91 protein-coding genes, 2 pseudogenes and 1 riboswitch (1 of these 94 only partly in view) are annotated in these 115,343 nt (G+C 70.8%); of the genes and pseudogenes, 57 read left to right on the top strand and 36 right to left on the bottom strand.

What is annotated here, in order from left to right; translation table 11 throughout:
• Positions 1-39 precede the first annotated feature (39 nt).
• Both REH65_RS04545 and REH65_RS04540 read left to right on the top strand, forming a co-directional pair.
• Positions 40-843, top strand: coding sequence for a PAS domain-containing protein (locus tag REH65_RS04545; protein WP_406691411.1), 804 nt, complete (start codon positions 40-42; stop codon positions 841-843).
• On the top strand, positions 777-1,268 hold the full coding sequence (locus REH65_RS04540) for a GGDEF domain-containing protein (protein WP_406693083.1): 492 nt from the start codon (positions 777-779) through the stop codon (positions 1,266-1,268). The genes REH65_RS04545 and REH65_RS04540 overlap by 67 nt, the downstream gene beginning before the upstream one ends.
• A 14-nt stretch (positions 1,269-1,282) precedes the next feature.
• On the opposite strand, the gene REH65_RS04535 is transcribed toward REH65_RS04540, so the two are convergent.
• On the bottom strand, positions 1,283-2,647 hold the full coding sequence (locus tag REH65_RS04535) for a dihydrolipoyl dehydrogenase family protein (RefSeq protein WP_406691410.1): 1,365 nt from the start codon (positions 2,645-2,647) through the stop codon (positions 1,283-1,285).
• Between the two features lie 65 nt (positions 2,648-2,712).
• Complete coding sequence (locus tag REH65_RS04530; RefSeq protein ID WP_406691409.1) at positions 2,713-3,645, bottom strand: alpha/beta hydrolase; 933 nt, start codon at positions 3,643-3,645, stop codon at positions 2,713-2,715.
• Between the two features lie 357 nt (positions 3,646-4,002).
• Between REH65_RS04530 and REH65_RS04525 the strand changes: the two genes are divergently transcribed.
• Positions 4,003-5,883: a 2-oxoacid:acceptor oxidoreductase subunit alpha gene (locus tag REH65_RS04525; protein WP_406691408.1), complete on the top strand. Its 1,881-nt coding sequence runs from the start codon at positions 4,003-4,005 to the stop codon at positions 5,881-5,883.
• On the top strand, positions 5,880-6,941 hold the full coding sequence (locus tag REH65_RS04520; RefSeq protein ID WP_406691407.1) for a 2-oxoacid:ferredoxin oxidoreductase subunit beta: 1,062 nt from the start codon (positions 5,880-5,882) through the stop codon (positions 6,939-6,941). The genes REH65_RS04525 and REH65_RS04520 overlap by 4 nt, the downstream gene beginning before the upstream one ends.
• Before the next feature lie 54 nt (positions 6,942-6,995).
• On the opposite strand, the gene REH65_RS04515 is transcribed toward REH65_RS04520, so the two are convergent.
• The 6 genes from REH65_RS04515 to REH65_RS04490 all read right to left on the bottom strand — a co-directional run bounded on the left by REH65_RS04515 (position 6,996) and on the right by REH65_RS04490 (position 14,466).
• The gene (locus REH65_RS04515) at positions 6,996-8,492 is read right to left on the bottom strand and encodes an MFS transporter (protein ID WP_406691406.1); all 1,497 of its coding nucleotides are present in this window, start codon (positions 8,490-8,492) and stop codon (positions 6,996-6,998) included.
• Positions 8,489-9,037, bottom strand: a complete 549-nt coding sequence (locus tag REH65_RS04510; protein WP_281458498.1) for a TetR/AcrR family transcriptional regulator — start codon at positions 9,035-9,037, stop codon at positions 8,489-8,491. The genes REH65_RS04515 and REH65_RS04510 overlap by 4 nt, the downstream gene beginning before the upstream one ends.
• A 99-nt stretch (positions 9,038-9,136) precedes the next feature.
• On the bottom strand, positions 9,137-10,681 hold the full coding sequence (locus REH65_RS04505; RefSeq protein ID WP_406691405.1) for an acetolactate synthase large subunit: 1,545 nt from the start codon (positions 10,679-10,681) through the stop codon (positions 9,137-9,139).
• Between the two features lie 72 nt (positions 10,682-10,753).
• A complete protein-coding gene (locus REH65_RS04500; RefSeq protein ID WP_406691404.1) occupies positions 10,754-11,590 on the bottom strand; it encodes an alpha/beta fold hydrolase in 837 nt (278 codons plus the stop codon).
• 117 nt (positions 11,591-11,707) lie between these two features.
• Positions 11,708-12,715: an aldose 1-epimerase family protein gene (locus REH65_RS04495; RefSeq protein ID WP_406691403.1), complete on the bottom strand. Its 1,008-nt coding sequence runs from the start codon at positions 12,713-12,715 to the stop codon at positions 11,708-11,710.
• A gap of 8 nt (positions 12,716-12,723) precedes the next feature.
• Complete coding sequence (locus REH65_RS04490; RefSeq protein ID WP_406693082.1) at positions 12,724-14,466, bottom strand: glycoside hydrolase family 2 protein; 1,743 nt, start codon at positions 14,464-14,466, stop codon at positions 12,724-12,726.
• A gap of 1,008 nt (positions 14,467-15,474) precedes the next feature.
• On the opposite strand from REH65_RS04490, the gene REH65_RS04485 reads away from it, so the two are divergent.
• The 10 genes and pseudogenes from REH65_RS04485 (at position 15,475) to REH65_RS04440 (ending at position 30,664) form a co-directional block, all read left to right on the top strand.
• Positions 15,475-17,175, top strand: a complete 1,701-nt coding sequence (locus REH65_RS04485) for a methyltransferase domain-containing protein (RefSeq protein WP_406691402.1) — start codon at positions 15,475-15,477, stop codon at positions 17,173-17,175.
• Positions 17,176-17,255: 80 nt separating this feature from the next.
• Complete coding sequence (metK, locus tag REH65_RS04480) at positions 17,256-18,449, top strand: methionine adenosyltransferase (protein ID WP_406693081.1); 1,194 nt, start codon at positions 17,256-17,258, stop codon at positions 18,447-18,449.
• Positions 18,450-18,542: 93 nt separating this feature from the next.
• Positions 18,543-19,517 (top strand): carbohydrate kinase family protein, encoded by a 975-nt coding sequence (locus REH65_RS04475; RefSeq protein WP_406691401.1) that lies wholly within the window; start codon positions 18,543-18,545, stop codon positions 19,515-19,517.
• Positions 19,518-19,535: 18 nt separating this feature from the next.
• On the top strand, positions 19,536-23,102 hold the full coding sequence (gene metH, locus REH65_RS04470; RefSeq protein ID WP_406691400.1) for a methionine synthase: 3,567 nt from the start codon (positions 19,536-19,538) through the stop codon (positions 23,100-23,102).
• A 48-nt stretch (positions 23,103-23,150) separates the two neighbouring features.
• Entirely contained in the window at positions 23,151-24,611 is a 1,461-nt protein-coding gene (ahcY, locus tag REH65_RS04465) for an adenosylhomocysteinase (protein WP_406691399.1), read from the top strand.
• 222 nt (positions 24,612-24,833) lie between these two features.
• Positions 24,834-25,721: a mycobacterial-type methylenetetrahydrofolate reductase gene (locus REH65_RS04460; RefSeq protein WP_406691398.1), complete on the top strand. Its 888-nt coding sequence runs from the start codon at positions 24,834-24,836 to the stop codon at positions 25,719-25,721.
• Positions 25,722-26,329: 608 nt separating this feature from the next.
• Positions 26,330-26,686 (top strand): annotated as a pseudogene (locus REH65_RS04455) (wax ester/triacylglycerol synthase domain-containing protein); the annotation flags it as partial.
• 103 nt (positions 26,687-26,789) lie between these two features.
• Positions 26,790-27,680, top strand: coding sequence for a WS/DGAT domain-containing protein (locus tag REH65_RS04450; protein ID WP_406691397.1), 891 nt, complete (start codon positions 26,790-26,792; stop codon positions 27,678-27,680).
• A 3-nt stretch (positions 27,681-27,683) separates the two neighbouring features.
• Positions 27,684-29,195, top strand: a complete 1,512-nt coding sequence (locus tag REH65_RS04445; RefSeq protein WP_406691396.1) for a carboxylesterase/lipase family protein — start codon at positions 27,684-27,686, stop codon at positions 29,193-29,195.
• A gap of 68 nt (positions 29,196-29,263) precedes the next feature.
• Positions 29,264-30,664 (top strand): FAD-binding oxidoreductase, encoded by a 1,401-nt coding sequence (locus REH65_RS04440; RefSeq protein WP_406691395.1) that lies wholly within the window; start codon positions 29,264-29,266, stop codon positions 30,662-30,664.
• Positions 30,665-30,810: 146 nt separating this feature from the next.
• On the opposite strand, the gene REH65_RS04435 is transcribed toward REH65_RS04440, so the two are convergent.
• Positions 30,811-31,659 (bottom strand): DMT family transporter, encoded by an 849-nt coding sequence (locus tag REH65_RS04435; RefSeq protein ID WP_406691394.1) that lies wholly within the window; start codon positions 31,657-31,659, stop codon positions 30,811-30,813.
• A gap of 61 nt (positions 31,660-31,720) precedes the next feature.
• On the opposite strand from REH65_RS04435, the gene REH65_RS04430 reads away from it, so the two are divergent.
• Both REH65_RS04430 and REH65_RS04425 read left to right on the top strand, forming a co-directional pair.
• The gene (locus tag REH65_RS04430; protein ID WP_406691393.1) at positions 31,721-33,097 is read left to right on the top strand and encodes a PLP-dependent aminotransferase family protein; all 1,377 of its coding nucleotides are present in this window, start codon (positions 31,721-31,723) and stop codon (positions 33,095-33,097) included.
• Between the two features lie 25 nt (positions 33,098-33,122).
• On the top strand, positions 33,123-34,577 hold the full coding sequence (locus REH65_RS04425; RefSeq protein ID WP_406691392.1) for a carboxylesterase/lipase family protein: 1,455 nt from the start codon (positions 33,123-33,125) through the stop codon (positions 34,575-34,577).
• Here REH65_RS04425 and REH65_RS04420 read toward each other — a convergent pair.
• Genes REH65_RS04420 through REH65_RS04400 form a run of 5 tightly spaced genes read right to left on the bottom strand, consistent with a single transcriptional unit; the run spans position 34,567 to position 41,575 of the window.
• Positions 34,567-36,774 carry a thiamine pyrophosphate-dependent enzyme gene (locus REH65_RS04420; protein WP_406691391.1) on the bottom strand — a complete coding sequence of 736 codons (2,208 nt, stop codon included), beginning with the start codon at positions 36,772-36,774 and terminating at the stop codon, positions 34,567-34,569. The two genes, REH65_RS04425 and REH65_RS04420, sit on opposite strands and share 11 nt — an antisense overlap.
• Positions 36,771-37,685: a LysR substrate-binding domain-containing protein gene (locus REH65_RS04415; RefSeq protein WP_406691390.1), complete on the bottom strand. Its 915-nt coding sequence runs from the start codon at positions 37,683-37,685 to the stop codon at positions 36,771-36,773. Before REH65_RS04415 ends, REH65_RS04420 begins: the two co-directional genes overlap by 4 nt.
• A gap of 9 nt (positions 37,686-37,694) precedes the next feature.
• The gene (locus REH65_RS04410) at positions 37,695-38,846 is read right to left on the bottom strand and encodes a Glu/Leu/Phe/Val family dehydrogenase (RefSeq protein WP_406691389.1); all 1,152 of its coding nucleotides are present in this window, start codon (positions 38,844-38,846) and stop codon (positions 37,695-37,697) included.
• 12 nt (positions 38,847-38,858) lie between these two features.
• The gene (locus REH65_RS04405) at positions 38,859-39,995 is read right to left on the bottom strand and encodes an NAD(P)/FAD-dependent oxidoreductase (protein WP_406691388.1); all 1,137 of its coding nucleotides are present in this window, start codon (positions 39,993-39,995) and stop codon (positions 38,859-38,861) included.
• A complete protein-coding gene (locus REH65_RS04400; RefSeq protein ID WP_406691387.1) occupies positions 39,995-41,575 on the bottom strand; it encodes an aldehyde dehydrogenase family protein in 1,581 nt (526 codons plus the stop codon). The genes REH65_RS04405 and REH65_RS04400 overlap by 1 nt, the downstream gene beginning before the upstream one ends.
• A 186-nt stretch (positions 41,576-41,761) precedes the next feature.
• On the opposite strand from REH65_RS04400, the gene REH65_RS04395 reads away from it, so the two are divergent.
• From REH65_RS04395 to REH65_RS04375, 5 genes are all read left to right on the top strand, one after another.
• Entirely contained in the window at positions 41,762-42,700 is a 939-nt protein-coding gene (locus tag REH65_RS04395; RefSeq protein ID WP_406691386.1) for an ornithine cyclodeaminase family protein, read from the top strand.
• An 80-nt stretch (positions 42,701-42,780) separates the two neighbouring features.
• Entirely contained in the window at positions 42,781-43,023 is a 243-nt protein-coding gene (locus REH65_RS04390) for a hypothetical protein (RefSeq protein WP_406691385.1), read from the top strand.
• On the top strand, positions 43,020-43,535 hold the full coding sequence (locus REH65_RS04385; protein ID WP_406691384.1) for a DUF6879 family protein: 516 nt from the start codon (positions 43,020-43,022) through the stop codon (positions 43,533-43,535). The genes REH65_RS04390 and REH65_RS04385 overlap by 4 nt, the downstream gene beginning before the upstream one ends.
• Complete coding sequence (locus REH65_RS04380) at positions 43,522-44,373, top strand: helix-turn-helix domain-containing protein (protein ID WP_406691383.1); 852 nt, start codon at positions 43,522-43,524, stop codon at positions 44,371-44,373. The genes REH65_RS04385 and REH65_RS04380 overlap by 14 nt, the downstream gene beginning before the upstream one ends.
• A gap of 307 nt (positions 44,374-44,680) precedes the next feature.
• Complete coding sequence (locus REH65_RS04375) at positions 44,681-45,529, top strand: serine hydrolase (RefSeq protein WP_406691382.1); 849 nt, start codon at positions 44,681-44,683, stop codon at positions 45,527-45,529.
• Here the strand turns inward: REH65_RS04375 and REH65_RS04370 are convergent.
• The 3 genes from REH65_RS04370 to REH65_RS04360 form a co-directional block, all read right to left on the bottom strand.
• A complete protein-coding gene (locus REH65_RS04370; protein ID WP_406691381.1) occupies positions 45,490-47,670 on the bottom strand; it encodes a terpene synthase family protein in 2,181 nt (726 codons plus the stop codon). The genes REH65_RS04375 and REH65_RS04370 overlap by 40 nt on opposite strands.
• 131 nt (positions 47,671-47,801) lie before the next feature.
• Positions 47,802-49,400: an amidohydrolase gene (locus REH65_RS04365; RefSeq protein WP_406691380.1), complete on the bottom strand. Its 1,599-nt coding sequence runs from the start codon at positions 49,398-49,400 to the stop codon at positions 47,802-47,804.
• A gap of 57 nt (positions 49,401-49,457) precedes the next feature.
• On the bottom strand, positions 49,458-50,306 hold the full coding sequence (locus REH65_RS04360; RefSeq protein ID WP_406691379.1) for a hypothetical protein: 849 nt from the start codon (positions 50,304-50,306) through the stop codon (positions 49,458-49,460).
• Between the two features lie 512 nt (positions 50,307-50,818).
• On the opposite strand from REH65_RS04360, the gene REH65_RS04355 reads away from it, so the two are divergent.
• The 3 genes from REH65_RS04355 (at position 50,819) to REH65_RS04345 (ending at position 53,631) form a co-directional block, all read left to right on the top strand.
• Positions 50,819-52,012 carry a Glu/Leu/Phe/Val dehydrogenase gene (locus tag REH65_RS04355; RefSeq protein WP_281455780.1) on the top strand — a complete coding sequence of 398 codons (1,194 nt, stop codon included), beginning with the start codon at positions 50,819-50,821 and terminating at the stop codon, positions 52,010-52,012.
• A 311-nt stretch (positions 52,013-52,323) separates the two neighbouring features.
• On the top strand, positions 52,324-52,527 hold the full coding sequence (locus REH65_RS04350; protein WP_145739725.1) for a cold-shock protein: 204 nt from the start codon (positions 52,324-52,326) through the stop codon (positions 52,525-52,527).
• Between the two features lie 165 nt (positions 52,528-52,692).
• Positions 52,693-53,631 carry an NAD-dependent epimerase/dehydratase family protein gene (locus tag REH65_RS04345; RefSeq protein ID WP_406691378.1) on the top strand — a complete coding sequence of 313 codons (939 nt, stop codon included), beginning with the start codon at positions 52,693-52,695 and terminating at the stop codon, positions 53,629-53,631.
• 161 nt (positions 53,632-53,792) lie between these two features.
• On the opposite strand, the gene REH65_RS04340 is transcribed toward REH65_RS04345, so the two are convergent.
• On the bottom strand, positions 53,793-56,690 hold the full coding sequence (locus REH65_RS04340) for an FAD-binding and (Fe-S)-binding domain-containing protein (protein ID WP_406691377.1): 2,898 nt from the start codon (positions 56,688-56,690) through the stop codon (positions 53,793-53,795).
• A gap of 169 nt (positions 56,691-56,859) precedes the next feature.
• Between REH65_RS04340 and REH65_RS04335 the strand changes: the two genes are divergently transcribed.
• The 3 genes from REH65_RS04335 (at position 56,860) to REH65_RS04325 (ending at position 60,857) form a co-directional block, all read left to right on the top strand.
• Entirely contained in the window at positions 56,860-58,050 is a 1,191-nt protein-coding gene (locus REH65_RS04335) for a pyridoxal-phosphate-dependent aminotransferase family protein (protein WP_406691375.1), read from the top strand.
• 2 nt (positions 58,051-58,052) lie between these two features.
• Positions 58,053-59,318, top strand: coding sequence for an SLC13 family permease (locus REH65_RS04330; protein ID WP_406691374.1), 1,266 nt, complete (start codon positions 58,053-58,055; stop codon positions 59,316-59,318).
• 168 nt (positions 59,319-59,486) lie between these two features.
• Entirely contained in the window at positions 59,487-60,857 is a 1,371-nt protein-coding gene (locus REH65_RS04325; protein WP_406691373.1) for an FAD-binding oxidoreductase, read from the top strand.
• A 48-nt stretch (positions 60,858-60,905) separates the two neighbouring features.
• On the opposite strand, the gene REH65_RS04320 is transcribed toward REH65_RS04325, so the two are convergent.
• From REH65_RS04320 to REH65_RS04305, 4 genes are all read right to left on the bottom strand, one after another.
• Positions 60,906-61,073, bottom strand: a complete 168-nt coding sequence (locus REH65_RS04320) for a hypothetical protein (RefSeq protein WP_281455786.1) — start codon at positions 61,071-61,073, stop codon at positions 60,906-60,908.
• Between the two features lie 65 nt (positions 61,074-61,138).
• Positions 61,139-62,575, bottom strand: a complete 1,437-nt coding sequence (locus REH65_RS04315; RefSeq protein WP_406693080.1) for an amino acid permease — start codon at positions 62,573-62,575, stop codon at positions 61,139-61,141.
• Between the two features lie 165 nt (positions 62,576-62,740).
• Entirely contained in the window at positions 62,741-63,223 is a 483-nt protein-coding gene (locus tag REH65_RS04310) for a VTT domain-containing protein (RefSeq protein ID WP_406691372.1), read from the bottom strand.
• Between the two features lie 107 nt (positions 63,224-63,330).
• Positions 63,331-64,032: a FadR/GntR family transcriptional regulator gene (locus REH65_RS04305; RefSeq protein ID WP_281455789.1), complete on the bottom strand. Its 702-nt coding sequence runs from the start codon at positions 64,030-64,032 to the stop codon at positions 63,331-63,333.
• Positions 64,033-64,203: 171 nt separating this feature from the next.
• Between REH65_RS04305 and REH65_RS04300 the strand changes: the two genes are divergently transcribed.
• From REH65_RS04300 to REH65_RS04270, 7 genes are all read left to right on the top strand, one after another.
• Entirely contained in the window at positions 64,204-65,646 is a 1,443-nt protein-coding gene (locus tag REH65_RS04300; protein WP_406691371.1) for an acyl-CoA synthetase, read from the top strand.
• Positions 65,639-66,988 (top strand): carboxyl transferase domain-containing protein, encoded by a 1,350-nt coding sequence (locus REH65_RS04295; RefSeq protein WP_406691370.1) that lies wholly within the window; start codon positions 65,639-65,641, stop codon positions 66,986-66,988. Before REH65_RS04300 ends, REH65_RS04295 begins: the two co-directional genes overlap by 8 nt.
• 177 nt (positions 66,989-67,165) lie before the next feature.
• Entirely contained in the window at positions 67,166-67,951 is a 786-nt protein-coding gene (locus tag REH65_RS04290; protein WP_406693079.1) for a 2,3-dihydro-2,3-dihydroxybenzoate dehydrogenase, read from the top strand.
• Positions 67,952-67,978: 27 nt separating this feature from the next.
• On the top strand, positions 67,979-69,235 hold the full coding sequence (gene dhbC / locus REH65_RS04285; RefSeq protein ID WP_406691369.1) for an isochorismate synthase DhbC: 1,257 nt from the start codon (positions 67,979-67,981) through the stop codon (positions 69,233-69,235).
• 12 nt (positions 69,236-69,247) lie between these two features.
• Entirely contained in the window at positions 69,248-70,873 is a 1,626-nt protein-coding gene (locus REH65_RS04280) for a (2,3-dihydroxybenzoyl)adenylate synthase (protein ID WP_406691368.1), read from the top strand.
• Positions 70,874-70,912: 39 nt separating this feature from the next.
• Positions 70,913-71,566, top strand: coding sequence for an isochorismatase family protein (locus REH65_RS04275; protein WP_406691367.1), 654 nt, complete (start codon positions 70,913-70,915; stop codon positions 71,564-71,566).
• A 32-nt stretch (positions 71,567-71,598) separates the two neighbouring features.
• On the top strand, positions 71,599-71,835 hold the full coding sequence (locus tag REH65_RS04270; RefSeq protein WP_406691366.1) for a phosphopantetheine-binding protein: 237 nt from the start codon (positions 71,599-71,601) through the stop codon (positions 71,833-71,835).
• Between the two features lie 56 nt (positions 71,836-71,891).
• Here REH65_RS04270 and REH65_RS04265 read toward each other — a convergent pair whose 3' ends face one another.
• On the bottom strand, positions 71,892-73,484 hold the full coding sequence (locus REH65_RS04265; RefSeq protein ID WP_406691365.1) for a beta-N-acetylhexosaminidase: 1,593 nt from the start codon (positions 73,482-73,484) through the stop codon (positions 71,892-71,894).
• Positions 73,485-73,626: 142 nt separating this feature from the next.
• Positions 73,627-75,507 carry a propionyl-CoA synthetase gene (locus REH65_RS04260; RefSeq protein ID WP_406691364.1) on the bottom strand — a complete coding sequence of 627 codons (1,881 nt, stop codon included), beginning with the start codon at positions 75,505-75,507 and terminating at the stop codon, positions 73,627-73,629.
• A gap of 334 nt (positions 75,508-75,841) precedes the next feature.
• Here REH65_RS04260 and REH65_RS04255 point away from each other — a divergent pair, with 334 nt between their 5' ends.
• From REH65_RS04255 to REH65_RS04190, 14 genes are all read left to right on the top strand, one after another.
• The gene (locus tag REH65_RS04255; RefSeq protein WP_281455800.1) at positions 75,842-76,087 is read left to right on the top strand and encodes a hypothetical protein; all 246 of its coding nucleotides are present in this window, start codon (positions 75,842-75,844) and stop codon (positions 76,085-76,087) included.
• 150 nt (positions 76,088-76,237) lie between these two features.
• The gene (locus REH65_RS04250; protein ID WP_281455801.1) at positions 76,238-76,921 is read left to right on the top strand and encodes a CDP-alcohol phosphatidyltransferase family protein; all 684 of its coding nucleotides are present in this window, start codon (positions 76,238-76,240) and stop codon (positions 76,919-76,921) included.
• A gap of 100 nt (positions 76,922-77,021) precedes the next feature.
• The gene (gene gcvH, locus REH65_RS04245) at positions 77,022-77,405 is read left to right on the top strand and encodes a glycine cleavage system protein GcvH (protein ID WP_406691363.1); all 384 of its coding nucleotides are present in this window, start codon (positions 77,022-77,024) and stop codon (positions 77,403-77,405) included.
• 118 nt (positions 77,406-77,523) lie between these two features.
• Entirely contained in the window at positions 77,524-77,991 is a 468-nt protein-coding gene (gene garA, locus REH65_RS04240) for a glycogen accumulation regulator GarA (protein WP_281455803.1), read from the top strand.
• A gap of 398 nt (positions 77,992-78,389) precedes the next feature.
• The gene (locus REH65_RS04235; protein WP_093422794.1) at positions 78,390-78,866 is read left to right on the top strand and encodes a bifunctional nuclease family protein; all 477 of its coding nucleotides are present in this window, start codon (positions 78,390-78,392) and stop codon (positions 78,864-78,866) included.
• A gap of 281 nt (positions 78,867-79,147) precedes the next feature.
• Complete coding sequence (locus tag REH65_RS04230; protein ID WP_281455804.1) at positions 79,148-79,723, top strand: MerR family transcriptional regulator; 576 nt, start codon at positions 79,148-79,150, stop codon at positions 79,721-79,723.
• A 96-nt stretch (positions 79,724-79,819) separates the two neighbouring features.
• Positions 79,820-79,922, top strand: a riboswitch (glycine riboswitch).
• Between the two features lie 164 nt (positions 79,923-80,086).
• Positions 80,087-82,972 carry an aminomethyl-transferring glycine dehydrogenase gene (gcvP, locus tag REH65_RS04225; protein ID WP_406691362.1) on the top strand — a complete coding sequence of 962 codons (2,886 nt, stop codon included), beginning with the start codon at positions 80,087-80,089 and terminating at the stop codon, positions 82,970-82,972.
• An 84-nt stretch (positions 82,973-83,056) separates the two neighbouring features.
• A complete protein-coding gene (locus REH65_RS04220) occupies positions 83,057-83,326 on the top strand; it encodes a HesB/YadR/YfhF-family protein (RefSeq protein WP_281455806.1) in 270 nt (89 codons plus the stop codon).
• 227 nt (positions 83,327-83,553) lie between these two features.
• The gene (locus REH65_RS04215; protein WP_281455952.1) at positions 83,554-84,222 is read left to right on the top strand and encodes an energy-coupling factor ABC transporter permease; all 669 of its coding nucleotides are present in this window, start codon (positions 83,554-83,556) and stop codon (positions 84,220-84,222) included.
• Positions 84,219-84,554: a PDGLE domain-containing protein gene (locus REH65_RS04210; RefSeq protein WP_281455807.1), complete on the top strand. Its 336-nt coding sequence runs from the start codon at positions 84,219-84,221 to the stop codon at positions 84,552-84,554. The genes REH65_RS04215 and REH65_RS04210 overlap by 4 nt, the downstream gene beginning before the upstream one ends.
• Position 84,555: 1 nt before the next feature.
• Positions 84,556-85,323 (top strand): cobalt ECF transporter T component CbiQ, encoded by a 768-nt coding sequence (cbiQ, locus tag REH65_RS04205; RefSeq protein ID WP_406691361.1) that lies wholly within the window; start codon positions 84,556-84,558, stop codon positions 85,321-85,323.
• Positions 85,320-86,105 (top strand): energy-coupling factor ABC transporter ATP-binding protein, encoded by a 786-nt coding sequence (locus tag REH65_RS04200; RefSeq protein ID WP_406691360.1) that lies wholly within the window; start codon positions 85,320-85,322, stop codon positions 86,103-86,105. Before cbiQ ends, REH65_RS04200 begins: the two co-directional genes overlap by 4 nt.
• Before the next feature lie 66 nt (positions 86,106-86,171).
• Positions 86,172-87,671 carry a class I adenylate-forming enzyme family protein gene (locus tag REH65_RS04195; RefSeq protein WP_406691359.1) on the top strand — a complete coding sequence of 500 codons (1,500 nt, stop codon included), beginning with the start codon at positions 86,172-86,174 and terminating at the stop codon, positions 87,669-87,671.
• A 90-nt stretch (positions 87,672-87,761) separates the two neighbouring features.
• Positions 87,762-88,973, top strand: a complete 1,212-nt coding sequence (locus tag REH65_RS04190; RefSeq protein WP_406691358.1) for a Bcr/CflA family multidrug efflux MFS transporter — start codon at positions 87,762-87,764, stop codon at positions 88,971-88,973.
• Between the two features lie 19 nt (positions 88,974-88,992).
• On the opposite strand, the gene REH65_RS04185 is transcribed toward REH65_RS04190, so the two are convergent.
• The 4 genes from REH65_RS04185 to REH65_RS04170 all read right to left on the bottom strand — a co-directional run bounded on the left by REH65_RS04185 (position 88,993) and on the right by REH65_RS04170 (position 94,191).
• The gene (locus REH65_RS04185; RefSeq protein WP_406691357.1) at positions 88,993-89,871 is read right to left on the bottom strand and encodes a 3-methyladenine DNA glycosylase; all 879 of its coding nucleotides are present in this window, start codon (positions 89,869-89,871) and stop codon (positions 88,993-88,995) included.
• Positions 89,872-89,896: 25 nt separating this feature from the next.
• Complete coding sequence (locus REH65_RS04180) at positions 89,897-91,582, bottom strand: protein kinase domain-containing protein (RefSeq protein ID WP_406691356.1); 1,686 nt, start codon at positions 91,580-91,582, stop codon at positions 89,897-89,899.
• Between the two features lie 231 nt (positions 91,583-91,813).
• Positions 91,814-92,854, bottom strand: a complete 1,041-nt coding sequence (locus tag REH65_RS04175; RefSeq protein ID WP_406691355.1) for a hemolysin family protein — start codon at positions 92,852-92,854, stop codon at positions 91,814-91,816.
• Entirely contained in the window at positions 92,851-94,191 is a 1,341-nt protein-coding gene (locus REH65_RS04170) for a hemolysin family protein (protein ID WP_406691354.1), read from the bottom strand. The genes REH65_RS04175 and REH65_RS04170 overlap by 4 nt, the downstream gene beginning before the upstream one ends.
• Positions 94,192-94,610: 419 nt before the next feature.
• Between REH65_RS04170 and REH65_RS04165 the strand changes: the two genes are divergently transcribed.
• Positions 94,611-96,089: a peptide MFS transporter gene (locus REH65_RS04165; protein ID WP_343231374.1), complete on the top strand. Its 1,479-nt coding sequence runs from the start codon at positions 94,611-94,613 to the stop codon at positions 96,087-96,089.
• A gap of 80 nt (positions 96,090-96,169) precedes the next feature.
• On the opposite strand, the gene REH65_RS04160 is transcribed toward REH65_RS04165, so the two are convergent.
• The 3 genes from REH65_RS04160 to REH65_RS04150 form a co-directional block, all read right to left on the bottom strand.
• Complete coding sequence (locus REH65_RS04160; protein WP_406691353.1) at positions 96,170-97,687, bottom strand: alpha/beta hydrolase; 1,518 nt, start codon at positions 97,685-97,687, stop codon at positions 96,170-96,172.
• Positions 97,688-97,785: 98 nt separating this feature from the next.
• Positions 97,786-99,882, bottom strand: a complete 2,097-nt coding sequence (locus tag REH65_RS04155; RefSeq protein ID WP_406691352.1) for an FUSC family protein — start codon at positions 99,880-99,882, stop codon at positions 97,786-97,788.
• Between the two features lie 66 nt (positions 99,883-99,948).
• Complete coding sequence (locus REH65_RS04150) at positions 99,949-100,542, bottom strand: TetR/AcrR family transcriptional regulator (protein WP_281455818.1); 594 nt, start codon at positions 100,540-100,542, stop codon at positions 99,949-99,951.
• A gap of 231 nt (positions 100,543-100,773) precedes the next feature.
• On the opposite strand from REH65_RS04150, the gene egtA reads away from it, so the two are divergent.
• Genes egtA through egtD form a run of 4 tightly spaced genes read left to right on the top strand, consistent with a single transcriptional unit; the run spans position 100,774 to position 105,078 of the window.
• On the top strand, positions 100,774-102,006 hold the full coding sequence (gene egtA / locus REH65_RS04145) for an ergothioneine biosynthesis glutamate--cysteine ligase EgtA (protein WP_406693078.1): 1,233 nt from the start codon (positions 100,774-100,776) through the stop codon (positions 102,004-102,006).
• 32 nt (positions 102,007-102,038) lie between these two features.
• Positions 102,039-103,367, top strand: coding sequence for an ergothioneine biosynthesis protein EgtB (gene egtB / locus REH65_RS04140; protein ID WP_406691351.1), 1,329 nt, complete (start codon positions 102,039-102,041; stop codon positions 103,365-103,367).
• Positions 103,368-103,369: 2 nt separating this feature from the next.
• Positions 103,370-104,131: an ergothioneine biosynthesis protein EgtC gene (egtC, locus tag REH65_RS04135; RefSeq protein ID WP_406691350.1), complete on the top strand. Its 762-nt coding sequence runs from the start codon at positions 103,370-103,372 to the stop codon at positions 104,129-104,131.
• Positions 104,113-105,078 (top strand): L-histidine N(alpha)-methyltransferase, encoded by a 966-nt coding sequence (gene egtD, locus REH65_RS04130; RefSeq protein WP_406691349.1) that lies wholly within the window; start codon positions 104,113-104,115, stop codon positions 105,076-105,078. The genes egtC and egtD overlap by 19 nt, the downstream gene beginning before the upstream one ends.
• Before the next feature lie 31 nt (positions 105,079-105,109).
• Here egtD and REH65_RS04125 read toward each other — a convergent pair whose 3' ends face one another.
• Positions 105,110-105,340: a hypothetical protein gene (locus REH65_RS04125; RefSeq protein WP_281455821.1), complete on the bottom strand. Its 231-nt coding sequence runs from the start codon at positions 105,338-105,340 to the stop codon at positions 105,110-105,112.
• A 529-nt stretch (positions 105,341-105,869) separates the two neighbouring features.
• On the opposite strand from REH65_RS04125, the gene REH65_RS04120 reads away from it, so the two are divergent.
• From REH65_RS04120 to REH65_RS04110, 3 genes are all read left to right on the top strand, one after another.
• Positions 105,870-107,168, top strand: coding sequence for an aspartate aminotransferase family protein (locus tag REH65_RS04120; RefSeq protein WP_406691348.1), 1,299 nt, complete (start codon positions 105,870-105,872; stop codon positions 107,166-107,168).
• Positions 107,165-108,658, top strand: coding sequence for a CoA-acylating methylmalonate-semialdehyde dehydrogenase (locus REH65_RS04115; RefSeq protein ID WP_406691347.1), 1,494 nt, complete (start codon positions 107,165-107,167; stop codon positions 108,656-108,658). Before REH65_RS04120 ends, REH65_RS04115 begins: the two co-directional genes overlap by 4 nt.
• A 95-nt stretch (positions 108,659-108,753) precedes the next feature.
• On the top strand, positions 108,754-110,052 hold the full coding sequence (locus tag REH65_RS04110; protein ID WP_406691346.1) for a PrsW family intramembrane metalloprotease: 1,299 nt from the start codon (positions 108,754-108,756) through the stop codon (positions 110,050-110,052).
• Positions 110,053-110,064: 12 nt separating this feature from the next.
• Here REH65_RS04110 and REH65_RS04105 read toward each other — a convergent pair.
• The 3 genes and pseudogenes from REH65_RS04105 to REH65_RS04095 all read right to left on the bottom strand — a co-directional run bounded on the left by REH65_RS04105 (position 110,065) and on the right by REH65_RS04095 (position 113,101).
• A pseudogene (locus REH65_RS04105) lies at positions 110,065-111,494 on the bottom strand (tripartite tricarboxylate transporter permease).
• Positions 111,495-111,617: 123 nt separating this feature from the next.
• On the bottom strand, positions 111,618-112,142 hold the full coding sequence (locus tag REH65_RS04100) for a tripartite tricarboxylate transporter TctB family protein (RefSeq protein WP_406691345.1): 525 nt from the start codon (positions 112,140-112,142) through the stop codon (positions 111,618-111,620).
• Positions 112,139-113,101, bottom strand: a complete 963-nt coding sequence (locus tag REH65_RS04095; RefSeq protein ID WP_406691344.1) for a tripartite tricarboxylate transporter substrate binding protein — start codon at positions 113,099-113,101, stop codon at positions 112,139-112,141. Before REH65_RS04095 ends, REH65_RS04100 begins: the two co-directional genes overlap by 4 nt.
• 371 nt (positions 113,102-113,472) lie before the next feature.
• Here REH65_RS04095 and REH65_RS04090 point away from each other — a divergent pair, with 371 nt between their 5' ends.
• Entirely contained in the window at positions 113,473-114,615 is a 1,143-nt protein-coding gene (locus tag REH65_RS04090; RefSeq protein WP_406691343.1) for an L-talarate/galactarate dehydratase, read from the top strand.
• A gap of 105 nt (positions 114,616-114,720) precedes the next feature.
• On the opposite strand, the gene REH65_RS04085 is transcribed toward REH65_RS04090, so the two are convergent.
• Positions 114,721-115,343, bottom strand: the 3' portion of a protein-coding gene (locus REH65_RS04085) for a DUF222 domain-containing protein (protein WP_406691342.1). 478 nt of this gene lie beyond the right edge of the window; only the last 623 of its 1,101 coding nucleotides appear in the window; its start codon lies off the right edge, out of view; the stop codon is at positions 114,721-114,723.

Below are 115,343 nucleotides of genomic sequence, written 5' to 3'. Positions count from 1 at the left end.
ATGCGTGGGCGATGCGCGGCGGCTATCGTGCGTCTCGTTATGTCCACCCCCTCGGAGCCGGGCGGCGAGGCCGCCGCGCCCTGGCAGCCGCTGTTCGAACAGGCGGCCGCAGCCATGGCGATCCTCGACTTGCAGGGCAAGTACCTGCACGTCAACGCCGCCTTCTGCCGAATGCTGGGGTATCGGAGCGATGAGCTGATCGGGCACGACTACCGCAGCGTCACGCACCCGGACGACATCGACCCCGACGGGCCGCAGGAGGCGGACGAGCCGCTGGAGAAGCGCTACATCCGCTCGGACGGCACCGTGATCTGGGCGCTGGTGTCGCGAACCTTCATCCGCGACGAGCACGGCGAGCCCGTCAGCTTCCTGTCCCAGAGCCAGGACATCACCCGTCGCCGCGAGGCCGAACTGCTGTGGCAGCGCAGCTTCGCCAACGCTCCGATCGGCATGGCGCTGCTGAGCCTCAAGGGGCGCTGGACCGAGGTCAACGACACGCTCTGCGAGATGCTCGGCTACTCCCGCGAAGAGCTGATCGGCATGCACTTCAGCGACATCACCTTCGAGGAGGAGGACGACCGGGGACCGGCGCTGCTGGATGACCTGGTCCACGGTGTCGTGGAGAGCGTCAGCATCGAGAAGCGGTACCGGCACAAGCACGGCCACCCGATCTGGATGCTGATCCGCGCCACCGCGGTGCCCGACGCCAGCGGTGAGCCGGCGTTCGTGGTCAGCCAGTACGACGACGTGGTGAACGCCGCGTCGCCGACGCCCACCTGGCGCAGCTGGCGCTGCACGATCCGCTCACCGGACTGGCCAACCGCACGCTGCTGGCCGACCTGATGGACCTGGGCCTCAAGCGGCTCGCCCGAGGCGACGAGATGATGGTGGTCGTGGTCGCCGACCTCGACGAGCTCAAGCCGTTCAACGACCGCTACGGCCACCTGGTCGGCGACAAGATCATCGTCGCGGCCGCCGAAGCGCTGCAGAACGCCGTGCGGAGCGGCGACGCGGTGGCTCGCGTCGGTGGCGACGAGTTCGTGGTGATGACGATCGTCGAGGACGCGGCCGAGGCCGCCTCGTTGCGGGACCGCATCGAGCAGCGCCTCAACACCTGGGTGACCATCGGCGACCGGACCCTGCCGCTGCGCACCAGCGTCGGCCACGCCATCACCACCGACCCGCGGGTCGGCCGCGAACAACTCCTGCACGCCGCCGACCAGGACATGTACGAGCGCAAGCGCAACAGGGGCGCGGCCCGCGACTAGGAAGTCGAGTGCCCTCAGGGCTGCAGCAGCTCGTCGAGGGCGGGTTCGATGGCCCGGTGGAAGGTCGGGTACGCGAAGATCATCTCGGCGAGGAGCGCGATCGGGACCTCGGCGTGCACCGCGACGGCCAGCGCGCCGAGGATCTCGCCGCCGGACGGTCCCGCGACCGTCGCGCCCACCAGCACTCCGCGATCGCCGTCGGCGACGAGCTTGATCAGGCCCTCGTTGCCCACCTTGTGGATGAAACCCCTGGTGGAGACCGGGAGCTGGGACACCGCCGTGCGGACCCGGTCGTGCTCGGCCAGCGCTTGGGTCTCGGTGAGGCCGACCGTCGCGACCTCCGGGTCGGTGAAGGTCACCGACGGCATCGCCCGGTAGTCGGCCGGGGCGCCCGGCAACCCGAGGATGTCGGCCGCGGCGATCCGCGACTGGTAGACCGAGGTGTGGGTGAAGGCGCCGTGGCCGGTCACGTCGCCGATCGCCCAGACGCCCTCGGCCGCCCGCATCCGCGAGTCGACCTCGATGGTGCGCGCCGCGTCGTCGAGCCCGACCGCCGCCACGCCCAGCGCGCGCAGGTCGGTGCGCCTGCCGGTGGCGACCAGCAGGCGCTCGGCCTCGAACTCCTCGCCGTCGGTGGTCACACCGAATCCCGAGGTCCCGTCGTGGCGGACCTTCCGCACGGTGCTGCCGACCCGCACGTGCACGCCCTCGGCCAGCAGCCGGTCGGTGACGACCTCGGCGGCCTCGGGCTCGGCGAGCGGCAGCAGCTGCGGTCGTGCCTCCAGCACCGTCACCTCGCAGCCGAAGCGGGCGAAGACCTGCGCGAACTCCAGGCCCACGGGTCCGCCGCCCAGCACGATCAGCGAGTCCGGGAGCTGCTCGATCGACACGACCTCGCGGTTGGTCCAGTACGGCGTGCCCGCCAGGCCCTCGATCGGCGGGATCGCCGGTTCGGTGCCCGGGTTGAGCACGATGCCGCGCCGGGCGCGCAGCACCTGATCGCCGACGGTGACCTCCCCGGGGGCGGTGATGCGGCCGACGCCGCGCACCAGCCTGCCGCCGGTGGCTTCGAACCGGCGGACCGCGATCTCGTCGTTCCACCCGGTCGTGGCCTCGTCGCGGATCCGGGTGGCCACCGGGGACCAGTCGGGCCGGACCGTCGCCGAGCCCGCCAGCTCGGGTACCCGGCGCGCTTCGCCGAGGGCGTCGGCGGCCCGGACCATGATCTTGGTCGGGATGCACGCGTAGTACGGGCACTCGCCGCCGACCAGCCGCGATTCGACTCCGACCACCGACAACCCGGCCCGGCCGAGCCGGGCGGCCACGTCCTCGCCGCCCGGACCCATCCCGACCACCACGACATCGACCTCATCGGCCACCTGGCCCACCCCCGTCTGCGGTGTCCCGTTCTCGTTCCCACCGCACCACCCGAGGCGCTGGTGCGCTAGCCGAGCGCGGCGCGCAGCACCGCGAAGAGCTCTCGCATCGCCTCCGCCGCCACCGGGATCTGCTCGGAGTCCGGGGCGAAGCCGTGGAACAGGCCGGGGCAGTGCTGGGTGGAGGTCGGCACGCCGGCCTCCTTGAGCCGCTCGGCGTAGCGGCGGCCCTCGGTGCGCAGCGGATCCATGCCGACGGTGAGCACGTGCGCGGGCGGCAGGCCGGTGAGGTCGTCGGCGCGCAGCGGGGAGGCGTGCGGGTGGTCGCGGACTTCCAGGTCCGGGGCGTACTCGTCCCAGAACCACGTCATGTGCTGCTTGGTGAGCATGCAGTCCAGGCTGCTGTCCACGTAGGACTCGGTGGTGAAGTCGTGGTCGGTGATCGGGTAGATCAGCAGCTGGAAGGCCAGGTCCGGGGTTCCGCGCTCCTGGCACTGCAGAGCGGTGACCGCGGCGAGATTGCCGCCGGCGCTGTCACCGGCCACGACGAGCCTGGTGGCGTCGCCGCCCAGCTCGGCCGCGTGCTCGGCCGCCCACACCGTGGCGGAGTAGGCGTCCTCGACGGCGGCGGGGTAGCGGTGCTCGGGGGCGAGCCGGTAGTCGACCGAGATCACGATCGCCTCCGCGGCGTTGGCCATCGTGCGCGCCAGGCCGTCGTGGGAGTCCAGGTCGCCGAGCACCCAGCCGCCGCCGTGGAAGTAGACGATCACCGGCAGCGCGGTCGCGGTGCTCGGCCAGTGGATCCGCACCGGCACCTCCACGCCGTAGGAACCCGGGATCAGCCGGTCCTCGGTGCGCTCGACCTCCGGGCGCGGCCGTCGCGAGCTGCGCGCGGCGGAGAGCCTGCGGGCGGTCGCGGCATCGGTGACCTCACCGCCGAGATCGGGAAACTGCTCCCGGGCTCGTGCGACGAACGGTTCGGCTTCCGGGTGCAGCGGCATGGTGTGTTCCTCCACGGGCGGGCTCGACCGGACGGGTGGTCCGGCCTGAGATGTAATCCGACCCGGACCCCGCTGGGCATCGGCCAGTTGAGCGATCGTTTTCCCGCATCATGAGAGCGGGTGATGGTGTGGCAGATCACAGTTTTCCCGGTCAACTGTCCGTAGCGTCCGTTCATCCGCCGGTTGCACCATCGATACAGGTGCTCCTGCCTGCGCGGGAATCCGGAACTGGATCGTTCCGTGCGGGGGCTCGCGCACGGTGACCGACAAGATCGACTCCGTGATCGCGACCACTCCACTACCTGTATCGTTCGCCACAGGACGAACGTTGCCTGCAATTGAAGGGGAACGGATCAATTGGGCGCGACGAACGGACACCGGACGAACGGGACCCGCAAGCTCAACCGGGTCGTGATTCGCTTCGCCGGTGACTCCGGTGACGGAATGCAGCTGACCGGCGATCGGTTCACCTCGGAGGCCGCGGCCTTCGGGAACGACCTGGCCACGCTGCCGAACTTCCCGGCCGAGATCCGGGCCCCCGCCGGCACGTTGCCGGGGGTGTCGAGCTTCCAGCTGCACTTCGCCGACTACGACATCCTCACGCCCGGTGATCGGCCGGACGTGCTGGTGGCGATGAACCCGGCGGCGTTGAAGGCCAACCTCGGGGACCTCCCGCATGGTGGGATCCTGATCGTCAACACCGACGAGTTCACCAAGCGCAACCTGACCAAGGTCGGCTACGACGCGGACCCCCTGGAGGGCGAGGTCCTCGACGACCTCTACGCCGTGCACCGGGTGCAGATGGGCACCCTGACCCAGGGCGCGCTGGCCGAGACCGGGCTGGGCAAGAAGGACGCCGAGCGCTGCAAGAACATGTTCGCGCTCGGGTTGCTCTCGTGGATGTACCACCGGCCGACCGAGGGCACCGAGAGCTTCCTGCGGGAGAAGTTCGCGAAGAAGCCCGAGATCGCCGAGGCCAACGTGCTCGCCTTCCGGGCGGGCTGGAACTACGGCGAGACGACCGAGTCGTTCGCCGTCACCTACGAGGTCGCCCCGGCCAAGCTGCCTGAGGGCACCTACCGGCAGATTACCGGCAACACCGCACTCGCGTACGGGATCGTCGCGGCGGGTCAGCGCAGCAAGCTGCCGGTGTTCCTGGGCACCTACCCGATCACCCCGGCCTCGGACGTGCTCCACGAGCTGGCCAAGCACAAGAACTTCGGCGTGACCACGTTCCAGGCCGAGGACGAGATCGCCGGTGTCGGTGCGGCGCTGGGCGCCTCCTTCGGCGGCTCGCTGGGCGTGACGACCACGTCCGGTCCCGGTCTGGCGCTGAAGTCGGAGACCATCGGCCTGGGAGTGGCGCTGGAGCTGCCGCTGCTGGTGTGCGACATCCAGCGGGGCGGCCCGTCGACTGGCCTGCCGACCAAGACCGAGCAGGCCGACCTGCTGCAGGCGCTCTACGGCCGCAACGGCGAGTCGCCGGTGCCGGTGCTGGCGCCCTGCTCTCCCGCGGACTGCTTCGAGATCGCGCTGGACGCGGCCCGGATCGCGCTGCAGTACCGGACCCCGGTGCTGCTGCTGTCGGACGGGGCGATCGCCAACGGCTCCGAGCCGTGGCTGATCCCGGACGTGGCGAACCTGCCGGACCTGAGCGTGGAGTTCGCGACCGAACCCAACGCCACCGACGGCTCCGGCGAGTTCTGGCCCTACGTGCGCGACGAGGAGACCCTCGCCCGCGAGTGGGCCGTGCCGGGAACGCCCGGGCTGGAGCACCGGGTCGGCGGTCTGGAGAAGGCCGACGGCAAGGGCAACATCTCCTACGACCCGGACAACCACGACCACATGACCCGGTTGCGGCAGCGCAAGATCGACGGCATCAGCGTCCCGGACATCACCGTCGACGACCCCTCGGGCGAGGCGAAGGTGCTGGTGCTGGGCTGGGGCTCGTCGTTCGGCCCGATCGGAGCGGCCTGCCGCCGGGTGCGCGCGCAGGGGCTCCAGGTCGCCAGCGCCCACCTGCGCCACCTCAACCCGATGCCCGCCAACCTCGGTGAGGTCCTGCGCGGCTACGACAAGGTCATCGTGCCCGAGATGAACCTCGGCCAGCTGGCGATGCTGCTGCGCGCCCGCTACCTCGTCGACGTGCAGTCCTACACCAAGGTCGCCGGCCTGCCCTTCCAGGCCGAAGAACTCCAGAACGTGCTCAACGACGTCGTGCAGGGGGTGTCCGCGTGACCGCCACCGAGCTGGGAATGCCGTCTCTCGGCGGGCTGGCCGGGGTGCCGGCCGCTGATGCGCCGCAGAAGGCCAAGGACTTCAAGTCCGATCAGGAGGTGCGCTGGTGCCCGGGGTGCGGCGACTACGTCGTGCTCAACGCGGTCCAGAGCTTCCTGCCCTCGTTGGGGCTCAAGCGGGAGAACATCGTGTTCGTCTCGGGCATCGGGTGTTCCTCCCGGTTCCCGTACTACATGAACACCTACGGGATGCACTCCATCCACGGACGCGCCCCGGCCATCGCGACCGGTCTGGCGACCTCGCGGCCGGACCTGTCGGTGTGGGTGGTCACCGGTGACGGCGACGCGCTGTCGATCGGCGGCAACCACCTCATCCACGCGCTGCGCCGCAACGTGAACCTGAAGATCCTGCTGTTCAACAACCGGATCTACGGGCTGACCAAGGGTCAGTACTCGCCGACGAGCGAGGTCGGCAAGGTCACCAAGTCCACCCCGGCCGGTTCGCTGGACCACCCGTTCAACCCGGTCTCGCTGGCGTTGGGCGCCGAGGCGTCGTTCGTGGCGCGGGTGATCGACTCCGATCGCGCCAACGTCACCGCCACGCTCAAGGCCGCCGCCGAGCACCGGGGCAGCGCGCTGGTCGAGATCTACCAGAACTGCCCGATCTTCAACGACGGCGCCTTCGACGTCCTCAAGGACAACGACGAGAAGGAACGCCGCATCGTCACCCTGCAGCACGGCGAGCCGATCACCTTCGGACCCGAGGACGAGCAGTACGGCGTGGTGCAGGGGCCCGAGGGGCTGCGCGTGGCCAAGCTGTCCGAAGTGGACTCGCGGCAGGTCGTGGTGCACGACGCCGAGCGGGAGGACCCGTCGCTGGCCTTCGCGCTCTCGCGCCTGGGCGGTCAGGACCTCAACCCGGCCATCACCGGCATCTTCCGCAACACGACCCGGCCGACCTACGACGACCTCGCCCGCGAGCAGGTCACCCAGGCCGAGCAGGCCAAGCCCGCCGACCTGCAGAAGCTGCTCACCGGAAACGACACCTGGACGATCTGATCGCCGTCCGGAGCCCCACCGCCGGGTGCGGTGGGGCTCTCGTCGTTCCCGCGATCAGCGCTCGTCGAGGAAGAACCAGGACGCGACGGCGGCCGCGAGCAGGATGACGGCCCCGGCTCCCGCTGCGAGGGAGAGTCCGTCGACGAACGCGGCGCGGGCGGCGTCGAGGAGCGCTCCGGCGGACTCCGGCGTCAGCCGCTGCGCGGCGTCCACCGCGCCGCCGAGGGATTCGCGGGCGGAACCGGGAGTGCCGGGCGATGCCGGGAAGGCCCGGTAGACACCGGTGACGATCGAGCCCAGCACTGCGATGCCGAGCGCGGCTCCGAGCTCGTGGGCCATCTCCGACACCGCCGAGGCCGCGCCCGCCTGATCCGGGTGCACGGTGGAGAGGATGACATCGGCGGTCACGGTGAAGGCCATGCCCGCGCCGAAGCCGACGATCAGCAGCAGCGAGCCCAGGAACGGGTACCCGGTGTCGCGGCTCACCGCGGTCAGCACGGCCAGCGACAGCCCTACCGCCGCGAGTCCACCGGCGACCACCACCCGCACCGACATCGCCCGGGCGGCGCGGCCCGCGACCAGTCCGCCCACCACGGCGCCGAGGACGGCGGGGAGCTCGGCCAGCCCGGCCTCCAGCGGTCCGCGCCCCTGCACCAGCTGGAAGAACTGGGACAGGAAGTAGGTCAGACCGGCGAGGCCGAGGATGGCCATGAGGTCCGCGAGCACCGCACCGCTGAACGCGCGATCGGCGAACAGCCGCATGTTCAGCAGCGGCCGCTCCAGCACGAGCTGCCGGTGGACGAACCCGGCCAGTCCCGCGGCACCGATCACCGCCGCGGCGAGCGCGCCCCAGGAGGGCCCGTGCGCGGTGATCTCCTTGATCGCGTAGACGACTCCGAGCATCCCGGACATGGACAGGCCGACGCTGACCAGGTCCCACGGGCCCGGGTTCGGGTCGCGGGATTCGGGCAGCGTGACGATGCCGACCAGGACGAGGACCGCCATCACCGGCACGTTGATCAGGAACACGGAACCCCACCAGAAGTGCTCCAGGAGGACTCCGCCGAGCACCGGGCCGACGGCCATGCCCCCTGAGCCCGCCGCGCCCCAGATGCCGATCGCGAGGCTGCGTTCGCGCGGATCCTCGAAGAGGTTGCGGATCAGCGCGAGGGTCGCCGGCATGAGGGTCGCCCCGGCGATGCCGAGCAGAGCCCGGGCCACGATCATCAGCTCGGCGGTCGGTGCGAATGCGTTGAGCACCGAGACCAGGCCGAAAGCGGTCGCGCCCACCAGCAGCAGGCGCTTGCGGCCGATGCGGTCGCCGAGGCCGCCCATCGACACCAGCAGGCCTGCCAGCACGAACGAGTAGACGTCGCCGATCCAGAGCAGCTGCGTGCCCGAGGGGCGCAGCTCCGCGCTGATGTAGGGCGTGGCCAGGCCGAGGACCGTCGCGTCGACGGTCACCAGCAGCACGGCCAGCGCCAGCGCGCTCAGCGCGATCCAGCGGCCTGGTCGCGCCACCGGGTGCGGGGGATGGAGCGTCGGGGTCATGATCCCTGCTTCCGGGCTCCGCCGAGCAGCAGCTCGGAGACCATGAAGGTGAAGTCCTTGCGCGCAAGGCGACCGTCGGTGATCGCCCAAGCCGCCGACCCGAGCAGGCCGTAGAGGGCTTCGGTGAGCCACGCGGGGCTCAGGTCGATCCGGAGATCGCCGCGCTGCTGGCCGAGCCGGAAGAACTCGGTCAGCCGGGCGTCGATGCGATCCCATCCCTCGTGGTGGTGCTCGGGTTCGAAGAGCTGGCTCTCGCAGTACAGGAAGTTGATCAGATCCGCCGAAGGCGCGAGCTCCTGGATGCCTCGCCGCAGCGCCTCCTCGGTCGAGCCGTCCTCCAGCCGAGCGGCGTCCAGCGCCTCCTCGCAGCGGGCGATCCCGAGCTCCTGGAGCGCGAGCACGAGCGCATCACGTCCCGCGAAGTGCCGGTTCAGCGTCGCCCGACTGATCCCGGCGGCACGCGCCACCTCGTCCATCGGTGCGGTGCTCCTGCGTGCCAGCAACGACGCCGCAGCGTTCAAGATCTGGTTCCGGTCGACAGCCATGAGTCAACGTTACCTCATATGAGACAGAACTGTCTCATATGAGGCGCGTTGGGTCTGGTCTGCGGTCTCTTCGGCCGGGGGAGCGTGGGCAGCCGTTCCTCAGAGCACCGCTTCGATCAGGTGAGGGCCGGGTTCGGCGTGGGCATGACGCAGGGCGGCGAGGAGTTCCTCGCCGGTCGTGGCCCGCTGGGCGGGCACGCCGAAACCGCGGGCCACCGCCTGCCAGTCGAGGGCGGGGTCGCCCAGGCTCGTCATCGACGCCGCCGCGGCGCCCGGATCGTCGATGCCGGCGCGCTGGAGCTCCTGGTCGAGGATGCGGTAGCGGGAGTTCGAGCAGATCACCGTGATGACGTTCAGCGACTCGCGGGCCTGGGTCCACAGCGCCTGGGCGGTGTAGGCGGCGCTGCCGTCGGCCTGCAGGTTGATCACCGCGCGGTCCGGGCAGGCGATCGCCGCACCCGTGGCCACCGGCATGCCCATGCCGATCGCCCCGCCGGTCTGCGACAGCTCGCAGTGCGCGGGCGCGGCGTCGGCGATCGCCGGGTAGGCCGCCGAGGACGACACGCCCTCGTTGACGATGATCGCGTGCTCCGGCTGGGTGAGCACGATCGCCGCCGCGATCGCGTTCGCGTCCAGCGGCCCGGACGGGGTCGCGACCTCCGGGCGCTTCGCGTGCGGCGGTTCCTCGGCCGCGCTGCCGGTGGCCTCGGCCAGCGCCGCCAGGGCGTGCAGCGCGTCGGCGTCGGTGTCGGCCAGCTCGTGCACCTTGATCCCGTCGGGCAGTGGGTGGCTGGGCTGACCGCGGTACCCGAAGAACGAGACCGGGGTGCGGGCGCCGACGAGGATCAGGTCCGAGAAGCCCTCGAACGCCTCGGTGACCGCCTCCGGGAAGTACGGCAGCGTCCGCACCGGAGGGATGCCCGGACCGCGCTCCAGCCGCGCGCTGCCGCGCTCGGCGAGGACCTCGGCGCCCACCGTCGCCGCGATCCGGGCCGCCGTGCGGATGCCCTCGGCGCTCTCCACCGCCTGACCGCCCAGCAGCAGCACCGGACGTCGCCCGGCCGAGAGGACCTTCGCGATCTCGGCGATCCGCTGCTCGTCGACCTGCGGGCGCTCCGGCGCGGCGGGCACCGCGACCGGCATGGCGCCCTGGCTCCACATGTGGTCGGCGGCGGCGATCAGCGTCGCGGGCAGCCGCGTCCGCAGCGCCGCGAGGTAGGCCTCGGCGAACTCGCTCGCGGCGGCCGCCGTCGACGACGTCCGGCCCACCCAGCCCGACACCGGCTTGGCCAGCGACTCGATGTCGCTGTGCAGCGGTGCGTCAGCGGCCTGGTGCCAGGAGGCGTGCTCACCGATCAGGTTGATGATCGGGGTGCGGGCGCGGCGGGCGTTGTGCAGGTTCGCGATCCCGTTGGCGAACCCGGGCCCCAGGTGCAGCAGGGTGAGCGCGGGCGTCCCGGTCATCCGGCCGTAGCCGTCGGCCGCGCCGGTCACCACGCCCTCGGACAGGCCCAGCACCGCCCGCATCCCGGGAACCTGGTCGAAGGCCTCGACCAGCGGGATCTCGGTGGTTCCGGGGTTGGCGAAGCAGATGTCGACACCGGCGGCAGCGGCGGTGGCCAGCAGTCCTTCGGAACCCTTCACGAGCACTCCTGTCGGCACGGCGGAAGTCCGGACGGAATCATGCTCACCGCCCGGACCCCGACCGGCAAGAGATCACTCGGGGTGCGCGAGAAGGTGCTGCAGCAGCAGGCGGGTCAGCGAGTCCGGCGCCTCCTCGGGGATCCAGTGCGAGACCTCCTGCAGCATCTCGAACCGGTAGGGCCCGGTGACGTGCTGTTCGGTGGCCAGCGCGGCGGTGGATCCGACCGCGACGTCCTCGGTGCTCCACACGTACAGCGTGGGCACGGTGATCGGGCCGATCTCGCCGTTGAACCGCGACGCCCGGTACCAGTTGAGCGCCCCGGTCAGCGCGCCCGGTTCGGTGAGCCGCTGGACGTAGTCGTCGACGTGGTGCTCCGGGACGCCCGGGTAGTAGATCCGCCGCAGCTTGGCGGCGTTGTCGGCCAGCAGCGTCTTCTCAGCGGTGGAGGAGCGCAGCGCCTGCATGTAGGCCGAGCGCTGCTGCTGGTCCTCGTCCTCGCGCACCGCCCGGGTGAAGGCGTCCAGGTGCGGGATCGACACCGCCGTGAGGGTGCGAACGCGGTCGGGGTGCTCGGCGGCCACCGACCACGCCACCGCCGCGCCCCAGTCGTGGCCGACCAGGTCGAAGCGCTGCCACCCGAAGTGGTCGGCGATGGCCAGCACGTCGCCGACGAGCTCGTCCATCCGGTAGTCGGCGACCTGCTGCGGCCGGACGCCGGGGGAGTAGCCCCGCTGGTCCGGGGCCACGGCGAAGCACTCGGCGCCGCCGAGCACGCCCAGTTGCTCGCTCCACTCGACCGCCGCTTCCGGGAATCCGTGCAGCAGCAGCACCGGGCGCCCGTCCTCGGGACCCGCGGTCAACGCGTCGAACTCGCCCGCAGGCGTGGGGATCTGGATGTAGTCGGCCACGTGCCACACCCTAACGCTCGTGGGGGTGGGAGGTTTCAACTGAAACTTCCCACCCCCACGAGGGTGTCGTTCTGGGTGGGGTGCGAAGTTTTCATGAAAACTTCGCACCCCTCGGGATCAGCCGGGGAGGCGGTAGCCCCAGGTTCCGGTGTGGGTCCGTCCCGGTTGGAGGACGATCAGGCCGTCGCCGGTGACGAAGGCGTTGGGCGCCAACGTCATCGGTTCCACGGTGAGACCCTGCCGTCCCGGGCGATCGGTGCTCGGATCGTCGTCGGTGTAGACCTGCAGGTAGTGGTGGGACTCGTCGACCCACAGCTCCACGTCGACGTCCGGGCGCCGGAACCGGACCACCGCTTCGCCGCCTTCGTGGTGCAGTCCGGTGAAGGCGGTGTCCATCGTGGTCCGCCCGATCGGCCTGGCCGAGCGGAAGTCGTATTCGGTGCCCTCCACCGGTGCCGTGCCGGTCGGGATGAGGCGGTCGTTGACGACGTAGTAGGTGTCGGCCGGGATCTCCAGCTCGATGTCGTCGATCCGGGTTCCCGGAGCCGCCGCCAGGTAGGTGTGGTTGGCGGTGCCGAACGGGGCCGGGCCGCGCCCGATGTTGGTGGCCGACAGGGTGCTGGAGAAACCGCGATCGTCCACTCGGAACGCGATGCGGAACGCCAGCCGGAACGGGTAGCCGTAGTCCGGTGGCAGCACGTGCTCCAGCACCACCGAGTCCGCGCGGTGCGACACCGGGGACCACTCCACGAAGCTCATCAGCCCGTGCAGCGCGGCGTCGCGCTCCGGCTCGTTGATCGCGACCTGCAGCTCCTCGCCCTCGAAGGTGTAGGCGCCGTGGTCGATCCGGTTGGCCCACGGCAGGATCGTCTTGCCCTGGTAGCCCTCGCCGACGTCCTCGGGATCGTGGGTCAGCAGCATCTCCCGGCCGTCGACCGTCCACGACAGAACCGTGGCCGCCACTCCGCCGACCAGGACGCGATGCCGTCCCGCGCCGATCTCGTAGAGGCGGCCGTTCGCCGTCGGGGGAGCGGCGGGCGCGGCCTGGGCGGCCCCGGGCAGGACCGCCGCCGCACCGGCCGCACCGGCGGCCCCCAGCAACGCACCCCGTCTGTTGATCTTCATCGGTCTCCTCATCTGCTCCCCGCCTCGATCGCGGCGATGTTGTGCTCGCGCACGGCGGCCACGTCCGGCTTCATGACCTGGCGGTCGTAGGTGAGGAAGCCGTTGACCTCGTTCTCCACGTCGGTGGTCTGGGTGTAGATCGCCGCCGACAGGCCGTTGGCCCCGATGACGCGCGCCAGCTCGTCGCTGACCTCGCCGTAGCGCAAGGTCAGCTGCTCCCTGCTGTCGGTCATCTCGTAGGCGCTGGGCTCTCCGGGCCACAGGTGCCCTTCCTCGGCCAGCCCCAGCCCGCCGTACTCGCCGTCGACGACGGCTCGGCCGTACTCGACGGTCGGCGCGCCCGGCCCCACGTAGGTGTGGTCGTCGTAGATGTCCCCCGCGCCGCTGTCGGGCAGCGAGTAGCAGCAGTTCACGCCGCTGGAGGGGTTGATCAGCCGGGTCGGGTCGGTGCGCCGGGTCAGGTCGGTGATCTCGGCGGTGTCGAACTCGCCCCAGCCCTCGTTGAACGGCACCCACGCCACGATGGAGGGCGAGCTGCGCAGCTGGTCGATGATGTCGACCCACTCGGCGCGGTAGTTCGCCTTCATCTCCTCCGACGGCGGCGGGCTGTCCTCCGGCGGGATGTCCAGGTCGATCGGCAGCGACGGCATGTCCTGCCAGACCATCAGCCCGAGCCGGTCCGCCCAGTAGTACCAGCGCGCCGGCTCGACCTTGACGTGCTTGCGGACCGTGTTGAAGCCCAGTTCCTTGGTCTTGTCCAGGTCGAAGCGCAGCGCCTCGTCGGTCGGCGCGGTGTAGATGCCGTCCGGCCAGTAGCCCTGGTCCAGCGGACCGTGCTGGAAGACGATCTTCCCGTTGAGGGCCAGCCGCGGCCGCCCCTGCTCGTCGTTGACCAGACCGGTGGTCCGCAGACCCGTGTAGCTGCCGACCTCGTCGAGGACCGCGCCGTCGGTGCCGAGCAGCCGCACGGTCAGGTCGTAGAGGTGGGGGTCGTCCGGGGTCCACAGGTGCGGCTGCGGGACGTCCACGCGCACCGGCTGATCGGCCGGACCGGTGGTGCGGGTGACCTCCGTGCCCTCGGCGTCGCGCACCGCGACCTCGACCTGAGCCCCGTCAGCGGCGGAGGTCTCGGCGGCGAGGTCGAAGCCGGTCAGGTCCGGGGTGATGTCCAGACCGGTGACGTGCTCCGGGGCGACGGGTTCGAGCCACACCGTCTGCCAGATGCCCGAGGCGCCGGTGTAGAGGATCCCGCCGGGGTCGTTGCGCTGCTTGCCCAGCGGGTAGGGGGCGGTCTCGTTGCCGTCCGAGACGGCGACGGTGAGCCGCTGCGGCTCACCGGGCCGCACGGCGTCGGTGATGTCGGCCTCGAAGGCGGTGTAGCCGCCCTCGTGCACGGCCACCTGCTTGCCGTTGACCGAGACCTCGGCGCGCTGGTCGACGGCTCCGAAGTGCAGGATCAGCCGCTGCCCGGACCAGTCGGCGGGCACCTCGAAGGAGCGCTCGTAGACCATCCGGTCGTCGTGGCGCTGCACGCCCGACAGGGCCGACTCGGGCGGGTAGGGGACGAGGATCTGCTCGGGGCCGTGGTCGCCGCCGGTGTAGTCCCACAGGCCGTTGAGGTTGAGCCAGCGCTCGCGGGTCAGCTGCGGGCGGGGGTACTCGGGCAGGGCGTTGTCCGGGCCGACCTGGTCGGTCCAGGGCGTGGTCAGCGGTGGGTCCTGGGGTTGCCAGGCCGGTGCGGCGTTGGCCATCGATGCGGGTGCTCCGGAGAGGGTCAGCAGGAGTGCGGTGGCAATCGTCGTGACAGGTCGGAACACGGAGTCCTCCTTGACGCCGGAAATTCCGAAAGAAAATCACCAGTAATCAACAATAATGACCACAACCGAACGAGCCGTCAACGAGGGCGAGCCGAAACCCGCACATCGGAGCAACCGGTCCACCCGTTGGGCTGGTGGCCGGAACGGTTCGACGGAGCACCGCGCGCAAGATCACCAACGCCTCGGGGGCGCGCAGGGCGGCTCGGGATGACGATTTCCCGGCCTGGAGAACCCGCGTCGGCGAGCCGGAGGTTCCGGTATCGTGGCTGGTGGGAGCCGGTGCGCGAGTGCTGGATCGGTTCTGCGCCGCCGAGGTGGATGCACCGATTGACTGACACTGGGGAAAAAGTTATGGCGCTCGGGCGGTGAACGCCGTAACATCCGTGCTCCGCATCTTCGATGCAAGTAGCGCGAGGAGCAAAAAGTCAACCGCCGCATCGGCTATTCAACAGATTCGTCGAATCTTTGTCGATCGGAACTCTTGAAATAGCGCGAACATTGTGCTATATCGGGCGCGCGTCAGTGTACATCTTCCAGGAATTTGTTGCACTCACGTGATCGTTATCGGGCCCAAAATCATCTTGAATCTGCGCTGGTGATCGCGCATTTTTTCACCCAGGGTGACAATGGGAATCACGCAATCATCGCATTGCGGTGATTACCGTCACACGTTTGTACGCTTGCTTCGTGATCTCCTTCGCCTAGGTTGGTTAAGCGGCGCACGGAAATGCGTTGCGCCGGTGGGCAAGGGTGCCGACCGAGTGTGATCGGCGTTGGTGTTGCGGCCTTGAGCGTTTTCTCGGCTGCCCGCGCCGGTCGGAGGTGTTGCCTTTTTTCGCAGTGGCGACCCGCACGGCCGCGAGACACATGCTCGGGGCACGGATTTGCGCATGCCTGAAGTTCGTGGGTGGCGCATGACCAACGTGAGTGGTGGGAGTGAAAATGGCCAAGAGCGTGGACGACTTGACTTCTAACGAGGCGGGAGCGCCTGACACGGCCGAGCTGGTGGCGCGTGAGGAGCAGGTGTTCGGCGAAAACCCGTTGGAGGTTCGCGAGTCCGACCACTACACCCACGAGTACGTCGGTGGATTCGTGGAGAAGTGGGACGATCTGATCGACTGGAAGAAGCGCTACGAGAGCGAGGGCAGCTTCTTCATCGACCAGCTCAAGGCTCGCGGCGTCAAGTCCGTCCTGGACGCGGCCACGGGAACCGGGTTCCACTCGGTGCGGCTGCTGGAGGAGGGCTTCGAGACGGTCTCGGCCGACGGCAGCCCGCAGATGCTGGCCAAGGCGTTCCAGAACGGGCTCGAGTACGGCGGGCACATTCTGCGCGTGGTCAACGCCGACTGGCGCTGGCTGAATCGTGACGTCCACGGCGAATACGACGCGATCATTTGTCTCGGGAACTCGTTCACGCACCTGTTCTCCGAGCGCGACCGCCGCAAGACGCTCGCCGAGTTCTACGCGATGCTGAAGCACGACGGCGTTCTGATTATCGACCAGCGGAATTACGACTCCATTCTGGACGACGGATTCAGCTCGAAGCACACGTACTATTACGCGGGTGAGGACGTTTCCGCTGAGCCGGATTACGTCGATGAAGGTCTGGCGCGGTTCAAGTACACCTTCCCGGACAAATCTGAATTCTTCCTGAACATGTACCCGCTGCGGAAGAACTACACGCGGCGGCTGCTGCGCGAGGTCGGATTCCAGCGGATCGACACCTACGGCGACTTCCAGGAGACCTACCAGGAGGGCGAGCCGGACTTCTACATCCACGTCGCGGAGAAGAAGTACCGCCCCGACGAGGAGCTCTCCGACGTCTACTCGACCGCGGTGCACACCGCCCGCGACTACTACAACTCCGAGGACGCCGACAACTTCTACTACCACGTGTGGGGCGGCAACGACATCCACGTCGGCCTCTACAGCTCCGACACCGAGGACATCGACACCGCCTCGCGGCGCACCGTCGAGCGGATGTGCTCCAAGGTGGAGATCACCCCGGAGACCCGCATCCTCGACATCGGTGCCGGCTACGGCGGCGCGGCCCGCCACCTGGCGCGCACCTACGGGTGCAAGGTGTCCTGCCTGAACCTCTCCGAGGTCGAGAACGCCCGGAACGTGGAGTTCAACCGCGCCGAGGGCCTCGACGAGCTCATCGAGGTCAAGGACGGCTCCTTCGAGGACATCCCGTTCCAGGACAACGCCTTCGACATCGTGTGGTCGCAGGACGCGATCCTGCACAGCGGTGACCGGCCGCGCGTGCTGGAGGAGGTCACCCGCGTCCTCAAGCCGACCGGGTCGTTCCTGTTCACCGACCCGATGGCGGCCGACACGGCCAAGCGCTCCGAGCTCGGCCCGATCCTCGATCGGCTGAGCCTGGACACGATGGGTTCGCCCGGCTTCTACCGCCGCGAGCTGGCCCGTCTGGGTCTGCAGAACTTCGAGTTCGACGACCTGACCGAGTACCTGGCGATCCACTACGGCCGGGTGCTGCAGGAACTGGAAGCCCGAGAGGGTGATCTTGCCGACAAGATCAGTGACGCCTACCGCACCAAGATGAAGACCGGCCTGAAGAACTGGGTGTCCGGGGGCAAGGCGGGGAACCTCGCGTGGGGCATCATTCACGCCCGAGTCTAGGTCCCCCCGGTAACCAACCTGACTACCGTACGCAAGGATCAAAGCTGCAAAGCTTGTGAGGTGAGGAGCAGTCGAGTGAGATCAACCGCCGGTTGTTCACCAGTGAGTCGGTGACCGAGGGCCACCCCGACAAGATGTGCGACGCGATCAGCGACTCGATCCTGGACGCCTACCTGGCCCAGGACCCGAAGTCCCGCGTCGCGGTGGAAACCATGGTCACCACCGGCCAGGTGCACGTCGCCGGTGAGGTCACCACGAAGGCCAACATCGACGTCCCGAGCCTGGTTCGGGAGAAGATCCTGGAGATCGGCTACGACTCCTCGATCAAGGGATTCGACGGCGAGACCTGCGGTGTCAACGTCGCGATCGGCAAGCAGTCCCCGGACATCGCGCAGGGCGTCGACGAGGCGCACGAGAAGCGCGTCGAGGGCAGCGAGGACGAGATCGCCAAGCAGGGCGCCGGCGACCAGGGCCTCATGTTCGGCTACGCCTGCAACGACACCGACGAGCTGGCGCCGCTGCCGATCACCCTGGCGCACCGCATGTCGCGTCGGCTGACCAACGTGCGCAAGGACGGCACGCTGCCGTACCTGCGCGCCGACGGCAAGACCCAGGTCACCGTCGAGTACGCGGGCGACCAGGCCGTGCGCCTGGACACCGTGGTGCTGTCGACCCAGCACGCCGAGGAGATCGACCTCGACGGCCAGCTGGTCGGCGACATCCAGAAGCACGTCATCGCTCCGGAGCTGGAGCGCGCCGGTCTGGACGCGAGCGACGCCCGCGTCCTGATCAACCCGACCGGCCGCTTCGTCCTCGGTGGCCCGATGGGCGACGCCGGTCTGACCGGCCGGAAGATCATCGTCGACACCTACGGCGGCATGGCCCGCCACGGTGGTGGCGCCTTCTCGGGCAAGGACCCGTCGAAGGTGGACCGCTCCGCGGCCTACGCCATGCGCTGGGTGGCCAAGAACGCGGTCGCCGCCGGTCTGGCCGGCCGCATCGAGGTCCAGGTCGCCTACGCGATCGGCAAGGCCGCCCCGGTCGGCCTGTTCGTCGAGACCTTCGGCACCGAGAACGTCGACCCGGTCAAGATCCAGGCCGCCATCAACGAGGTCTTCGACCTGCGCCCCGGCGCGATCGTGCGTGACCTCGACCTCCTTCGGCCCATCTACGCCCCGACCGCGGCTTACGGTCACTTCGGGCGCAGCGACGTCGACCTGCCGTGGGAGAACACCGACCGCGCCGCGGCCCTCAAGGCCGCTGCCGGTCTGTAAGCCACCAAAACCGACGAAGCTGTCGCAGGCTGCGGGGCGCCGCCCAGAAATGGCCGTGTCCCGCAGCCTGCCCTGGTGAAGGAGTTATTCAAAGTGCGGATTGCGGTGACCGGTTCGATCGCCACCGACCACCTGATGTCCTACCCCGGTAGGATCACCGAGCAGCTCGTGGCCGACCGGCTGGAGCAGGTCTCGCTGTCGTTCCTGGTCGACGAGCTGGAGGTGCGCCGCGGCGGGATCGCCGGCAACATCACCTTCGGCCTCGGCAAGCTGGGCGTGACCTCGACGCTGGTGGGCGCGGTCGGCCAGGACTTCAACGACTATCGCTCGTGGCTGGAGCGGCACGGCGTGGACACCGAGTCCGTGCACGTCTCCGAGACCAAGCACACCGCTCGGTTCCTGTGCACCACCGACGCCGACCACAACCAGATCGCGTCGTTCTACCCCGGTGCGATGAGCGAGGCTCGCGAGATCGAGCTCAAGCCCGTCGCCGAGCGCCTCGGCGGTCTCGACATCGTCGTCATCTCGGCGAACGACCCCGAAGCGATGGTGCGGCACACCCAGGAGTGCCGGGACCGCGGCTACAACTTCCTCGCCGACCCGGGCCAGCAGCTGGCCCGCATGGAAGGCGACGACATCCGTAAACTCGTGGACGGCGCGCAGTACCTGTTCACCAACGAGTACGAGCACGGCCTGCTGCTGCAGAGCACCGGCTGGACCGAGGACGAGGTCCTCGGCCGCGTCGGCAAGTGGGTCACCTCGCTCGGCCCGAAGGGCGTCCAGGTCAAGGCCAAGGGCGAGGAGACGCTGCTGGTCGAGCCCCCGAAGGAGAAGCAGAAGGGCGACCCGACCGGCGTCGGCGACGCGCTTCGCGCCGGCTTCCTCGCCGGGCTCAAGGGCGGTCTGAGCCTGGAGCGGTCGCTGCAGCTGGGCTGCACCCTGGCGACCGTCTCGCTGGAGACCGACGGCCCGCAGGAGTACGACGTGGAAAAGGACTCGTTCCTGGCCCGCATCGCCGAGGCCTACGGCGACGACGCCGCCGCCGAGGTCGGGCCGAAGCTGCGCTGACGAACGGGGAGTAGCGGCATGTCAGACCGGCACAACGATCCCAGCGGTTTCCTGACCGCCATCGACGAGCGCGTTCTCGTCGCCGATGGCGGCATGGGCACCGCGTTGCAGGCCTACGACCTCAGCTTGGACGACTTCTCCAACCTGGAGGGCTGCAACGAGATCCTCAACGTGACCCGGCCCGACGTGGTGTCCTCGATCTACCGGGGCTACCTGGACGCGGGCTCGGACGCGATCGAGACCAACACCTTCGGCGCCAACTGGGCCAACCTGGCCGAGTACGACATCCCGGAGCGCATCCGGGAGCTGGCCGAGGTCGGTTCGCGGCTGGCCCGCGAGGCCGCCGACGAGTACTCCACGCCGGACCGCAAGCGGTTCGTGCTGGGCTCGATGGGACCGGGCACCAAGCTGCCCACCCTGGGCCACGCGCCCTACGCGAAGCTGCGCGACGCCTACTACGAGCAGGCCCTGGGCATGCTCGACGGGGGCATCGACGTCTTCCTGGTCGAGACCTCGCAGGACCTGCTGCAGACCAAGGCGTCGATCGTGGCGGCCAAGCGCGCCATGGCGCAGACCGGCCAGCAGCTGCCGATCATCGCCCAGGTCACGGTGGAGACCACCGGCACGATGCTGGTCGGTTCCGAGATCGGCGCGGCGCTGACCGCGCTGGAGCCCCTCGGCATCGACCTGATCGGGATGAACTGCGCGACGGGTCCCGCGGAGATGAGCGAGCACCTGCGGGTGCTGGCGCAGAACTCGCGGATCCCGCTGTCGGTGATGCCCAACGCCGGTCTGCCGGAGCTGGGTCCCAACGGCGCGGTGTACCCGCTGCAGCCCGACGAGCTCGCCGAGGCGCTGGCCGGCTTCGTGCGCGACTACGGCGCCCGGCTGGTCGGCGGCTGCTGCGGCACGACCACCGAGCACGTCCGCGCGGTGGCCGAGGCCGTGGGCGGCACCCCGCCCACCCCGCGCACGCCGGAGATCATCCCGTCGGTGTCCTCGGTGTACCAGAGCGTCCCGTTCGAGCAGGACGCCTCGATCCTCAACGTCGGTGAGCGCACCAACGCCAACGGGTCGAAGGCGTTCCGCGAGGCGATGCTCGAGGAGCGCTACGAGGACTGCGTCGAGATCGCCAAGGCCCAGACCCGCGAGGGCGCGCACATGCTGGACCTGTGCGTGGACTACGTGGGCCGCGACGGCACGCACGACATGCGGGAGCTGGCCTCGCGGCTGGCGACCGCCTCGACGCTGCCGATCATGGTCGACTCCACCGAGCCCGACGTGATCGAGGCCGGTCTGGAGCACCTGGGCGGCCGCTGCGCGGTCAACTCGGTCAACTACGAGGACGGCACCGAGCCGGGCGGCCGGTTCCAGCGGGTCATGGAGATGGTCCGCGAGCACGGTGCGACCGTCGTCGTGACCTGCATCGACGAGGAAGGCCAGGCGCGCACCAAGGACTGGAAGCTGCGCGTCGCCGAGCGGATGATCGAGGACCTGACCACCAACTGGGGTCTGGAGAAGTCCGCGATCATCATCGACTGCCTGGTCTTCCCGATCACCACCGGTCAGGAGGAGGTCCGCAAGGACGCCATCGAGACGATCGAGGCCATCAAGGAGCTCAAGCGCCGGCACCCCGAGGTGCAGACGACGCTGGGTCTGTCCAACGTGTCCTTCGGTCTGAACCCGGCCGCGCGCCAGGTGCTCAACTCGGTGTTCCTCAACGAGTGCCGCGAGGCCGGGCTGGACTCGGCGATCGTGAACTCCTCGAAGATCCTGCCGATGAACAAGATCGACGAGGAGCCGCGCAAGGTCGCCCTGGACCTGGTCTACGACCGGCGCGACGGCGAGTACGACCCGCTGCAGAAGCTCATGGAGCTCTTCGAGGGCCAGACCGCGAAGTCCTCCAGCGCTTCGCGCGCCGAGGAGCTGGCCAAGCTCCCGCTGTTCGAGCGCCTGCAGAAGCGGATCATCGACGGTGAGCGCAACGGCCTCGAGGACGACCTCGAAGCCGGCATGCAGGAGAAGGCCCCGCTGGAGATCATCAACGAGGACCTGCTCGGCGGCATGAAGGTCGTCGGCGACCTCTTCGGCTCCGGTCAGATGCAGCTGCCGTTCGTGCTGCAGTCGGCCGAGGTCATGAAGGCGGCGGTGGCCTACCTCGAACCGCACATGGAGAAGGACGACTCCGGCGGCAAGGGCAAGCTGCTGCTGGCCACGGTCAAGGGCGACGTCCACGACATCGGCAAGAACCTCGTCGACATCATCGTCTCCAACAACGGCTACGACGTGGTCAACATCGGCATCAAGCAGCCGATCAACGCCATCATCGAGGCCGCCGAGGAGCACAAGGTCGACGTGATCGGCATGTCCGGCCTGCTGGTGAAGTCCACCGTGATCATGAAGGACAACCTGCAGGAGATGAACTCCCGCAGCATCTCCGAGAAGTACCCGGTGATGCTCGGTGGCGCGGCGCTGACCCGCTCCTTCGTGGAGCAGGACCTCGACGAGGTCTACGAGGGCGACGTCCGCTACGCCAAGGACGCCTTCGAGGGCCTGCACCTGATGGACCGCCTGATGGCCATCAAGCGCGGCGACTCCCCGGAGGAGGACGCCGCCGAGGAGGCCAAGAAGGCCGAGCGCAAGGAGCGCCGCGCGCGTTCCCAGCGCATCGCCGAGAAGCGCAAGGCCGAGGCCGGTGACGAGCCGGGCTACGACGACACCACGCGGTCCGACGTGGCCGCCGACGTCGAGGTCCCGACCCCGCCGTTCTGGGGCTCGAAGGTGGTCAAGGGAGTCGCGGTCAACGACTACCTGCAGCTGCTCGACGAGCGGGCCACGTTCTTCGGCCAGTGGGGCCTGCGCGGCGCCAAGAAGGGCGAGGGAGCGACCTACGAGGAGCTCGTGGAGTCCGAGGGCCGGCCGCGGCTGCGCCACTGGATCGACGAGCTGTCCACGCAGGGAATCCTGCAGCACGCGGCGGTGGTCTACGGCTACTTCCCGTGCGTCACCGAGGGCAACCACCTCGTCGTGCTGGACAAGGAGGAGCCCGACGCCCAGGAGCGGCACCGGTTCTTCTTCCCCCGGCAGAAGCGCGACCGTCGGCTGTGCCTGGCCGACTTCTTCCGCACGCGGGAGCAGGCCGAGCAGACCGGTCAGGTCGACGTGCTGCCGATCCAGCTGGTGACGATGGGCCAGCCCATCGCCGACTTCGCCAACGAGCTGTTCGCCAAGAACGCCTACCGGGACTACCTGGAGGTGCACGGCATGGGCGTGCAGCTCACCGAGGCGCTGGCCGAGTACTGGCACCGCCGCGTGCGGCGCGAGCTGGCCTGGGCCAACGGCGGCAACGTGGCGCAGGAGGACCCCTCCGACGTGCGCGAGTTCTTCAAGCTCGGCTACCGGGGCGCCCGGTACTCGTTCGGGTACGGCGCGTGCCCGGACATCGAGGACCGCGCCAAGCTGGTCGACCTGCTGGAGGCGGAACGCATCGGCGTCGTGCTCTCCGAGGAGTTCCAGCTCCACCCGGAGCAGTCGACGGACGCGATCATCGCCCACCACCCGGAAGCCAAGTACTTCAACACCTGATTCCGCTGTTCCATCAGCTGCCGATCAGAAAGAAACAGAAGGGAAGTCATGAGCGTCAAGCTGCAGAAGGTCAACGGCCTCGAGTTCGCCGTGAAGGACCTGGCGCTGGCCGAAGCCGGTCGTCACCAGATCCGCCTGGCCGAGCACGAGATGCCGGGTCTGATGGCCACGCGGAAGGAATACGCCGACTCCCAGCCGCTCAAGGGCGCCCGGATCGCGGGTTCGTTGCACATGACGGTGCAGACGGCTGTGTTGATCGAGACCCTGGTCGCTCTGGGTGCGGATGTGCGTTGGGTGTCGTGCAACATCTTCTCCACTCAGGACGAGGCTGCGGCTGCGGTCGTGGTGGGTCCGAACGGGACTGCGGAGAAGCCTGCTGGTGTTCCGGTGTTCGCGTGGAAGGGCGAGACGCTGGAGGACTACTGGTGGTGCACCGATCAGCTGTGGGACTTCGGTGACGGCAAGGTCGCCAACATGATCCTCGACGATGGTGGTGACGCGACGCTGCTGGTGCACAAGGGTGTCGAGTTCGAGGCTGCGGGTGCGGTGCCGCAGCCGAGTGCGGATGACCCGGAGGAGTTCAAGGTCGTTCTGGAGACTCTGCGCAAGTCGGTCGCCAACGACAAGCAGCGGTTCACCAAGCTGGCGGCTGAGATCAAGGGTGTCACCGAGGAAACCACGACCGGTGTGCACAAGCTCTACGAGCTGGTGAAGTCCGAGGAGCTGTTGTTCCCGGCGATCAACGTCAACGACTCGGTGACGAAGTCGAAGTTCGACAACAAGTACGGGTGCCGTCACTCGCTGGTGGATGGCATCAACCGGGCCACCGATGTGCTCATCGGCGGTAAGGTCGCGGTGATCTGCGGTTTCGGTGATGTCGGTAAGGGTTCGGCGGAGTCGTTGCGGGGTCAGGGTGCTCGGGTGATCGTGACCGAGATCGACCCGATCTGCGCGCTGCAGGCGGCGATGGAGGGCTACGAGGTCAAGACGCTTGAGGATGTCGTGGAGTACGCCGACATCTTCATCACGACGACGGGTAATTACGACATCATCAAGGCCGAGCACATGGCCAAGATGAAGCACCAGGCGATCGTGGGCAACATCGGTCATTTCGACAACGAGATCGACATGGCGGGTCTGGAGAAGACCCCGGGTGTGACCAAGCAGGAGATCAAGCCGCAGGTGCACGAGTACACCTTCGATGATGGGCACAGCATCATCGTGCTGTCGGAGGGTCGTCTGCTGAACCTGGGCAACGCCACGGGTCACCCGTCGTTTGTGATGTCGAACAGCTTCACCAACCAGACGATCGCGCAGATCGAGCTGTTCACCAAGCCGGGCGAGTACGGCAAGGACGTCTACGTGCTGCCCAAGCACCTGGACGAGAAGGTCGCTCGTCTGCACCTGGACGCGCTGGGTGTGAAGCTGACCAAGCTCACCAAGGAGCAGGCCGCCTACATCGGCGTCGACGTCGAGGGCCCCTACAAGCCCGAGCACTACCGCTACTGATCCGGTCCGGTGGTCACCGCCCTCGTGCGGTGACCACCCCCGGTTCCCGCGAAAGTCGGTGAGCCCGGGGACGTTCCACATCGGACGTTCCCGGGAACGCCGGCCTCGTCGGAAAAACCTTCCTGAAATGAAAACGGTCCCTGCCGCAAGGTGCAGGTTCGCAGGCGTGTCTAGCGAGCGCTGCGGTGACCGAAGTCGACAGAAGGAATACCTGAGGCCGACATGACCACCATCGCACTCGAACTGGTTCCGCCCGACCTCGACGGCGGTGTGCAGAGGGCCGTTGAAGAAGGACAGAAGATCGCCGAGCTCAGCCGCCAATTCGGGCTGACCGGCCGCATCCGGCACGTGATGATCCCCGGGATCATCCAGGAGGACAGCGACCGCCCGGTCGACTTCCGCCCCAAGATGGACACCATCGACTTCTGGCGCACCATCCGCCCGGAACTCGGCGGCGACGTCCGCGGCCTGTGCACGCAGGTCACCGCCTTCCACGACGAGCCCGCCCTGACCGAGCGCCTGCAGGCCCTGCGCGACGCCGACATGGACGGCATCGCCTTCGTCGGCGTCCCGCGCACCATGGCCGATGGCGAGGGCCCCGGCGTGGCGCCCGTCGACGCGCTCACCAAGTTCCAGGACGTCGTCCCGCACCGCGGCTCGATCCTCATCCCCACTCGCGAGGGCGAGCAGGGCCGCTTCGGGTTCAAGTGCGAGCGCGGCGCCACCTACGGCATGACGCAGCTGCTCTACTCCGATGCGATCGTGGACTTCCTCAAGGAGTTCGCGCGCACCACGCCGCACCGCCCCGAGATCCTGCTGTCGTTCGGGTTCATCCCCGGCGTGGAGAGCAAGAAGAAGCTCATCCAGTGGCTGATCCAGGACCCGGGCAACGAGGCCGTGGCCGCCGAGCAGGAGTTCGTCGCCCGCACCGCCGAGCTCGGCTTCGAGCAGCGCAAGCAGGCGGTCGTCGACCTCTACAAGCGGGTCATCGACGGCGTGCACGACCTCGGATTCCCGATCAGCGTCCACCTCGAAGCGCCCTACGGCTACAACGCCCCGGCGTTCGAGACCTTCGCCGCCCTGCTCGACCACTGGGAGCCCGGCGAGTAACGACCACCCGGCTGGGAATCGCGGAGCCCCGCCACCGCAGCGCGACACGCCTGCGGCGGCGGGGCTTCGTGCTGCCCGGACCAGCGTTCGAGTGAGAATCCGAAGACGTCGTCGCCACCGGGCCGGTGCGGGGCGTCATCGCCGTCCGCGACGCGAGTCCACCGGAGAGACGTCAGCATCCGTTCGGGTGATCGCGAATGCCGGAACCGGTACCGAACGAAGCGATCAAAACCCTTCCGAGTTTCGGCGTGGCCGATCGCGGTCGTTCTCAACCGATCATTTCTTCGCTAAGGTCGATGCGCTGGTCAGCGGTTACCCTGACCCATTGTGCAACGGTGCACCGGTTTGCGAATAAGCCACACGTGCGCCGACCCGAAAACACTCACTGCTGCGGTGATCGGTGCGCGCACGCCGACTGCCGGCAGCACCGGAAGGAACCCGTCGATGTCCTTGTCACCTGCAGGTTCGGGCCCGCTCGCGGGGTCGCCGATTCACCGGAACGTCCGATTGCGAACCGGGTTCGGATTGGATTCCAGGGCGCTGCGAGAGCAAATCGGAAACTGATGCGTAACGCGAACGACCAATTCGTCGTTGACGGGAAATAGGCGATGACCGGAACTGAAACGTCCACCCGGAGTGAACTCACACCGCTCGACTGGGCATTTCTGTGCATGGAGCAGGAGGACACGCCCATGCACGTCGGCGCGGTCGCGGTGTTCCGCGCCGACGGCCCGGTCGACCGCGACCGGCTGCGGCGGCTGCTCGCCGAACGCGCCCAGCGCATCGGCCGGCTGCGGATGCGGCTGGAACGCTCGTGGCTGCAACCCCACTGGCGCGAAGCCCGCGACTTCGACGCCGCCGAGCACGTCCACGACCACGAGGTGCCCAGCCCCGGAGGCCGCGAGGAGCTCGCGGTCCTGACCTCCGAGCTGATCGCCGACCCCCTCGACCAGCGGCGCCCGCTGTGGGAGCTGCACCTGATCACCGGCCTGGCCGACAACCGGTTCGCGGTGCTGATGAAGTTCCCGCCACTCGCTGGTCGACGGGCACGACGCCGTCGAGGTCGGGGTGCGGCTGCTCGACGAGTTCACCGACCTCACCGACACGCCCGCAACACCCCCGGGCAACCCGATCGAGGAGGCGCTCGGGCTCCTCGGCAAACCGGACAAGCTGGTCGGGGCGCTGCGCGGCACGCTGGCGAAGTCCGGTGAGTCGCTGGGCATCGCCGCCTCGGTGGTGCGCAACATGAGGATCCCGGCGCAGTCCTCCCCGATGCACGCCCCGACCTCACCGGCCCGCAGGCTCGCGCTGGTGCCCGTCGACCTGGCCGACATCCGCCGCATCCGCTCCCGGCACGGCGGCGGCACCACCAACGACGTCGTGCTCGCGGTGATCACCGGGGCCCTGCGCCGGTGGATGGCCGACCGCGGCACCGACGTCGCCGAGGTGCCGGTGCGCGCGCTGATCCCGGTGTGCCGACGGCGCCGCAACCAGCCGCGCACCGGCAACAACCAGCTCTCCGGCTACCTGTGCGGGCTGCCGATCGACGAGCCCGACCCGGGCGCGCGCCTGAAGTCCCTCCGCGACGAGATGAGCGCCAACAAGAGCGGCGGTCCGCTGCGCGGCCCGGGAGCGTTCCCGGTGCTGGCGGGGAGGCTGCCGCAGCTGCTGCACCACGTCGCCACGCCGCTGGTCTCCCAGGGCGCGCCGCTGCTGTTCGACACGATGGTCACCAACGTGCCGCTGCCGAGGTTCCACGCCGCCCTCGACGGCGCCGAGGTCACCGAGCTGTTCCCGCTCGCGCCGCTGGCCGCCGGCCACTCGCTGTCGATCGCGGTCTCGCAGTTCCGCGACACCGTGCACATCGGGGTCCAGGCGAACCGGGCCGCGCTGCCCGACATGGAGAAGCTCGCCGAGGCGCTGCCGGAGGCGGTCGCCGAACTCTGCGACGGGACGTGAGAGATGGTCGAGGAGAACTCGTCCGCGTTATCCGGTTTCCAGTGGCTCTACGGTGGCGTGGACCTCATCGTCCGCACCGAGCACGGCGCCGTCCGCGGCGTCGCCGACGGCGACGTCATGGCGTTCAAGGGCATCCCGTACGCGGCGCCGCTGGACGGCCCGCGCCGGTTCCAGGCGCCGGTGGCGCCGCCGAGGTGGGACGGGTTGCGCGACGCCTCCCGGCACAGCGCGTCGGTGCCGCAGGCGCCGATCCCGCCGCTGCCCGCGATCTGGCGTCCCGGCGACGCGACAGACTGCCTGACGGTCAACGTCTGGACGCCGGATCGCGGCGGGCACCTGCCGGTGATGGTGTGGTTCCACGGCGGCGCGTTCCTCGGCGGAACGGCCTCCACCGACGGTTTCGACGGCGCGGTGCTGGCGCGCGACGGCGTGGTCGTGGTGACCGTCAACTACCGCGTCGGCTACGAGGGGTTCGGCTGGGTCGAGGACGCGCCGTCCAACCGCGGCATCCTCGACCAGCTCGCGGCGCTGCGCTGGGTCCGCGACAACATCATCTCCTTCGGCGGGAACCCGGACAACGTCACGATCTTCGGCGAATCGGCCGGGGGAGTGTCGGTGGCGACGCTGGTCGCCGGTTCCGGGCGGCGCGGGTTGTTCCGCCGCGCCATCGCGCAGAGCCCGGCGGCGATGTACGTCGACGAGGACGAGGCCCGCAAGCTCGGGGAGCTCATCACCGGCCCGCTCGGCGTCCCGCCGACCGCGGCCGGGCTCGCCGGGATCCCGCCCGAGGCCCTGCACGCCGCGCAAGCCCCGGCGATGGCCGAGATCAGCGCGAACCGCGAGGTGTGGACCAACAACCTGCCCTACAACGTCGTCCTCGACGGCGAGGTGCTCGCCGAACTGCCGTGGGTGGCGATGCGCGGCAGCGCGGCCCACGGCATCGACGTGATCGCCGGGTTCAACCGCGACGAGGCGACGAGCTTCACCGCCGACCTGCCCGCCGAGGCCCGCGACGTCGAGAGCTTGGCGCGCGCCCTGCACCTGCCGGGTTCGACGGCCGCCGAGTACCGCTCGGCCTACCCGGGCGCGTCCGACTCCGATCTGCACACGATCCTGCTCAGCGACCAGCTGTTCCGGATGCCCGCAGTCTGGATGGCCGAAGCCGTGGCGACCGCCGGTGGGCGCGGGTTCCTCTACGAGTTCACCTGGGAGACCCCGCAGCGCGACGGGGTGCTCGGCGCGACGCACGGGCTGGACGTGCCGTTCACCTTCGGCCGGTGCGACGACCCGCTGGCGGTGCAGATGCTCGGCGAGGAGCCCGCCGGGTTCGACGCGCTGTCGGCGGAGATCCGCCGGTCCTGGACGGCCTTCGCCGCGACCGGCGACCCCGGGTGGCCGCTGTACCGCCTGGCGGAGCGGCAGACGCGGATCTTCGACGACCCGGTCTCGGTGGCCGCCGACCCGATCCGCGGGTCCCGGCAGATCTGGGCGCACCGGTTCCCCGAACTTGGTTGAGGCCTCAAGCTGTTCGGCTCGTCCGCCGGGTTAGTGTGTGGGCGGTTCGTGCAGCGGGAGGTAGAGCGATGGTGGACAACTCGGACAACGCGGCGCTGCGGGCCCTGCGGGCCGCTCTGCCGGACGAGGTGCTGCTCACCGATCCGGACTCCACCGGGCGCTTCTCGCACGACGAGGCCGAGTGGGCGCCCTACGGCAAGCCGCTCGCCGTCGTGCGCGCCCGCGGCACCGACGACGTCGTAGCCGCGGTCCAGGTCTGCGCCGAGCACCGGGTTCCCGTCGTGCCGCGCGGCGCCGGGACCGGCCTGTCGGGTGGCGCGAACGCCGTGGACGGCTGCGTGCTGATCTCGCTGGAGGGCATGAACGAGATCCTGGAGATCAACCCGCGCGAGCAGCTGGCCGTGGTGCAGCCCGGCGTCGTCAACGACGACCTGCGCGCCGCCTGCCGCGAGCACGGCGCGTGGTACCCGCCGGACCCGGCGAGCTCGCCCTGGTCGACCATCGGCGGCAACGTCTCCACCAACGCCGGTGGAGTGTGCTGCGTGAAGTACGGCGTGACCAGGGACTACGTGCTCGGTCTCGAAGCCGTCGTGGGCTCGGGCGAGGTCGTGCGGCTCGGGAGGCGCACCGCCAAGGGCGTCGCCGGGTACGACCTGTGCGGGCTGTTCGTCGGATCCGAGGGCACGCTCGGCATCGTCACCGAGGTGACGGTGAAGCTGCTGCCGGGCCTGCGCGCGCCCGAGCGCACCGTGGTGGGCTACTTCGACTCGCTGGTCGCCGCCGGGGAGGCGGTGGCCGCCGTCGCGGCCTCCGGCGTGGTGCCCTCGGCGCTGGAACTGCTCGACCAGCACTGCCTGCGCGCGGTCGACGACTGGAAGAACATGGGCCTGTCCGCCGAGGCCAACGTGCTGCTGCTGGGCCGCTCCGACACACCGGGGCAGGTGGGCGAGCAGGAGGTCGACACCCTGGTGCGCTGCTTCGACGAGGCCGGCGCGACCTGGAGCGCCCGCTCCACCGACGAGCAGGAGGCCGACGCGCTGTTCTCGGCCCGCCGCCTCGCCTACCCGGCGCTGGAGCGCCTCGGCCCGCTGCTCACCGAGGACGTCTGCGTCCCGCGCGCCCTGGTTCCCGACATGCTCGCGCGCATCGAAGCCGCGGCGCAGCGGCACGACACCCAGATCGCCAACATCGCCCACGCCGGCGACGGCAACCTGCACCCGCTGATCATCACCCCGCCCGGGGACGACGACGCCCGCCTGCGCGCCCAGCGCGCCTTCGACGACATCGTCACCGACGCCATCGAGCTCGGCGGCACGGTCACCGGCGAGCACGGCGTCGGCCTGCTCAAGCGCAAGGGCCTGCACGCCGAGCTCTCGCCCAAGGTCATCGACATGCACCACGACATCAAGAACGCCCTCGACCCCACCGGAATCTTCAACCCCGGCAAGGTCTTCGGCGACCCCTCCTGATCCGAGCCGCCTCACTCGAGGTGGGGCTCCTGGAACGGGACAGTTTTAGCCATAATTGACCGGACAAAAGGGACGCCAACCCCGGGTGATTCTGGCTAAAACTGTCCCCCTCCAGGAACTTCTCGCCCCAGGAGCGCGCCTCGGGGCTAGTGGGGGAGGCGGGTGCGGACCGAGAGGGCGGCGAAGGCCACGACCGCCAGGCCGCCGAGCACCGTCGACCAGGTCAGCGGTTCGGCCAGCAGCAGCGCCGCCCAGAGGATGGTCATCACGGGTTGGGTGAGCTGGATCTGGCTGACCTGGGTCATCGGCCCGATCGCCAGCCCCCGGTACCAGGCCAGGAACCCGGTGTACTGGCTGACCACCGCCAGGTAGCCGAAGGACGCCCACTGGATCGGCGTCGCTGCGGGCGGCTGCTCGGCCAGCGCGGCGGCGGTGAGCGCGATCATCACCGGAGCGGCCACCACCAGGGACCACGAGATGGTCTGCCACGCGCCGAGTTCCCGCGCCAGCAGGCCGCCTTCGGCGTAGCCGATCGCCGCCGACACCACCGCTCCGAACAGCAGCAGGTCCGCGAGGTGCAGCCCGCCCAGGCCCTGCAGCGCGGCGAAGGACACCGCGGCGACCGCTCCCAGCGCGGCCAGGACCCAGAAGGCCTTCGGCGGGCGTTCGTGCCCGCGCAGCACCGCCATCACGGCGGTGGCGGCGGGAAGCACGCCGATCACGACGGCGCCGTGGGTGGCCGGCGTGGTGGTCAGGGCGTACGAGGTGAGGAACGGGAACCCGACGACCACCCCGCCCGAAACCACCGCGACTCGTGCCCACTGGGTCCCTCGCGGCAGCCGCTGCCGCAGGACCAGCAGCGCTGCGGCGGCGAGGATCCCGGCGACGGTGCCGCGACCGGCGGCGATGAGCAGCGGCGAGAGCCCGCCGACGGCGATGCGCGTGAACGGGACGGTGAACGAGAACGCCAGGACGCCGAGGAACCCCCAGCCCAACCCCGCCCGAGACGGTGATAGCGCCGGTGGTACGACTGCGATAGCGCTACTATTGCTTCTCATGGTCGACGATAGCAGTGGCCGGATAGTGGCGGAACTCCGCGCGTGGATGGCGACCGCGAAACCCGGGGCGAAGCTGCCCTCCACCCGTGAGCTGGCCGCGCGGCACGGGGCGGGTCCGGTGACGGTCCAGAAGGCGCTGCGCACCCTGAGCTCTCAGGGTTTGGTCGAAAGCAGGCCGGGCGTGGGCACTTTCGTGCGCTCGACGAGAACGGCCCGACCGAACGACTACGGCTGGCAGACCGCCGCGCTGGGGTCGCCGCGGAACACGCGGCCCACGTTGCCCGCCGCGATGCGTCCCGCGCCCAACGACGTCATCGCGCTGCACTCCGGGTACCCGTGCCGCGAACTGCTACCCGAGCGGCTGGTCCGCTCCGCGTTCACCCGCGCCGCGCGCAGCGACGCGGTCGTCGACCGCCCCCCGTCAGCGGGCGTTCCGGAGCTGCAGGCCTGGTTCGCCGCCGAGCTCGGCACGGCCGTTCCCGGTGACGTGGTCGTCTTCCCCGGCAGCCAGAGCGGTTTGAGCGCGCTCTTCCGGGCGCTCGTCGGAGCCGGTCGGCCGCTGCTGGTGGAATCGCCCACCTACTGGGGTGCGATCGTCGCCGCCGCCCAGGTGGGGGTGCGGACGGTCCCTGTGCCGACCGGTCCGGACGGGCCGGACCCGGAGCAGCTGGCGCGGGCGTTCGAGGCCACCGGTGCGCGCGCGTTCTACGCCCAGCCGAACTACGCCAATCCCACGGGAGTGCAGTGGTCCTCGCGGCTGGCCGAGGAGGTGCTCGACATCGCGCGCCGGCACGGCGCGTTCCTGATCGAGGACGACTGGGCCCACGACCTGGGCATCACCATCGATCCGACCCCGGTCGCCGCGCGCGACGAGGACGGGCACGTCGTCCACCTGCGATCGCTGACCAAGACCGTGTCGCCATCGGTGCGCGTGGCCGGGGTCATCGCGCGCGGCCCGGCGCGCGAGCGGATCCTCGCCGACACGCAATCGGAGGCGGTCTACGTCAGCGGCATGCTGCAGGCCGTGGCGCTCGACGTGGTGACCCAGCCCGCCTGGCGCACCTACCTGCGCGATCTCCGCGAGCAGCTCGCGGCCCGGCGCGACCTGCTCGCCGAAGCCGTCCGCGAGCACGTGCCCGGGGCGCACCTGGAGGTCCCGGCGGGCGGGCTCAACCTGTGGGTGCGCCTGCCCGACAGCACCGATCTGCCCCGGCTCGTGCGCGACTGCGAGGACCGCGGGGTCGTGGTCGCCCCGGGTGACGAGTGGTTCCCCGCCGAGCCGACCGGGCGCTTCCTGCGCTTGAACTACGCGGGGCCGAACCCCGGGGCCTACCCCGAAGCGGCGCGGATCATCGGTGCGGCGGTGGTCGGATGACCCCGTCTGATGGTTGTATGGATACATGCAATTCGTGGTGCGGACCGAGAGCGGGGCGGTGCAGGGCTCCGCTGCGGGTGATGTGCAGGTGTTCAAGGGGATCCCGTTCGCGGCCCCGCTGGACGGGCCTCGGCGGTTCCAGGCGCCTGCCGAGCCGGAGCGCTGGGACGGGGTGCGCGACGCCACGCGCTTCAGCCCGGCGGTCCCGCAACCGCCGATGGCCGACGGGCTGCCGTCGTCGTGGAAGCCGGGTGACGGCACCGACAGCCTCGCGCTCAACGTCTGGACACCCGACCCGTCCGCGAACCTGCCCGTCATGGTGTGGTTCCACGGCGGCGCCTACCTGGCGGGCAGCCCGTCGGAGGGCAGCTACGACGGGGCGCGGCTGGCGAGCTCCGGCGTGGTCGTGGTGACCGCCGGGTACCGGGTCGGCTACGAGGGGTTCGGCTGGGTCGACGACGCGCCCGCCAACCGCGGCATCCTCGACCACCTCGCCGCGCTGCGCTGGGTGCGGGAGAACATCGCCGCCTTCGGCGGGAATCCCGACAACGTCACCATCTTCGGCGAGTCCGCCGGTGGTACCTCCATCGCCACCCTGGTCGCCGGTTCCGCGCGCACCGGGCTGTTCCACCGCGCGATCGCGCAGAGCCCGGCGGCCATGTACCGGGGTGAGGACGAAGCGCGCAAGGCCGACGAGCTGATCACCGGTCCCGTCGGGGTGCGCCCGACCGTCGCCGAGCTCGCGGAGGTCCCGGCCGAGCGGCTGCACGCCGCGCAGCGCGACGCCGCGGCCGAGATGACCCGCAACCGGGCGGCCTGGTCCGACACCACGCCCTACGGCGTGGTCCTCGACGGCGAGACGCTCGGCGAACTCCCGTGGGTCGCGCTGCGCGGCGGCGCGGCCAGGGGAGTGGACCTCATCGCGGGCTTCACCGCGGAGGAGGCCACGCTGTTCACGGCGATGATGCGCCGCGAGCGCCTCGACCCCGACCGGCTGGCCGCCGAGCTGCACCTGCGCGACGGCGTGATGGACCAGTACCGCGCCGCGCACCCCGATCTCGACGACGCCGGGCTCTACAACACGCTGCTCAGCGACAAGCTGTTCCGGGTGCCCGCGCAGTGGATGGCCGAGGCGCACGCGGCGGCGGGGGAGCGCAGCTACCTCTACGAGCTCACCCTCCAGGCCCCCAACGGGCTGGGCGCCTGCCACGCGCTGGACATCCCGTTCACCTTCGGCAACACCGACGGCCCGCTGCTGGAGCTGCTGCTCGGCGGCGTGCCGGACGGGTTCGAGGAGCTCTCCGGCGAGTTCCGCCGCTCCTGGACGTCATTCGCCGCCACCGGCGACCCCGGCTGGGACCGCTACCATCCCACCGACCGCCGCACCCGCGTCCTGGACCTCCCCAGCTCCACGGTCTCCGACCCGATCGCCGCATCCCGGGAGATCTGGGCGCACCGCTTCCCGGAACTCACCGCGTGAGCTTGAGCGCGGCGGCTTCGACCGCGTCCTCGTCGAGCAGCACGTGGTAGGCCGCCGCGCCGAGCGGGATGAAGCTGTCCTCGCTGGTCACCCGGCTGATCGGACCCGTGAACCCGGCGTCGACCAGTGAGGTGATCACGGGCTCGGACACGCCTCCGCTGCGCCGGGTCTCGTCGACGACGAGCACCCGGCCGGTGGCCTCGGCCGCGGCCAGCAGGTCCTCGGCGGGCAGCGGTGCGAGCCAGCGCAGGTCGAGGACGCGAGCGGCCACGCCGTGCCGCCGGAGGCGTTCGGCGACGCGCAGGCTCATCGGAACGCCGTTGCCGAAGCTCACCAGCGTCAGGTCGGTGCCGTCGCCGTAGGTCCGGGCGCGGCCGATCGGGACGTGGTGCTCGCCCGGCACCGGGTAGTCGGCCAGCCAGCCGTCGTCGCCGGGTTCGTGCAGGTCGCGGGTGTGGTAGAGGGCGATGGGTTCGAGGAACGCGCACACCCGTCCGTCGACGCGGGCCGCCGCGACGCAGGTGCGCAGCATCGCCGCCGCGTCGTCGGGCCGCGACGGGGAGGCCAGGACCACGCCGGGCAGGTCGCGCAGGGCGGCGACGCTGTCGTCGTTGTGGAAGTGCCCGCCGAACCCCTTCTGGTAGCCGTAACCGGCGATGCGCACGACCATCGGGTTGGTGTAGCGGCCGTCGGAGAAGAAGCTGAGCGTGCTCGCCTCGCCGCGCAGCTGGTCGGCGGCGTTGTGCAGGTAGGCGAGGTACTGGATCTCCGGGATGGGCAGCAGGCCGGCCAGACCGGCGCCGAGCGCGGTGCCGAGGATGCTCTGCTCGTCGAGCAGCGTGTCGAAAACCCTGCTGCCGCCGTACTTCTTGCGCAACCCCCGGGTCACGCCGTACACGCCGCCCTTGCGGGCGACGTCCTCGCCGAAGACGACGACGCGGTTGTCGCGGCCTAGCTCGTCGGCCAGCGAGCGGTTGATCGACTGCGCCAGCGTCAGCGGACCGCCGGAATCCGCGCGGCTCGCCGGGTTGTCGGCCGCGGCGGCGGCGATGGCGTCGGGGGAGTGGCGGTGCAGGGACGCCATGACCTCGCCCGCGCTGCCCAGCTTGCGGCGGCCCAGCGCCTCCTCGGCGAGCGCGTCGACCTCGGCCCGCTTGGCCTCGTAGCGGTCCAGGACCTCCTCGGCGGTGAGGATTCCCCGGGAGATCAGCGCTCTCGCGGTTCCGAGCAGCGGGTCGCGGTCCTGGTCGCCGGTGATCTCGGTGCGCGACCGGTACGCCGACTCGACGTCGGACCCGGCGTGACCCATCAGCCGCACCGTGCGCAGGTGCAGGAACGCGGGAGCCCGGTGTTCCCGGACCCAGTCCGCCGCCTCTCGCGAAACGCGCAGGCACTCAACGGGGTCGGGCCCGTCGGCGGTGAAGTAGCGGAGTCCCGGGCGGTTCCCGTAGGCGGTGGCGATCCAGCCGGACGGGGTGCGCACGCTGATGCCGATCCCGTTGTCCTCGCAGACCAGCAGCAGCGGCATCGGCAGGTCCTGGAAGGCGCAGTGCAGCGCCGAGTTGATCGCGCCGGTGGCCGTCGAGTGGTTCGCCGAGGCGTCACCGAAGCTGCACACCACCACCGAATCCGCCGGCCACTCGGCCTCGACGCCGAGCCGCGCGCCCCGCTCCAGGGCGAACGCCAACCCGACCGAGCGCGGCAGGTGCGAGGCGATCGTCGAGGTCTGCGGGATCACCGCCAGGTCGCCGTGCCCGAAGACCTTGTGCCGACCGGCCGAGATCGGCTCGTCGGCCGAGGCCACGATCCCCAGCAGCACGTCCAGCAGCGGCGTGCTCCCGGCGACCTGCCGCGCCCGCTCCAGGTAGAACGCCCCGGACCGGTAGTGCAGCAGCGCAGGATCGCTCGCCCGCAGCGCCGCCGCCACGGCCGCGTTCGACTCGTGCCCCGACGACCCGATGCTGTAGAAGCCGGCACCCCGCTTCCCCAGCTCACGCGCCTTGAGGTCGAGATGCCGACTCCCGATCTGCGAGTCGAACAACCCCACCAGATCCGCGGCCGGGACCGGGCCTGACCCGATGTCAACGGAGCTCGGAGATCCGACTTCCATTGAGATCGGGTGCCTGGTTTCCATTGAAATCGCGGTACCGAGGTCGGGGATGGTGCGGAGGAAGTGCTCGTCGACGGGTTCGGTCATGACTGCTCCCACTCGGACGCGGCCGCTGTGCAGGACGAGGCCAGGAATTCCAGGGCGATCGGTAGCAGCGGGTTGGTGTTCTGCTTGCGGTAGAGGACCTTGACCCGGCGTCGCGGCTGGAAGCCGGAGATGCGGACGATGCCGGGCTGGTCCCGGGGGATGGCCAGGGCGGGCAGGACGGCGACGCCGAGCTCCCGGGAGACCAGGTCGCGGATCACGGAGTAGTCGTTGCTGCGGAAGGTGATGCGCGGGACGAACCCGGCCGCGGCGGCGAGCCGGATCAGCGACCGCGCGCCCGCGGTGTCCTCGCGGGTGCAGATCCAGTTGTCCTCGGCCAGGTCCGCCAGCTCCACGCGGTGGCGCCCGGCGAGGCGGTGCGAGGCGGGCAGGACCACGTGCAGCGGTTCGGCGAGCAGCTCCTCGGCGCACAGGTCGAGGGGCCACTGGCGCGGGTCCAGGTCGTACTCGAAGACCAGCGCCGCGTCGAGGACCCCGTCGAGGACGCCGTCGACGACCTCGTCGGGTTCGCCCTCGTCGAGTTGCACCTCGGCGTGCGGGCGCTGCGAGATCACCGCCGCCAGCACGTCCGGCAGCACCCGGGAGTTGGCGGTGGCGAACGAGGCCAGCCGCAGGCTGCCCTCGTCGCCGACGACCATCGCCCGCACCTCGCGCTCCAGCGAGTCCAGGGCGCCGAGCGCGTCGCGGCTGCGCTCGGCCAGCCGCAGCGCGAGCGCGGTGCTGCGGGCCGACCGGGCCGAGCGCTCGAACAGCGGTGCGCCGATCGCCCGCTCCAGCAGCACCATCTGCTGCGACACCGCCGAGGCCGTGTAGCCCAGCGCGCGCCCGGCTTCGGCGAACGAGCCGGTGCGCACGCACTCCTGCAGCGTGCGCAGGTGAATCGGGTTGAGCACGCCGCCTCCTCAGGCGGGGACGGGCAGCCGGCCGCGCAGCCGCATCGCCTCGCGGACCCGCTGCTCGGCCATCGCCAGCGCCGCCGCGTGCGGCAGCACGCCCTCGCGCGCGGCGGTGTCGAGCACCAGCAAAGTGTTGCGCCGGGTGCGGGCCGCGACCTCGTCGAGGATGCGGGTCGGTTCGGGCCGGAACGCGGAGCGCCGGGCGTCCATCGCGAACCCGGCGGCGATCGCCCCACCGGCGTTGGCGATGAAGTCCGGCACGATCTCCACGCCCCGCGCGCCCAGCGCCTCCCGGGCGCGCGGCGTGGTCGGCAGGTTGGCGCCCTCCACGATCAGCCCGGCCCTGATCCGCTCGGCCACCGTCGGGTCGATGACGTCCTGCCGGGCCGCCGGGATCAGCACATCGCAGTCCACGGTGAGCTCCTCGCCCTGGGCGATCCGCTGCGCGGGTGCGGCTTTGGCGACGCAGGCGTCGCCGAACTCCGCCCGCGCGGCCAGCCACTCGGGCACGTCGAGCCCGTTCGCGTCGTGCACGGAACCGTCCACGGTGGACAGCGCGACGAGCTGGGCGCCGAACTCGTGCAGCCGCGCGGCGGTGGCCGCGCCGACCGCGCCGAAGCCCTGCACCGCGATCCGCGCCCCGGCGACCTGTTTCCCGGCGCGCTCCAGCGCGGCCAGCGCCGCTTCGGCGACGCCGTGCCCGGTCACCCCGAGCTGGTCGTAGGGCACCCCGCCGAGGGCTTCCGGGACGCCGACGGCCGCGCCGCGATCGGCGAGCTCGTCCTGGATGATCGCCGCGTCGTGCTCGGTCATCCCCATGTCCAGCCCGGCGACGTAGCTGGCCGGGATCTGGTCGGCCAGCCGCCGCGCGAACGCGCGCACCACGGCTTCCTTGTCGGGCGAGTCCGGGTCGGCGACGATCCCGGCCTTCGCACCGCCGTGGAAGAGGTCGACCGCCGCCCACTTCCAGGTCATCACGCGCGCCAGCCGCGCGACCTCGCCGACGGTCACCGTCGGCGCCATGCGGGTGCCGCCCTTGCCGGTGCCGCGCGCGGTGTTGTCGATGACCAGCACGCCCCGCATCCCGGTGCGCGCGTCGGAGACGCAGACGACCTTCTCCGGGCCCCACTCGTCGATCTCCTGCAACAGGTCGACCACGGTTGTCCCTTCCTACACGCAGTTGTGCTCGGGCCGGACCTCGGCGCCGTCGAAGCGGCGCACGTCGAGACCGGAGACGTCGATCGGTGGTGTGCGGCCCAGCACCAGGTCGCGCATCACCTCGCCGACCGCCGGGCTCTGCAGGAAGCCGTGCCCGGAGAAGCCGGTGGCGTAGAAGAACCGGCCGGAGTTGCCGACCAGCGCGTTGTGGTCCGGGGTGATCTCGTAGAGCCCGGCCCAGCCGTGCGCCACGCCCGCCTCGGCGACCCGCGGAGCCCGCCGAGCGACGGCTTCGCTGAGCCGCCCCAACCAGCGGTCGTCGGTGCCGAGCCGGAACCCGAACTCCTCGTCCGGATCCGACATGCCCACCAGCAGGCCGGGCCCTTCCTCGTGGAAGTAGAAGCTGGTGGCGAAGTCGATGGTGAACGGCAGCTTCGGCGGCAGGTCCGGCATCGGCTCGGTGACCAGGATCTGCCTGCGCAGCGGACGCACCGGCAGCCGCACCCCGGCGAGCTCGCCGACCTCCGCCGACCAGGCCCCGGCCGCGCACACCACCGTCGAGGTGCGCACCTCGCCCTGATCGGTGAGCACACCGCTGATCTCGCCGCCGCGCGTCTCGATGCCGGTCACCGAAACCCCGCGCCGCAGCACCGCCCCGTGCTCGCGGGCCGCCCTGGCGTAGCCCTGCACCACGCCCTCGGGCGTGCAGTGCCCGTCGGTGGGGGAGAAGGCCGCGGCCAGCAGGCCCTCCGGCGACACCAGCGGCGACAGCTCGCACGCCTCGGCGACGGTCAGCATCCGGCTCGGCACGCCCAGCGAGTTCTGCAGCGCCACGCTGCCCTCGAACGCGGCGACGTCGGCCGGATCCGACAGCAGGAACAGGTACCCCTGCTGCTTGAGATCGATGTCGCCGCCGGGCCGCCGCGCGAAGTCCTCGAAGGCCCGCAGGCTGCGCTGCCCGAGCTCGATGTTGACCGGATCGGAGAACTGCGCCCGGACACCGCCGGCCGCCTTGCTGGTGCTGCCCGAACCGAGTTCGTCGCGCTCCAGCAACAGCACGTCCGCGCCGGCTTCGGCGAGGTGGAAGGCGGTGCTCACGCCCACCGCCCCGCCGCCGACGACCACGACTTCCGCAGCGGCCGGGAGCATTAGTTCCCGCCGAGTTCCGGGGGCAGCCGGTAGTCGAGCTCGGGCTCGACGGTGTCGACGTCCATCTGGGCCTTTTGCAGCTTGCCGGAGAAGTCCCAGTTCAACGACTGCCAGCGGGTGAACTGGTCGAGCACCCAGATGCCCGACTGGCGACTTCCGTTGCCGGACTTGCCGTTCCCGCCGAACGGCAGGTGCGCCTCGGCGCCGGAGGTCGAGTTGTTCACGCTGAGCATGCCCGCCCCGATGCCCTGCCGGAACCGGAACGCCTTGGCCGGGTCGGTGGTGTAGATCGCCGCCGACAGCCCGTAGCCGGGCGCGTTGCCGAGCTCGATGGCCTCGTCGAGCGTGTCGTAGGCGGTGATGCCGACGATCGGGCCGAAGGTCTCGTTGCGGAAGATGTGGTCGTCGGTGCGCATCCCGTCCACCAGCACCGGGTGGTAGTACAGCCCGGCGGCCGGGTCGCCGCGGAAACCGCTGCGCGGCTTGTCGTTCCCGATCCGGCCGACGGCGTCCGAGCCCAGCGTGGTGTGGTGCGGCTGCAGGGTGTCCAAGATGGACTCGAAGTTGTCGGCGAACTTCTGGTCCAGCATCGGCCCGTAGAGCACGTCGCCGCCGGGCTCGCCGACGGTGGCCGCGCGCAGCGCCTCGTCCAGGCGCCGGGTGAACTCGTCCTTGACGTCGCGGTGCACGATCAGGTTGCCCAGCGAGGTGCAGCGCTGACCGGCCGTGCCCCAGCCGGAGAACAGCGCGCCCTCCACGGCCAGGTCCAGGTCGGCGTCCTCGGTGACGATCATCGGGTTCTTCCCGCCCAGCTCCAGGCACGGGTTCTGCAGGTGGCGGCCGCACAGCTCGCCGACCCGGGTGCCGACGGCGCTGGAGCCGGTGAAGCCGACCTTGTTGACCGTGCCCGCTTCGAGCGAGGCCTCCAGGCCCTTGAAGGTCGCCTCGCCGTCGGTGTAGACGAGGTTGAGGACGCCCTTGGGGACCCCGGCCTTCCACGCGAGCTCGGCGACCGCGCGGGCCGCACCGGCCGCGTACTCGGCGGGCTTCCACACGACCGCGTTGCCGCACAGCAGCGCCGGCACCAGGTACCAGGACGGGACCGCCACCGGGAAGTTGCCCGCGGTGATCACCACGGCCACGCCGACCGGCACGCGGAAGGTGAACAGCTGCTTGTCGGGCATCTCCGACGGCACGGTCTGCCCGTAGAGCCTGCGGCCCTCGCCGAGGAAGAAGTCGCAGGTGTCGACGATCTCCTGGACCTCGCCGAGCGCTTCGGCGTAGGGCTTGCCGATCTCGCGGGTCACCAGCTTCGCGAGGGACTCCTTGTTCGCCTCGACCAGGCGGCCGAGCCCGGCGATGACGCGACCGCGGACCGGCGCGGGCACCTGGGACCACTCCTTCTGCGCCCGCTGGGCCTGCTCGGTGGCGGCCACCAGCGTGTCGGGGGTGCCCAGGGCGACCTTGGCGACGACGTCGTCGAGGTTCGCGGGGTTCTTCGAGAGGTACTCGCCTCCGCCGTCGACCACCTCCGGGGCGTCCGGGCCGATCACGGAGCTCAACGTCGCCTGCACCGCCATGCACCTCTTCCAGGTCGGGATCACCCTGCTCGGGATAACGCTGAGATCACCGTAGAACGACGGAGCGTGTTCTGTTGAGGATCAGAAGAGTGATTTCTCGTCGGTCTGAGCACCAGTGATGCTGGGGCTGCTGATGAGGCGGGTGGGGCTTCCGGCAGGGCGGCCGGTGTGCCAGCGTCGGTGCGCATGGAGCTGCTCACCGACGCGGACGTGGCCGCCGTCCTCGACTACGACACCGCGATCGCCTCGCAACGGCTTGCCTTCGAATCCCTGGGCCGAGGGGAGGCCCAGCAGGCCGCGAAGACGGCGATCCGCACAGGTCAGGACACCGCCCTGTCGTACCTGTGCCGGCTCTCGCCCCGGCACGGCCCGGTCGCCAAGCTGGTCTCGGTCAACCCCGGCAACGCCGAGCGCGGACTGGCTTCGATCAACGCCACGGTCCTGGTGCTCGACGCGGAGACCGGGGCGTTGGCCGCGACGATGTCGGGCACCGCGCTCACCGAGATCCGCACCGCCGCGGGCAGCGCCGTCGCGATCGACGCCCTCGCCCGGGCTGAGGCGGACGTGCTGGCGGTGATCGGCTCCGGCGTCCAGGCCCGCGCCCACGTCCGCGCGATCTCCCGGGTCCGCCCGCTGGCCGAGGTCCGCATCCACAGCCGCGACGCGACCCGCCGCGAGACCACGGCCGCCGAGCTGGCTGCCGAACTCGACCTCGACGTTCGCCCGGCCGCCACGCCCGCCGAGGCGGTCCGCGACGCGGCGGTGGTCGTCGCCTGCACCCTCAGCCCGGACCCCGTCGTCCCCACCGAAGATCTGGCCCCGGGCGCCACGGTGGTGAGCGTCGGCAGCTTCGAACCGCACCGCCGCGAAGTCGACGCCGACCTCCTGCGCACCGCCACCACCATCGTCGTCGACGACGTCGACACGGCCATCCACCACGCAGGCCCGATCATGACGGCCCTCGATTCCGGCCACATCACCCACGACGCGCTGATCCCACTCGGCGCCATCCTCACCGGGCAACACCCGGCCCGAAAATCCGCCCACGACCGCATCTTCTACAACAGCGTCGGCATAGCAGCCCAAGACGCAGCAGCAGCCCACGCAGTGCTGGGAAAGCTGTAGTGCCACCCGACCGGCTTAAAGATCATGCGAGCACGTGAATAAGCCTTGTCCGCCCCGATCACCTACCCAAAGCTGACCGCATGAAACTACGCAAGGTGTCCGGGTGCGAGGAGAAGACCTGTCCGGGCGTGTACCTGTCCGACCGGGGAACAGCGGTGGTTCAAGGCATGCACTTGCCTGCGGCCGAGGGACTAGAGTTCAGCGACGGCGAGACCGCAGTCGAGTTGCCAACACGGATAATTCTGGGGGCTGTCTCCTCCCTGGTGGAGTGCCCCGGCATCAGCAAGGATGAGCTGCGGCGTCTGAGGGAGGCCTTGAAGTGATCGTGAGTGGGGAAGAACTGGGTAGGCTTTTCGACGAGTGTCAGCGGTCCGCCTGGAGGTTCGAGTGCCAGCAGACTTACACGATCCCGCGAGAGCAGGACGGAATCCGTCGCTGGCGTGCGGGTGAGCCGCAGCCCGAGGATCACAACGTCCGCTGGCACGGCACGGTCGGGGAGATCGTGGACTCCGGTCGCAGCATCGGCCGTGCTCGCGTGGTTCGTCGCCCGTTGAGCGAATACCTGCGCTACCAGCTGGATTGGGGCATCCCGGGCAACATCGAGGCGGGCGAGGACATTCGGATCCTCGACGTGACCGAGCTGGACCTCGACCTGCCTGATCAGGACTTCTGGATCTTCGACGACTCGATCGTCGTCCATCTCAACTTCGAGTCGGACGGTACGCTCATCAACCTTGAGCGGATCGAGGACCCGGACCTGACGCAGTACCTGGAATTGCAAGAGCGGGCGTTGGCTCACGCCGTCCCGCTCAGTGAGTGGAATGCTCGGACCTGACAACGATCAGCACCGCAAGAACCTTGCTGACACGCTGAAGCAGCTGCGCAAAGCGGCCGGGCTCTCGGGGGAGAGGCTGGCCGCTCGCGCTGCCATGTCACAACCGAAGATCAGCCGCATCGAATCCGGCAAGACCGTGCCCACCGTTTCCGACGTGGAACGGATCGTTCAGGCACTGGACGTTCCTGCGGAGGCACGGGCGGAACTTCTCGCGCTGACCCGTTCGGCGAACGTTGAATACACGTCCCTCCGTTCCTCCGCGCGCATGGGAATCTGGCGGGGTCAGGCCGAGATCAAATCCTTGGCCGAGTCTTCCTCCGTCGTGCGGCAGTTCCTTCCCGCGATTCCGTCCGGCCTAATCCAGACTCGCGACTACGCGCGGGCCGTCCTCACTCCAGGAGTGGAAGGGCGGCCCGCGCGGGACGTCGAACGAGCTGTGGAAGCGCGCATGGACAGCCAAACCGCGCTGAACGATGAGTCCCGCAAGTTCCTCTTCCTCCTGACTGAGCAGGCGGTCCGGCTCAAGCGCGCGGAGGCCGACGTCATGGTTGGACAGCTCCGTCATCTGGTTCAGGTGGCGGAGCTGCCGAACGTGGAGTTGGCGATCTTGCCCAGTGCGGCGCTGGTGAGCGCTTCTCCGCTCAACGTGTTCGTGGTGTACGACGACCGCCTGGTGATGACCGAGATCTTCGCCGGCGAGATCGCGTTGCGCGATTATCGGGACATTTCCTACCACTTGAACCTGTTCGAGCATTTTTTGGAACGGTCTGTATCTGGAAATGAAGCGCATAGCCTCCTGAATTCCGTGGCTGATGAGTTTATGCGAAGGCCTGACTAGAAGTGGATTCCTGGATTCCGGGGCTTCTACCTTCGAATCATGGTGAAAGTGCCACTGGATTCGTTGGCGATGTGTCGGGCGCGGGAGTGCGATGCGGTTCTGATCGACGGGCGGGACTGGCTCGTGTGTCCGGTCGGTGGTCCGGGGTGCTTTCGGGTTGTGGCTGCGCTGGACCAGATCGCGTGGGACGCGCTCGAGGTGCACGTGGAGAACCACTTCTCCGCGGGTGCGTGTCCGTGTTGTGGGCGTTGAGGTTGGGGGTGGTGTGCTTCCCTTGGTGAGGGCTGTGTTTTCGAGGAGGTCATGAGTGGGGTTTGCGGAGCGGTTCGAGGCCGAGTTGGCGGGGGTGGAGCTTCCCGGGCGGGTGGGGATCGCCTGTTGGGATCTGCGGGAGGACGTGCCCGTGCTGCGGGGGGCCGAGGTCGAAGTGCACTCGGCGAGCACCATCAAGGTGCTGGTGATGATCGCGGCGTTGCGGGCCGTCGCCGACGGGCGGCTCGACCTGGATCGGCTCGTGGATTTGCCGCGCGAGCGGACCCGGGGGACCGGGGTGCTGTTCGAGATGCCCAGCGTCGCTTCGGTGTCCTTGCGGGACCTGATCGCGCTCATGATCGTCGTCAGCGACAACGGGGCCACCAACGCCGTCATCGACGAGGTCGGATTCCCCGCGATCGCCGAATGCATCGCGGATCTGGGCTGCACGGGAACGCGCGTCGAACGGCACATCATGGACACCGAGGCACCCGGCGTCCTGCGGACCACCGCGCTCGACCAGGCGCGCGTCATGGCCGCCCTCGCCCTGGGCGCAGCGCTGCCCCCGACCGAGACCGAGCACGCGCTGGGCGTGCTCGCGCGCCAGCAGGTCGTGGACCGAATCCCGTTGCGGCTGCCCGAGAACGCGCGCTGCTGGAACAAGACCGGCGAGATCAAGGGGCTGCGCCACGACGTCGCGCTGCTCAGCACCGACGACACCCCGCAGGTCGTGCTCGCCGTGCTCATCGACCAGCTCACCGACCCGGTGTCCACGAAGGGCTACCGAGGCGGCGACGGCGTCGAAGCCGCCGCCGCCATCGGAGAAGCCGCCTGGCGGACCCTCGCCCAGCCCGGCGAGAGGATTCAGCCCAGCACGGGATCCCACGGCGTCGAAGGCGCGTAGAGCGACCGGATCCCGCTCAGCGGGGCGTTGTGCCGCAACTCCTCGTCGCGGTAGCGGGCCACCTGCTCGTGCCAGTTGAGGATGCCGGCCAGCCAGTCCTGGAGCTCCTCGGCGTGCTCGTTCAACGCCTTCTGCGCCTCCGGCGAGACCTGGCGCTCCTCGTACAGGGCGGGCAGTTCCACGTCGATGACGTGCCGGAACTGCTCCATCCTGGCGTTGAACAGCTCGTGCACGATCTCGAACGCGCGGTCCTGGTCGCAGTCCAGGAAGTTCTGGACCACCAGGACCGCGTTGTGCACCTCGCCCTCGAACTCGACCTCCTTGCGGTAGGAGAACACGTCGTTGAGCAGCGTCGCGCAGTCGATCGCCGAGTTCTCCAGGTTCTGCACCGCGCGGGTCTCGTACAGCTCCGGCGGCACGACGTCGCCGTGCGAGAAGCGGGCCAGGCTGATCGTCATGTCCGAACCGAACGTCGCCCGCCGCATCTCCACGTAGTCCACCGGATCCGGGATGTGGTTGAGCGCCTGGTTGTCCAGCTCCCACACCCAGCTGTCGATCATCACCTCGACCGCGTCCCGCAACGACGCCCGCTCCCGGGCGTTCATCGGTGCCGTCGTGCGCCGCCACAGGTCCGCCAGACCGCGCTCCATCATGTTCACCGGCACGATCCCGGGCTCGCCCGAGTCGGTCATGATCTGCTTCAACCGCTGGTTCTGCGCCTTCGCGCCGGTGATGTCGCGGGCGTGGCCGTACCGCTGCGGGTAGAGGTCGTCGCCGTAGGTGCCCCACACCAGCCAGTGCGAGGCCAGGTCCAGCTCCTCCAGGCTCGCGTCCGGGTCGAGCCCGGCGGCGCACAGCGGCAGGTCGTTGAACCGCACCGCCGCCTCGTCCCACACCGGCTGGACCTCGGTGAACATCCCCATCTCGCGCGACCAGTCCACCGCGTGCTCGCGGGCGACGTCCAGGTGCGAGCACAACCGCAGCTCGAACGGAACCTCCAGCTGCGGCCGCCGCACCGGGCCAACCGGCTGGTACGGGACGTGGTTGAAGCTCCGAAAGCGTTGCGGCGTGGTCGATGCCAGCGACTTGGCGATGTAGGCCCCCGCCGTGCCCAAGCCCGTCGGCCCGCCCAGCACCGCCGTCGACCCGCCGCCCTCGGGGTAGCGGCCGGAGGCCATGTGCCACTCGTGCCCGCCGGACTGCCAGTCCTGCAAGCCCTTGGCGTAGCCCAGCACCGCGAACCGCCCGGCCGGATCCACCCCGTGCTCCTCGAGCAGTCTCGGGATCTCGGTGACCGCGGTGTGCTCGAACTGGTGCATCCGGGAGGTCAGCAGGTCGTTGACGGTCTCGGCGGCCTCCTGCGTGTCGATGCCCAGGAACCGCTCGAAGACCAGCACGCCGTTGCTCAGCTCGCCCTCGTCGGTGACCTCGCGCTCGTAGGAGAACAGGTCGTTGCGCAGGTGCACCGCGTCGGAGAACGTGTCCCGCAGGACCTTCAGCGGCCGGGTCCCGGCGAGTTCCGCCGGGACCTCCATCCCCACCGCGTGCTCGACCAGGTTCGCCGACCACGGGGCGCCGCCGACCTTGCGGCGCATCTCGATGTACTCGATGGGGTTGGACAGCCGGCCCTCGCTGATGTTGTGCAGCTCCCACAGCGACTCGTCCAGCAGCGCCTTGGTGCTCTCGGCGAACCGGCGGCGCCAGTCGACGCTCATCGACGGCACCGTGCGCCGCCACAGATCCGCCAGACCCGCCTCCACCGGGTTCGTCGGCTCCTCGGTGATCTCCCCCTCCACCGGCATGAACGCGCGCAACCGGTCGAGGTGCTCGCGGGCCGCGGTGAGGTCCGGATCGCGCTTGTAGAGCTCGACGAAGTGGTCGTCGAAGTAGAACACCCACACGTACCAGTCGGTGACCAGGTCCAGCTCGTCACCGTCGCAATCGGGGTGGGTGTAGGCGCACAGCAGCGCGTAGTCGTCGCGATCCAGGTCGGCCTCGGTCCAGATCTCCTTGCCCTGCTGCGGGACGTCGATCATCTCCATGCGCCGGGCCCACTGCTTGGTGTGCTCGCGCGCGCGTTGCAGGTTCGGGTTCAGGCGGGCCGGGTAGGACAGGTAGAACTCGGGCAGTCGGAACGACATGGGTCAGCGGCCTCCCAAGGGATGTGCACCGTCGCCGCAGACGCAACCAGTCCCGTCCAGCGCGGCCAATGCCTGGCCGCGGTTGGCACACGATCGGGATGTGACATCGCCCGCCCGGCCCAGTCCCAAGATCACCGATGGTGCACGATCACACCGTCCACCATCGTCAGATCCACCCCGCAGGACGCGATCTCCGCCGCAGGCAGCGCGAACGGATCGGCGTCGAGCAGCACCAGGTCGGCCGCCTTGCCGACCTCGATCGTGCCGGTGCTGCCCTCGACGTGGTTCACCCACGCCCCGCCCGCCGTGCAGGCCGCCAGCGCGTCGACGAGCTGCAGCGATTCGCCCGGGCCGAGGGCATCGTCCGAGCCGGGCTCGCAGCGGTTGACCGCCACGTGGACGCCCAGCATCGGGTCGGCCTCCGACACCGGCCAGTCGCTGCCCACCGCCAGCACCGCGCCCGCCGCGCGCAGCGAGCGGAACGGGTACTGCCACGAGGTGCGGGTGTGGCCGAGCCGGGGCGCGGTCAGCTCGGTCATCGCCGCGTCCTGGACCGCCCAGCGCGGCTGGATCGTCGCGGCCACCCCGAGTTCCCGGAAGCGGGGGAGATCGCCCGGATGGACCACCTGGACGTGGGCGATCTGGTGACGCAGCGCGGGATCGCTCCCGCGGACCGCGTCCAGCGCGTCGCGCACCGCCCGATCGCCGACCGCGTGGAAGTGCAGCTGGAAGCCCTCGGCGGTCAGCGCGGGCACCGCCTCCGCCAGCTCCTCCGGGGACACGAACGACAGGCCCCGACCGTCCCGCCCCAGGTAGGGCAGGCGCAGCGCGGCCGTGGCGTTCTCGCACACCCCGTCCTGCATGATCTTGACCGTCTCGGCCCGGAACCGCTCGCCCCGCGCCCGCTTGCGGCGCTCCACCAGATCCGGCACCTGTTCCGGTCCGCGATCGCGGTCCCACCACAGCGCGCCGCGCACCTTGCCGGTCAGCATGCCCCGCTCGTCCGCGGTGACGTACGTGCTCAGCAGGTCGTCGTAGCCCAGGTAGCGGCCGATGATCGCGTCGTGCCACGACGTCACGCCGCGCGCGTGCAGGTGCCGCTGCCCCTCGGCCAGGGCGTCGAGGTGCTCCTGGGCACCGGTGACCGGCAGCACGTGCTCCATCAGGCGGGTCGCGCCCTCGTGCAGGGTGCCGTCGGGACGCCCGGCCGGGTCGCGCTCGATGCGCCCGTCCGGCGGATCCGGGGTGTCCCGGCCGATGCCGGCCAGCCGCAGCGCCACCGAGTTCACCCACGCACCGTGGTGATCGCGGTTGACCAGGTACGCGGGCCGGTCCCCGGTCACCGAGTCCAGCGCCCGCCGGGTCGGCGTCCCGCCCGGGAACTGCGCCACGTCCCAGCCGCCGCCGAGCAGCCACGGCGAGTCCGGGCGGGCGGCGAGGTGCTCGGCGACCAGCCGCAGGCAATCGGCCGCCGACTCGGCCCCCGAGAGGTCGCAGCGCCCGTGCAGCAGGCCGCCGAAGACCGGGTGCACGTGCGCGTCGTGGAACCCCGGCAGCAGCAACCGGCCGCGCAGCGAGATCACGTCGGTGCGCGGGCCGATCCGCTCGCGCACCGCGTCCGCACCGACGGCCGCGATCCGGCCGTCGCGCACCAGCACCGCATCGGTGAACGACCGCGCGGCGTCCATCGTGGCCACCGGGCCACCCAAGAACGCCACCTCACCGACCATGAGCTGATTGTCGCAGCAGGTCGGTGCGGTGGCGCCGGTCAGTTCCGGACAGGCGGCCTAGACGCGCTCGCCGGTGATGGCGGCGACGGCGCGTTCGCGCTGCGGTTCGGTGACCTCCGGGAGCTGGAAGCCCCGGGCGCGGATGTGGTTGAGCAGGTCGGGCTCCGGCGCCACGCCGTGTTGACGCAGGTAGTAGGCCACCGCGCCCGGCCAGATCCAGGTCCCGTCGGTGTGGAAGGTCATCGGCACCGCGCCGGTGCGCTGCCGGTCCAGCCGGTCGTCGTCGTAGCTGCGCGCGGCCAGCACGACCGGGGCAGTCTCCAGGTACTCCGCCACTCGATCGGCCTCCGCGCGACCGATCTCGGCACGCTCGGTGATCGGGTTGCCGCGGTCGTCGAAGACCTCCGCGGTGCGCAGCGGCGGGCCACCGGCCTGCGGGGGCCCGGGTTGCGGCGATCCGACCTGCGGGGCGGCCTCGCCGGCGAGCCAATGCGGGGTGGCGGCCGCCGGGCGCGGGTGCAGCCGCAGCTCCTCCGCGCGGGCGGAGGGCGGGGGAGGGGTCTGCCATTCGGGTTCGCGGTCGCCGTTGAAGTCGACCGCGTAGCTGCCGGGCCGCTGCAGCCGGTAGACCGCGCTGACCCAGGTGCCCCGATCGGGCTGGTACATGCCGCGCCGCAGCCGCTCGAACAGCGGACCCGCCTCCGGGGGCGCGGCGAGCGGGATCGCGCTGCCGTTGGGCGCGATCAACCGGCACACCGTCTCGACGTGGCCGCCGAGGGAGCGGTACTCCGTCGTGGACTCGTGCCAGCCGGGTGGAAGCGCGCGCACGATCACCCGGCCGATCTCCTGGATCAACTGCTGCTGCGTGGCTTCATCCAGCGATCCCGGCGGCTCAGGTTGGCTCATGACTCCCATCCTTCCAGTCGTGCAGCGAGGCGGTGCACGCCGTTCCCCGAGTCCGGATTCGACCCTTCCGCTCCGGGATGTCGGATTCGCGAAATCGGGGCGAAGGCATCACGAGCGCCTTCGGGTGGAAGCTTAGGACCAACGCGCCGCCGGCGGGGGCCGGTTGAGTTGATCTCGTTACGCAGCAACCGGATACGCCCGTTTTACCGGCCGTCATGCACCCGTTCCGACGTCGTAACGGTTGTCCGAACCGACGATTGTTGACAATCTCTCACCCCCGGCCTTAGCTTCGAGCCATTGGGCGGACGCGGGAGGTGGACTCATGCGAACCGAGTTGAAGAGCTTTCCGCGTCCGACCCGGTCTGCGGACCTTCTCCTCACGATCAGACTCCTCGAATTAGCACGTAGCTGATCGGCTTCGACGAACCACACAGGGCGGATATCCGCCCTATCTCGTCGTTGCCCGATCGCGTTACCCCGTCTCGTATGCGCTCTGAAAGGAGGTATCGCCCATGGGACTCGTCGGCGGCGAACCGCTCATGAAGGTGACCTGGACGGATCCGGTGACAGGCAGCAACGGCTTCCTCGTCGTGCACAGCCTGGTGTCGGGTCTCGCCACCGGCGGGACCAGGATGCGTGCCGGTTGCACGATGGAAGAGGTCGAGCACCTGGCGCGCGGCATGGCCCGCAAGACCGCTGTCTTCGAGTTGCCCGTGGGTGGGGCGAAGGGCGGCATCGACTGCGACCCGAAGGACCCGCAGGCCAAGGGAGTGCTCCGGCGCTACCTCCAGGCGATGCGCCCGTGGCTGGACGCGCACTGGGTGACCGCCGAGGACCTCGGCGTGCCGCAGCACCTGATCGACGACGCGTTCGAGGAGCTGGGGATGCACCAGTCCTACCACGCGGCCATCCGCCGGTCCCCGGACGTGGAGCGCACGCTGCGCCGGGTGCGGGCCGGGCTCAACGCGCCGGTGCCGGGCGGGCTGCTGCTCGGTGACGTCGTCGGCGGTTACGGCGTCGCCCAGTGCTGCCTGGGCGTGGTGCACGCCCGCGACTGGGCTGCGGAGGAGACCACCGTGGCCGTGCAGGGCGTGGGCACGATGGGCGGCGGCGCCGCCTTCTACCTGCACGAGGCGGGGCTGAAGGTGGTGGCGATGGCCGACGCGGCCGGAACCCTCTACCACCCGGACGGGCTGGACGTGCCGACGCTGCTGGAGGCCCGCGACCGGTTCGGCGAGATCGACCGCGACCAGGTCCCCGCCGGTGTGGAGCTGCTGCCGCGCGACGCGGTGCTCTCCCAGGAGGTCGACGTCCTGATCCCGGCGGCGGTGTCCTTCGCGATCGGCACCGACCGGGTGCCGGACGTGGCGGCGCGGGTGATCGTCGAGGCGGCCAACAACCCGGTCACGCCCGAGGCGGAGGAACTGCTGGCCACCCGCGGGATTCCGGTCATCCCGGACTTCGTGGCCAACGCCGGTGCCGCGGCGTGGGCGTGGTGGCTGCTGCTCGGGCGGGTCGACGCCGATCCCGTGCTGTCCTTCCAGGTGCTGCGCGAGGAGATGCTGGCCAAGATCCCGCTGCTGCTGGCGGCCTGGGACACCGAGGGGCACACGCCGCGCGACGCGGCGCTGATGCTGGCCGAGCAGCGCACCGAGCAGAACCGGGTCGCCGAGGAGAGCGGGGAGGCCCTGCTGAGCATTCCGTGACGACCAGCGGTGCGGTCCCCGGGTTCACGCGACCCGGGGACCGCGTCGTTCGAACTCGAAAAGTCTTGTGGCGGACCGGGTACGGTCTCATGCTGACCGCCTGCGATCAACGTGTGACAACCTGCTACCACGGTGCTAGCGTGACTCGTGGTTGCGGTTTTGGTCCTTGCAGTACTGGAAGAGTGCCTGCCAGAACGCAGGCGCTTTTTTTGTGCCGCGGTGCCTGGCTCCGCGCGCTGCCGGTGATCAGCTCTGCCAACCAGGGGTCTGCGCGGTGTTGACCCCGGCCAGCAGAAACGGGAGAACAAGGAATGGCTAGCGGTACGGTCAAGTGGTTCAACGCTGAGAAGGGCTACGGGTTCATCACCCCCGACGGCGGTGGCTCTGACGTCTTCGCCCACTACTCCGCCATCGACGCCACCGGTTTCCGCACGCTGGAGGAGAACCAGCGCGTGGAGTTCGAGATCGCGCAGGGCCCCAAGGGTCCTCAGGCGGCGGGCATCCGCACCGTCTGACTCGCTGCAGTCCTCGACGAGCGGCGGGCCGTGACCGCCGGTCCGCCGCTCACCGCAGATGATCTTCCTCTCGCCGATCACCGGCGAGTTTCACCCGATGGGGCAGGGTGTCGCGGGGTAGCCTCGGGGCTCGCTGACGTTTGACCAGATGCGAGGTTCCGGGGAATGCCCCTGCGTGTGGTTGTCGCCGGTGCGTCCGGTGTGGTCGGAAGAGCTCTGCTGCCGCAGCTGCGGGAGCGCGGTCACCACGTGACGGCGCTGTCGCGCAGAGCCGACCGGCTGAACGAGCTGTCCGCCGACGAGGTCGTGGCCGTCGACCTGCTCGAACCCGATGCGCTGCGGATCCAGCTGCGCCGGTGCGCTCCCGACGTGGTGATCGACCAGACCTCGGCGTTCGGCGCCGCCGATCCGCAGGAGGCGTTGCGGCGCACCGCGAAACTCCGCGAGCGCGGCTGCAAGAACCTCCTCGACGCCGCCGTGGCGGCCGGGGCCCGCCGGTTCATCGCCCAGGGCATGACCGCGGCCTACCGCGCGCACGGGCACGACGTGCTCGACGAGGAATCCCCGCTGTGGATCGACGCCCCCGGAGCCTGGGGCGAGCTGGTGCGGGCGCTGGCCTCGATGGAGGAGGAGCTGTTCACCCGCTCCGGCATCGAGGGCATCTCGCTGCGCTACGGCGCCCTGTACGGCCCGGACACCCAGTACGCGCCCGGTGGTGACGTGCACGCGCGGGTGGTCGGCAGCGAGCTGCCGCTGGTCGGCGACGGGGTCGGGCTCACCTCCTTCACCCACGTGGAGGACGCCGCGGGGGTGATCCTGGAACTGCTCGAAGGCGGCGATCCGGGCGCCTACAACGTCGTCGACAACGAGCCGGCCGAGTCCTGCGAATGGCTGCCGGCCTACGCCCGCATGGCCGGAGCCCCGGCCCCGGTCGCGCTGACCCTGGAGCAGGCCCAGTCCCAGCTGGACTGGCTGACCGTCCACCAGCTCACCGAGCAGCGCGGCGCGACGAACTTCCGCCTCCGCGAAACCCTGGGCTGGAAGCCCACCTGGCCCAGCTGGCGCGAAGGCTTCGCCGCCCTCTTCGGCCTCTGGCCCTCCTGACCCACAACACCACCGCGACGCCGCCGCTGCTCCGACGCCGCCCTGCGGGAGCTCTCGGTTGGGGTGGTGCTCGACAGAGGGCAGTTTTTCCTCGAATCACCTGAGATCAATGTCCGTTTTGTCCGGACAGTTCGAGGAAAAACCGCCCCCTGCCGGGGGGCTCACCCGAAGACGGCGTCGTGGAGGAGTTCCACCGGGTGCCGTGCCTGGCGCCCGGTGCCGTGGGCGACCTGCTGGCGGCAGGAGACGCCGGTGGCCGCCACGGTCGCCTCGGGAGCGTCCTCGATGGCCGGGAACAGGCGTTGGCCGCCGATGGTCATCGACATCTCGTAGTGCTCGGTCTCGAAGCCGAACGAACCCGCCATCCCGCAGCACCCGGCGTCGAGCACCTCGACCTCCGACAGCGACCGGAGAACCCGGGCCGACGACGCCGTGCCCAGCACCGCCTTCTGGTGGCAGTGCCCGTGGAACAGGACCTTCTCCGGTCCGCGCCGGGGCGTGAGCGTGCCGTCGTCGAGGGCTTCGGCCAGCAGGTCCTCGACGAGGCCCGCGCTGCCCGCCACCCGGGAATCGCCCAGCAGCTTCGGGTGCTCGTCGCGCAGCGTCGACACGCACGAGGGCTCGCAGCCCACGATCCGCACACCCCGCTCGGCCTCCGGCACGAGCGTCGACACCAGCTTCCCGGCGACCTCCTCCGCCCGGGGGAGAAGGCCTTTCGAGATCTGCGGCCGCGCGCAGCACACCCCCGACTCGACCCGGACCCGCCACCCGGCGTGCTCCAGCAGCCGGATCGCCGCCCGCCCGATGTCCGGCTCGGTGTGGCTGGTGAACGAGTCGGCCAGGAACACCACCTCGCCCCGCTCACCCGGGGTGACACCCGCAGCGGTGGGCGTGGCCGGCCGGGAGCGGTTCCAGCGCAGCAGGTCGTTCCGGCGGAAGGAGGGGAGCGGACGGCGGCCGTCGATACCGACGACCTTCTGCATCAGCGCCCGCACCGGCCCGGGCCGGGCGAGCAGGTTGGTCAGCGGTGCGGCCATCGCGCCCAGCCGGTAGAGCTGCCGGGTGGCGCCGAAGACCCGGCTCCGCAGGTCGGTGCCGTGCTGGGCGTGGTGATGGGCCAGCGCCTCGCTCTTGAGCGTCGCCATGTCCACCGACATCGGGCATTCGTGCTGGCAGGCCTTGCACTCCAGGCACAGGTCGAGCACCTCCTTGAGCCGCTCGTCGCCCAGCGCCGCGCGCGGATCGGGTTCCGACAGCGCCAGCACCAGCGCGTTGGCGCGGCCCCGGGTGGAGTGCTCCTCGTCGCGGGTGGCCATGAACGAGGGGCACATCGCTCCGCCCGAGGTCTCGGGCTTGCGGCAGGCGCCGATGCGCTGGCAGCGCTCGGCCTCGCCGCGCATCCCGCCGTAGCGGGTGAAGTCGAAGTGGGTGTCCAGCGACGCGGCCACCGGGATCGTGGGCTCGCGCAGGTTGTCGGTCATCGGCGGCGCGTCGACGATCTTGCCCGGGTTCATGATGCCCTCGGGGTCGAACAACGCCTTGACCTCCCGCATCGCCTCGTAGACGGTGTCGCCGAAGATCTTGCGGTTGAACTCGCTGCGGGCGTAGCCGTCGCCGTGCTCGCTGGAGTTGACCCCGCCGTAGGACAGCGCCAGGTCGCAGACCTCCTCGGCGACCGCGCGCATGGTGGCGACCTGGTCGGGGCGGGTGAGGTCCATGAACGGCCGCACGTGCAGGCACCCGGCGGAGGCGTGGCCGTAGAACCCGGCGCGCAGCCCGTGGTCGTCGAGGATCTGGGCGAACTTGGCGGTGTACTCGGCGAGGTGCTCCGGCGGCACGGCGGTGTCCTCGACGAAGGCCACCGAGCGCTCGGTGGAGCGACCCGCGGCCATCAGCAGGCCGAGGCCGGACTTGCGCAGCGCGCGCAGCGGGGCCAGTTCGGCGTCGGTGGCGGCCAGTCGGGTGGCGTAGCCGTGGCCCTCGGTGCGCCAGGTGGCCACGAGCTCCTCGGCTCCCGCGCGGGCCTCCTCGATCGTGTCGCCGTAGAACTCGGCGAACATCAGCGCCCGCGGATCGCCGTCCAGCGCGTCGAAGAGGTGCGCGTGCTGCGGTGATCTCCGGGCCAGGTCGAGGATGAAGTTGTCCACCATCTCGATCCCGGCGGCGCCGGTGCGCATCGCCGCGTCGGTCCCGGCGATGCAGGCGGCGGTGGAGTCGAAGTGCCCGACGACCATCACGGTCGCCTTCGGTTTCGGGATGAGCCGCACCAGCGCCTCGGTAACGGTGACCAGTGTGCCCTCGGCGCCCACGACGAACTTCGCCAGGTCGAACGGCCCCTCGGCCAACCGGTCGAGCCGGTAGCCGCCGGCGCGGCGCCAGAACTGCTGGGACTGCTCGGCCAGACCTGGGCGGGCGGAGTCGACGATCTCCGGGAGCCGCCGGTGGATCCGGCCCTCCAGGGTGTCCGAAGTGGACCTGGTCAGTCGGTCGGATTCCGAGATCTCGCCCAGCCGCACCGGGTTTCCGTCGGAGAGCACGACTTCCAGACCTTCGACGTGGTCGATGGTCATGCCGTAGCGGGCCGAGCGCGAACCGCAGGAGTTGTTGCCGATCATGCCGCCGAGCGTGGCTCGGTTGCTGGTCGAGGTGTCCGGCGCGAAGAACAGGCCGTGCGCGCCGGCCGCGAGGTTAAGCTCGTCCTGCACCAGCCCGGGTTGCACCCGCGCCACCCGGCGATCCGGGTCCAGCTCCAGGATTCGGTTCATGTGGCGGGAGAAGTCGAGCACCACGGCCTCGCCGACGGTCTGCCCGCAGTGGCTCGTCCCGGCACCGCGCGGGAGCACGGCGACCCCGGCCTGCGCGCACAGCCGCACGGTGGTCGCGACGTCCTCGGCGTGGCGGGGGAACACGACGCCGAGCGGCCGGACCCGGTACATGCTGGCGTCGGTGGAGTAGAGGTGGCGGGAGTAGTCGTCGAACCGGACGTTTCCGTCCAGGTTCCGGGCCAGTTCGGTGGCCAGCTCGGAAGCGGCTGCCCGGGTGGTGGCTTCGTTGCGCACTGCGTGTCCTTCCCGCGTTTTCCTGCCGATTTCGCGGCGGTGGCCGGCTGGAACAGGTGTCAAGGCGGAAGTGAGCCACTTGACATGATCGGCTCGCTGTCTACAGAATTCAACCCACTGGAACGCGGTTTTCACATGCCGGAAGATCGTCCTCACCGTGGAGGATCGAATGTCCGTTGCCAGCAGTCGCCACTTCCTGCAGATCCCGGGACCGAGCAACGTTCCCGACCGGGTGCTGCACGCGATCGCCAACCCCACCATCGACCACCGGGGGCCGGATTTCGCCGACCTCGCCCTGGAGGTCTTCGACAAGCTCCGCGCCGTGGCGCGCACTTCCGCCGACGTCGTGCTCTACCCCTCCTCGGGCACCGGGGCGTGGGAGGCCGCCCTGGTCAACACGCTCTCGCCCGGCGACGAGGTGCTGATGTACGAGACCGGGCACTTCGCCGATCAGTGGTCCGAGCTGGCGAGCTCGCTGGGCCTGCGCCCCGAGACGATCCCGGGCGACTGGCGCAGCGGCGTCGACCCGGGCGCCGTCGAGGAACGGCTGCGGGCCGACGCCGAGCACCGGATCAAGGCCGTGGCCGTGGTGCACAACGAGACCTCCACCGGCGTGGTCAGCGACATCGCCGCGGTGCGCGCCGCCCTCGACGCCGCCGACCACCCGGCGCTGCTGCTGGTCGACACGATCTCCTCGCTGGGCTCGGTCGACTACCGGCACGACGAGTGGGGCGTGGACGTCACGATCGGCTGCTCCCAGAAGGGCCTGATGCTGCCGCCCGGCATCGGCCTCAACGTGATCAGCGCCAAGGCGCTGCTGGCCTCGCAGTCGGCGACGCTGACCAAGTCCTACTGGGACTGGCAACCGCTGCTGGCCGCGGGAAAGCAGGGCTACTTCCGCTACACCCCGCCGACCAACATGCTCTTCGGGATGCGCGAAGCCCTGTCGATGCTGCTCGACGAAGGGCTCGACGAGGTCTACGCGCGCCACGACCGGCACGCCGCCGCCACCCGCGCCGCCGTGCGCGCCTGGGGGCTCGAAATCCTGTGCCGCGACCCGGGAACCGCGCCCGGCACCGACTACAGCAGCGTGCTGACCGCGGTGCTGATGCCCGGCGAGCACGACGCAGACCACCTGCGGAAGGTCATCCTGGAGCGCTTCGACACCTCGCTCGGCGCCGGACTGTCCAAAGTGGCCAAGAAGGTGTTCCGCATCGGGCACCTCGGCGCGTTCAACGACGCCACGCTGCTGGGCACCCTCGGCGTCGTCGAAGCCGGGCTGGGGCTGGCCGGGGTGCCGCACCGGCCGGGCGGGGTCACCGCCGCGATCGCCGAGCTGACCGGCAGATCGGGGGCGTGACCATGTCCGCCGAACTGATCTCGATCCTGGCGCTGGTGGCCATCTTCGTCGTCACCGGCGTGTTCTCGGTCAACATGGGGGCGCTGGCCTTCGCCGCCGCGTTCCTCGTCGGCACCCTCGCCGGCGGCATGACCTCCGACGACATCCTCGGCGGATTCCCAGGCGACATCTTCATGGTGCTGGTCGGCGTCACCTACCTGTTCGCCATCGCCCGCGCCAACGGCACGATCGACTGGCTGGTCTACCGGTCGGTGCAGCTCGTGGGCGGCAGGCTCGCGCTCGTGCCGTGGGTGATGCTGGCGGTCTCGGCGCTGCTGACCGCCATCGGGGCGGTGCCGCCCGCGGCGGTCGCGATCATCGCGCCGGTCGCGATGGGACTGGCCGCCAAGCACGGCATCAGCCCGCTGCTGATGTCGGTGATGGTCGTGCACGGCACGATGGTCGGCGGGTTCTCGCCGATCTCGGTGTTCGGCGTGATCGTCAACGGCGTGGTCGACCAGAGCAGGCTCGACGGCAGCCCGCTGTTCCTGTTCTTCGCGAGCTTCGCGCTCAACCTCGTCTTCGCCGCCGTCGCGTTCGCGCTGCTGAGCAGGCGCAGGAGCGTCGAGACACCGGTTCCCGCCGATGCTCCCGGGGCCGCTCGCGACGACGCGCTGCTGGAGCGGGTGGAGCTCAGCCGCGACAAGGTGCTGACCCTCGTCGGCATCCTGACGATGGTCGTGCTGACGCTGTTCCTGGAGCTCGACATCGGTCTGGTGGCCATCACCGTGGCCGTGGTGCTCGGCGTCATCTCCCCGCAGGCGCACCGCGACGCGGTCAAGAACGTCACCTGGCCGACCGTGCTGCTCATCTGCGGCGTGCTCACCTACGTCGGCGTCCTGCAGGAGCTGGGCACCGTCGACTACGTCAGCCACGCGGTCAGCAGCATCGGCGTCCCGCTGCTGTCGGCGTTCCTGCTGTGCCTGATCGGCGCGGTGGTCTCGGCGTTCGCGTCCTCCACCGGGCTGCTCGGCGCGCTCATCCCGCTGGCGGTCCCGCTCATGGCGAGCGGTCAGGTCGGTGTCGCGGGCATGGTCGCCGCCCTGGCGATCGCCTCCACGGTCGTAGACATCAGCCCGTTCTCCACCAGCGGCGCCATCATGCTCGCGAACTCCCGCGAGTCGGAACGGGACTCCGTCTTCAAGGGCCTGGCCCTCTACGGGGGCGCCATGGTCGTCATCGCCCCGGTCGTCGTCTGGCTCACCATGATCGCCCCGGGCATCACCTGACCCGGGTGCGGACGATTTCCATGGAAGTCGGGGACCGGGTTTCCCTCGAAATCCGGTCCCCCGGGGCGGGAGGAGCGGAGAAGGTCACTCCGGGGTGGGATGCGGGCGTTCGGCGGTTTAGGTTTGCCGTGGTAAGAGCCCTGTTCGAAGCCTGGGAGAGACGAGGCGATGATCCCCACCGACGCACTGCGGGAGCTGCTACCCGACGGGCGGGTGTTCGACGATCCGGACGTGCTGGCGGCGCACAGCCGGGACCGAGCCACGTTCTGCCCGGCCGGGACGCCGGCGGCGCTGGTCCGGGCGCGCGACACCGACGACGTGGCGGCGGTGCTGAAGTGGGCCCACGCCCACCGGGTTCCGGTCGTGCCGCAGGGCGCGCGCTCCGGCCTGTCCGGCGCGGCCAACGCGCTGGACGGCTGCGTGCTGCTGTCGCTGGAGAAGATGGACGCCATCATCGACATCGACGTCGACGAGCAGCTGGCCGTGGTGCAGCCCGGCGTGGTCAACGGGGTGCTCGCCGCCGCCGTCGCCGAGAAGGGCCTGTTCTACCCGCCGGACCCCGGCTCGCGCAGCATCTCCACCATCGGCGGCAACGTCTCCACCAACGCGGGCGGCATGTGCTGCGTGAAGTACGGCGTGACCGGCGACTTCGTGCGCGGCCTGGAGGTCGTGCTGGCCGACGGCAGGGTGATGCGCACCGGGCGCCGCACCGCCAAGGGCGTCGCGGGCTACGACCTGACCCGCCTGATCGTCGGCGCCGAGGGAACGCTCGGCGTGGTCACCGAGGTGACCGTGGCGCTGCGCCCGGCCTCCGCCCAGCCGCTGACCGCCGTCGCGTTCTTCCCCCGCGTCGCCGACTCGGCGCGCACCGTCTCCGGCTACCTCGCGGAAGGGCACCGGCCCTCGGTGCTGGAGTTCATGGACGCCTCCTCGGTCGCCGCCGTCCAGCAGATCGCCGACCTCGGCTTCCCCGACGGCATGGCCGCCATGCTGCTGGTGCAGTCCGACCGCGGCGACGAGGCCCCGGCCGACCTGGCCGCCTTCGAGAAGGTGGCGCGCGCGATGGGCGCGGCCGAGGTCGTGGTCTCCGACAGCGCCGCCGAGGGCGAGATGCTCATGCAGGCCCGCCGGCTCGTCGGCGACGCCCACGAGAAGCTCGGCAAGGCGCTGCTCATCGACGACGTCTGCGTCCCGCGCCGCCACCTGGTCGACCTGGTCGACGGCATGGAGCGCATCGCCGGGCAGCACCGGGTGCAGGTGCTGTGCTCCGGGCACGCCGGTGACGGCAACATGCACCCCGTCGTCGCGTTCGACGACTCCGACGCCGAGGAGACCGAACGCGCCCAGCAGGCCTTCGACGCGATCATGCAGCTGGGCCTGGACCTGGGCGGCACGATCACCGGCGAGCACGGCGTCGGTCAGCTCAAGCGCGCCTGGCTCGGCCGCGAGCTCGACGAGGCCGGGCTGTGGGCCTCGCGCGCGATCAAGGACGCGCTGGACCCGCACCACGTCCTCAACCCCACCCGCGTCCTGCCGTGAACGCGAACGCGCCGGGCCCCGAAGCGGAGCCCGGCGCGTTTCAGCAGGTCAGCGGTCGTACTCGTCGTCGACCGGGACCGTGCGGTACTGCTCGGAGACGTCGGCCGGATCCGCGTCGAGCGGGATCTCGACCGCCGCGGACTCGTCCTCGTCGGGCAGGTCCTCGGCTCGGCGCGCCTGCTCGACCGCGTCGGCTTCGGGCGTCTCGGGATTCATCGAACCTCCCGTGATGGTGGGTTCCGGTACCAGCGACCGTAGCTCCGATTGTGCCCGCGCGTCGGTCAGTCCTCGACCCGCTGCGCGTCGCGCCGCCCCAGCAGCGCGTGCCCGCGCCCGTAGCCGAAGTAGATCAGCAGGCCGATGAGCAGCCACGCGGCGAACCGCAGCCAGGTCACCACGTCCAGGTTCGCCATCAGGTACAGGCAGGCCAGTGCGGTGATCACCGGCAGCACCGGGGACAGCGGCATCCGGAACGGGCGCTCCAGCTCGGGCTTGGTGCGGCGCAGCACCGGCACCGCCAGCGCCACGATGAGGAACCCGGACAGCGCGCCGATGCTGACCATGTCCGACAGCTCCGAGATCGGGATGAACCCGGCCAGCAGCATGATCACCACCGCACCGCCGATGGTCATCCGGTGCGGGGTGCCCCAGCGCGGGTGCACCTGGGAGAGCTTGGGCGGCAGCAGCCCGTCGCGGCTCATCGCGAAACCGATGCGGCCGATGGTCACCAGCTCCACCATCATCACCGAGGTCAGGCCGGTCACCGCACCCAGCGAGATCACCGCGGCCACCCACGGCTGGCCGACCGACTGGAACGCCGCCGCCAGCGGTGCGCCCTCGTCGATCTGCCGGTAGTCGACCATCGCGGCCAGCATGAACGCCACCAGCACGTACAGCGTGCAGACGATGAGACTGCCCAGCAGGCCCACGGGCAGGTCCCGGCGGGGCCGCCTGGTCTCCTCGCCGAGGTTGGCCAGCGCCTCGAAACCGGTGTAGGCGAAGAACACGACGGCCGCGGCCGTGAGCACGCCGCCGAAGCCGTACACCGACTGCTCCATGCCCAGCACCGCCGACACCAGCGGCTGCTCCAGGGCGCTCGCGCTGCTCTCGGCGGGCTGCGCCGGCGGGATGAACGGGTGCAGGTTCGCGCCGGTGACGAAGAACAGCCCGGCGACGATCACCAGCACGCACACCGCGACCTTGACCACGACCAGCGCGTTGGTCACCCACGAGGACTCGCGGATGCCGACCACCGCCACCACCGTGAGCACCGCGATGATGAGCACGGCGCCGACGTTGACGGTCGCGTCCTCGCCGAACCAGGCCTGCGGCAGACCCAGCAGGTTGGCGATGTAGCCCGACCAGCTCCGCGAGACCACCGCGGCGCCGAGCGCGAACTCCAGCAGCAGGTCCCAACCGATGATCCAGGCGAACAGCTCGCCCAGGGTCGCGTAGGCGTAGGTGTAGGCGCTGCCCGCCGTGGGGACCGAGGAGGCCAGCTCGGCGTAGGCCAGCGCCGCTAGGGCGGCCACCACGCCGCCGATGACGAAGGACAGCACCACGGCGGGTCCCGCGTGGTCCTTCGCCTCGATGCCGGCGAGGGTGAACACACCGGTGCCGATGATGATGCCGATGCCGAACCCGATGAGGTCCTTGCCGGTGAGCCTGCGGACCAGGCCGCTGCGCTCACCCCGGGAGAGGATGTCCTCGACGGGCATCGTTCGCAGAAAGTTCACGGGAGGGCACGTTAGAAGATCTCCTCCGCGACGGCTCACCCCGCCTCGCGGAGTGTGACCTCACCGGTACTCAAAGTGACTCCGGGTGCACGGCGGACTCGGCCGGGTGATCATCGCAATACGCCCGAATCGGGTGAGAACCGCAGATCAGGAGCCCAGCCAGGTCACCAGCTCCGGTGCTCCGGCGACGAGCAGGAAGTGCCCGATCCGGCCGACGAGGCTCGCCGCGAGGTAGCCGAGCAGGGGGAGTCCGGCCGCGCCGGACAGCAGCGACATCAGGCTGAACGGCGGGATGCCGGGAACCGCGCTGACCGCCAGCACGGCCATGCCCCACCACGGGTGCTCCTGGGTCCGCTGGTGGAACCGCTCGACCCAGGCGGCCCACCGGCCGGTGCGCTCCTTCTGCACCCGCTTGCTCAACCGCTCGCCGAGCGCGAAACCGCCCTTGCCCGCGAGGAAGAACAGCGTCTTGGCGGCGACCTGGCCGATCGCGGCGGCGAGCGCGAACGCCCACCACGGCACCGAGTGCACGGTGGGGACGACGCCGAGCAGGTAGAGCTCGATGTTCACCAGCGGGAAGACCGCGCCCAGCGCGGCGGTGCCCGCCGTGCCCAACAACCACCCGATCACTGCAGCGCCGACCCCCAGGAGAGAAAACCTGCGGCAGCCTATCGGGGGATGGCCGGATCAGGCCCCCGGGCCCCGCTCAGGCGGTCCTGCTCAGGCTTCGGTCCTGCTCAGGCTTCGGGGTCCCAGTCCAGCAGCCGCACCCGGCTGACGGTGCGCAGGTGCCGCGCCATCGCCGAGGCCGCGGCCTTCGCCTCGCCGTTGCGGATGGCCTCGGCGATGCGCTCGTGCTGGGCCAGCGATTTCGGGGGCCTGCGCGGCTGCCGCAGCGATTCGCTGCGGCTCTCGGCGATCTCGCGGGCGATGGTGCGCATGAACTCCGCCAGCAGCGCGCTGTGCGCGGCGGCGGTCACCGCCGCGTGGAAGCGCCGGTCGCCGTCCTCGCCGACCTCGCCCGCCTCGATCTCGGCGCGCATCGCGTCCAGCGCCGCGTCGATCTCGGCCATGTCGGAGTCGGTGCGCCGCTGCGCGGCCAGCTCGGCGAGCTTGGTCTCCAGGCCCTCGCGGGCGTCGAGCACGTCGGGCAGCCGCCGCTTGCGCTCCACCAGCTCCTCGACCGGCTCGACTTCGAGGGATTCGCGCAGCAGGTAGGTGCCGCCGCCGTGGCGCACCTCGACCAGGCCCTGGACCTCCAGCACCACGATCGCCTGCTTCACCGAGGCGCGGCTGACGCCGAGCTGCTCGGCGAGGGTGCGCTCGGGTGGCAGCCGGTCGCCCGCGCGCAGGCCCGAGTCGGCGACGTGCTCGCGCAGCCGCTGCACGACCTGCTCGTACAGGCGTGGGCGGTTCAGCGGTCGGAGTGAGTCGGACACCGGCGCGCTCCAGGATCGTCAAGAGGCAAACTGGCTGAGCCAATTCTGCCACATTCCCTTGACGCCCCTCGTTCCGGACGGCAAAAGTTGGCTCAGCCAGTTGACCACTGCCGTCCGGCGGTGGCCTGCGGGCGGTGAGAGATTTGCCCGGAGAGAACCCGGAGGTAGCAGGTGCTGTTCCCGAAGTTGCGCGAACCCGACGACACCGAGGCGCTGCGGTTCGGAACCCGCGCCCTGACCTACCGGGAGCTGGCCGGTCTCGCCGGTGCGATCGCCGAGTGCGTCGCGGGCAAGAGCCGCGTCGCGGTGTGGGCGACCAACACCCTGGAGACCGCCGCCGCCGTGATCGGCGGGCTGGCCGCCGGCGTCGCAGTGGTGCCGGTGAACCCGAAGGTGGGGGAGCGGGAGCTCGCCCACATCCTCGGTGACAGCGCCCCCGAACTCCTGCTCGCCGCACCGGGTTTCGCCCCGCCCGCCGGGCTCGACGGCGTGGAGATCGCCGAGATCGACCTGGCCGCCCGCGGCGGCGTGCTGCCGCCCGAGGCGCCCGCCGACGCGCCCGCGCTGATCGTCTACACCTCCGGCACCACCGGGCCGCCCAAGGGCGTCGTGCTGCCGCGCCGCGCGCTGAGCGCGAACCTCGACGCCCTGGCCGAGGCCTGGGAGTGGACCTCCGCCGACGTGCTCGCCCACGCCCTGCCGCTGTTCCACGTGCACGGCCTCATCCTCGGCACGCTGGGCCCGGTCCGGCTCGGCGGAACGGTGCACCACCTGGGCAAGTTCTCCTCGCAGGCCATCGCAGACGAGCTCTCCGGCCCGGCCACGATGATGTTCGGCGTGCCGACCATGTACCACCGGCTCGCCGAGGACGCCGAGGCCGACCCGAAGATCGGCCAGGCCGTCGGCAAGGCCCGGCTGCTGGTCTCCGGCTCGGCGGCGCTGCCCGCCGTGGAGCACGAGCGCATCGAGCGGCTCACCGGTCAGCGGGTCGTGGAGCGCTACGGCATGAGCGAGACGATCATGAACTGCGGCGTGCGCGCCGACGGCGACCGCAGGCCCGGCTACGTCGGCAAGCCCTTCGCCGGTGTCGAGCTCAAGCTCGTCGACGAGCAGGGCGCCGAGATCACCGTCAGCGACGACGAGACCGTCGGCGAGATCCTGGTGCGCGGCGACAACCTGTTCAGCGGTTACCTCAACCGCCCGGACGCCACCGAGGCCGCCTTCGCCGACGGCTGGTTCCGCACCGGTGACGTGGCCACCCGCGCGCCCGACGGCTACATCCGCATCGTGGGTCGCAAGGCCACCGACATCATCAAGAGCGGCGGCTACAAGATCGGCGCGGGCGAGATCGAGAACTGCCTGCTGGAGCACCCGGCCGTGGCCGAGGTCGCCGTCACCGGCGAGGCCGACGTGGACCTGGGCGAGCGGATCATCGCCTGGGTGGTGCGCGCCCCCGGCGCCGAGGTCGCCGGCGCCGAGCTGGTCGACCACGTCGCCCGGTTGCTCACCCCGCACAAGCGCCCGCGCGAGGTCCGCTTCCGCGACGCGCTGCCGCGCAACGAGATGGGCAAGGTCCAGAAGAAGGCCCTCCAGGCTGGGCCGGGCAATGGGTGAGCCCAGCCCGGCGAGCGAGTCCAGCGCCGTGCGCGAGCTGGTCGAGGCGATCGGCTCGGACTTCGCCGAGTTCGACCCGCCGCCGCGGCGCACCGCCGCCGACGGCCCGCTCGGCTGGCCCGGCTACGCCGACCAGCGCGCCCGAGCGCACGACCGCACCGACACCGGGGAATCGGTGCTCTGCGGTCGGGCGCGCCTCGGGGAGCGGGAGGCGGTGCTCATCGCCTTCGACTTCGCCTTCCTCGGCGGTTCGGTCGGCGAGGAGGCCGGGGCCCGCGTGGTGGGCGCTTTCGCCCGCGCCCGCGAGCTGCGGCTGCCGGTGATCTCGCTGGTGGCCTCCGGCGGCAGCCGGATGCAGGAGGGCATCCGCGCGCTGCAGCAGCTGCAGGCGATCACCCGCGCCTGCCTGCTGGCCGGGCAGGACGGCATCCCGCACATCACGGTGCTGCGCGACCCGACCACCGGCGGCATGTGGGCCGCGTTGGGCGCCGCCGCCGACGTCGTGCTGGCCGCGCCCGGCGCCCGCGTCTCCTTCGGCGGCGCGCGGGTGCGCTCGGCGGGCGAGGACGGTGACGACTTCCGCGCCGAGGGCAAGTTCGCGGACGGCCAGGTGGACCGCATCGTCGAGGAGTCCGCGCTGCCGGAGGTGCTCGCCGAGCTGGTCGCGCTGCTGCACCCGGACCGGAGCGGGCCGGAAGCCGCTCCGGTCCCGGCCGCGCTCGGCGCTCGGACCCCGCCGGAGACGGGGATGCGGGCCGTCGAACGAGCCCGCGCGGCCGAGCGGCCTCGCGCCCGGGATTACCTCGACGCCCACTTCAGCACCCGGTTCGAGATCAGCGGCGATCGCGCCGGGGGTCGTGACGAGGGCATGATCTGCGGTTTCGGCGAGCACGACGGCCGCGTCACGGCGTTCGCCGCCCAGACCGGAACGGCCAACACGCCGGCCGGATTCCGCACCGCCGCGCGGCTGATCCGGCTCGCGGACCGGCTGGGCCTCCCGGTGCTCACCCTGGTCGACACCCCCGGCGCCGCCAACGACGCCGCCGCCGAGCGCGGCGGCGTCGGACCGGCCATCGCGGAGGTCTTCGGCGCGGTCGCGGCCGCTCGGGTCCCGGTGACCACGCTGGTCATCGGCGAAGGGGGCTCCGGCGGCGCGCTGGCGCTGGCGGCCCCGGAGGACACCTGGGTCACCGCCGACGCCTACTTCGCGGTGATCGCCCCCGAATCGGCCGCCGCGATCCTCAAGCGCGACCCGGCCGAGGTCCCGCGACTGGCCGACCACCTCAAGCTGCGCCCCCAGGACCTGGTGGAACTCGGCTTCGCCCGCGGAATCGTCCGCTGATCGCCGGTTCGCCCGGTTCCTGCCGCTACTCCTGTGCGAGCAGCGGATTCGTCCGATGACCGTGCGTCGTCGGTGATCAATGCCACCTCATCAGCGGGAGATTCGCGTCCACTTCATGTTCTAAACTCAGGCTCGCCTGACAAAGGTTAGGCTAGCCTCAGTTGAGTGAAGGGCGAGATGAACCGGACGGGGATCAGCGGCGAGGTCGCCATCGTGACCGGCGCCGGCCAGGGGATCGGCGCAGCCGTGGCGAGAGCGCTCGCCGAGGAAGGCGCCGAGGTCGCGGCCGTGGACCGCAACGGCGACAAGGCCACCGAGACGGCCGAGGGCCTCGCCGCCGAAGGGCACCGGGTGCGCGCCTACCGCGCCGACGTCGCCGACCCTGCCGCGGTCACCGAGGTCGTCACCCGGGTCGAGGCCGAGCAGGGCCCGATCGCGGTGCTCGCCAACGTCGCGGGCGTGCTGCAGGTCGGCACCGTGCAGGAGCTCACCGACGCCGAGTGGCAGCGCACCTTCGCCGTCAACACCACCGGCGTGTTCAACGTCTGCCGCGAGGTCTCGAAGCACATGATCTCGCGGCGCCGCGGTGCGATCGTCACGGTCGGGTCCAACGCCGCGGGAGTGCCGCGCCATTCCATGGCCGCCTACGCCGCCTCCAAGGCCGCCGCCACGATGTTCACCAAATCCCTCGGCCTGGAGCTGGCCGAGCACGGCATCCGCTGCAACATCGTCGCGCCCGGGTCCACCGACACCGACATGCAGCGCGGGATGTGGACCGACGGCAACGGCCCCGAGCGGGTCATCGCCGGCACGCCCGAGACCTACAAGGCGGGCATCCCGCTGCGCAAGCTCGCCACCCCGGAGGACGTCGCCCACGCCGTCGTCTTCCTCGCCTCCGACGAGGCCGGGCACATCACGATGCACGACCTGTACGTCGACGGCGGCGCGACGCTGCGCGCCTGACCTCCCGCGATTCGCCGAAAGGTTGTCATGACCACGATCGAGACCGACGGGCACGTCGACGCCGTCGACGACGCTCTCGCCGACGACGCCGCGGCACGCCTGCTGGCCGCCTACGAGCAGGGCCGGTCGTTCCTGTTCTCCGGCCCGCGCGGGGTGCTGCTGGCCCGCGGCGTGGCCGCGACCATGTCCAAGACCATGTGCGCGCGCTCGGACTTACCCGCGCGGATGCAGGAATTCCTCGACGGCGCCGTCGAATTCGGTCGTCGCAACCCGATGGTCGTCGGAGCGGTTCCCTTCGGCGGCACCCTGCCCGCGCACCTCGTGCTGCCCGAGGAGGTGGTGCGCGCCGAACCGCTGAACGTCCTGGTCCCGCAGCGCACACCGGTCTCCACCCCGACCTACTCGGTGCGCCCGGTGCCCGCCCCCGAGGAGTACGAGCGCGGCGTGGCGCGAGCGCTGCGCCGGATGGACGACGGCGATCTCACCAAGGCCGTGCTGGCCCGCAGCCTGGAGCTGACCTCGACGGAATCGATCGACGTCCGCGAGGTGCTGCGGAACCTGGCGATGGCGGACCCCGCCAGCTACACCTTCGCCGTCGACCTGCCGCGCCGCGGCGAGGACGGCACCCGCGACAGCTACGGTCCGCAACCGGCGCTGGAGCGCACCTTCCTGGGGGCCAGCCCGGAACTGCTGGTGTCCCGGCGCGGCACGCAGGTCCGCTCCAACCCGATGGCCGGATCGCGGCCGCGCAGCGGCGACCCGGCCGAGGACCAGCGCCGCGCCGCCGAACTCGCCGCCTCCGAGAAGGACCACCGCGAGCACGCGATGGTCGTCGAAGCCGTGGCCGACGCGCTGCGCCCGTTCTGCACCGACCTGCACGTGCCGCAGGCGCCGAGCGTGATCGGCACCAACGCCATGTGGCACCTGGCCACCGAGATCACCGGCGAGCTGCGCGACGCCGCCACGACCTCGCTGCACCTGGCCGACGCGCTGCACCCGACCCCGGCGGTGTGCGGCACGCCGATCGATCGGGCGCGCGAGGTCATCGCCGAGACCGAGCCGTTCGAGCGCGGCTACTACGCGGGCATGGTCGGCTGGTGCGACGCCGCCGGTGACGGCGAGTGGGTCGTGGCCATCCGCTGCGCCGAGGTCGAGGACGACGCGATGCGCCTGTTCGCCGGCGCCGGCATCGTGCCCGGCTCCGACCCGGCCGACGAACTCGCCGAGACCTCGGCGAAGTTCCGCACCGCGCTCACCGCGATGGGCCTGGACCAGGCCCTCTGAGGGGACATCACCATGATCGCGAATCTGCCAGGCGTGACGCTCTGGCCCGACGAGTTCGCCGAGCGCTACCGCGCCGCCGGGTACTGGCAGGGCTACACCTTCGGCCAGATGCTGCGGGTGCGCGCTACCAAGCACCCCGACCGGGTCGCCGTCGTCGAGGGCGAGCGCCGGATCACCTACGGCGAGCTGGACGCCCGCGCCGACCGGCTGGCCGCAGGGCTGCGCGAGCGCGGAATCGCCAAGGGCGACCGGGTCGTCGTGCAGCTGCCCAACGTCGCCGAGTTCTTCGAGGTCTGCTTCGGCCTGTTCCGGCTCGGCGCGGTCCCGGTGTTCGCGCTGCCCTCGCACCGGATGACCGAGATCTCCTACTTCTGCGAGTTCAGCGAGGCCGCCGCCTACATCACCGTCGACGCCGAAGCCGGGTTCGACCACCGCGCGCTGGCCGCCGACGTCGCCGCCAAGCAGGAGGGCCTGCAGGTGTTCGTCGCGGGCGACGCGGGCGAGTTCACCGCGCTGTCCGATGTGGACGCAGATCCGGCCGAGCTGGACGAACCCGTCCCCGGCGACATCGCGTTCCTGCAGCTCTCCGGTGGAAGCACCGGCGTGCCCAAGCTGATCCCGCGCACCCACGACGACTACATCTACTCGTTCCGCGCCAGCAACGACCTCTGCGGCGTCACCGAGGACACCGTCTACCTGGTGGCGCTGCCCGCCGCGCACAACTTCCCGATGAGCTCGCCCGGCACCTTCGGCGTGCTGCACGCGGGTGGCCGCGTCGTGCTCGCCCGGCGGCCCAGCCCCGACGAGGTGTTCCCGCTCGTCGAGAGCGAGCGGGTGACGCTGACCGCCGCCGTGCCGCCGCTGGCGCTGCTGTGGCTCGACGCCGCCGCCGAGACCTCGCACGACCTGTCCAGCCTGGAGGTGCTGCAGGTCGGCGGCGCCAAGTGCAGCGAGGAGGTCGCCCGCCGGGTGCGCCCGGTGCTCGGCGCGACCCTGCAGCAGGTGTTCGGGATGGCCGAGGGCCTGGTCAACTACACGCGGCTGGACGATCCCGAGGACGTCATCGTCAGCACCCAGGGACGGCCCATCTCGGCCGACGACGAGGTGCTGGTCGTCGACGACGAGGACAACCCGGTCCCGGCGGGCGAGACCGGGCACCTGCTGACCCGCGGCCCCTACACGATCCGCGGCTACTACCGGGCCGACGAGCACAACGCGCGCGCCTTCACCCCCGAGGGCTTCTACCGCACCGGTGACGTCGTCCGGTTCACCGCCGAGGGCAACATCGTCGTCGAGGGCCGCGCGAAGGACCAGATCAACCGCGGTGGCGAGAAGGTCGCCGCCGAGGAGGTGGAGAACCACCTGCTGGCCCACCCCGCCGTGCACGACGCCGCCGTGGTGTCCATGCCGGACGACTACCTGGGGGAGCGGACCTGCGCGTTCGTCGTGCCGCGCGGCACCGCGCCCAAGGCGCGGGAGCTCATCAAGTTCGTCCGCGAGCGCGGCCTGGCCGGGTACAAGGTGCCCGACCGCGTGGTGTTCGTCGAGCAGTTCCCGCAGACCGGCGTCGGCAAGGTCTCCAAGCGCGACCTGCGCGAGGCCATCAGCCGCGAGCTCGTGCCGAAGCTCGGCCGCTGACAACGACTTTCCACGCAACAGATTGTGAAGGGGGAGCCCGTGGCGCTTCCGAGCATCGCACCCTACCGCGTTCCGCAGGCCGAGGAGCTGCCCGCCAACAAGGTCTCCTGGCGGCCGGACCCGGCACGCGCGGTGCTGCTGATCCACGACATGGAGCGGCACTTCGTCAACGCCTTCGCCCCCGGCGCCGACCCGCTGAGCCAGGTCGTGCCGAACATCGCGCTGCTGCGCGAACGCGCCCGCGCCGCAGGCGTTCCGGTGGTCTACTGCGCCCAGCCCGGCGGGCAGACCCCCGAGCAGCGCGGCCTGCAGCTGGAGTGGTGGGGGCCCGGAGTCGCCGACCCCGCGATGGAGGCGATCATCGACGAGCTGGCGCCCGGTGCCGGTGACGTCCAGCTGACCAAGTGGCGCTACAGCGCCTTCCAGCGCACCGACCTGCGCGAGCGGATGCGGGAGTGGGGCCGCGACCAGCTGATCATCACCGGCATCTACGCCCACATCGGCTGCCTGATGACCGCCTCGGAGGCCTTCCAGCAGGAGGTCCAGGCGTTCTTCGTCGCCGACGCGGTCGCCGACTTCTCCCGCGCCGACCACGACATGGCCGTCTCCTACGCGGCCCGCAACTGCGGTGTCGTCGACACCACCCGGAACCTGGTCGGCGACCTCGTCGCGCCGGAATCCGAAGTCGCCTGAAACCGACCACCACAGCAGGAGAATTCCGGAAGATGCCCGACAAACTCACCCTCGAAGCGGTCCGCGAGCAGGTCGCCGAACTCCTCTACGAGGACCCCTCCGAACTGGCCGACGACGAAGACCTCATCGACTGGGGCCTGGACTCGGTCCGGATCATGACGCTGGTGGAGCAGTGGCGCAAGCAGGGCGTCCAGATCACCTTCGCCGACCTCGCCGAGCGCCCCACCCTGGCCGACTGGTGGCAGGTCATCGAGCCGAAGATCGGCTGACCGCGCTCGCGGGAGTCGGCGGGGAGGAGGCCGACTCCCGCGGCGGTGCCCTGGGCCTACGGGGCCCAGGGGATCTGCGGGCTCCGGTAGAAGTCCTGGCCGGCGGCCTGCCAGCGCGGGCCTTGCGCGGCCAGCCTGCCCCGGAACGACTCCCAGTTCAGGGATCGCTTCGGGGACCAGCCGAGCTCGGCGATGGCCGGGAGGCGGGGGAAGGCCATGAACTCGATGTGCTGCGAGGTCTCCAGGGTCTCGCTGAACATCGGCGCCTCCACGCCGAGGACCGACTCCTCCGGCACGCCCAGGTGGTCGGCCGGGTCCCAGCCGTAGGCGTCGGCGACCTCGATGAACCCGGCCCACTCCAGGCCCAGCGGCGTGTTCTCGTCGTACTTCATGTCCATGTAGGACTTGTTCGCCGGCGACGCCAGGACCTTGTTGCCGCGCGTCACCGCCTCGTCGAGCAGCGGATCACCGTTGGTGGTGCCCCAGAACTGCAGCGCCGCGTCGCCCTTCGGGGCGGCCTTGCCGTACTCGTGCCAGCCCAGCGGCTTCTTGCCGTACTTCTCCACCAGCGGCAGCACCTTCGACATGAAGGCCACGTAGTCCTCGTCGGTGGTGGAGTGCGCCTCGTCGCCGCCGATGTGCAGGTACGGGCCGGGGGTCAGCGCCGCGACCTCGCGGATGACGTCCTCGACGAACCGGTAGGTCACGTCCTTGTTCACGCAGAGCGAGCTGAACCCGACGTCGATGCCGGTGTAGGGCGGCGGTGCCACTCCGTCGCAGTTGAGCTCCGCGTAGGAGGTCAGGGCGGCGTTGGTGTGCCCCGGCATGTCGATCTCGGGGATGACGGTCATGTGCCGGGACGCGGCGTAGTCGACGATCTCGGAGTAGTCCTGCTGCGTGTAGAACCCGCCGGGCGTGCCGCCGACCTCCGTCCGGCCGCCGACCTTGGTCAGCCGCGGCCAGCTGTTGATCTGCAGCCGCCAGCCCTGGTCGTCGGTCAGGTGCAGGTGCAGTCGGTTGATCTTGTACTTGGCGATCTGGTCGATGTAGCGCTTGACCATGTCGACGGTGAAGAAGTGCCGCGCGGGGTCCAGCTGCGCCGAGCGGTGCCCGAAGCGCGGCTTGTCGGTGATCTCGCCACCGGGCACCGTCCACGGGCCCGGCTGCGCCGTCGCGCTCTCGATGCTCGCGGGCAGCAGCTGCCGCAGCGTCTGCACCGCGTTGAACAGCCCGTCCGGGCTGGTCGCGCGCACCCGCACGGCGTCGTCGGCGACCTGCAGCCGGTAGCCCTCCGGGCCCAGCGCCGGGTCGCCGTCGAGCGCCAGCGCGATGTCACCGGTGCCGGGCAGTGCGGGGTCGGGCAGGGCGGGGTTGACCGGCACGGGGAATCCGGTCGAGGGCCGCAGCACGCCCGCCAGGTATTCGCCGACCTCGGCGGCCTCGCCCGGCGCCAGGATCGCGGTCCGCTCGGACAGCGCGAACTCGGCCGCCGGGTCCGGCGTCACCGATTCCGGCGCGGGCACGATGTTCTCCATCGCGGAGGGCGCCGGTTCGGCACCGGCCGGAACGACACCTCCCGCGGCCAGCAGAGCTCCGGCGACGACGGCCAGTCCGGCCCTCGCCGCCCTCGATCGGGGTCGTGCGCTCATCGTCGTGGCTCCATCCTCGGGGGAACGGTGGAGCACAAAGGTATAGACCACGACGCGGGTCGGGAGCCTCCGAACGGACGTATCGGACTCGGTTTGGCGAGAACTCGCCTCCGCCCAGCTGTTCTCGCCCAGCCGTTCTCGTTCAGCCGTCCCCGCGCAGCGCCGGGCGCAGCTGGTCCAGCACCGACGGGTCCTCGATCGTCGAGGGGACGTTGGTGTCACCTCGGTCGGCGATCTCGCGCATCGACTTGCGCAGGATCTTGCCCGAGCGGGTCTTGGGCAGGCCGTCGACGACCGCCACGTCGCGGAACGCCGCCACCGGGCCGATCTGCTCGCGCACCGCCGTCACCAGCTCCTCGCGCAGCGTCTCGGTCGCGATGTCCACACCGGACTTGAGCACCACGAACCCGCGCGGCACTTGACCTTTCAGCTGATCGTGCACGCCGATCACCGCGCACTCGGCCACCGCCGGGTGCGCCGCCAGCACCGCCTCCATCGAACCCGTCGACAACCGGTGCCCGGCCACGTTGATCACGTCATCGGTGCGGCCCATGACGAACACGTAGCCGTCGGCGTCGACGTAGCCGTTGTCGCCGGTGAGGTAGTAGCCGTCGTAGCGCGACAGGTAGGACTCGCGGAACCGCGCGTCGTCGCCCCACAACGTCGGCAGGGTGCCCGGGGGCAGCGGCAGCTTCAAGCAGATCGCGCCGTCGGTCTCCGGCGGCAGCGGGTTGCCCGCCTGGTCCAGCACCTCGACCTCGAAGCCCGGCACCGGCACCGTCGGCGACCCCGCCTTGACCGGCATCGGCTCCAGCCCGCGCAGGTTCGCGCAGATCGGCCAGCCCGTCTCGGTCTGCCACCAGTGGTCGATCACCGGTACGCCCAGCTGCTGCGCGGCCCAGTGGTAGGTCTCCGGGTCCAGCCGCTCACCGGCCAGGAACAGCGTCTCCAGGCAGGAGAGGTCGTGCTCGGCCATGAGGCTGCCGTCCGGGTCGACCCGCTTGATCGCCCGCAGCGCCGTCGGCGCCGTGAACAGCGCCTTCACCCGGTGCTGGGCGATGACCCGCCAGAACGCGCCCGCGTCCGGCGTGCCCACCGGCTTGCCCTCGTAGACCACCGTCGTCGCCCCGGTCAGCAGCGGCGCGTAGACGATGTAGGAGTGGCCGACCACCCAGCCCACGTCCGAGGCCGTCCAGAAGACCTCGCCGGGGGAGATGTCGTAGATGTTGGCCATCGACCAGCGCAGCGCCACCGCGTGCCCGCCGTTGTCGCGGACCACGCCCTTGGGCTTGCCGGTGGTGCCCGAGGTGTAGAGCACGTAGAGCGGATCGGTCGCGGCGACCGGAACGCACTCGGCCGGTTCGGCGTCGGCGATCGCGTCCTGCCAGTCGACGTCGCGCGCGCCCATCTCGGCGCGCGCCTGATCGCGCTGCAGCACGATCACCCGGCCCGGTTGGTGCTCGGTGAGCCGCAGCGCCTCGTCGACGATCGGCTTGTACTCCACGACCCGGTTCGGCTCCAGCCCGCAGGAGGCCGCCACGACCACGCTGGGCCGGGCGTCGTCGATGCGCGCCGCCAGCTCCTTGGGGGCGAAACCGCCGAAGACCACCGAGTGCACCGCGCCGATGCGGGCGCACGCCAGCATCGCGATCGCCGCCTCCGGGATCATCGGCAGGTAGAGCACCACCCGGTCACCCCGGTTCACGCCCTGCGCGCGCAGCGCCCCGGCGAAGCGGGCGACCGCGTCCAGCAGCTCGCGGTAGGTCCAGGTCCGCACCACACCGGTCATCGCCGAGTCCCAGATCAGCGCCGGCTGCTCGCCCCGGCCGTCGCGCACGTGCCGGTCCAGCGCGTTGAAGCAGGTGTTGAGCTCGCCGTCCGGGAACCAGCGGTACAACGGCGCGGCGGAGTCGTCCAGCGCTCGCGTCGGCTCGCGGTCCCACTCGATGGCCGTCGCCGCGTCGAGCCAGAAGCCCTCGCGGTCGGTCAGGCTCCGCCGGTAGTTCTCCGCGTACTCACCCATTGCCCGACTACCTCCCGAGCGCGTCCACTGTGACAACGCCTGTGTAGTACCTCAGATCGGATCACTGCGCCAGAGGCCCGGGCGTCCGTTCGGCCGAAACGCGTTCGTCACGAGCGAAACGTCGACGTTCGGATGAACGGACGAACGGAGTTCGGTCGCGCTCACCCCCGCTGCGGTTCGGCGACGCCGCGCGGCCGCTGGGCGCGGCGGGTGCGTTCTCGGCGCGACAGCACGACTTCCAGACCCCACAATCGGCGGCGAGCCGATGGCCGGGCTAACACCGAGGTGTCCCGCGCCGACAAATGAATCGGAGGTGCTACGAACTATGGGCACGATGGAACCGGCAGAACCCTCCAAGACCACGCGGTCGGCGACCGCCACGCTCGACGGCGCGCCGACCGCTGAGGAGTCCCACGATCTCCCGACCGCGCCGTGCAGCGTGGTGTGGAGCGGCGGTCACTCCTACGTCCGCGAGGGGAGCGCGGGCGCCCGCTGGGCGGGCGTGGACGATCGCGGCAGAGCCCGGTTCCTCACCGATGCCGAGTTGCGACGGCGCGGCTGGAGCCGCACGCGGGACTGACGTGCACCGGATCTTCCCGCGTCGCGGGACCTCCGGGCACCGGCTGGCCGCCAGGTGGGTTGTGCTGCCGATATGAGACCCTGATCGGGTCAGGATGCACAGGTGTGCACCCGTTGCGGGACAGCGCGCACAACCATTCAGGGGAGGCTCGTGGTGCAGGACGCCGAGCGCACCACGGAAAACACCACGAGCGGCTCGCAGGCCGAGACGGGCGGACCCGGCGATCCGGGCCTGGACCGGATCCGCGAGGTCGCCCGCGGGGTGTGGGCCGATCCCTGGTGGACGCTGCCGAACCTGCTCAGCGTGATCCGCCTGGCCGGCGTGCCGGTCTTCCTCTGGCTGCTGCTCGGGCCGCAGGCCGACCTGCTGGCGCTGCTGGTCCTGGTGGTCAGCGGTGCCACCGACTGGCTGGACGGCAAGCTGGCCCGCTGGCTCAACCAGTACAGCCGCATCGGCGAGCTGCTCGACCCGGCCGCCGACCGGCTCTACATCGTCGCCACCCTGATCGCCTTCGTGCTGCGCGACGTCATCCCGTGGTGGGTCGCGGTCGCCCTGGTCGGCCGCGACGTCGTGCTCACCCTGTGCCTGCCGGTGCTGCGCTGGCACGGCTACGAGCCGCCGGAGGTGCACTACCTCGGCAAGGCCGCCACGTTCTGCCTGATGTACGCGTTCCCGCTGCTCCTGCTGGTGCAGGACGACTTCACCGGGGCCGACGTGGTCCGGCCCATCGCCTACGCCTTCACCGCCTGGGGCGGGGCGCTGTACGTGTGGGCGGGCATCCTCTACCTGGGCCAGGTCATCGCCGCCGTGCGGGGAGCCCGCACGCGGACCTGATCTTGCGTGCGCGTCGTCTTGCGGCCGTCGGCGGCCGGTGAATACGCTCGCCGCGTCGATCACTCGGCACCTTGCACACGGCGGACGAAAGGCGGGACCAGTGGCGGCCCCGGAGATCAAGTACACCGAAGAGCACGAGTGGGTCCAGAGCGTCGGTGACGACACCGTGCGCATCGGCATCACCGACTACGCCCAGCAGCAGCTCGGCGACGTGGTGTTCGTCCAGCTTCCCGAGACGGGGCAGCAGGTCACCGCCGGTGACTCGATGGGCGAGGTGGAGTCGACCAAGAGCGTCTCCGACATCTACGCCCCGGTGACCGGTGAGGTCACGGCGGGCAACACCGCGCTGGAGGACCAGCCGGAGTTGGTCAACTCGGATGCCGCGGGTGACGGCTGGATGGTCGAGATCCGGCTCGCCGACCCGGACCAACTGGCGGGTCTGCTCGACGCCGAGGCCTATCAGAACCTGATCGACCAGGCATGATCGTCCGACGCGGCGGCGTCCGTGCGACGATGTCGGGAGTCGCTCGTCACGGGGCTGTCCAGGCACGGTACGTTGGGCGCATACTTGGCACGATCTATCCGCGTAGAGGAGAGCTCAGGTGAGCCAAAACAGCGGCTTCGGCGATGTTCCGCCGGAGCAGTCACCGGAGACCACCTCGGTCTTCAGGCCCTTCCTCTCGGAGCAGGAGAGCACCGAGAGCGCGGCCCCGGAGCCTGCCGCCGCGTCCGGGGTCGATGCGCTGCCCGCGGGTTCCGCCCTGCTGGTGGTCAAGCGCGGTCCCAACGCGGGTTCGCGGTTCCTCCTGGACCGCGAGACCACCAGTGCCGGACGCCACCCGGACAGCGACATCTTCCTGGATGACGTGACGGTGTCCCGGCGGCACGCCGAGTTCCGCCGCGAGGGCAACGACTTCGTGGTCGTGGACGTGGGCAGCCTCAACGGCACCTACGTGAACCGGGAACCGGTGGACACCTCGGTGCTCGCCAACGGCGACGAGGTGCAGATCGGGAAGTTCCGCCTGGTGTTCCTGACCGGGCCGATCGATGGGGGCCAGGGCGGCCGCTGAGGCCGCCGATCAGGGCTTTGTCAACCCGTCAGCGGGGCGGCGCCGAGGGGCGCCGCCCCGCTGACGCATGAGGCAACTGCGCCGCCCGCGCGCGGACGTCCTCCCCGCACCGGGAATTTCCCGGGACCACAAGCGGTTTCCACAGCACAGCGGGGGATTTCCGATGGAGTCGGTGATCTCCCGCGCGGTGTATCGTGCAGGGTAATGCTCGACGACGAGCTCAGCCGGCGGTCCGGGCCGCGAGCCCCGATTCGCAACGACCGCGACGGTGGGCGGTCCGCTGGGGCCGCCGGTGGGAAAGGGCGTGTCCGCCGTATCGCGGGTAGCGTCGGAGGCGTCGGTGCGGGACCCTCGACGGGGAAGTCACGCTTCGGCGCGCTGGAGGAGGCGATGTGACGATGAGCAGCGAGATGCGCGTCGTCGGCGTGCGAGTGGAACTACCGGCGAACCAGCCGATCCTGCTGTTGCGCGAGGCCGAGGGCGAGCGCTACCTGCCGATCTGGATCGGGTCGGTGGAGGCGACGGCCATCGCCTTGGAGCAGCAGGGCGTGCGGCCCCAGCGGCCGCTGACGCACGACCTGCTCAAGGACGTCATCGGCGCCCTGGGCCGCGATCTGGAGCAGGTGCGGATCACGGATCTGCAGGAGGGCACGTTCTTCGCCGAGCTGGTGTTCGACGGCGATGTGCGGGTGTCGGCGCGACCGAGTGACTCGGTGGCGCTGGCGTTGCGGATCGGCGTGCCGATCCACGCCGACGAATCGGTCCTCGACGAGGCCGGGCTGATCATCCCGGACGAGCAGGAGGACGAGGTCGAGAAGTTCCGCGAGTTCCTCGACTCGGTCTCCCCGGAGGACTTCCGCGGCGCCGACACGTAGGCGCCGACACGCAGCAGGACCAGCCCTGCTGGGCCGAACAGACCACCCCGGCCCCCGAGTCGCGCGAGCGGCTCGGGGGCCGGATCTCGTGCGAGGCGAACGCGGGCTCACGTCCCCCGCGCGTCGCGTTGACCCGCCTGCTGAGCGGGCCTACCTTCGGAAGTACGCGAATTGCCCCGGTGTGATTCAGCCGGTGTACGGCTTCGCGGCCCTGGATCAGAAGCGGTCCGGGAGCTGGTGATCGTCGTCGTCGGCTGCGGGCCGGACGAGGGGAGGCAGGCGTGGTGGAGCAAGCAGCGAACGCGGATGACGCTGCGGAGCAGGGTGAGCTGTTCCCCGACGCCTCGGCCCCCGACGAGCTGGTCGGTTACCGCGGGCCGGCGGCCTGCCAGATCGCGGGCATCACCTACAGGCAGCTGGACTACTGGGCGCGCACCAAGCTCGTCGGCCCGTCCATCCGCGGCGCGGCCGGGTCGGGTTCCCAGCGGCTGTACTCGTTCAAGGACATCCTGGTGCTCAAGGTGGTCAAGCGATTGCTCGACACCGGGGTCTCGCTGCACAACATCCGGGTCGCGGTGGAGCACCTGCGCAAGCGCGGCGTGCAGGACCTGGCGAAGCTGACGCTGTTCAGCGACGGCACCACGGTCTACGAGTGCACCTCCGCGGAGGAGGTGGTCGATCTGCTCCAGGGCGGCCAAGGAGTGTTCGGCATCGCCGTCAGCGGCGCGATGCGCGAGATCAGCGGCACGATCCACGAGTTCCCGGCCGAGCGCGCCGACGGCGGCGAGAACATCGAGTCGTCGATGACCGACGAGCTGGCGGCCCGCCGCCGCGACCGCCAGGCCGAAACCGGCTGAACCCGGTCCGGTCGCGACCACCCTCGGCCATCTGTGCGGTAGACGACATTGATGGTCTGATAAGCGCGGTTGATCGGGTACTCTGAGCGCCATCGCCGACCCCGTGCGGGAGAGTCCGGTCCTGGCCTCGGCCAGGGCAGGCGCCGAAGGAGCAACTCTCCCCGACAACCTCTCAGGCCACCTGGACCGCACGGGCGAGATACCTCTGGAAAGCGGGCACACCCACCAGGTGCGCCCCGCCGACGGTGCAAGCCCGGTCCGCCGGGTGAAGCTCTCAGGCGTTCGCTTCGCGAACGGGGACAGAGGGGGAGAGCAGCGCAGAGCTGCCGCCCTTTGTTCGCCGCGATGAGTGAGGTTTTGGCGATGACCGACGCGACGCACGACCGCATCCCGCTGGCCGCGCTGGAGCACGGAAGGCCGTTCGCGGACCGCCACGTCGGGCCGATGCCCGCTGAGCTGGCCCGCATGCTCGACGTCATCGGCGTCGGCTCCCTGGAGGAGCTGGGCCAGAAGGCCGTCCCGGACACCATCCGCGAGTCCGACCTGCAGCTGGCCATGCCGGACCCGGCCACCGAGACCGAGGCGCTGGCCGAGCTGCGCGACCTCGCCGGCCGCTGCACCCCGCACACCGAGATGATCGGGCTGGGCTACTACGGCACGATCACCCCGCCGGTGATCCTGCGCAACGTGCTGGAGAGCCCCGCCTGGTACACCGCCTACACGCCCTACCAGCCGGAGATCTCGCAGGGCCGGCTGGAGGCGCTGCTGAACTTCCAGACGATGGTCGCCGACCTGGCCGGGGTGCCGGTGTCCAACGCCTCGATGCTCGACGAGGCCACCGCTGCGGCCGAGGGCATGACCCTGGTGCGCCGCGCGGGCAAGTCCAAGTCGCCGCGCTTCCTGGTCGACGCCGACACGCTGCCGCAGACCATCGCCGTCATCGAGACCCGCGCCGAGCCGCTGGGCATCGAGGTCGTGGTGGCCGACCTGTCGGCCGGGGAGCTGCCCGAGGGCGAGTTCTTCGGCGCCCTGCTGTCCTACCCGGGCGCCTCCGGTGCGGTGCGCGACCACGAGGCGCTGATCAGCGCGATCCACGACACCGGGGCGAAGGTCGTCGTGGCCGCCGACCTGCTGTCGCTGACGCTGCTGCGCGCGCCCGGTGAGATCGGCGCCGACGTGGTCGTGGGCTCCACCCAGCGCTTCGGCGTGCCGATGGGCTTCGGCGGCCCGCACGCCGGGTTCATGGCCGTGGCCAAGGGCCTGGAGCGGCAGCTGCCCGGTCGTCTGGTCGGCGTGAGCACCGACGTCGACGGGAACCAGGCCTACCGGCTCGCGCTGCAGACCCGCGAGCAGCACATCCGCCGCGAGAAGGCCACCAGCAACATCTGCACCGCGCAGGTGCTGCTGGCCGTGGTCGCCTCGATGTACGCGGTCTACCACGGCCCGGACGGGCTCAAGGCGATCGCGACCCGCGCGCACCGGATGGCGAGCGTGCTCGCCGAGGGCCTGCGCCGCGGTGGTGTCGAGGTCGTGCACGCGGAGTTCTTCGACACCGTCCTCGCGCGCGTCCCGGGCAAGGCCGACGAGGTGCTGGCCGCGGCCCGCCGGGCCGGGGTGAACCTGCGCCGCGTCGACGCCGACCACGTCGGCATCAGCTGCGACGAGACCACCACCCGCGCCCACCTGGCCGCGGTGTGGGACGCCTTCGGTCTCGCCGGCGACGTCGACGCCCTCGACGCCGAGACCCCGGACTCGCTGCCGGGCGCGCTGGCGCGCACCTCCGAGTACCTGACGCACCCGGTGTTCCGCACCCACCGCTCGGAGACCTCACTGCTGCGCTACCTGCGGCAGCTGTCGGACAAGGACATCGCGCTGGACCGCAGCATGATCCCGCTGGGCTCGTGCACGATGAAGCTCAACGCGACCGCGGAGATGGAGCCGATCACCTGGCCCGAGTTCTCCTCGCTGCACCCGTTCGCGCCCGCCGAGGACGCGGAGGGCCTGCTCAAGGTCGTCTCCGACCTGCAGGAGTGGCTCGCCGAGGTCACCGGGTACGACGCGGTCAGCCTGCAGCCCAACGCGGGCAGCCAGGGCGAGTTCGCCGGTCTGCTCGCCATCCGCGCCTACCACCACGACCGTGGTGCGACCGCGCGCGACGTGTGCCTGATCCCGGCCAGCGCGCACGGCACCAACGCCGCCAGCGCCGTCATGGCCGGGATGCGCGTGGTCGTGGTGCGCTGCGACGAGCAGGGCAACATCGAGATGGAGCACCTGCGCGAGCTGGTCGGCAAGCACGCCGAGGACCTCGCCGCGATCATGATCACCTACCCGTCGACGCACGGCGTCTACGAGGACACCGTGCGCGAGGTGTGCGGGCTGGTGCACGACGCGGGCGGCCAGGTCTACGTCGACGGCGCGAACCTCAACGCGCTGATCGGCCTGGCCCGGATGGGCAAGTTCGGCTCCGACGTCTCGCACCTGAACCTGCACAAGACGTTCTGCATCCCGCACGGCGGTGGCGGTCCGGGCGTCGGCCCGATCGGGGTGCGCGAGCACCTGGCGCCGTTCCTGCCCAACCACCCGCTGCAGCCCGCGGCCGGTCCGGAGACCGGTGTCGGCCCGATCAGCGCCGCCCCGTGGGGCAGCGCCTCGATCCTGCCGATCTCCTGGGCCTACGTGCGGATGATGGGCGCCGACGGCCTGCGCCGCGCGACGCTGACCGCGGTCGCCTCGGCCAACTACGTGGCCCGCAGGCTCGGTGAGTACTTCCCGGTGCTCTACACGGGTGCGGGCGGCTTCGTCGCCCACGAGTGCATCCTGGACCTGCGGCAGATCAGCAAGACCAGCGGCATCACCGTCGACGACGTGGCCAAGCGGCTCGCCGACTACGGCATCCACGCCCCGACCATGTCGTTCCCGGTCGCGGGCACGCTGATGGTCGAGCCGACCGAGAGCGAGAACCTCGCCGAGCTGGACCGCTTCTGCGAGGCGATGATCGCGATCCGCGCCGAGATCGACAAGGTCGTCGCCGGTCAGTGGCCGGCCGACGACAACCCGCTGGTCGGGGCTCCGCACACGGCGGCCAGCCTCGCCCAGGAGTGGCGCCACTCCTACTCCCGCGAGGAGGCCGCCTACCCGCTGGGCACCGACGCGATCAAGGTGTTCCCGCCGGTCCGCCGGATCGACGGGGCCAAGGGCGACCGGAACCTGGTGTGCTCGTGCCCTCCGTTGGAGGCCTACCAGAGCTGAGTCGGCGGGTCGGTTTGCGCGCGCGGTCGCGGCGGTGACACGGTGGCCACTTCAACCGACCGGCTCCGAGAGGAGTTGAGCACCATGCTCACCATCAGTGAGAGCGCCGTGGAGGTCATCAAGCTCGTCCTCGTCGGCGGCGACTCTCCGGCCAGCTCGGGCTTGCGCATCGCGCCGGCCGGCGAGGGGCTGCAGGCGTCGATCGCCGAGGCACCCCAGGAGGGTGACGAGGTGATCGAGGAGAACGGGGTCCGGGTCTTCCTGGAGAAGGAGGTCGCCGAGCTCCTCGGTGACAAGACGCTCGACGCCGAGAAGGACAGCAGCGGCGAACTCGCGCTCGCCGTGCGCGACTGATCTGCTCGCGGGGCGGGGTCCGCAAGAGGGCCTCAGCCCGGTTCTTGAGCCGTCGACCCGGGTGGTATGCCCGGGTCGACGGCTTTTTCGCACAGGATTGCGACGAGCGCCTCTTGCCAGCACCTGGTGATAGCGGGTGATCGGCAACTACCCTGGACCGGCGGTAGTCCCGGCGGGGGACGCCCGGTTCGGGGAGAGGATGGCCAGTGCCGACCACGACGCTCGCGATGCACATGAGCGACGGGCTGCTCAACGCTCGGACGGCGGTGCTGTTCGCCGTCGTGGCGATAGCCGGCCTCGCGGTGGCGCTGGTGCGCGCGCGGGCCGATCTCGACGACCGCACGGCCCCGATGGCCGGGCTGGTGGCGGCGTTCGTGTTCGCCGCCCAGATGATCAACTTCCCGGTGCTGCCGGGCGTCAGCGGGCACCTGCTGGGCGGGGCGCTCGCCGCGATCCTGGCCGGACCGTGGGTCGGCGCGCTGTGCGTGGCGATCGTGCTGGTCGTGCAATCGCTGCTGTTCGCCGACGGCGGCCTGACGATGCTCGGCGCGAACATCACCAACATGGCGCTGATCGGCACCGCGGTGGGCTACCTGGTCGCGCTGGCGCTGCGCCGCTTCGCCGCGCGCAGCCGGGCCGGGCTGCTGACCACCGCGTTCGTCGCCGCCTGGGTCAACACCGTGCTCGCCTCCTGCGGTTTCCTCGTCGAGTACGCCATCGGCGGTGACGCCGGGTTCAGCCTGCCCGCGGTGTCGGTGGCGATCGTCGGCGTGCACTGCCTGATCGGACTCGGCGAGGGTCTGATCACCGCGGCCACCGTCGGCGCCGTGGCCGCCGCCCGCCCTGATCTCGTGCACCTGCTGCGCGGCGCCCGAACCCAGGAGGTCGTCCGATGAAGCGGTTCCTGCTGATCTTCGCCCTGGTCGTGCTGGTCGTCGCCGGTGGCGTGGCCTACTTCGCCGACTCCGACCCGGACGGCCTCGACTCGGTCACCCAGCAGGGCTGCTCGGTCGTGCGGACCGAGCAGGGCGAGTCGCTGGAGGGCAAGTGCATCGCCCAGCACGCGGGCGACCACGCGCTCGGCGACGGCCCGCTGGCCGACTACACCGTGGGCGGCGACGACCGGTTCACCGGCGTCGCCGGGATCATCGGGGCCGCGGTCACGCTGGCCGCGGCCGGAGGCCTGTTCTGGGGGCTGCGCCGCCGATCCGGGTCGGGGGAGGCCTGAGATGGGTGCCGGGCACACCCACGCCCTGCACCTGCCCGGTGCCACGGCGCTGCACCGGCTCGACCCGCACGTCAAGATCACCGCCGCGTTCCTGCTGGTCCTGTGCGTGGTGGCGACCCCGCGCGAGCACTTCTGGGCCTTCGGCGGTTACGCGGTCGTGCTGGCCGCGCTGGCGGCCGCCGCCCGGATCCCGCCGCGCTGGATGCTGACCCGGCTGCTCATCGAGGTGCCGTTCGTGGTGCTGGCGCTGCTGCTGCCGTTCACCGCGGGCGGTCCGACCACCGACGTCGCCGGGCTGGGGCTGTCCACCGAGGGGCTGCTGGCCGGGTTCAACATCCTGGTCAAGGGCACGCTCGGGCTGGGCACCTCGCTGCTGCTGGCGGCCACCACCGAGCCCCGCGAGATCGTGCTGGGCCTGCAGCGGCTGCGCGCGCCGAAGCTGGTGATCACCATCATCACGCTGATGCTGCGCTACGCCGAGGTGATCGTCGCCGAGGCCGGGCGGATGCGCGTCGCCCGGATCTCCCGGGGGCACGACCCGCGCTTCGCCTGGCAGGTCGGGGCGACCGCGCGGGGTGTGGGTAGCCTGTTCATCCGATCCTACGAGCGCGGCGAGCGCGTGCACCTGGCGATGCTCTCGCGCGGCTGGAGCGGCGAGATGCCCGAGCTCGAACCCGCTCGCCGCACCTCGTGGAAGACGTGGAGCCTCGGTCTGACCGCGCCCGCCGCGGCGGCCGTCGTCCTGGGGGTGTCGTGGTGGACCGCGTGACCGAGCAGCCCGCTGCTGCAGAGCAGCCCGCCGTCGCGGGCGGATCGCCGTGCGCGCCGGCCCTGGAGATCAGCGGCCTGGCCCACTCCTACCCGGACGGGCACCGCGCGCTGCGCGGCGTGGACCTGCGGGTGGAGCCGGGGGAGCGGGTCGCCGTGCTGGGCCCCAACGGCGCGGGCAAGACGACCTTGACGCTGCACCTCAACGGGGTGCTGCGACCCACCTCCGGGAGCATCCGCGTCGGCGGTCTGCCGGTGGAGACCCGGCACCTCAAGGAGATCCGGCGCCGGGTGGGCCTGGTGTTCCAGGATCCCGACGACCAGTTGTTCATGCCCACGGTCCGCGAGGACGTCGCGTTCGGGCCCGCCAACTTCGGCGCCCGGGGAGCCGAGCTGGAGCAGCGCGTCCAGCAGGCCCTCGACGCCGTCGGGATGACCGAGCACGCGCACCGCTCGCCGCTGCACCTCTCCGGCGGCCAGCGCAAGCGGGTCGCGCTGGCGGCGGTGCTGGCCTGCGAGCCGGAGCTGCTGGTGCTCGACGAGCCCTCGGCGAACCTGGAACCGGTGGCGCGCCGCGAGCTCGCGGAGGTCCTGCTCTCGGTCGGCCGGACGATGCTCATGGTCACCCACGACCTGCCCTACGCGCTGCAGCTGTGCCCGCGCAGCGTGATCATCGACGACGGCCGGGTCGTCGCCGACGCACCCACCGCCGAGCTGCTGGCCGACGAGGACCTGCTCGCCGAGCACCGGCTGGAGCTGCCGTTCGGGTTCCGGGTGCCGTGAGCGCTTGACCCGAATCATCCGGCGGGCGACCGTGATCGCGGTCGCACCCGACGGGGAGGTCAGGCGATGTTCGACAAGTCCGGCATCGAACGCGACGAGCAGGGCATCGCCCACTACACCGGGCTGCCGGACTCGCTGGTCGACATGCTGCGCGAGAGCGTCGAGCGCTTCGGCGACCGCGAAGCGCTCGTGGAGGTCGGCGGCGGACGGCTGACCTACCGCGAGCTGTGGCGCCGGTCCGCCCGGGTCGCCGGCGGGTTGCGCTCCGCCGGGATCTCGCGCGGGGACCGGGTCGCCAACCTGCTTCCCGCGGGCGTGGACTGGGTGCTGGCCTTCCTCGGCACCCAGCTCGCCGGGGCGGTCGCGGTGCCGGTCAACACCCGCTTCGCCCCGCGCGAGGTCGACTACGTGCTCACCGATTCCGGTGCGGCGTTCACCTTCCGGCCCGAGGAGCCGCTCCCGGACGGCGAGCCGCACGTCGTCGACGACCTCTCCCGCGACGAGGTCGCGGCGATCTTCTACACCAGCGGCACCACCGGGCTGCCCAAGGGGGCGATGACCACCCACGAGAACTTCCTGTCCAACGTGGAGAACGTCTGCCGGGTCAAGGGCATCGATGCTGAAACCGGTTGGCAGACGCGCAATCTCGTGTCGGTGCCGCTGTTCCACGTCACGGGCTGCAACACGCAGCTGCTGCTTCAGCTGTCCTTCGGCGGGGCGACCGTGGTCATGCCCAGGTTCGACGTGCGGCAGTTCCTGGAGGTGATCGCGGCCGAGCGGATCACCATGTTCACCACCGTGCCCGCGATCTACGCGCTGGCGCTCAAGCAGCCCGACTTCGCCGAGTTCGACCTCAGCCAGGTCCGCCACGTCTCCTACGGCGGCGCGCCGATGGCGCCCGCGCTGGTCGAGCGGATCAAGGCCGCGTTCCCGCAGGCCCGCGTGGGGAACGGGTTCGGGCTCACCGAGACCTCGTCGATCTCCACGTTCCTGCCGCACGAGCACTCGGTGGAGCACGCCGACTCGGTCGGGTACCCGGCGCCGGTGGTCGACGTGGCGGTGCGCGAACCCGACCCGGACACCGGCGTCGGCGAGCTGCTGATCCGCGGCCCCAACGTGGTGGCCGGCTACTGGAACAAGCCGGAGGCCACCGCGGCGACGTTCGTCGACGGCTGGCTGCGCACCGGAGACCTCGCGCGCGTGTCCGACGACGGGCTGGTGCACCTGGTCGACCGCGCCAAGGACGTCATCAACCGCGGCGGCGAGAACGTCTACTCCGTCGAGGTCGAGAACGCGCTGGCCGCGGTGCCGGGCGTGGTGGAGGCCGCCGTGGTCGGCGTACCGGACGACGTGATGGGCGAGAAGGTAGGTGCGGTGATCGTCGCCGACGAGGCCTTCGACGCCGCGCAGCTGCCCGCACACCTGGCCGACCGGCTCGCGGACTTCAAGATCCCGCAGTTCGTGCACCTCAGCGACCAGCCGCTGCCGCGCAACCCCGGCGGCAAGCTGCTCAAGCGCGACCTCCGCGGCACCACCGACTGGCAGGGCCCGCTCTGGGGCCGCTGATCGTCTCGTGCGACGAACGACTCATCGCCGTCGTCGTCGGCCCCGGGTTACCGTGACAGTGGTTTGCGGGGCGAACGATCGAGGGTGGGGATGGCTGAGTCGTCGCGGGCGAAGTTCGCGCTGATCCTGGGCGGGATGTCGGCCTTCGGGCCGTTGTCGATGGACATGTACCTGCCCGCGCTCCCGGCGATCGCCGGTGACCTGCACGCCGGGGCCTCCCAGGTGCAGCTCTCGCTGATGGCCTGCACGACCGGTCTCGCGCTGGGGCAGCTGGTCATGGGCCCGCTGTCGGACACCTACGGCCGCCGCCGCCCGCTGCTGATCGGCGTCGTCGTGTTCGCCCTCGCCTCGCTCGCCTGCGCGCTGGCGCCGTCGGCCTACGCGCTGGCCGCGTTGCGGCTCGTGCAGGGGTTCGGCGGGGCGGCGGGCATCGTCATCGCTCGCGCCGTGGTGCGCGACCTGTTCTCCGGGGTCGCACTCGCCAAGTTCTTCTCGCTGCTGATGCTGGTCAACGGCGTGGTCCCGGTGCTCGCGCCGGTGCTCGGCGGGCAGCTGCTGCGGGTCACCTCCTGGCGCGGGGTGTTCGTGACGCTGTGCGCGATCGGCGCCGCGCTGCTGCTGGCCGCCCTGCTCGCGCTTCCCGAGACGCTGCCGCGCGAGCAGCGCAGGCCCGGCAGCCTCCCGCAGACGCTGCGCACCTTCGGGAGCCTGGTGCGCGACCGGGTGTTCATCGGCTTCGCCCTGTCCGCGTCCCTGGCCTTCGCCGCCATGTTCGCCTACATCTCCGGCTCGTCGTTCGTGCTGCAGGAGGTCCACGACCTCTCACCGCAGATGTTCAGCCTGATCTTCGGCGTCAACTCGATCGGCATCGTGACGATGGGCCAGGTCAACGGCCTGCTGGTGGGCAAGGTCGACTCGCGGCGGCTGCTGGCGATCGGCCTGGCGGCCAACGCCGTCGGCGGGGTCTCGGTGGCCGTCTCGACCGTGCTGGGGCTGGGGCTCCCGGCGCTGCTGCCCGCGCTGTTCGTGACCGTGGCCAGCATCGGCCTGGTGTTCCCCAACGCCACCGCCCTGGCCCTGTCCGGTCATCGCGAGACGGCGGGGAGCGCCTCGGCGCTGCTGGGCGTGCTGCAGTTCATGATCGGCGGTCTCGTCTCGCCGCTGGTCGGCATCGCGGGCTCGGACACCGAGGTCCCGATGGGCCTGGTGATGGGAACGGTGTCGCTGTCGGCGGTCCTGGTCTTCCTCGTGCTGACCCGGCGCCGCAGCCCGGAGGCGCACCCGGTCGCACGCACCGGCTGACCGTCCCGCCGGGCCGAGGTCACGCGGCCTGTCGCGAGCCCCAGGCGAGCAGGTCGCGGCAGGTGTCGATCAGGCGGGAGCGCAGGACCGACGCCTCGTCGGCGAACTCGCGCTGACGGCGGACGTACTCGGCGCGGCCCTGCGGGGTCTCGATCGCCACCGGTTCGTAGCCCAGCTCGCCGAGGTCGTAGGGGCTCGCGCACATGTCCAGCTCGCGCACCCGCACCGCCAGCTCGAAGCAGTCCGCGAGCAGCTCGCCCGGCACGAACGGGTCGAGCTTGTAGGCCCACTTGAACAGGTCCATGTTCGCGTGCAGGCAGCCCGGCTGCTCCAGCCGGACCTGATCGGCGCGGGAAGGCTGCAGCGCGTTGAGCGGGCGCGCCTGCGGGGTGAAGAACCGGAACGCGTCGTGGTGCGTGCAGCTGATCGGCATCGACTCCACGACCTCGTCGGTGCCCCGGTGCCCGAGCCGCAGCGGCCACCCGGCGTGCCGGACGTCGCCGGGCTCGGTCCGGTAGACCATCGCCCACTCGTGCAGTCCGAAGCAGCCCAACCGGGCCGGGCGGGACGCGGTGGCGCTGAGCAGGCCGAGGATGAACTCCGCCGAGTCGCGGCGCTTGTCGGTCAGCGCCGCCGGATCCAGCGCCACGCCCTCGGGTGTCTCGGCGAAACCCTTGCGGGACAAGAACTCCCGACCGTTCTCCAGCGCCACGCCCACCCCGGGCTGCCAGCGCTCCAGGCGGGCCGGGCGGAACGAGTAGTAGGTGAACAGGAAGTCCAGCACCGGGTGCTTGCGCTGGTGGTGCTGCCGTTGCCGGTGCGGCGCCGTCCACTGCGACACCCGCTCCCGGTGGGCGTTCCGCCGCTCCCGCCACTCCTGCTCGCTCAGCACCAACATCGCTGGTCAGGGTAGCGGTCTGCGCTCAGTAGTCGAACTGGACCCAGTCCAGCTTCAGCACCTCCTGGCCACCGACCTCCGAGCTGACGACGAAATACACCGTGTGGAGTCCGGTGACCGGGTGGTCGAGGTCGAACGTGCGGATCTGCCAATCCTCGGCTCCCTCCGGGGAGGACGCCTTGAACTGGCCGATCTTCGTGCCGCTGGTGGAGTCCAGCCGGATCGAGACCGTCGTGTTGGCCGACTCGGGCTGCGCGGGGTAGAAGCGCGCGTTGATCTTGCGAGCGGGTACCGGACCGAAATCCACCGCGTCGAACCTCAGCGCTTGCCCGGACACCAGCGGTCCGAGGAAGTTGACACCGCGCTGGCTCGCTGTGCCGATCTCGGTGCCCACCCACCCCGCGGCCTCGGCCTGCATCACCTGGTGAGCACTGCCCATCGGGCGGCTCCGCTTGATCGTCCCGGAACCGCTGCTGTCGCCGAGCGTGTACCCGAACACGGCCGCCCCGAACACCGCCGCCCCGGTGGTCAGCACCACAGCCACCGCGCCCACGATGAGCGCGGTCCGCGCGCGGCGGCGTTGCGGCGCCGGAGATTCCTGCGATGGGCGGGCCGAATCCGGCCCGCTCGCGGGGTCCGGCGCCTGCCAGAGGCCGGACTGCGCGGGCAGGTTCGGTTGCGCGGCCCGAACCTGCTGCGGCGGGATCCACGGCCGGGACTGCGGTTCTCCCGCCACCGGCCGCGGCTGGGACGGCGGTGTGGGGGTCACGCGCGGGATGGATTGACGCCGTTCGGCGGGCCGCGAGGACTCGCGTGGAATCACCGACGGGGGAGGGGGCGTGGGGTGGAACCGCTCGGTTGGCCCCGCGGTGTTGGGGTCCAGCAGCGGCTCGAACGGTTCTTCGCCGGCCGAGCGGACGATCTCGTGCAGCCTGCGGCGCACCTCCACCAGCGGCATCCGCCGCTCCGGCTCCTTGACCAGCAGGCCGCCGAGGACCTCGCCGATCGGGCCGGTCTGGTGGTGGCGGGGGAGCGGGCCGTGCACGATCGCGCTGATGGTGATCAGCGGGTCGTTGCTCTTGTCGTAGGGCGGGCGGCCCTCCGCGGCCGAGTACAGCGTGGCGCCGAGCCCCCACAGGTCGGCCCAGGCGTCGAGGGTGCCCCGGCGGGCGATCTCCGGCGGCAGGTACGCGGGAGTGCCCAGCAGCACCTCGGAGCGGGTCATGGTCGTCTCGGCGACGTTGCGGGACAGCCCGAAGTCGGCCAGCTTGACCTGCCCGCGCGGCCCGAGCAGCACGTTGCCGGGCTTGACGTCGCGGTGCACGATGCCCACCTGGTGCGCGGCGTCCAGCGCTGCCGCCACCCCGTCGATCATCACGGCCAGCTGGTAGTGGTTGAGCGCGCGGTGCCGCTTGAGGATCGCCGACAGGCTCTGGCCCGGGACCAGCTCCATCACCACGTACGGGCTGCCGCCCTCGCGCGCCACGTCGTAGAGCATCACGGTGTTGGGGTGGTTCAGGGTGGCCATCGCGCGGGCCTCGCGCAGGGCGCGTTCGCGCAGGTCGGCGGCTTCTTCTTCGGGCACGTTCGCGGGCAGGTGGAGCTCCTTGACCGCCACCGGTCGTTCCAGGAGCTCGTCAGTCCCGGACCAGACGTAGCCCATCCCGCCCTTGCCGATGGTGCGGTCCAGCCGGTATCTGCCGCCGACCACGCGGCCCGAAGTCGATGTGTCCGCGTGGGACGGCGAGAGCTGATCATCTCGCACGCATGGACACTACCCAGTGAGCTCTCCCGCCCGCGCCGGGGGCATCCCCGGCGCGAACTGGGAAAACGGGATTTCGCGGCCGTTCGGGCGGGCCCGCTGCACCGGGGTTTCCGCCGAAGTTGGGCCAGATGGGCGAGGCGCGGTTCGCCGCGCCTCGCCCAGATGCGCCTCCGGCCGTCAGTGGACGTGCGTTCCGTCGCGGACCGTGCCGACGTACTCCTCGACGAGGTCCTCCAGCGCCACGACGCCGACCGCCGTGCCCCCGGCGTCCACGGCCGCGGCCAGGTGGCTGCCGGCCCGCCGCAGCGAGGTCATCGCCTCGTCCAGCCGCGCGGTGACCGGCACCGTCGGCAGATCGCGCCTGCGCGCGTCGGCGATCGGCGTGCGCGGGTCGTCGCCCGCCTGGTCCAGCACGTCCTTGATGTGCAGGTAGCCCAGCAGCCTGCCGTCGTCGCCGCGCACCGGGAAGCGCGAGAAGCCGGTGTCGGCCACCAGCCGCTCCACGTCGCCCAGCGTCGGCCGCCCCGGCAGCGTCGTGACCTCCCGCAGCGGCACCAGCACGTCGGCGACGGTGTGCTCCGCCGACGACAGCGTCTGGGCGAGCCTGCGGTGCTCGGACTGCTCCAGCAGCCCCTCGCGCCGCGACTCCACCAGCAGCTCGGCCAGCTCGGTCGAGGTGTAGGCCGTCTCCAGCTCGTCCTTCGGCTCGATCCGCAGCAGCTTGAGCACCGCGTTGGCCATCATGTTGAACAGCGCGATGAGCGGTCGCGCCAGCTGCACGAAGCCGACCAGCGGGGGCACCAGCCACAGCGCCATCCGCTCCGGCTCGGCCAGCGCCAGGTTCTTCGGCACCATCTCGCCGACCAGCACGTGCAGCACCACGACGATCGCCAGCGCGATCGCGAACGCCACCGCGTGCGTGATGGCAGCCGGGATGCCCAGCGCGGTGAACGGGCCCTCCAGGAGATGGGCGACAGCGGGTTCGCCGATGCGGCCCAGGCCCAGCGAGCACAGCGTGATGCCCAGCTGCGCGCTGGTGAGCATCAGCGAGCCCTCCTGGCTCGCCTTGATCACCGTGCGGGCCCGGCCCACGCCCTGGGCCAGCAGCGCCTCGAGCCGGTCGCGTCGGGACGACAGCAGGGAGAACTCCGCGCCCACGAACAGCGCGTTGAGCGCCAGCAGGACGACGCCGAGCAGCAGTGCGAAGGAGTCGCTCATCGGTTCGCCTCCGTCGCGTCGGCGTGCGCGGGCTGCTTGTTCAGGCGCAGCTCGGCGATGCGGTGCTTGTCCATGCGCATGACGGTCAGCCGCCAGCCGTCGGTGTCGAGCTGGTCCCCGACGGTCGGGATGCGGCCCAGCCGCCACAGCAGCAGTCCGGCGACCGTCTCGTAGTCGCCCTCGGGCATCGCGAAACCGGTGGCCTCGGCGAGCTCGTCGGGGCGCAGCAGGCCGGAGATCAGCCAGGAGTCGTCGCCTAGCCTGCGCACGGCGGCGATCTCCAGCCGGTCGTGCTCGTCGCGGACGTCGCCGATGATCTCCTCGACCACGTCCTCCAGGCTCACGATGCCTGCGGTGCCGCCGTACTCGTCGACGACCACCGCCAGCTGCAGGCCGGAACCGCGCAGCCGGTTGAGCAGCGCATCACCGTCCAGAGTGGCCGGAACCGTCGGCACCGGGCGGGTCAGCGTCTCGACCCGCGCCGTCTCGCGGCGCTCGGCCGGGATGCCGAAGGCCTGCTTGACGTGCACGACGCCCTGGACGTCGTCGAGATCGCCGCCGTGCACCGGGAATCGCGAGAAACCGGTGCGGCGGGCCAGGTCCAGCAGGTCCACGACGGTCTCGCCGACCTGCAGCGAGGCGACCTTGACGCGCGGGGTCATCAGCTCCTCGGCGGTGCGGTCGCCGAAGCGCAGCGAGCGGTCCATCAGCCGCGCCGTGGACTCGTCGAGCGTGCCGTGCGCGGCGCTGGAGCGCACGATCGAGCCGAGCTCGTCGGGGGAGCGCGCCGAGCGCAGCTCCTCCTGCGGCTCGACGCCGAGCCTGCGCACCACCCAGTTCGCGCTGTTGTTCATGGCGTCGATGAGCCACTTGAACACCTGCGAGAAGCGCGAGTGGTAGCCGGACACGGCGCGCGCGGTCGGCAGCGGACGGGCGATGGCGAGGTTCTTCGGCACCATCTCGCCGAAGACCATCGACAGCGCCGTCGCCAGCAGGATCGCCAGCGCCAGCGAGATGCCCTCGGCCACGCCCAGCGGCATGCCCAGCACGGTCATCACCGGCTGGATCAGGTCGCCGATGAGCGGCTCGGCCACGTACCCGGTGATCAGCGTGGTCAGCGTGATCGCGACCTGCGCGCCGGAGAGCTGGAACGAGAGGGTGCGGTGCGCTCGCTGCACGGCGCGGGCGCGCTTGTCGCCGACCGTGCGGACGTGGGAGTCCACGGTGGAGCGCTCTAGCGAGGTCAGCGAGAACTCCGCCGCCACCGCCAGACCCGTGCCCGTGGTGAGAACCGCGATGAACAAGAGGCCGGCAACGGCCAGCAGGACGTCGATCAACCCTCGGCCCGCCTCGTGCTCGCGACCGTGGGTCGGGGGGAGCCGGGTCTGCTACCCGGCTCGGTACTGCTTCCCTCAGGGGATTGTGCCGCAGGCACTGAAGTGCTCACTCCCGAAAATAGAGAAAGACCGCGTTGGAATTGGTCATAACGAGTATACCGGGAGTTCCGGTGTGCTCCCGGTAGCGCCACGATTACGATTCGCGGCTTTCCCGGAGTTGTCGACAACGGTCAGGCGTGCGGCGCGACGTGTGGCGCGGCATGCTCCTCACCAGGCGCGTTGGCGTCGCGGAGGGTCCGTTGTGGCCGGTCGGTGGCTGGTTCTCGCCCCGATGGTCTGATCCATCCTACCTCGAAGTAACCTGCGTCAAACGTCGTCGCGGCCACCGCCGCGCTGAACAATCACGAGAGGACGTGATCGTGAGCACACCCACGGTTGCGGACGCGCCGCAGAAGGGTTTCTTCGGACACCCGCGCGGTTTGTTGACGCTGTTCTTCACCGAGATGTGGGAGCGGTTCTCCTACTACGGCATGCGCGCCATCCTGGCGTACTACCTCTACTACGCGGTGTCCGAAGGTGGCCTGGGCATACCCGAGTCCACCGCGCTGTCGGTGGTCGGCGTCTACGGCGCCTCGGTCTACATGACCGGTGTTCTCGGCGGCTGGCTCGCCGACCGGATCATGGGTGCGCAGAAGGCGGTCCTCTACGGCGGCGTGATCATCATGCTCGGCCACATCGGACTGGCGCTGCCCGGTGGCATGACCACCGTGCTCATCGGCCTGGTGCTGCTGGTGATCGGTACCGGCCTGCTCAAGCCCAACGTCTCGGGCCTGGTCGGCACCCTCTACAGCGCCGACGACAACCGGCGCGACGCCGGTTTCTCGATCTACTACATGGGCATCAACCTCGGTGCCTTCGTCGCCCCGTTCGTCGTGGGCACGCTCGGCGAGAAGGTCAACTGGCACCTCGGCTTCGGCGTCGCCGCGGTCGGCATGGCGCTGGGCCTGATCCAGTACGTCGTCGGGCAGAAGCACCTCGGCAGCGGCGGCAGCGCCCCGGTCAACCCGCTGCCCGCCGAGCACAAGGGCCGCGTCCTGGGCCGCGCCGGCGGCATCGCGCTGGCGTTCGTGGTGGTGCTGATCGGACTGTCGGTCAGCGGCGTGATGGGCCTGGAGGGCCTGGTCAACCTGATCAGCATCATCTCGGCGGTGCTGCCGGTCGTCTACTTCGCGGTGATGCTCTCCAGCAAGGAGATCACCAAGGTCGAGCGGGACCGGCTGATCGCCTACATCCCGCTGTTCCTGGCGACCGCGCTGTTCTTCCTGCTCTTCGAGCAGCAGCCGAACACGCTGGCGAACCTGGCCGAAGCCGACACCGATCTCAACGTCCTCGGTTTCGCGATCCCGGCGTCCTGGTTCCAGTCGGTGAACCCGCTGACGATCATCATCCTCGCGCCGGTCATGGCGACGTTGTGGATGAAGCTGGGCTCGCGCCAGCCGTCCACCCCGCAGAAGTTCGTCGGCGGTCTGTTCTTCGTGGCCGTGTCGTTCCTGTGGGTCGTGCTGTCGAAGTTCGTCGGTGCCGACGACGGCAAGCACCTGCCGATCATGCTGGCGCTGGTCTTCGTGATCATGACCGTGGGTGAGCTGATGCTCTCGCCGGTCGGCCTGTCGGCCACCACCAAGCTGGCGCCGAAGGTGTTCGCCTCGCAGATGATGGGCCTGTACTGGCTCGCCCCCGCGATGGGTCAGGGCCTGGGCGCCCAGGTGGTCAAGATGTACTCGGTGGAGAACCAGCAGATGTACTTCGCGATCATCGGTGTCGCCACGATCGCCTGCGCCGGACTGCTGCTGCTGTCGGCGCGCAGCATCAAGCGCTACATGCACGGCGTGCTCTGACGGTGCTCTAGCCACCAGGCACCCGCGCGCGAAGGAGGCCGGTCCCCGAGCGGGACCGGCCTCCTCGCGTTCCGGCGGGGTCAGCGCAGGTCGTAGGTGCGGGACTCGCGCGTCTCCGGGGCCGACGGGTCGGGCTCCGGGTGGCCGGGGATCGCCACGTCCTCGCCCGGCAGCGTCCCGCGGACCAGGTAGTCGGCGCCGATCCGGTCGGCCTCGTCGTTGCCGGACAGCGCCCACACGCCGTGCTTGCCCGCGTCCCGCTCGGTGACCAGCACCGACGACGGCAGCGACCGGTGCATCTCGACGGCGCCGGCGTAGGGCGTGGCCACATCGTGCTCCGAGTTGAACATGAGAACCGGGGGCAGTCCCTCGCCGGTGATCTTCGTGGGCTCCTGCCGGGGCGCCCGCCACGTGCGGCACGGGGCGACGGTCCAGCTGTTGAACCACGCGGCGAACGGGTGCTGGGCCGCGACCTGGCGGGAGTCGCGCTCCCACTCCGCGCGCCGGGCGGGCCACGGGGCGTCGGCGCACTCCACCGCGTTGTAGATGGCGTTGCCGTTCTCGGCCAGCGCGTCCTTCGGCACGACCATCGCCGCCAGCGCCCGATCGTCGCCGCGCAGCTGGAAGTCCGCCAGCCCCTGGGCCAGCGGCTGCCAGTCGGACTCGCCGTAGAGGGCGTTGAAGCTGATCTCGATCAGCTCGGAGGGGCCCAGCGGGCCGCGCGGCGCCCGGCGCAGCTCGGCCTGCGTGCGCTGCCAGGCCGCCTTCACCTCGCGCCGGTCGGTGCCCAGGTGGAAGACCTGGTCGTGGCGGGCGACCCAGCCGAAGAAGTGATCGAGGCGCTGCTGCGCGGCCACGTCCTGGGCGAGGTTGTTGCCGTACCAGATCTCCGAGGTGTCCGGGTTCACCGAGCTGTCCAGGACCATCCGGTCCACCCGCTGCGGGAACAGTTGCCCGTACACCGCGCCCAGGTAGGTGCCGTAGGAGTAGCCCAGGAAGCTGATCTTCTGCTCGCCCAGCGCGGCCCGGATGGCGTCCATGTCGCGGGCGTTGGTGGGCGTGTTCAGGTGCGGCAGGTACTTGCCCGCGCGCTGCGCGCAGCCGTCGGCGTAGGTCTCGGCGCGCTGCCAGTTCGCCTCCCGGGCGGCGGGGGAGTCCGGGTCGGGCAGCGGGTTGGTCCAGTAGCTCGCCGGGTCGACGCAGTGGATCGGGGCGCTGTGCGCGGTGTTGCGGGTGTCGAAGCCGATCAGGTCGTAGGAGTCGCGGACCTCCGGCGGGACCAGCCCGGCCAGCGTGCCCGCGAAGTCCACGCCCGGCCCGCCCGGACCGCCGGGGTTGACCAGCAGCGATCCCCTGCGGGCCTGCGGGTTGCGGGCCGGCAGCTTGGAGACCAGCAGCGGGACCCGCTCACCGCCGGGGTTCGCGTGGTCCAGCGGAACCTCGACGGTGGCGCACGTCAGCTGCGGGTAGGGCGTGGCGACGTCCTGCGGGCACGGGCCGAACCGCAGGGCCGGTTGCGCGACGGCGGGGCCGACCGTCGCGGGTGCGACGGCCAGCGCGGCCACCGCCGCCAGGCCGAGCGCGATCGAACGCTTCACGTGAGCTCCTCAGACGCGTGGAGGCAGTTGATCTCGCAGCCTAGGAGCGGCAGGGGAGGTGATCGGCGGACTCGGTGCCGTGTCGCCGGAAGGGGGTGTCAGCTTCGCCCGGCCAGGTGAGTCCCGGTCAGGTGGGAGTCGGTGCCCAGCTCGCGCGCCAGCTCGTCGAGGATCTGGGTCGTGCGGTCCAGGAACCGGACGCTGCGGTGCAGCGACGTGGGCCCGTCGGTGAGCGACTCGGACAGGTCGTGCAGCTCGTCGGAGCGGCGGTGCGCCGCGGCCAGCGCCTCGTCGAAGGGGACCTGGCCCTCGTCGGTGAGCGCGTCGGCGGCGTCGGCCAGCGCCCACAGGTGCTCGGCCAGCCGGTCCCGGGTGTCGGCGTCGACCATCTCGGCGGCGTCGCCCAGCGCCACCGACAGGTTGCGGACGTAGTACGCGCAGCCGCTGAGCTTGGCGGCCATCCGCTGGACCTGGCTGCGCCGCGACCGGAACCGGTAGACCGTCAGCGGGTTGGCGCTGGTGAGCACCTTCTGCAGCGCGTCGTCCAGGGCGCGGGTGGGTTCCTGCAGGCCGGAGGCGGTGCCGTGCTCGCTGAGCTCGGTGCCGGTGCTGCGCAGGAAGTCCCGCAGCGCTTCGAGGAACTCGGAGGTGTTGTTGCGGACCACCTCGCGGGTGCGGGTGGGCAGCACGAACACCGCCGCCAGCACCCCGGCCAGCGCGCCCACCGCGGTCTCGGCCAGCCGCGTCTCCAGCACCGAGGCGTCGAACGTGCCGAGCATCCCGTACAGCGCGCCGAGCAGCGTGGTGATGAAGAACGTCATCGCCGCGTAGGAGTAGCCGACGAAGTAGAACGCCAGGAACACGCACAGCAGGATCACCGACAGCTCCGCGGTGAGGTCGCCGCCGACCTGCGCGGCGACCAGGATCCCCGCCAGCACCCCGAGGATGGTGCCCGCCGTGCGCTGCCAGGCGCGCACCAGCAGCTCGCCCCGGCTGTTGGTGCTGATGAACACCACGAACGCGGTGATCACCGCCCAGTACCAGCGGTTCGGCGAGACGAGCTGGCCCAGCACGATCGCCAGCCCGGCCGCGACGGTGACCTGGATGGCGGTGCGCAGCTCAGGGCGGGCCAGCCCGGTCTGCTCGTCGGCGGACTCCTCGGTCTCGTCGGCGACGTCGGCCTCGGTGTCGTCGGTGCGTTCGCCCAGCTCACCGGTCGCCTCGGCCAGCTCGGCCAGCTCGGTGCCGAGGCTGCGGATGGCCATCGCCACGTCGACCGAACCGCGGTCCTCGATCTGCTCGGAGACCCGGCGGGTCGTGTCGCGGATCTCGCGCGGACGGCTCTCCAGCACCGACAGCAGCGCGCCGACCGCGTGCGGCACCACACCACCACCGCTGGGGTGGTCGACCAGCCGCAGCAGCCGGGTCACCAGGTTCTCCGCGGCCAGCTCCACGTCGAGGATCCGCTGCCGCAGCACGGTGCGGCCGGCCTCGGAGAGCTCGTCCATCCGGCCGACGGTGCTCTCCAGCATCAGCGAGGTCTCGTTGAGCCGGGCGGAGCGGTTGTGCAGCTTGCGCCGCCGGGCCGCCGAGTCCGGCTGGTCGGCGACGTCGCGGACCGCGTGCAGCAGCCCGTGCACCTGGGCGCGCAGCGTGCGCCGCCCGCGCGCGAGCACCCCTTCCGGGTCGTCGCGCAGCACCAGGAACCGCAGGCCCGCCGCGGCGAGCGTGCCCAGCAGCACGGCGACCACCAGCGCCGGGAACTGGGCGGGCTGCGGGCGCAGGAACATCGCGAAGAAGTAGCCCATGAACGCGACCATGCCCAGCGGGAAGAACCGGGGTCCGAACCGCCGCACGTAGACCGCGACGAAGATGACCACCAGGAACACCGCGCTGTGCAGCGGTGGCGAGAACTGGGTGGCGATCGACAACCCGAGCGCCGCCAGCACCGGCAGCGGCAGCAGCGCGTAGGTGATCGCCTGGCCTCGCCGGTCCGGGTCGTTGACGCCCAGCGAGCCGTTGATCGCCACCACCGCGCCGATCATGGCGCTGGGCAGCGGCTGCCGCCACCAGGCCAGCAGCGGCACGGCGACCGCCAGCGTCAGGGCGACGGCCAGCGTCACGCGGATCGCGGTGCGCAGCCTCCGCAACGACGGGTCGGACGCGAGGAAGCGGTTCCACCACTCGCTGGCCACGCGCACTCCTTCACCTCGGCCGACCCGTGAGGCGAGGTTACGCCGAACGGGACTGGCGCTGTGGGATCAGCGGCCCCGGTGACGTCGCACGCTCTCCTCGACGACGTCGAGCACCGAGACCAGGTGCCGGTCGGGCAGACCCATCGCCAGGTGTGAGACCAGGCCCTCCAGGACCAGTTCCAGGTAGGCGGTGAGGACGTCGACGTCGACGTCGTCGCGCAGGTTGCCGGACTGGTGCTGCCACTGCAGACGCGCCCGGGTGGCGGCGGTGAGCGCCTCGGATCGCTGCGCCCACCGCTCCCGGAACTCGTGGTCGGTGCGCAGCCGGCGGGAGACCTCCAGCCGGGTTCCCAGCCAGTCCGCGCCCAGCGCGCGAGCTTCCGCACCGGCGGGTTCCTGGAGCAGGTTGCGCATCACCTGCACCAGGCCCTGCTCGGCGACGACGTCGGCCATCCGCGCCGCGTCGTCCTCCGCCAGGGCGAGGAACAGCGATTCCTTGTCCTTGAAGTGGTGGAAGATCGCGCCGCGCGACAGGCCGGTTGCTTCTTCTAGGCGCCGGACGGTGGCACCCTCGTACCCGAAGCGCGCGAAGCAGGACCGCGAACCGTCGAGGATCTGACGGCGTCGCGCGTCCAAGTGGTCCTGGCTGACCCGGGGCATGCCGTGAATCCTCGCAGGACGGTCCCGGCCATCGCAATCCGTACGTACGTTTTGTTGGCGTTTCGAGCACATCGCACCCGAACAGGTCCGCTGTGGGCGGTTCTCGGCTCATCCGGACCGCCCGACGGCCGGGCGATAACAGCTGCGCGGGGGCAGAACAAGGCTCGCGACTGTCAGAGGTGGGCGGTAGCGTCGGTAACCGGCCAATCACGGGCGGTGATCATCTTGCCGATATCTGCCGATCGTTCAGCCGATCCTTCAGCCGACGAGTTCCCCACCTCGCGAGTCCGCACCCGAGCGGAGGCCGAGGCCTACGTCGCCTCGGTGTGCTTCAAGCACGGCCCTCCGCGCCTGCTGGGCGTCGAACTCGAATGGACCGTGCACCACCGATCCGATCCGGGACGTGCCCTCGACGCCGCGACGCTGGTCGCCGCGCTCGGCCCGCACGCACCCCGCTCCCTGGTCCCCGACAGCCCCCAGCAGGCGCTGCCGAACGGCTCCGTGCTCACCGTTGAGCCGGGTGGCCAGGTCGAGATCTCCAGTCTTCCCACCACGTCGCTGCGCTCGCTGCTGAGCGTGGTCGCCGCCGACTCCGACTACCTGCGCCGCCGCGTCGAGCGAGCGGGCCTGGTCCTCGGCGACAGCGGCATCGACCCGCACCGGCACCCGCACCGGATCCTGCAGGTGCCGCGCTACCGGGCCATGGAGAACGCGTTCGACCGGATCGGCCTGGACGGCAGGCTGATGATGTGCAGCACAGCGGGCGTCCAGGTGTGCCTGGACGCCGGTGAACCCGACCGGATCGCCGCGCGCTGGAACGCGCTGCACGCCCTCGGACCGGTGATGATCGCGGCCTTCGCGAACTCGCCCCGGCTGTTCGGCCAGGACACCGGTTGGGCCTCCACCCGCACCCGGGTGCTGCTCGACACCGACCCGCCGCGCACCAGACCGGGCCCCACCAAGGGCGACCCCGTCACCGGCTGGGCGCGGCGGATGCTGGACATGTCGCTGGTGTGCCGCAGGCGCGACGGCGACGACTGGTCGGCGCCGGCCGGGCTGAGCTTCGCCGAGTGGATCCACGGCGGGCTGCCGGACCCACCCACCCACGACGACCTCGACTACCACCTGACCACGGTGTTCCCGCCGGTCCGCGCCCGCGGCTACCTGGAGGTCCGCTACCTGGACGCGCAGTCCGGGACGAACTGGATGTTGCCGACGGCCGCGCTCGCCGCGCTGTTCGGCGACGAGTCCGTGGTGGACAAGGTGGCGGTGATGGCCGCACCCGCGGCCGGGCGTTGGGTGCACGCCGCCCGCTTCGGGCTCGCCGACCCGGTGCTGGCGCGCTGTGCCCGCGAGATCTTCGACCTGGCCTGCCGACTGCTCGACCGCCTCGGCGACGGTGTCGGCGACGGTTTGTCGGACCGCCTCGCCGAGCACCTGGCTCAACGGCTCGCCCGAGCCTGACCCGATCCCGTCACGACCTGGAGGAGTGCGCGGTGAAAGAACTGCAGGAACTGGGAACCGAAGACCTGCGCGAGCACGTCGCCACCGAGCTCGCCCGCACCCGCCGGCGCAGCGCTCGGCTCACCGACGCCGTCGACGACGAAGACCTCGTCAAGCAGCACTCACCGCTGATGTCGCCGCTGGTGTGGGACCTCGCGCACGTCGGCAGCCAGGAGGAGCTGTGGCTGGTGCGCGACGTGGGCGGACGCGAACCGATCCGGCCCGACATCGACGACCTCTACGACGCCTTCCAGCACCGCCGCGCCGACCGCCCCGAGCTGCCGCTGCTCGGCCCTCGCGAAGCGCGGGACTACATCGGCACCGTCCGCGAGAAGGTCTTCGACCTCCTCGACGACGCCCCGCTGGAGGGGCGCAGGCTCGTCGAGCAGGCGTTCGCGTTCGGCATGATCGTGCAGCACGAGCAGCAGCACGACGAGACCATGCTGGCCACCCACCAGCTCCGCGACGGCCCGCCCGCGCTGCACGCCGAACCGCCGCCCGCCGCGCCCGCCGAAGCGCTGCCCGGCGAGGTGTTCGTGCCCGGCGGACCGTTCACGATGGGCACCTCCACCGAGGCGTGGGCGCTGGACAACGAGCGCCCGGCGCACGAGGTGCACGTCGACGCGTTCTACCTGGACACCACGCCGGTCACCAACGCCGAGTTCGCGCGGTTCATCGACGCGGGCGGCTACCGGGACCCGCAGTGGTGGAGCGAAACCGGGTCGCGCTACCGCGCCAAGGCCTCGCTGGAGGCACCGAGGTTCTGGTTCCGCGACGGCGACCGGTGGTGGCGCCGCCGCTTCGGCCACGTCGAGGAGGTGCCCGGCGACGAACCCGTGGTGCACGTCAGCTTCCACGAGGCCGAGGCCTACGCGGCCTGGGCGGGCAAGCGCCTGCCCACCGAGGCCGAGTGGGAGAAGGCCGCCCGCTACGACCCCGCCACCGGCCGATCACGCCGCTACCCCTGGGGCGACGACGAACCCGACGAGACCCGAGCGAATCTCGGGCAGCGGCACCTGCGACCGGCACCGGCCGGTGCCTACCCGCTGGGCGAGGCTCCGTGCGGGGCGCGGCAGCTCATCGGCGACGTGTGGGAGTGGACCTCCAGCGACTTCCTGCCGTACCCGGGTTTCGTCGCGTTCCCGTACCGCGAGTACTCGGAGGTGTTCTTCGGCTCCGATCACAAGGTGCTGCGCGGCGGCTCGTTCGGCACCGACCGCGCCGCGTGCCGGGGCACGTTCCGCAACTGGGACTTCCCGATCCGGCGGCAGATCTTCGCGGGCTTCCGCTGCGCCCGCACCCCGCTCCCGGACGAGCGCTGAGCATGTGCAGGCACCTGGGTTACCTCGGGACACCGGTGTCGCTGGCCGAGCTGCTGCTCACCCCGGCGCACTCGCTGCTGGAGCAGTCGTGGGCGCCGAACGACATGCGCGGCGGCGGGACCGTCAACGCCGACGGCTTCGGCGCGGGCTGGTTCCGCCACGACGGCACCACCGGGACCTACCGCAACGGAGCGGCGATGTGGACCGACACGTCGTTCCCGGCCCTGGCCCGCGAACTGCGGGTCCCGGCGGTGGTGGCGGCGGTGCGCTCGGCGACCGTCGGCATGCCGGTCGGGCCCGAGCTGTGCGCGCCGCTGACCGACGGGCGGTGGCTGTTCAGCCACAACGGGAAGGTCGGCGGTTGGCCGGATACGCTGGCCAAGCTCGCGTCCCGGCTGGACCCCGCGGACCTGCTCACCGCCCAGCCCACCGATTCCGCCGTGCTGTGGGCGCTGCTGCGGCAGCTCCTCGACGACGGCGCCGCACCCGAGGACGCCGTGTCCCGGCTGGTGCGGGAGGTGCACGCCGTCGCGCCCGAGTCGCGGCTGAACCTGCTGCTGTCCGACGGCACCCGGATCGTGGCCACCACCTGGACGCACTCGCTGTGGGTGCGCCGGGAACCGGGCGCGGTGACCGTCGCGTCCGAACCCTTCGGCCCCGCGGAACCGTGGGTCGAGATCCCCGACCGCTGCCTGGTGGTCGCCGACGCCGAGCACACCGAAGTCGTCTCCCTGGGGGAGGATTCGTGCGACATCCCGAACTGACCGTGCGCTTCACCGAAGCCGACGCCGACCGCGAACTGCGGGCCGACGTGCGCGAAGGGCTCACCGATCACCCGAAGTGGCTGTCCCCCAAGTGGTTCTACGACGCCGAGGGCAGCGAGCTGTTCGAGCGCATCACCGAGCTCGACGAGTACTACCAGACCCGCGCCGAGCACCAGATCCTGCGGCGCACGGCGCTGACCATCGCCGAGCTCACCAACGCCGCGACCCTGGTGGAGCTCGGTTCCGGTTCGTCGGAGAAGACCCGGCTGCTGCTCGACGCCCTCGGCAAGCACGGCACGCTGCGGCGGTTCGTGCCGCTGGACGTGTCCGAGTCGGCGCTGCGCGGCGCGGTCGCCGCGATCGAGGCCGATTACCCGGAGCTGGAGGTCTCCGGGGTCGTCGACGACTTCACCACCGGGCGCCTCGACGAGGGCGACGGGCGTCTGGTGGCGTTCCTGGGCGGCACCATCGGCAACCTCCTCCCGGAGGAGCGCGCCGGGTTCTTCGGAGCTCTGCACGCGGCGATGCGGCCGGGGGAGTGGCTGTTGCTGGGCACCGACCTGGTCAAGGAGCCTTCGCGGTTGATCCGCGCCTACGACGACGCCGAGGGCGTGACCGCCGAGTTCAACCGCAACGTGCTGCGGGTGCTCAACCGGCGGCTCGGCGCCGACTTCGACGTGGACTCGTTCGAGCACGTGGCGCGCTGGAACACCGATCAGGAGTGGATCGAGATGCGGCTGCGCGCGGTGCGCCCGATGCGGGTGCGGGTGCGCGAGCTGGCGCTGGACGTGGAGTTCGCCGAGGGCGAGGAGATCCGCACCGAGATCTCGGCGAAGTTCCGGCGTAATCGCATCGCCGACGAGCTGGCCGTGGCCGGGTTCGACCTGGGCAGCTGGTGGCTCGACGACGCGGCCGAGTTCGCGCTGTCGCTGTCGGTCGCGCGGTAGCCCGCCGCCCCGGCGCGGCGAAGCACCCGGGTCACCGCTCCAGCTCGGGGTCCGAGGGGCCGGGGAGTCGCGACATGCACCGCACGCACGGCATCCCGGCCGGCTGCTCGGACACCTCGGCCACGTACGAGGGGATCTGCAGGCCGCACAAGGTCCGCCACGCGGCCGGGAACGGTCCCTCCGGCCGGGCCGCCAGGTGCGTCTGACGGCGGGACTCCGCGACCACTCCTGCGGAGAACCGCACCGCGACCACTGTGCTCATCGTGTCGCCCCCGGTGGTTGTGCTGCGCCCGGCCGCAGGCTCGTGTCCACCGGGTCTCCCGGCAGGCCGTGGGCGGACTGGGCGTCGTGGTTCCGGTTGATCATTTTCCCCACCTCCGCGGACGGGACTCGTCCACGAGGCGGTCGTGACGCGAGGCTAGGCGGGTTGACCCGTTCGGCCCAACGGCCATGCGCGAAAACGACCAATTGATCACCCGAAGGGGTTGCCGGAGCGCTGGTGAGCACGCGTGGTGATCGGCATTCGGGGGAGCCGGGCCCGGAGAACTGGGCTGAAGCAGGGCCGGCCACGCGAGCGCCAGCTACTGGGGGGGGAGGTGCTGGTGCCGCGTGACCGGCGGGGCACAGGTTACACCCGGTGCCCGAGCGGTCATCGGGGGTAGCGGTGCGCGCCTCCTGCGGTGGCTGATCGCACCCCATCGTGTTGATCACGTGGTCCGGACCGTGGCCGCGCGGCGCCCGACGCGACAGACTGGTCGGACCGCCACGAGGTCGCCTGAGCAGGAGGAAGAATGTCGGATTCGCTGTTGGCGCGGCACAAGGCCGTGATGCCGGACTGGCTGTCGCTGTACTACCAGGAGCCGATCGAGATCGTCAGCGGCTCGGGCCGCCACGTCACCGACGCGGACGGCAACACCTACCTGGACTTCTTCGCCGGCATCCTCACCAACGCCATCGGCTACGACATCGACGAGATCAGCGACGCGATCCGCCGCCAGGTCGACACCGGTGTGCTGCACACCTCGACGCTGTACCTGATCCGCCGGCAGGTCGAGCTGGCCGAGCGCATCGCCGAGCTGTCCGGGCTGCGCGACCCGAAGGTGTTCTTCACCAACTCCGGCACCGAGGCCAACGAGACCGCGCTGATGCTCGCCACCCAGAAGCGCCGCAGCAACCAGGTGCTGGCACTGCGCAACTCCTACCACGGGCGCGCGTTCGCGACGCTGGCCGTGACCGGCAACCGGGGCTGGTCGGCGACGTCGCTGTCGCCGGTGAAGGTCAGCTACGTCCACGGCGGCTACCGCTACCGCAGCCCGTTCTCCGCGCTGTCCGACGCCGACTACATCGCGGCCTGCGTCGACGACCTGCGCGAGGTCATCGAGACCACCACCGCCGGGGACGTGGCCTGCATGATCGCCGAACCCATCCAGGGCGTCGGCGGGTTCGCCACCCCGCCCGACGGACTGCTGGGCGCGTTCGCCGAGGTGCTCGACGAGTACGGCATCCTGCTCATCTCCGACGAGGTGCAGACCGGCTGGGGCCGCACCGGCGAGCACTTCTGGGGCATCCAGGCCCACGGCGTCACCCCGGACGCGATGACCTTCGCCAAGGGGCTGGGCAACGGTCTGGCGATCGGCGGTGTCGTCGCCGAATCCGCGCTGATGGACGACATCGGTGCGAACTCCATCTCCACCTTCGGCGGCAACCCGGTCTCCACCGGCGGTGCGCACGCCGCGCTGGAATACCTGCTGGCCCACGACCTGCAAGGCAACGCCGCCAAGCTCGGTTCCCAACTGCTGCAGGGGTTGCGAGCCCACGACAGCGCGTTGATCGGCGACGTGCGCGGCAAGGGCCTCATGATCGGCGTCGAACTCGTCGTGCCCGGCGGCAAGACCCCGGCGCCCGAGGCCGCCGCGCGGGCGATGGAACTGGCCAAGCAGCGGGGTCTGTTGATAGGGAAGGGCGGGTTGCACGGCAACGTCCTGCGCCTGGCGCCGCCGATGACGCTCACCGAGTCCGAAGCGGCGCACGCGCTGCAGGTGCTCACCGAAACCGTCTCGCTGGCCGAGCAGGAGCTGTTCTCATCATGACCGAGCTGATCGATCACTGGATCGCGGGCGCCCCGGCGGGCGCCACCCCGGAACGCACCGGGGCGGTGTTCAACCCGGCGACCGGGGAGCGGACCGGCACGGTCGCCTACGCCGACGGGTCCGATGTGGACGCCGCGGTGTCCGCGGCCGCCGCGGCGCAGCGCGAGTGGAAGCGGGCGTCGCTGGCCAAGCGATCCTCGGTGCTGTTCGCGTTCCGGGAACTGCTCAACGCCCACGCCGACGAGCTCGCCGCGATCGTCACCGCCGAGCACGGCAAGGTGCTCTCCGACGCGGCCGGGGAGGTGCAGCGCGGGCTGGAGAACGTCGAGTACGCCTGCGGCATCCCGAACCTGCTGCAGGGCGGGTTCTCGGAGAACGCCTCGACCAGCGTCGACGTGCACTCCACCCGGCAGCCGGTGGGCGTGGTCGGGGTGATCTCGCCGTTCAACTTCCCGGCGATGGTGCCGCTGTGGTTCGCACCCAACGCGATCGCCTGCGGCAACTCGGTGGTGCTCAAGCCCAGCGAGAAGGACCCGTCGGCGGCGCTGTTCCTGGCCCGCTTGTGGCAGCGGGCCGGGCTGCCCGACGGCGTGTTCAACGTGGTCCAGGGTGACAAGGTCGCGGTCGACGCGCTGCTGGAGCACCGCGACGTCAAGGCGATCTCGTTCGTCGGCTCCACCCCGATCGCCCGCTACGTCTACGAGACCGGCACCGTGCACGGCAAGCGCGTGCAGGCGCTGGGCGGGGCGAAGAACCACATGGTGGTGCTGCCCGACGCCGACCTGGACCTGGCCGCCGACGCCGCGGTCTCGGCCGGCTTCGGTTCGGCGGGGGAGCGCTGCATGGCGGTCTCGGCGGTGGTGGCGGTCGACCCGGTGGGCGACGAGCTGGTCGCCAAGATCGCCGAGCGGATGGGCAAGCTCCAGGTCGGCGACGGCCGCCGCTCCTGCGACATGGGCCCGCTGGTGACCGCCGCGCACCGGGACCGCGTCGCGTCCTACGTGGACGCCGGGCTGTCCGCCGGCGCGGAGCTGGTGGTCGACGGCCGGGGCGTCGACGTTGACGGCGCCGAGGGCGGATTCTGGCTCGGTCCCACGCTGTTCGACCACGTGCAACCCGAGATGTCGATCTACGCCGACGAGATCTTCGGGCCGGTGCTGTCGGTGCTGCGCGCGCCCACCTACGACGACGCTCTGACGCTCGTCAACGCCAACCCGTACGGCAACGGGACCGCGATCTTCACCGAGAACGGCGGCGCCGCCCGCAGGTTCGGCGAAGAGGTCGAGGTCGGGATGGTGGGCGTCAACGTCCCGATCCCGGTGCCGGTCGCCCAGTTCTCCTTCGGCGGCTGGAAGGACTCGCTGTTCGGCGACTCCCACGCCTACGGTCCGGACGGCATCCGGTTCTTCACCCGCACCAAGGTGATCACCACGCGCTGGCCCGATCCCTCGCACGGCGGTGTGAACCTGGGCTTCCCGCAGAACAGCTGACCCGCCCGCCGGTCGGCCCCCCGGGGACATCGGTCGTCCCCGGGGGCCGATTCCGGGGCTGACCGGACTGGAGCCCGGCGGATCTCCTACGCGGCATGCCCGCACTGAGCCCGAAATCGGTTCTGGAAGGACGCAGCACCAACCGCGCGCCGGTGTCGCTGATCATCGGACTGGTGGTCTCCGGCGTCTGCCTGCTGCTGGCGCTGGCGTCCTACTTCGCGATGGACCCCGGTGCGCCGGGCAACGTCGTGATCGGCATGCTGCTGGCGCTGCCGACCGCGATCGTGCTGGTGGCGCTGATCCTGCTGATCGACCGGCTGGAACCGGAACCGCGGCTGAACCTCCTGGTGGCCTTCGGCTGGGGAGCCGGGGTGGCGCTGCTGGGGGCGTTGATCGTCAACACGCTCGGCGAGTCGGTGCTGGCAGTCGTTCTGGGGCCGGAGCCCGCGACGGTGCTGACGGTGTCGGTGATCGCACCGGTCGTCGAGGAGAGCTTCAAGGGCGCTCTGCTGCTGTTCCTGCTGCTGGTGCGGCGCAACGAGATCGACGGGCCGACCGACGGGATCGTCTACGCGGGGCTGTGCGGGCTGGGCTTCGCGCTCGTCGAGAACGTCCTCTACTACATGCAGGGCCTGGCCTCGGTGCCCGGCGAGATCTGGGGCACCGTCCTGATCCGCGGCGTGGTGGCTCCGCTGGGACACCCGATGTACACGGCGATGACCGGTCTGGGCATCGCCTACGCCGCCACCCACCGCGGCGTCGGCCGGGTGTTCGCGCCGATCCTGGGCTGGTGCGCGGCGGTGTTCCTGCACGCGCTGTGGAACGGCGGCTCGGTGCTGTTCGGCTTCGGTGGCTTGGTGCTGGCCTACCTGATCGAGGCCGCGGTGCTGCTGGCGCTGGTGATCGTGCTGGTCCGGGACCGCAGGCGCTTGGTGCACCTCATCGGCCGATACCTGCCCTCCTACATCCCCAGCGGGCTGGTGGCGCCCAACGACATCCAGATGCTCGGCACGATGCGCGGTCGCCGCCAGGCCCGGAACTGGGCCCGGCACCAGGCCGGTGCCGTGGGGGCGCAGGCGATGGGCGACTACCAGCTGGCGGCCACGGAACTGGCGCTGCTGCACGCCCAGGCCGAGCGCCGCACGATCGACCCGCAGAGGTTCTTCGCCCGCCGCGGGCAGATCGTGACCCTGATGGGCATGGCGCGCGAGGCGTTCTTCCGCCGCATGCCGCAGCCGAAACCCGCGCCGTGGGCGCGCAACCAGCAGTCGGGCTTCTTCACCGTGCCGCAGCAGCTCAACGACATGCCGACGCACAAGCTGCGCATCCCGCCCCAGCCCCCGCAGCCGCCTCAGCCGCCTCAGCCCCCAGGGCGGCCCGGTCCCTGGAGGTGAGGCGGTCGGGCGCTACAGCTCGGCCTGCTCGCGGGTGTCCTCGGGCGCGGTGCGGCGTGCCCGCAGGAGGTTCCGCACCAGCGGCAGCAGGACGACCACGGCCAGCAGGGCCAGCAGCGTGCCCGAGATGGGCCTGGTGAGGAAGCCGGTCGGGTCCCCTTCGAACAGGAGCAGCGACCGGCGCAGCGAGGTCTCCAGCAGCGAGCCCAGGACGAAGGCCAGCACCAGCGGCCCGGGTTCGAACGCGAACTTCTTCATCAGGTAGCCCAGCAGGCCGAAGGCGATGACCAGGGCGATGTCGAAGACGCTGTTGCGGACGGTGTAGACGCCGATGAGCGTGATCAGCACGGTGATCGGGGCCAGGATCGACTCGCGCACCCGCAGGATCTTCACGAACAGCCCGACCAGCGGGATGCTCATGATCAGCAGCAGGATGTTCCCGATGTACATCGAGTTCACCACGCCCCAGAACAGCTCGGGTTCCTCGTCCACGAGCTGAGGCCCCGGTGTGACGCCTTGGATCAGCAGGGCGCCGAAGATCATCGCCATCGTCGCGTTGGCCGGGATGCCCAGCGTCAGCAGCGGGATGAACGACGAGGTCGCGGCCGCGTTGTTGGCCGTCTCGGGCGCGGCGACGCCTTCGACGGCCCCGTTGCCGAAGCGCTCCGGGGTCTTGGACCGGCGCTTCTCCACCGCGTGGCGGCCAGGGACGACAGCGTCGCGCCGCCGCCGGGCAGCACGCCCAGCACGAACCCGAGCACCGAGCCCCGCCCGATCGCCCCGGAGGACTGCCGCAGATCCGCCCGCGACGGCCACACGTTGGCGACCCGGCCGGGCGCGGTCGCGGCCTTGTGGCGCTGTTCGAGGTTGTGCAGGATCTCGCCGAGCCCGAACAGGCCCATCGCGATGGGGACGAAGTCCAGCCCGTCGGACAGCGACAGCACGTCGAAGGTGAACCGCTCGGAGCCGGTGAACGCGTCCCGGCCGACGGTGGCGAGCAGCAATCCGAGGGACGCGGCGATGAGGGCCTTCACCTTGCCGCCGTTGCTGACGGTGGCGACCAGCAGGATGCCCAGCAGCGCCAGCGCGCTGTACTCGGGCGGGCCGAAGTCCAGCGCGAACCCGGCGATCAGCGGTGCCAGGAACGACAGCGCCACGATCGACAGGGTGCCGCCGGCGAACGACCCGATGGCGGCGATGCCCAGCGCGGTACCGGCTTTGCCCTGGCGTGCGAGGGCGTGCCCGTCGAAGACGGTCACCACCGAGGAGGCCTCGCCGGGCAGCCGAAGCAGCACCGAGGTGATGGTGCCGCCGTACTGCGCGCCGTAGAAGATGCCGGCGAGCATGATGATTGCGGTGACCGGCTCGACGTTGAACGTCAGCGGCAGCAGGATCGCGATCGTCGCCGCCGGTCCGAGGCCGGGCAGCACGCCGACGAGCATGCCGATGACGACGCCGAGGAAGCAGTACAGCAGGTTCGTGGGTTCGAGAACGACGCCGAACCCCTCGATGGCAGGGGTCAGGAAGTCCATCGCCGCTCCAAGGGATGCTGGTGGTGGGGAGCTTTAGAACATGTGGGGCACGGGCACGTTCAGCGCCCCGACGAAGATCGCGTAGAAGGCGACGACGATGCCGACGCCGCCCAGCGCCGAGACCCGCCACGACTCGCCGCCGAGGAACCGCAGCCACACGAACGCCAGCAGCGCGGACGGGATCTCGAACCCGATCACGCTGATCACGGCGACGAACCCGATCATGGTGGCGATCGCGGCGGCGACCCGCCAGGCCGCGGAGCTGAACCGCTCGGCATCGGTGGTGCGGCGGGCCAGGACGGCGAGCACGACGCCGAGCGCGGTGATCGCGACGCTGATCAGGAACGGCCAGGTTCCCGCGGCGGGCGCGGCGGCCGTGCCGAGCCCCAGCGCCAGCGAACCGACCAGCCCGCTGACGCCGAGGGCCACCACGACCAGTGCCACCACGAGGTTCGACACCGCCCCGGCCGGAGCCGGGTGCTCGTCGGCCCCGGCTTCCGGCACGGCGCTCTCCTGCACGTTCCCGGGCTCGGTTCGGGTGTCGGGCGGGTTGCTCATTTCTCCCCGCCGAGATCGATCCCGTACTTCTGCACCATCGCCCGGTAGTTCTCGAGGGAGTCGCTCCACTCCTTGGCGACCTGCGGGCCGTCGATCTCGTGCGGCGTGAGCAGGTTCTCCTGGTTGAACGACTTGTAGGACTCGGTGGCGAAGGCGCTGCGGAACGCGGCGCGCAACCGGTCGACGGCCTCCGGCGGGGTTTCCTTCGGCGCGACGATCGCCCGGTACTGCGACACCTTGACGTCGAAGCCCAGCTCCACGGCTGTCGGGGTGTCCGGGAGGTACTGGTTGCGCTGCTCGGAGAAGGTGACCAGCGGGACGAGCTCGCCGGACTTGATCTGGCTGATCGCCTCGCCGAGCTGGACCGACGCCACGTCGACCTGCTTGCCCAGCACCGCGGTCATCGCGGGCGATCCCCCGTCGAAGGGCACGGCGGTGCCGGCGATCCCGGCGTGCTTGAACAGCAGTTCCTGCGACAGCTGGCTGCCGGTGCCGACGCCGGTGGTGCCGAACTTGAGGTCGCGGTGGGCGTCGACGAGGCCCTGCACGGAGTTGAGCCCGGAATCGGCGTTGGCGACGAGCACGTAGTCGTCGCGGGAGATGCCGGTGATGACCTCGAAGTCGTTGACGTCGACCGCTTCTTCCTCGCTGACGGCCAGCGGCGTGATGGAGGTCAGCGACGCGTTGAGGACCATGATGTTCTGGCCGTCGGGCTGCTTGCCCGCTAACTCCTTGGCGGCCAGCGCTCCGTTGGCCCCGGGCGTGTTGACCACGGGGATCGCGACGCCGAGGTCCTTGGCGGCCTCGTCGGCGAGGGCACGTCCGATGAGGTCCGTGCTGCCGCCCGGGTCCTGGCCGATCGACAGGGTGACCGGGCCGCTCGGAAACGATCCTTGCCCGCCGCCGGACAGGTTCCCGCCGCAGGCGGCGAGCGACAGCGAGAGCGCTGCCGCGACCACGGGCACCACCGCTCGGCGTACTGACCTCTTTGTCAACGCCTTCTCCTTCGATCCGCAGGGCATCGACCGCATCGATGTGAGTGCGGTCACGGTGACGAATGCTCGGGGAAGCCTATGGTCGTCATTCCATGCGTGTCCAAGCCTGATTTGGCATCGGTCAATACCTTGGAGGAATCGACTCCGGATGTCCGGTGCGTTTTCGCCCGGAGATCGATGCGACGACGGTATTGATCGATGTTCTATCGGTCTTGGACCGGCATCATCGGGGGCTCTAGTGTCCTGATCACCGTCCCGACCCGTCGCCGGTCCCGGTTCCGCCGGAGCCTCGACCGGCGGAGCCAGCCGATGACGCCTGAACGGAGACGAATCCCATGACCGCGACCGATTCGGCCACGCTGGACCGCATCACCGGAGTCACGATCTCGTCGGTGATCCTGCCGCTGCCGACCGCCATCAGCGACGCGAAGGTCCTCACCGGACGGCAGAAGCCGATGACCGAGGTCGCGATGCTGTTCGCCGAGATCACCACCGAGAACGGTTTCGAGGGAGTCGGTTTCAGCTACTCCAAACGCGCCGGCGGGCCCGGCCAGTACGCCCACGCCCGCGAGATCGCCCCGGTGCTGCTGGGCGAGGACCCCAGTGACATCGCCAAGATCTGGGACAAGCTGGTCTGGGCGGGCGCCTCGGTAGGCCGCAGCGGTCTGTCGGTGCAGGCCATCGCCGCGTTCGACGTCGCGCTCTGGGACCTGAAGTCCAAGCGCGCGGGCCTGCCGCTGGCGAAACTCCTCGGGTCGCACCGCGATTCGGTCCGCTGCTACAACACGTCCGGCGGGTTCCTGCACGCCCCGATCGAGGAGGTCGTGGACCGCGCCGCGGAGTCGGTGGCCGGAGGCATCGGCGGCATCAAGATCAAGGTCGGTCACCCGGACAACGCCACGGACCTCTCCCGGGTCTCCGCGGTCCGCGAGAAGATCGGCGACGACGTGGCCCTGATGGTCGACGCCAACCAGCAGTGGGACCGCCCCACGGCCCGGCGCATGTGCCGCGCTCTGGAGCCGATGAACCTGGTCTGGATCGAAGAACCCCTCGACGCCTACGACTTCGAGGGCCACGCCGTCCTGACCTCGACGTTCGACACCTCGATCGCCACCGGCGAGATGCTCACCAGCGTCGCCGAGCACGGCGAGCTGATCCGCGCCGGCGGCGCCGACATCGTCCAGCCCGACGCCCCGCGGGTTGGCGGCATCACCCAGTTCCTCAAGGTGATGTCCCTGGCCGACAGCCGGAACCTGCAGCTCGCCCCGCACTTCGCGATGGAGATCCACGTCCACCTGGCCGCCGCCTACGCCCGGGAGCCGTGGGTCGAGCACTTCGAGTGGCTCGACCCGCTGTTCAACGAGCACCTCGAGATCGCCGACGGGCGGATGCACATCTCGAGCCGTCCCGGCCTCGGTGTCACGATCAGCGATCAGGCCCGCGCCTGGACGGTGGCCAGGGACCGGTTCCGCGCGTGACCCCGAGGCCGGGGGCTCCGGCCGCGTTGTTTTCCCACTCTGTAGTTGTCAAACAGCAGGTGCCGCAGTGGGCGTGCCGGGGTGCCCGGCCTGGTGCAGGTCGGTTCAGGCGGCGGGTTCTCGTGGTGCGGTCGTTCGTGGTGCGGGGACGAGTTCCCGGATCAGTTGTCTGTGCGTTCCCGGGCGCGACGTCGAGCCGGGCCGGGGCACGCGGTGCGGATCGATGCGGTGCGGTGGTGTGAACTCGGTTCTCCCCTCATCGATGGTGATCGTCCAGCGGTCGCTGTGGACGATCCGGTGGTGGAAGGCGCAGAGCATGACCATGTTCGACAGCGTCGTCGACCCGCCGTTGAACCACTCCACGATGTGGTGCGCCTGGGAGGTCCCGGGCGGGTGTTCGCAGCCCGGGAACGCGCAGATCCCGTCCCGCCGGAACAGCGCTGCCCGCAACTGCGGGGGAGCGGTCCGCTCCTCGCGCCCGTAGTCCAGCGCGACACCATCGCCACCGAGAACGACGGGCAGGATTCCCGCGTCGCAGGCCATCCGCCGCACGGCCTCGACGGTGATCGGCGTCCCGTCGGCGAACGACCCGGGCGCCACGCCTTCGGCATCGGGGTCGAGGCTGCGCACCAGGTCGTCGTAACCGACGGTGACCTGGACCTGCACCCGCTGGCCCCCGACGCGCGGCATGTTCTCCGAACCGATCGCGAGATCGACCAGCGTTGCCA

The organism is Saccharopolyspora sp. ID03-671, assembly GCF_045278815.1.
In the GTDB taxonomy this organism is placed as follows: domain Bacteria; phylum Actinomycetota; class Actinomycetes; order Mycobacteriales; family Pseudonocardiaceae; genus Saccharopolyspora; species Saccharopolyspora ipomoeae.
Note: the sequence above shows the minus strand (reverse complement) of the source record. Positions and strands in the feature narration are given on the sequence as shown.

What these genes read in the sequence shown, in the direction of transcription:
- REH65_RS04495 (WP_406691403.1), bottom strand. Translation starts at nt 12,715, where the DNA reads ATGAAGATCAACAGACGGGGTGCGTTGCTGGGGGCCGCCGGTGCGGCC.
- REH65_RS04235 (WP_093422794.1), top strand. Translation starts at nt 78,390, where the DNA reads ATGAGCAGCGAGATGCGCGTCGTCGGCGTGCGAGTGGAACTACCGGCG.
- REH65_RS04355 (WP_281455780.1), top strand. Translation starts at nt 50,819, where the DNA reads ATGGGACTCGTCGGCGGCGAACCGCTCATGAAGGTGACCTGGACGGAT.
- REH65_RS04350 (WP_145739725.1), top strand. Translation starts at nt 52,324, where the DNA reads ATGGCTAGCGGTACGGTCAAGTGGTTCAACGCTGAGAAGGGCTACGGG.
- REH65_RS04515 (WP_406691406.1), bottom strand. Translation starts at nt 8,492, where the DNA reads ATGACCCCGACGCTCCATCCCCCGCACCCGGTGGCGCGACCAGGCCGC.
- REH65_RS04255 (WP_281455800.1), top strand. Translation starts at nt 75,842, where the DNA reads ATGGAACCGGCAGAACCCTCCAAGACCACGCGGTCGGCGACCGCCACG.
- REH65_RS04380 (WP_406691383.1), top strand. Translation starts at nt 43,522, where the DNA reads ATGCTCGGACCTGACAACGATCAGCACCGCAAGAACCTTGCTGACACG.
- REH65_RS04420 (WP_406691391.1), bottom strand. Translation starts at nt 36,774, where the DNA reads ATGACCGAACCCGTCGACGAGCACTTCCTCCGCACCATCCCCGACCTC.
- REH65_RS04220 (WP_281455806.1), top strand. Translation starts at nt 83,057, where the DNA reads ATGCTCACCATCAGTGAGAGCGCCGTGGAGGTCATCAAGCTCGTCCTC.
- gcvP (WP_406691362.1), top strand. Translation starts at nt 80,087, where the DNA reads ATGACCGACGCGACGCACGACCGCATCCCGCTGGCCGCGCTGGAGCAC.
- REH65_RS04485 (WP_406691402.1), top strand. Translation starts at nt 15,475, where the DNA reads ATGGCCAAGAGCGTGGACGACTTGACTTCTAACGAGGCGGGAGCGCCT.
- REH65_RS04115 (WP_406691347.1), top strand. Translation starts at nt 107,165, where the DNA reads ATGACCGAGCTGATCGATCACTGGATCGCGGGCGCCCCGGCGGGCGCC.
- REH65_RS04330 (WP_406691374.1), top strand. Translation starts at nt 58,053, where the DNA reads ATGTCCGCCGAACTGATCTCGATCCTGGCGCTGGTGGCCATCTTCGTC.
- REH65_RS04545 (WP_406691411.1), top strand. Translation starts at nt 40, where the DNA reads ATGTCCACCCCCTCGGAGCCGGGCGGCGAGGCCGCCGCGCCCTGGCAG.
- dhbC (WP_406691369.1), top strand. Translation starts at nt 67,979, where the DNA reads ATGACCACGATCGAGACCGACGGGCACGTCGACGCCGTCGACGACGCT.
- REH65_RS04530 (WP_406691409.1), bottom strand. Translation starts at nt 3,645, where the DNA reads ATGCCGCTGCACCCGGAAGCCGAACCGTTCGTCGCACGAGCCCGGGAG.
- REH65_RS04430 (WP_406691393.1), top strand. Translation starts at nt 31,721, where the DNA reads ATGGTCGACGATAGCAGTGGCCGGATAGTGGCGGAACTCCGCGCGTGG.
- REH65_RS04370 (WP_406691381.1), bottom strand. Translation starts at nt 47,670, where the DNA reads ATGTCGTTCCGACTGCCCGAGTTCTACCTGTCCTACCCGGCCCGCCTG.
- REH65_RS04325 (WP_406691373.1), top strand. Translation starts at nt 59,487, where the DNA reads ATGATCCCCACCGACGCACTGCGGGAGCTGCTACCCGACGGGCGGGTG.
- REH65_RS04280 (WP_406691368.1), top strand. Translation starts at nt 69,248, where the DNA reads ATGATCGCGAATCTGCCAGGCGTGACGCTCTGGCCCGACGAGTTCGCC.
- REH65_RS04265 (WP_406691365.1), bottom strand. Translation starts at nt 73,484, where the DNA reads ATGAGCGCACGACCCCGATCGAGGGCGGCGAGGGCCGGACTGGCCGTC.
- REH65_RS04400 (WP_406691387.1), bottom strand. Translation starts at nt 41,575, where the DNA reads ATGGCGGTGCAGGCGACGTTGAGCTCCGTGATCGGCCCGGACGCCCCG.
- REH65_RS04100 (WP_406691345.1), bottom strand. Translation starts at nt 112,142, where the DNA reads ATGAGCAACCCGCCCGACACCCGAACCGAGCCCGGGAACGTGCAGGAG.
- REH65_RS04335 (WP_406691375.1), top strand. Translation starts at nt 56,860, where the DNA reads ATGTCCGTTGCCAGCAGTCGCCACTTCCTGCAGATCCCGGGACCGAGC.
- REH65_RS04195 (WP_406691359.1), top strand. Translation starts at nt 86,172, where the DNA reads ATGTTCGACAAGTCCGGCATCGAACGCGACGAGCAGGGCATCGCCCAC.
- egtC (WP_406691350.1), top strand. Translation starts at nt 103,370, where the DNA reads ATGTGCAGGCACCTGGGTTACCTCGGGACACCGGTGTCGCTGGCCGAG.
- REH65_RS04290 (WP_406693079.1), top strand. Translation starts at nt 67,166, where the DNA reads ATGAACCGGACGGGGATCAGCGGCGAGGTCGCCATCGTGACCGGCGCC.
- REH65_RS04120 (WP_406691348.1), top strand. Translation starts at nt 105,870, where the DNA reads ATGTCGGATTCGCTGTTGGCGCGGCACAAGGCCGTGATGCCGGACTGG.
- REH65_RS04190 (WP_406691358.1), top strand. Translation starts at nt 87,762, where the DNA reads ATGGCTGAGTCGTCGCGGGCGAAGTTCGCGCTGATCCTGGGCGGGATG.
- REH65_RS04185 (WP_406691357.1), bottom strand. Translation starts at nt 89,871, where the DNA reads ATGTTGGTGCTGAGCGAGCAGGAGTGGCGGGAGCGGCGGAACGCCCAC.
- REH65_RS04490 (WP_406693082.1), bottom strand. Translation starts at nt 14,466, where the DNA reads ATGGCCAACGCCGCACCGGCCTGGCAACCCCAGGACCCACCGCTGACC.
- metH (WP_406691400.1), top strand. Translation starts at nt 19,536, where the DNA reads ATGTCAGACCGGCACAACGATCCCAGCGGTTTCCTGACCGCCATCGAC.
- REH65_RS04405 (WP_406691388.1), bottom strand. Translation starts at nt 39,995, where the DNA reads ATGCTCCCGGCCGCTGCGGAAGTCGTGGTCGTCGGCGGCGGGGCGGTG.
- REH65_RS04320 (WP_281455786.1), bottom strand. Translation starts at nt 61,073, where the DNA reads ATGAATCCCGAGACGCCCGAAGCCGACGCGGTCGAGCAGGCGCGCCGA.
- REH65_RS04260 (WP_406691364.1), bottom strand. Translation starts at nt 75,507, where the DNA reads ATGGGTGAGTACGCGGAGAACTACCGGCGGAGCCTGACCGACCGCGAG.
- REH65_RS04510 (WP_281458498.1), bottom strand. Translation starts at nt 9,037, where the DNA reads ATGGCTGTCGACCGGAACCAGATCTTGAACGCTGCGGCGTCGTTGCTG.
- REH65_RS04425 (WP_406691392.1), top strand. Translation starts at nt 33,123, where the DNA reads ATGCAATTCGTGGTGCGGACCGAGAGCGGGGCGGTGCAGGGCTCCGCT.
- REH65_RS04215 (WP_281455952.1), top strand. Translation starts at nt 83,554, where the DNA reads ATGCACATGAGCGACGGGCTGCTCAACGCTCGGACGGCGGTGCTGTTC.
- ahcY (WP_406691399.1), top strand. Translation starts at nt 23,151, where the DNA reads ATGAGCGTCAAGCTGCAGAAGGTCAACGGCCTCGAGTTCGCCGTGAAG.
- REH65_RS04460 (WP_406691398.1), top strand. Translation starts at nt 24,834, where the DNA reads ATGACCACCATCGCACTCGAACTGGTTCCGCCCGACCTCGACGGCGGT.
- REH65_RS04390 (WP_406691385.1), top strand. Translation starts at nt 42,781, where the DNA reads ATGAAACTACGCAAGGTGTCCGGGTGCGAGGAGAAGACCTGTCCGGGC.
- REH65_RS04365 (WP_406691380.1), bottom strand. Translation starts at nt 49,400, where the DNA reads ATGGTCGGTGAGGTGGCGTTCTTGGGTGGCCCGGTGGCCACGATGGAC.
- REH65_RS04110 (WP_406691346.1), top strand. Translation starts at nt 108,754, where the DNA reads ATGCCCGCACTGAGCCCGAAATCGGTTCTGGAAGGACGCAGCACCAAC.
- REH65_RS04270 (WP_406691366.1), top strand. Translation starts at nt 71,599, where the DNA reads ATGCCCGACAAACTCACCCTCGAAGCGGTCCGCGAGCAGGTCGCCGAA.
- REH65_RS04295 (WP_406691370.1), top strand. Translation starts at nt 65,639, where the DNA reads ATGGGTGAGCCCAGCCCGGCGAGCGAGTCCAGCGCCGTGCGCGAGCTG.
- REH65_RS04395 (WP_406691386.1), top strand. Translation starts at nt 41,762, where the DNA reads ATGGAGCTGCTCACCGACGCGGACGTGGCCGCCGTCCTCGACTACGAC.
- REH65_RS04440 (WP_406691395.1), top strand. Translation starts at nt 29,264, where the DNA reads ATGGTGGACAACTCGGACAACGCGGCGCTGCGGGCCCTGCGGGCCGCT.
- REH65_RS04210 (WP_281455807.1), top strand. Translation starts at nt 84,219, where the DNA reads ATGAAGCGGTTCCTGCTGATCTTCGCCCTGGTCGTGCTGGTCGTCGCC.
- REH65_RS04090 (WP_406691343.1), top strand. Translation starts at nt 113,473, where the DNA reads ATGACCGCGACCGATTCGGCCACGCTGGACCGCATCACCGGAGTCACG.
- REH65_RS04150 (WP_281455818.1), bottom strand. Translation starts at nt 100,542, where the DNA reads ATGCCCCGGGTCAGCCAGGACCACTTGGACGCGCGACGCCGTCAGATC.
- REH65_RS04345 (WP_406691378.1), top strand. Translation starts at nt 52,693, where the DNA reads ATGCCCCTGCGTGTGGTTGTCGCCGGTGCGTCCGGTGTGGTCGGAAGA.
- REH65_RS04360 (WP_406691379.1), bottom strand. Translation starts at nt 50,306, where the DNA reads ATGAGCCAACCTGAGCCGCCGGGATCGCTGGATGAAGCCACGCAGCAG.
- REH65_RS04445 (WP_406691396.1), top strand. Translation starts at nt 27,684, where the DNA reads ATGGTCGAGGAGAACTCGTCCGCGTTATCCGGTTTCCAGTGGCTCTAC.
- REH65_RS04175 (WP_406691355.1), bottom strand. Translation starts at nt 92,854, where the DNA reads ATGAGCGACTCCTTCGCACTGCTGCTCGGCGTCGTCCTGCTGGCGCTC.
- REH65_RS04315 (WP_406693080.1), bottom strand. Translation starts at nt 62,575, where the DNA reads ATGCCCGTCGAGGACATCCTCTCCCGGGGTGAGCGCAGCGGCCTGGTC.
- REH65_RS04125 (WP_281455821.1), bottom strand. Translation starts at nt 105,340, where the DNA reads ATGAGCACAGTGGTCGCGGTGCGGTTCTCCGCAGGAGTGGTCGCGGAG.
- cbiQ (WP_406691361.1), top strand. Translation starts at nt 84,556, where the DNA reads ATGGGTGCCGGGCACACCCACGCCCTGCACCTGCCCGGTGCCACGGCG.